At 73.4% G+C, this 115,343-nt stretch carries 89 protein-coding genes (2 of these 89 only partly in view); 46 read left to right on the forward strand and 43 right to left on the reverse strand.

Annotation, left to right across the window (positions count from 1 at the left end):
* Positions 1-110, reverse strand: the 5' portion of a protein-coding gene (locus tag G7072_RS07290) for a hypothetical protein (protein ID WP_166084960.1). Its footprint begins 544 nt before the window's first position; only the first 110 of its 654 coding nucleotides appear in the window; its start codon is at positions 108-110; the stop codon falls past the left edge of the window.
* 92 nt (positions 111-202) lie between these two features.
* Between G7072_RS07290 and G7072_RS07295 the strand changes: the two genes are divergently transcribed.
* Together G7072_RS07295 and G7072_RS07300 are read left to right on the forward strand one after the other, a co-directional pair.
* Positions 203-1,819, forward strand: coding sequence for a GMC family oxidoreductase N-terminal domain-containing protein (locus G7072_RS07295; RefSeq protein ID WP_166084962.1), 1,617 nt, complete (start codon positions 203-205; stop codon positions 1,817-1,819).
* Complete coding sequence (locus G7072_RS07300; RefSeq protein WP_166084964.1) at positions 1,816-3,405, forward strand: aldehyde dehydrogenase family protein; 1,590 nt, start codon at positions 1,816-1,818, stop codon at positions 3,403-3,405. The genes G7072_RS07295 and G7072_RS07300 overlap by 4 nt, the downstream gene beginning before the upstream one ends.
* 93 nt (positions 3,406-3,498) lie before the next feature.
* Here the strand turns inward: G7072_RS07300 and G7072_RS07305 are convergent, their stop codons facing one another.
* Positions 3,499-4,905, reverse strand: a complete 1,407-nt coding sequence (locus G7072_RS07305; RefSeq protein WP_166084965.1) for a lytic transglycosylase domain-containing protein — start codon at positions 4,903-4,905, stop codon at positions 3,499-3,501.
* Between the two features lie 163 nt (positions 4,906-5,068).
* Between G7072_RS07305 and G7072_RS07310 the strand changes: the two genes are divergently transcribed.
* The gene (locus G7072_RS07310; RefSeq protein ID WP_166084967.1) at positions 5,069-6,196 is read left to right on the forward strand and encodes a glutamate--cysteine ligase; all 1,128 of its coding nucleotides are present in this window, start codon (positions 5,069-5,071) and stop codon (positions 6,194-6,196) included.
* Positions 6,197-6,233: 37 nt separating this feature from the next.
* Here G7072_RS07310 and G7072_RS07315 read toward each other — a convergent pair whose 3' ends face one another.
* Positions 6,234-7,538 carry a nucleotide pyrophosphatase/phosphodiesterase family protein gene (locus G7072_RS07315; protein ID WP_166084968.1) on the reverse strand — a complete coding sequence of 435 codons (1,305 nt, stop codon included), beginning with the start codon at positions 7,536-7,538 and terminating at the stop codon, positions 6,234-6,236.
* Positions 7,538-9,220, reverse strand: a complete 1,683-nt coding sequence (locus G7072_RS07320; RefSeq protein ID WP_166084970.1) for an alkaline phosphatase D family protein — start codon at positions 9,218-9,220, stop codon at positions 7,538-7,540. The genes G7072_RS07315 and G7072_RS07320 overlap by 1 nt, the downstream gene beginning before the upstream one ends.
* A gap of 164 nt (positions 9,221-9,384) precedes the next feature.
* Here G7072_RS07320 and G7072_RS07325 point away from each other — a divergent pair, with 164 nt between their 5' ends.
* Positions 9,385-12,774, forward strand: coding sequence for a DEAD/DEAH box helicase (locus G7072_RS07325; RefSeq protein WP_166084972.1), 3,390 nt, complete (start codon positions 9,385-9,387; stop codon positions 12,772-12,774).
* A 91-nt stretch (positions 12,775-12,865) separates the two neighbouring features.
* A complete protein-coding gene (locus tag G7072_RS07330; RefSeq protein WP_166084974.1) occupies positions 12,866-13,237 on the forward strand; it encodes a PLDc N-terminal domain-containing protein in 372 nt (123 codons plus the stop codon).
* Positions 13,238-13,273: 36 nt separating this feature from the next.
* Here G7072_RS07330 and G7072_RS07335 read toward each other — a convergent pair whose 3' ends face one another.
* Positions 13,274-14,686 (reverse strand): wax ester/triacylglycerol synthase family O-acyltransferase, encoded by a 1,413-nt coding sequence (locus tag G7072_RS07335; protein ID WP_166084976.1) that lies wholly within the window; start codon positions 14,684-14,686, stop codon positions 13,274-13,276.
* Between the two features lie 166 nt (positions 14,687-14,852).
* Between G7072_RS07335 and G7072_RS07340 the strand changes: the two genes are divergently transcribed.
* Complete coding sequence (locus G7072_RS07340) at positions 14,853-15,989, forward strand: FUSC family protein (RefSeq protein ID WP_166084978.1); 1,137 nt, start codon at positions 14,853-14,855, stop codon at positions 15,987-15,989.
* A gap of 82 nt (positions 15,990-16,071) precedes the next feature.
* Positions 16,072-16,593: a hypothetical protein gene (locus G7072_RS07345; RefSeq protein WP_166084980.1), complete on the forward strand. Its 522-nt coding sequence runs from the start codon at positions 16,072-16,074 to the stop codon at positions 16,591-16,593.
* 46 nt (positions 16,594-16,639) lie between these two features.
* Here the strand turns inward: G7072_RS07345 and G7072_RS07350 are convergent, their stop codons facing one another.
* Positions 16,640-17,401 (reverse strand): SDR family NAD(P)-dependent oxidoreductase, encoded by a 762-nt coding sequence (locus G7072_RS07350; RefSeq protein WP_166084982.1) that lies wholly within the window; start codon positions 17,399-17,401, stop codon positions 16,640-16,642.
* Positions 17,402-17,512: 111 nt separating this feature from the next.
* On the opposite strand from G7072_RS07350, the gene G7072_RS07355 reads away from it, so the two are divergent.
* On the forward strand, positions 17,513-18,607 hold the full coding sequence (locus G7072_RS07355; protein WP_166084984.1) for a DNA polymerase IV: 1,095 nt from the start codon (positions 17,513-17,515) through the stop codon (positions 18,605-18,607).
* On the opposite strand, the gene G7072_RS07360 is transcribed toward G7072_RS07355, so the two are convergent.
* The 3 genes from G7072_RS07360 to G7072_RS07370 are packed head-to-tail and all read right to left on the reverse strand — an operon-like array spanning position 18,595 to position 22,526.
* Positions 18,595-20,088, reverse strand: coding sequence for a PD40 domain-containing protein (locus G7072_RS07360; protein WP_166084987.1), 1,494 nt, complete (start codon positions 20,086-20,088; stop codon positions 18,595-18,597). The two genes, G7072_RS07355 and G7072_RS07360, sit on opposite strands and share 13 nt — an antisense overlap.
* Positions 20,089-20,133: 45 nt before the next feature.
* Positions 20,134-20,976 (reverse strand): SDR family NAD(P)-dependent oxidoreductase, encoded by an 843-nt coding sequence (locus tag G7072_RS07365; protein WP_166084989.1) that lies wholly within the window; start codon positions 20,974-20,976, stop codon positions 20,134-20,136.
* A complete protein-coding gene (locus tag G7072_RS07370; RefSeq protein ID WP_166084990.1) occupies positions 20,973-22,526 on the reverse strand; it encodes an NAD(P)/FAD-dependent oxidoreductase in 1,554 nt (517 codons plus the stop codon). The genes G7072_RS07365 and G7072_RS07370 overlap by 4 nt, the downstream gene beginning before the upstream one ends.
* Positions 22,527-22,597: 71 nt before the next feature.
* On the opposite strand from G7072_RS07370, the gene G7072_RS07375 reads away from it, so the two are divergent.
* From G7072_RS07375 to hrpA, 3 genes are all read left to right on the forward strand, one after another.
* Positions 22,598-23,209 carry a TetR/AcrR family transcriptional regulator gene (locus tag G7072_RS07375; protein ID WP_166084992.1) on the forward strand — a complete coding sequence of 204 codons (612 nt, stop codon included), beginning with the start codon at positions 22,598-22,600 and terminating at the stop codon, positions 23,207-23,209.
* A gap of 9 nt (positions 23,210-23,218) precedes the next feature.
* The gene (locus G7072_RS07380; RefSeq protein ID WP_240917190.1) at positions 23,219-23,926 is read left to right on the forward strand and encodes an NUDIX domain-containing protein; all 708 of its coding nucleotides are present in this window, start codon (positions 23,219-23,221) and stop codon (positions 23,924-23,926) included.
* Between the two features lie 80 nt (positions 23,927-24,006).
* A complete protein-coding gene (gene hrpA / locus G7072_RS07385; RefSeq protein WP_166084994.1) occupies positions 24,007-28,017 on the forward strand; it encodes an ATP-dependent RNA helicase HrpA in 4,011 nt (1,336 codons plus the stop codon).
* Between the two features lie 19 nt (positions 28,018-28,036).
* Here hrpA and G7072_RS07390 read toward each other — a convergent pair whose 3' ends face one another.
* Positions 28,037-28,558 (reverse strand): type II toxin-antitoxin system PemK/MazF family toxin, encoded by a 522-nt coding sequence (locus G7072_RS07390; protein WP_240917191.1) that lies wholly within the window; start codon positions 28,556-28,558, stop codon positions 28,037-28,039.
* A gap of 89 nt (positions 28,559-28,647) precedes the next feature.
* Positions 28,648-29,922, reverse strand: a complete 1,275-nt coding sequence (locus tag G7072_RS07395; protein ID WP_166084998.1) for an MFS transporter — start codon at positions 29,920-29,922, stop codon at positions 28,648-28,650.
* A 92-nt stretch (positions 29,923-30,014) separates the two neighbouring features.
* Between G7072_RS07395 and G7072_RS07400 the strand changes: the two genes are divergently transcribed.
* Together G7072_RS07400 and G7072_RS07405 are read left to right on the forward strand one after the other, a co-directional pair.
* Positions 30,015-30,917 carry a LysR family transcriptional regulator gene (locus G7072_RS07400; protein ID WP_166085000.1) on the forward strand — a complete coding sequence of 301 codons (903 nt, stop codon included), beginning with the start codon at positions 30,015-30,017 and terminating at the stop codon, positions 30,915-30,917.
* Between the two features lie 9 nt (positions 30,918-30,926).
* Entirely contained in the window at positions 30,927-31,901 is a 975-nt protein-coding gene (locus G7072_RS07405; RefSeq protein WP_166085003.1) for an endonuclease/exonuclease/phosphatase family protein, read from the forward strand.
* Between the two features lie 288 nt (positions 31,902-32,189).
* Here the strand turns inward: G7072_RS07405 and G7072_RS07410 are convergent, their stop codons facing one another.
* The gene (locus G7072_RS07410; protein WP_166085005.1) at positions 32,190-32,822 is read right to left on the reverse strand and encodes a hypothetical protein; all 633 of its coding nucleotides are present in this window, start codon (positions 32,820-32,822) and stop codon (positions 32,190-32,192) included.
* Between the two features lie 80 nt (positions 32,823-32,902).
* Between G7072_RS07410 and G7072_RS07415 the strand changes: the two genes are divergently transcribed.
* Complete coding sequence (locus G7072_RS07415) at positions 32,903-34,336, forward strand: extracellular solute-binding protein (RefSeq protein ID WP_166085007.1); 1,434 nt, start codon at positions 32,903-32,905, stop codon at positions 34,334-34,336.
* Positions 34,337-34,411: 75 nt separating this feature from the next.
* On the opposite strand, the gene G7072_RS07420 is transcribed toward G7072_RS07415, so the two are convergent.
* The gene (locus tag G7072_RS07420) at positions 34,412-35,734 is read right to left on the reverse strand and encodes a ribonuclease D (protein ID WP_166085009.1); all 1,323 of its coding nucleotides are present in this window, start codon (positions 35,732-35,734) and stop codon (positions 34,412-34,414) included.
* A gap of 31 nt (positions 35,735-35,765) precedes the next feature.
* Positions 35,766-36,365 (reverse strand): DUF3000 domain-containing protein, encoded by a 600-nt coding sequence (locus G7072_RS07425; RefSeq protein ID WP_166085010.1) that lies wholly within the window; start codon positions 36,363-36,365, stop codon positions 35,766-35,768.
* A gap of 119 nt (positions 36,366-36,484) precedes the next feature.
* Between G7072_RS07425 and hemE the strand changes: the two genes are divergently transcribed.
* Positions 36,485-37,522 carry a uroporphyrinogen decarboxylase gene (gene hemE / locus G7072_RS07430; protein WP_206063316.1) on the forward strand — a complete coding sequence of 346 codons (1,038 nt, stop codon included), beginning with the start codon at positions 36,485-36,487 and terminating at the stop codon, positions 37,520-37,522.
* 30 nt (positions 37,523-37,552) lie between these two features.
* Here hemE and G7072_RS07435 read toward each other — a convergent pair whose 3' ends face one another.
* Positions 37,553-38,653 (reverse strand): DUF4349 domain-containing protein, encoded by a 1,101-nt coding sequence (locus tag G7072_RS07435; RefSeq protein ID WP_166085012.1) that lies wholly within the window; start codon positions 38,651-38,653, stop codon positions 37,553-37,555.
* A 173-nt stretch (positions 38,654-38,826) separates the two neighbouring features.
* Between G7072_RS07435 and hemG the strand changes: the two genes are divergently transcribed.
* Positions 38,827-40,320 (forward strand): protoporphyrinogen oxidase, encoded by a 1,494-nt coding sequence (gene hemG / locus G7072_RS07440; RefSeq protein ID WP_166085015.1) that lies wholly within the window; start codon positions 38,827-38,829, stop codon positions 40,318-40,320.
* A 46-nt stretch (positions 40,321-40,366) separates the two neighbouring features.
* Positions 40,367-41,074 (forward strand): hydrogen peroxide-dependent heme synthase, encoded by a 708-nt coding sequence (hemQ, locus tag G7072_RS07445; protein ID WP_166085017.1) that lies wholly within the window; start codon positions 40,367-40,369, stop codon positions 41,072-41,074.
* 294 nt (positions 41,075-41,368) lie between these two features.
* Here the strand turns inward: hemQ and msrB are convergent, their stop codons facing one another.
* On the reverse strand, positions 41,369-41,788 hold the full coding sequence (gene msrB, locus G7072_RS07450; RefSeq protein ID WP_166085019.1) for a peptide-methionine (R)-S-oxide reductase MsrB: 420 nt from the start codon (positions 41,786-41,788) through the stop codon (positions 41,369-41,371).
* A 108-nt stretch (positions 41,789-41,896) separates the two neighbouring features.
* Between msrB and G7072_RS07455 the strand changes: the two genes are divergently transcribed.
* From G7072_RS07455 to G7072_RS07470, 4 genes are all read left to right on the forward strand, one after another.
* The gene (locus G7072_RS07455; RefSeq protein ID WP_166085021.1) at positions 41,897-42,997 is read left to right on the forward strand and encodes a DNA primase small subunit domain-containing protein; all 1,101 of its coding nucleotides are present in this window, start codon (positions 41,897-41,899) and stop codon (positions 42,995-42,997) included.
* A 168-nt stretch (positions 42,998-43,165) separates the two neighbouring features.
* Positions 43,166-43,876 (forward strand): FkbM family methyltransferase, encoded by a 711-nt coding sequence (locus G7072_RS07460; RefSeq protein ID WP_166085023.1) that lies wholly within the window; start codon positions 43,166-43,168, stop codon positions 43,874-43,876.
* 102 nt (positions 43,877-43,978) lie between these two features.
* A complete protein-coding gene (locus G7072_RS07465; protein WP_166085025.1) occupies positions 43,979-47,698 on the forward strand; it encodes an AAA family ATPase in 3,720 nt (1,239 codons plus the stop codon).
* Between the two features lie 197 nt (positions 47,699-47,895).
* Positions 47,896-52,518, forward strand: a complete 4,623-nt coding sequence (locus tag G7072_RS07470) for a hypothetical protein (RefSeq protein WP_166085027.1) — start codon at positions 47,896-47,898, stop codon at positions 52,516-52,518.
* A 143-nt stretch (positions 52,519-52,661) separates the two neighbouring features.
* Here G7072_RS07470 and G7072_RS07475 read toward each other — a convergent pair whose 3' ends face one another.
* On the reverse strand, positions 52,662-53,207 hold the full coding sequence (locus tag G7072_RS07475; protein WP_166085029.1) for a hypothetical protein: 546 nt from the start codon (positions 53,205-53,207) through the stop codon (positions 52,662-52,664).
* 79 nt (positions 53,208-53,286) lie between these two features.
* On the opposite strand from G7072_RS07475, the gene G7072_RS07480 reads away from it, so the two are divergent.
* Complete coding sequence (locus G7072_RS07480) at positions 53,287-53,745, forward strand: diadenosine tetraphosphate hydrolase (RefSeq protein WP_166085031.1); 459 nt, start codon at positions 53,287-53,289, stop codon at positions 53,743-53,745.
* Between the two features lie 18 nt (positions 53,746-53,763).
* Here the strand turns inward: G7072_RS07480 and G7072_RS07485 are convergent, their stop codons facing one another.
* Positions 53,764-54,537: a MerR family transcriptional regulator gene (locus G7072_RS07485; protein ID WP_166085033.1), complete on the reverse strand. Its 774-nt coding sequence runs from the start codon at positions 54,535-54,537 to the stop codon at positions 53,764-53,766.
* Positions 54,538-55,049: 512 nt separating this feature from the next.
* Here G7072_RS07485 and G7072_RS07490 point away from each other — a divergent pair.
* Positions 55,050-55,742, forward strand: coding sequence for a DUF4241 domain-containing protein (locus G7072_RS07490; protein ID WP_166085035.1), 693 nt, complete (start codon positions 55,050-55,052; stop codon positions 55,740-55,742).
* Here the strand turns inward: G7072_RS07490 and G7072_RS07495 are convergent.
* Together G7072_RS07495 and kstR are read right to left on the reverse strand one after the other, a co-directional pair.
* Positions 55,732-56,835 (reverse strand): ATP-dependent DNA ligase, encoded by a 1,104-nt coding sequence (locus tag G7072_RS07495; protein ID WP_166085037.1) that lies wholly within the window; start codon positions 56,833-56,835, stop codon positions 55,732-55,734. The two genes, G7072_RS07490 and G7072_RS07495, sit on opposite strands and share 11 nt — an antisense overlap.
* Positions 56,836-56,962: 127 nt before the next feature.
* Positions 56,963-57,577: a cholesterol catabolism transcriptional regulator KstR gene (kstR, locus tag G7072_RS07500; RefSeq protein ID WP_166085039.1), complete on the reverse strand. Its 615-nt coding sequence runs from the start codon at positions 57,575-57,577 to the stop codon at positions 56,963-56,965.
* 186 nt (positions 57,578-57,763) lie between these two features.
* Between kstR and G7072_RS07505 the strand changes: the two genes are divergently transcribed.
* From G7072_RS07505 to G7072_RS07515, 3 genes are read left to right on the forward strand one after another with little or no spacing between them, the layout of a single operon-like run.
* Positions 57,764-59,020 carry a glycosyltransferase family 4 protein gene (locus G7072_RS07505; RefSeq protein WP_166085041.1) on the forward strand — a complete coding sequence of 419 codons (1,257 nt, stop codon included), beginning with the start codon at positions 57,764-57,766 and terminating at the stop codon, positions 59,018-59,020.
* 51 nt (positions 59,021-59,071) lie between these two features.
* Complete coding sequence (locus tag G7072_RS07510) at positions 59,072-59,791, forward strand: methyltransferase domain-containing protein (protein WP_166085043.1); 720 nt, start codon at positions 59,072-59,074, stop codon at positions 59,789-59,791.
* Positions 59,788-60,870, forward strand: a complete 1,083-nt coding sequence (locus G7072_RS07515) for a prenyltransferase (RefSeq protein ID WP_166085045.1) — start codon at positions 59,788-59,790, stop codon at positions 60,868-60,870. Before G7072_RS07510 ends, G7072_RS07515 begins: the two co-directional genes overlap by 4 nt.
* On the opposite strand, the gene G7072_RS07520 is transcribed toward G7072_RS07515, so the two are convergent.
* The gene (locus G7072_RS07520; protein ID WP_240917192.1) at positions 60,857-61,549 is read right to left on the reverse strand and encodes a class I SAM-dependent methyltransferase; all 693 of its coding nucleotides are present in this window, start codon (positions 61,547-61,549) and stop codon (positions 60,857-60,859) included. The two genes, G7072_RS07515 and G7072_RS07520, sit on opposite strands and share 14 nt — an antisense overlap.
* A 92-nt stretch (positions 61,550-61,641) precedes the next feature.
* Here G7072_RS07520 and G7072_RS07525 point away from each other — a divergent pair, with 92 nt between their 5' ends.
* The 6 genes from G7072_RS07525 (at position 61,642) to G7072_RS07550 (ending at position 71,433) form a co-directional block, all read left to right on the forward strand.
* The gene (locus tag G7072_RS07525) at positions 61,642-63,774 is read left to right on the forward strand and encodes an acyl-CoA dehydrogenase (protein ID WP_166085047.1); all 2,133 of its coding nucleotides are present in this window, start codon (positions 61,642-61,644) and stop codon (positions 63,772-63,774) included.
* 106 nt (positions 63,775-63,880) lie between these two features.
* Positions 63,881-65,404 carry an aldehyde dehydrogenase family protein gene (locus G7072_RS07530; protein ID WP_240917193.1) on the forward strand — a complete coding sequence of 508 codons (1,524 nt, stop codon included), beginning with the start codon at positions 63,881-63,883 and terminating at the stop codon, positions 65,402-65,404.
* A 4-nt stretch (positions 65,405-65,408) separates the two neighbouring features.
* Positions 65,409-67,100 (forward strand): choline dehydrogenase, encoded by a 1,692-nt coding sequence (gene betA / locus G7072_RS07535; RefSeq protein WP_166085050.1) that lies wholly within the window; start codon positions 65,409-65,411, stop codon positions 67,098-67,100.
* The gene (locus tag G7072_RS07540; RefSeq protein WP_240917194.1) at positions 67,097-68,260 is read left to right on the forward strand and encodes a glycine betaine/L-proline ABC transporter ATP-binding protein; all 1,164 of its coding nucleotides are present in this window, start codon (positions 67,097-67,099) and stop codon (positions 68,258-68,260) included. Before betA ends, G7072_RS07540 begins: the two co-directional genes overlap by 4 nt.
* Before the next feature lie 2 nt (positions 68,261-68,262).
* Positions 68,263-70,314: an ABC transporter permease subunit gene (locus G7072_RS07545; RefSeq protein WP_206063411.1), complete on the forward strand. Its 2,052-nt coding sequence runs from the start codon at positions 68,263-68,265 to the stop codon at positions 70,312-70,314.
* A gap of 174 nt (positions 70,315-70,488) precedes the next feature.
* A complete protein-coding gene (locus G7072_RS07550; RefSeq protein WP_240917195.1) occupies positions 70,489-71,433 on the forward strand; it encodes an ABC transporter substrate-binding protein in 945 nt (314 codons plus the stop codon).
* 71 nt (positions 71,434-71,504) lie between these two features.
* On the opposite strand, the gene G7072_RS07555 is transcribed toward G7072_RS07550, so the two are convergent.
* Together G7072_RS07555 and G7072_RS07560 are read right to left on the reverse strand one after the other, a co-directional pair.
* Entirely contained in the window at positions 71,505-71,681 is a 177-nt protein-coding gene (locus tag G7072_RS07555) for a hypothetical protein (protein WP_166085056.1), read from the reverse strand.
* Positions 71,682-71,777: 96 nt separating this feature from the next.
* On the reverse strand, positions 71,778-73,082 hold the full coding sequence (locus G7072_RS07560; RefSeq protein ID WP_166085058.1) for an alpha/beta hydrolase: 1,305 nt from the start codon (positions 73,080-73,082) through the stop codon (positions 71,778-71,780).
* An 86-nt stretch (positions 73,083-73,168) separates the two neighbouring features.
* Here G7072_RS07560 and G7072_RS07565 point away from each other — a divergent pair, with 86 nt between their 5' ends.
* From G7072_RS07565 to G7072_RS07580, 4 genes are read left to right on the forward strand one after another with little or no spacing between them, the layout of a single operon-like run.
* On the forward strand, positions 73,169-74,563 hold the full coding sequence (locus tag G7072_RS07565) for a wax ester/triacylglycerol synthase family O-acyltransferase (RefSeq protein WP_166085060.1): 1,395 nt from the start codon (positions 73,169-73,171) through the stop codon (positions 74,561-74,563).
* Positions 74,564-74,603: 40 nt separating this feature from the next.
* Positions 74,604-76,865: an acyl-CoA dehydrogenase gene (locus tag G7072_RS07570; protein ID WP_166085062.1), complete on the forward strand. Its 2,262-nt coding sequence runs from the start codon at positions 74,604-74,606 to the stop codon at positions 76,863-76,865.
* Positions 76,862-78,256 carry a MaoC family dehydratase N-terminal domain-containing protein gene (locus G7072_RS07575; protein ID WP_166085064.1) on the forward strand — a complete coding sequence of 465 codons (1,395 nt, stop codon included), beginning with the start codon at positions 76,862-76,864 and terminating at the stop codon, positions 78,254-78,256. The genes G7072_RS07570 and G7072_RS07575 overlap by 4 nt, the downstream gene beginning before the upstream one ends.
* Entirely contained in the window at positions 78,253-79,443 is a 1,191-nt protein-coding gene (locus G7072_RS07580) for a lipid-transfer protein (RefSeq protein WP_240917196.1), read from the forward strand. Before G7072_RS07575 ends, G7072_RS07580 begins: the two co-directional genes overlap by 4 nt.
* Before the next feature lie 250 nt (positions 79,444-79,693).
* On the opposite strand, the gene G7072_RS20000 is transcribed toward G7072_RS07580, so the two are convergent.
* The 6 genes from G7072_RS20000 to kstD form a co-directional block, all read right to left on the reverse strand.
* Positions 79,694-79,873 carry a hypothetical protein gene (locus G7072_RS20000; RefSeq protein ID WP_240917197.1) on the reverse strand — a complete coding sequence of 60 codons (180 nt, stop codon included), beginning with the start codon at positions 79,871-79,873 and terminating at the stop codon, positions 79,694-79,696.
* 502 nt (positions 79,874-80,375) lie between these two features.
* Positions 80,376-81,272: a hypothetical protein gene (locus G7072_RS07590; protein WP_166085066.1), complete on the reverse strand. Its 897-nt coding sequence runs from the start codon at positions 81,270-81,272 to the stop codon at positions 80,376-80,378.
* A 30-nt stretch (positions 81,273-81,302) separates the two neighbouring features.
* Positions 81,303-82,895 (reverse strand): PP2C family protein-serine/threonine phosphatase, encoded by a 1,593-nt coding sequence (locus G7072_RS07595; protein ID WP_166085068.1) that lies wholly within the window; start codon positions 82,893-82,895, stop codon positions 81,303-81,305.
* An 83-nt stretch (positions 82,896-82,978) separates the two neighbouring features.
* Positions 82,979-84,139: a ScyD/ScyE family protein gene (locus G7072_RS07600; protein WP_346766221.1), complete on the reverse strand. Its 1,161-nt coding sequence runs from the start codon at positions 84,137-84,139 to the stop codon at positions 82,979-82,981.
* A 47-nt stretch (positions 84,140-84,186) separates the two neighbouring features.
* Positions 84,187-85,089, reverse strand: a complete 903-nt coding sequence (locus tag G7072_RS07605; RefSeq protein WP_166085072.1) for a MaoC/PaaZ C-terminal domain-containing protein — start codon at positions 85,087-85,089, stop codon at positions 84,187-84,189.
* 1 nt (position 85,090) lies between these two features.
* On the reverse strand, positions 85,091-86,770 hold the full coding sequence (kstD, locus tag G7072_RS07610; RefSeq protein ID WP_166085074.1) for a 3-oxosteroid 1-dehydrogenase: 1,680 nt from the start codon (positions 86,768-86,770) through the stop codon (positions 85,091-85,093).
* Positions 86,771-86,886: 116 nt separating this feature from the next.
* On the opposite strand from kstD, the gene hsaA reads away from it, so the two are divergent.
* The 5 genes from hsaA (at position 86,887) to G7072_RS07635 (ending at position 91,005) form a co-directional block, all read left to right on the forward strand.
* A complete protein-coding gene (gene hsaA, locus G7072_RS07615) occupies positions 86,887-88,053 on the forward strand; it encodes a 3-hydroxy-9,10-secoandrosta-1,3,5(10)-triene-9,17-dione monooxygenase oxygenase subunit (protein ID WP_166085076.1) in 1,167 nt (388 codons plus the stop codon).
* 1 nt (position 88,054) lies between these two features.
* Positions 88,055-88,987 (forward strand): 4,5:9,10-diseco-3-hydroxy-5,9,17-trioxoandrosta-1(10),2-diene-4-oate hydrolase, encoded by a 933-nt coding sequence (gene hsaD, locus G7072_RS07620; RefSeq protein ID WP_206063317.1) that lies wholly within the window; start codon positions 88,055-88,057, stop codon positions 88,985-88,987.
* Positions 88,984-89,880, forward strand: a complete 897-nt coding sequence (gene hsaC, locus G7072_RS07625) for an iron-dependent extradiol dioxygenase HsaC (protein ID WP_277343407.1) — start codon at positions 88,984-88,986, stop codon at positions 89,878-89,880. Before hsaD ends, hsaC begins: the two co-directional genes overlap by 4 nt.
* Positions 89,880-90,515 carry a flavin reductase family protein gene (locus tag G7072_RS07630; protein ID WP_240917199.1) on the forward strand — a complete coding sequence of 212 codons (636 nt, stop codon included), beginning with the start codon at positions 89,880-89,882 and terminating at the stop codon, positions 90,513-90,515. Before hsaC ends, G7072_RS07630 begins: the two co-directional genes overlap by 1 nt.
* A 115-nt stretch (positions 90,516-90,630) precedes the next feature.
* Positions 90,631-91,005 carry a YciI family protein gene (locus G7072_RS07635; protein ID WP_166085078.1) on the forward strand — a complete coding sequence of 125 codons (375 nt, stop codon included), beginning with the start codon at positions 90,631-90,633 and terminating at the stop codon, positions 91,003-91,005.
* Between the two features lie 27 nt (positions 91,006-91,032).
* Here the strand turns inward: G7072_RS07635 and G7072_RS07640 are convergent, their stop codons facing one another.
* From G7072_RS07640 to G7072_RS07660, 5 genes are all read right to left on the reverse strand, one after another.
* The gene (locus G7072_RS07640) at positions 91,033-92,175 is read right to left on the reverse strand and encodes an alpha-hydroxy-acid oxidizing protein (protein WP_166085080.1); all 1,143 of its coding nucleotides are present in this window, start codon (positions 92,173-92,175) and stop codon (positions 91,033-91,035) included.
* Between the two features lie 13 nt (positions 92,176-92,188).
* Positions 92,189-93,310, reverse strand: coding sequence for an alpha-hydroxy-acid oxidizing protein (locus G7072_RS07645; RefSeq protein WP_206063318.1), 1,122 nt, complete (start codon positions 93,308-93,310; stop codon positions 92,189-92,191).
* 70 nt (positions 93,311-93,380) lie between these two features.
* Positions 93,381-93,893 carry a GNAT family N-acetyltransferase gene (locus tag G7072_RS07650; protein WP_166085085.1) on the reverse strand — a complete coding sequence of 171 codons (513 nt, stop codon included), beginning with the start codon at positions 93,891-93,893 and terminating at the stop codon, positions 93,381-93,383.
* A 99-nt stretch (positions 93,894-93,992) separates the two neighbouring features.
* Positions 93,993-94,457, reverse strand: coding sequence for an NUDIX domain-containing protein (locus G7072_RS07655; RefSeq protein WP_206063319.1), 465 nt, complete (start codon positions 94,455-94,457; stop codon positions 93,993-93,995).
* 593 nt (positions 94,458-95,050) lie between these two features.
* Positions 95,051-96,562, reverse strand: coding sequence for an HNH endonuclease signature motif containing protein (locus G7072_RS07660; RefSeq protein ID WP_166085088.1), 1,512 nt, complete (start codon positions 96,560-96,562; stop codon positions 95,051-95,053).
* 132 nt (positions 96,563-96,694) lie between these two features.
* On the opposite strand from G7072_RS07660, the gene G7072_RS07665 reads away from it, so the two are divergent.
* Entirely contained in the window at positions 96,695-97,282 is a 588-nt protein-coding gene (locus tag G7072_RS07665; RefSeq protein WP_166085090.1) for a dihydrofolate reductase family protein, read from the forward strand.
* 13 nt (positions 97,283-97,295) lie between these two features.
* Here the strand turns inward: G7072_RS07665 and G7072_RS07670 are convergent, their stop codons facing one another.
* The 4 genes from G7072_RS07670 to G7072_RS07685 all read right to left on the reverse strand — a co-directional run bounded on the left by G7072_RS07670 (position 97,296) and on the right by G7072_RS07685 (position 101,308).
* Positions 97,296-98,219: a CoA ester lyase gene (locus G7072_RS07670; protein WP_166085092.1), complete on the reverse strand. Its 924-nt coding sequence runs from the start codon at positions 98,217-98,219 to the stop codon at positions 97,296-97,298.
* On the reverse strand, positions 98,219-99,310 hold the full coding sequence (locus G7072_RS07675) for a CoA ester lyase (protein WP_166085094.1): 1,092 nt from the start codon (positions 99,308-99,310) through the stop codon (positions 98,219-98,221). Before G7072_RS07675 ends, G7072_RS07670 begins: the two co-directional genes overlap by 1 nt.
* Positions 99,311-99,395: 85 nt before the next feature.
* Entirely contained in the window at positions 99,396-100,661 is a 1,266-nt protein-coding gene (locus G7072_RS07680) for a serine hydrolase domain-containing protein (RefSeq protein ID WP_166085096.1), read from the reverse strand.
* A 17-nt stretch (positions 100,662-100,678) separates the two neighbouring features.
* Entirely contained in the window at positions 100,679-101,308 is a 630-nt protein-coding gene (locus G7072_RS07685) for a TetR/AcrR family transcriptional regulator (protein WP_166085098.1), read from the reverse strand.
* A gap of 97 nt (positions 101,309-101,405) precedes the next feature.
* On the opposite strand from G7072_RS07685, the gene G7072_RS07690 reads away from it, so the two are divergent.
* Positions 101,406-104,108, forward strand: a complete 2,703-nt coding sequence (locus tag G7072_RS07690) for an MMPL family transporter (protein WP_166085100.1) — start codon at positions 101,406-101,408, stop codon at positions 104,106-104,108.
* A complete protein-coding gene (locus G7072_RS07695) occupies positions 104,105-106,159 on the forward strand; it encodes a YhgE/Pip family protein (protein ID WP_166085102.1) in 2,055 nt (684 codons plus the stop codon). Before G7072_RS07690 ends, G7072_RS07695 begins: the two co-directional genes overlap by 4 nt.
* Before the next feature lie 15 nt (positions 106,160-106,174).
* On the opposite strand, the gene G7072_RS07700 is transcribed toward G7072_RS07695, so the two are convergent.
* On the reverse strand, positions 106,175-107,203 hold the full coding sequence (locus tag G7072_RS07700; protein WP_166085106.1) for a hypothetical protein: 1,029 nt from the start codon (positions 107,201-107,203) through the stop codon (positions 106,175-106,177).
* Between the two features lie 901 nt (positions 107,204-108,104).
* Between G7072_RS07700 and G7072_RS07710 the strand changes: the two genes are divergently transcribed.
* Complete coding sequence (locus tag G7072_RS07710; protein WP_166085111.1) at positions 108,105-109,316, forward strand: hypothetical protein; 1,212 nt, start codon at positions 108,105-108,107, stop codon at positions 109,314-109,316.
* Positions 109,317-109,391: 75 nt separating this feature from the next.
* On the opposite strand, the gene G7072_RS07715 is transcribed toward G7072_RS07710, so the two are convergent.
* From G7072_RS07715 to G7072_RS07730, 4 genes are read right to left on the reverse strand one after another with little or no spacing between them, the layout of a single operon-like run.
* Positions 109,392-110,588, reverse strand: coding sequence for an acyl-CoA dehydrogenase family protein (locus tag G7072_RS07715; RefSeq protein WP_166085113.1), 1,197 nt, complete (start codon positions 110,586-110,588; stop codon positions 109,392-109,394).
* On the reverse strand, positions 110,581-111,558 hold the full coding sequence (locus G7072_RS07720; RefSeq protein WP_166085116.1) for an acyl-CoA dehydrogenase family protein: 978 nt from the start codon (positions 111,556-111,558) through the stop codon (positions 110,581-110,583). The genes G7072_RS07715 and G7072_RS07720 overlap by 8 nt, the downstream gene beginning before the upstream one ends.
* Complete coding sequence (locus G7072_RS07725) at positions 111,555-112,739, reverse strand: acyl-CoA dehydrogenase family protein (protein WP_166085118.1); 1,185 nt, start codon at positions 112,737-112,739, stop codon at positions 111,555-111,557. Before G7072_RS07725 ends, G7072_RS07720 begins: the two co-directional genes overlap by 4 nt.
* Entirely contained in the window at positions 112,739-114,352 is a 1,614-nt protein-coding gene (locus G7072_RS07730; protein ID WP_166085120.1) for a FadD3 family acyl-CoA ligase, read from the reverse strand. Before G7072_RS07730 ends, G7072_RS07725 begins: the two co-directional genes overlap by 1 nt.
* A gap of 62 nt (positions 114,353-114,414) precedes the next feature.
* Here G7072_RS07730 and G7072_RS07735 point away from each other — a divergent pair, with 62 nt between their 5' ends.
* Positions 114,415-115,343 carry the 5' portion of an acyl-CoA dehydrogenase family protein gene (locus G7072_RS07735; RefSeq protein ID WP_166085122.1) on the forward strand. The gene runs 331 nt beyond the window's last position, so the window shows 929 of its 1,260 coding nt (coding positions 1-929); it begins with the start codon at positions 114,415-114,417; the stop codon falls past the right edge of the window.

Consider the following 115,343-nt stretch of genomic DNA (forward strand, 5'->3'; position numbering starts at 1 on the left):
TTCTCGCGGGCGGCCAGGGCGTAGGTCTCCCGGGTGACCTCCTGCCCGACGACCGCGGCGTTGAGCCAGCGACGAGGTCCTGCGGAGCTGGTGGGGAGGTCCGACGCCATGCCGAGGATTCTAGGCGCGGACCGGCCACCCCTGCGGGGGGCTTCGCGTCGTTCGTGTTGTCGGTCACACGCCCGCCGCGTAGGTTCGGGCCGTGGACCCACAGACGCACGACTACGTCATCGTCGGAGCCGGCAGCGCGGGGGCGGTGATCGCGGCGCGGCTGACCGAGGACCCGGGTGTCTCGGTGCTCCTGCTTGAGGCCGGGGGCGAGGCGGAGGCCGACGAGATCAGCATCCCCGCCGCCTTCCCCAACCTGTTCAAGACCAAGTGGGACTGGAACTACTCCACCTCGGAGCAGAAGCAGCTGCACGCGCGACGCGCCTACTGGCCGCGCATGAAGGCGCTCGGCGGCTGCTCGTCGATGAACGCCATGATCTACATCCGCGGCAACCGCGCCGACTTCGACGGCTGGCGCGACGCGCACGGCGCCACCGGCTGGGGGTACGACGACGTCCTGCCGTACTTCGTCCGGGCCGAGGGCAACACCCGGCTGGGGGAGCCGTTCCACGGCCAGGACGGACCCCTGCACGTCGAGGACCGCCGCTTCACCCACGAGCTGACGCAGTGGTGGGTGGACTCGGCGGTGGCCTCCGGCATCAAGCCGACCGACGACTTCAACGGTGCCGAGCAGGAGGGCGCCGGGCTCTACCAGGTCACCTGCAAGAAGGGCCGGCGCTGGTCGGTGGCCAAGGGCTACCTCGAGCCGGCCCTCGACCGGCCCAACCTGACGGTGCTCACGGGCGCCCACGTCACCCGCGTGGTGGTGGAGGGGAGCCGCGCCGTCGGGGTCGCCTACGAGCGTGAGGGCAGGGAGCACGTCGCCCGGGCCGGTGCCGAGGTGGTGCTGTCCGGCGGCGCGGTGAACTCCCCGCAGCTGCTCATGCTCTCGGGCATCGGTCCGGCCGACCACCTGCGCGAGCACGGCATCGACGTGGTGGCGCACCTCGAGGGCGTGGGCCAAAACCTCCACGACCACCCGGCGGTGCCGATGATCTGGCACACCAAGGACACCACCGACGTCGCGGAGTTCCTCAACCTCAAGAACCTCCTGCTCGCCAAGGCCGGTCGCGGTCCGCTGACCAGCAACGTGGGGGAGGGCGGCGCCTTCTGGCGCACCCGCGACGACCTCGAGGCCCCGGACATGCAGGTCCACGTCGCGCCCGCGGGCTTCTGGGACAACGGTCTCCACGAGCCCACCACGCGCAAGGTCACGACCGCCGCCACCCTGGTCAGCGTGGCCAGCCGGGGCCAGCTGCGGCTGCGTTCGGCCGACCCGCGCTGGCACCCCGACATCGACCCGGCCTACTACGACGACCAGGCCGACCTCGACGCCGTGGTGGCGGGGCTCGAGCGGATGCTCGACATCGCCTCGGCGGGCCCCTTCGCGCGCCACCTGGCCGCGCCGTTCCTGCCGTCGGTCGCGAAGCCCACGACCGAGGATCTCGTCGAGCTCGTCCGGTCCCATACCCAGACGCTCTACCACCCGGTGGGGACCTGCGCGATGGGCAGCGGCGAGCAGGCGGTCGTCGACCCCGAGCTGCGGGTGCGCGGCGTCGAGGGACTCCGCGTCGCGGACGCCTCGGTGATGCCGGTCGTCACCCGGGGCAACACCAACGCCCCCACCGTCATGATCGGCGAGAAGGCCGCCGACCTGCTGCGGGGCCGCACCGCCGGCTCGCCCACCTCCTCGACGAAGGACGCCCGATGACCGACTCCCTGACCCGCCCCGAGCGCACCCGCCCCGAGCTGAGCCGACCGGAGGCGCTGGACGCCCAGGGTGCCACCGGCGACGACGTGCTGGAGGTCCACAGCCCCGCCACCGGAGACCTCGTCGGCGCCTACGCCGTCGACGACGACGACTCCGTCCGGGCCGCGGTCGCCCGGGCCCGCGAGGACGCCGCCTGGTGGGGCGGGCTCGGCTTCGAGGGCCGCAAGGAGATCCTCGACCAGTGGCGCGGCGTCATCGCCCGCCGCGCGGGCCAGCTCGCCGACGTCGTGCACCGCGAGACCGGCAAGCCGCACTCCGACGCCATGCTCGAGGTGGCCCTCACCGTCGACCACCTCGCCTGGGCCGCGAAGCACGCCCCCAAGGTGCTGGGGTCGCGCAAGGTCTCCTCCGGCCCCCTCATGGCCAACCAGGCCGCCACGCTGGAGTACCTCCCGCTCGGGGTGATCGGGGTCATCGGTCCCTGGAACTACCCCGTCTTCACCCCGATGGGCTCCATCGGCTACGCCCTGGCCGCAGGCAACGCGGTCGTGTTCAAGCCCAGCGAGCTGACGCCCGGGGTCGGGGTCTGGCTGGCCGACGCGCTGCGCGAGGTCGTGCCCCAGCGCCACCTCCTCCAGGTCGTCGTCGGTCGCGGGGAGACCGGCGCCGCCCTGTGCGGGTCCGCCATCGACAAGCTGGCGTTCACCGGCTCGACCGCGACCGGGAAGAAGGTGATGGCCGCCTGCGCGCAGAACCTCACCCCCGTCCTCATCGAGGCCGGCGGGAAGGACCCGCTGCTCGTCGACGAGGACGCCGACGTGGCGGCCGCCGCCGACGCGACGGTGTGGGGCGCGTTCTCCAACGCCGGACAGACCTGCATCGGCGTCGAGCGCGTCTACGTCCACGAGAAGGTGTACGCCGACTTCGTGGGCGAGGTGACCCGGCTGGCCGGCGACGTGCGGGCCGGGTCCGGCGACGGGGTCAAGTACGGCCCCATGACGATGCCCAGCCAGGTCGACGTCATCAAGGGCCAGGTGGAGGACGCGGTCGCCAAGGGAGCGACGGTGACCTTCGGCGACGTCGCCGACCTCGGGCAGCACCGGACCGTGCAGCCGATCGTGCTGACCGACGTGCCGGCCGACTCCACCGCCATCACCGAGGAGACGTTCGGCCCGACCGTGGCCGTCACCCGGGTCCGGGACATGGACGAGGCCGTCGAGCTGGCCAACGCCACGGCGTACGGCCTGGGCTCCACGGTGTTCTCGAAGGCACGGGGCCCGGAGCTGGCGCGCCGGCTGCGCTCGGGCATGACCGCCGTCAACGGCGTCATCACGTTCGCCGCGATCCCGTCCCTGCCCTTCGGCGGGGTCGGCGACTCGGGCTTCGGGCGGATCCACGGCGAGGACGGCCTCAAGGAGTTCACCTACGCCAAGGCCGTGGCGCGTCAGCGCTTCAAGCCCCCGCTGGCGCTGACCACCTTCGCGCGCACCGCGAAGACCGACACCACGCTGGCCACGATCGTCAACGCGCTCCACGGCGGCGCCAGTCAGCTGCCGAAGCTGCCGAAGCGACCCAAGGGCGCCTGAGGGACACTGCTCGCGAGACGCGCGAAGGGGCTGACCGGATCTCCGGTCAGCCCCTTCGTCGTGCGTGCTGGGGTCAGGCGTCGACGCCGCGCGTCACTGCGAGGTGATCGAGTCGGGGTCGTAGGTCACGATGACGGGCAGGCCGATGTAGGGCTCGAGCTGCGCCGTGGTGAACCCGGTGATCTCGGTGCCGTTGACGTAGAAGAGGCCGTCGACCTGCTCGAGGACACCACTGATGGTGGCGGCCGGGGCGGGCGGGTCCGTCGGCTCCTCGGCCGGCGGGTCGGTCGGCTCCTCGGCCGGCGGGTCGGCCGGCGGGTCGGTCGGCTCCTCGGCCGGCGGGTCCGTCGGCTCGTCGGTGGGCACGTCCACGGGCGGGGCCGTCGGGGTCCCACCGTCGGTCGGGCCACCGTCGGTGGGATCGGTCGGCGCAGGCGTGCTGCCGTCGCCGCCGGGAACCGTGCCGGGGCCGTTCCCGTTGTCGTTGCCGTTGGACGAACCCGTGTCGCCCTTGTCCGTCGAGGCGTCAGCGTCCTTGACCGCGGCGGCCGTTCGGGCGGCGACCACGGCGCGGTCGGCGGTGAGCGTCGGCGCCATCGGAGCGATCAGCGAGATCGCCTGCAGGCTGGTGGCGCCGGGAGCGGCGCTGTACGGCGTGACGCCGTACGCCTCGAGGTACTCCGCCTCGAGGCGGGTGGCGAGGACGCTGTAGGCGGGCGAGGGGTTGAACCACTTCAGGGCCGTCTGCATGCCCTTGTCCGCGGCGGCGTCCTTCTCGGCCTTGTCGGCCTTCTTCCCCGTGTCGCCGGCCTTGTCGGCCGCCGCGCACAGGTACACGCCGACCGCCAGGGCGGCGTCGTCGAGGTCGTCGGGGGTGCGCTTGCCGTTGCCGTCACCGTCGACGCCCACGTAGGACCAGGTGGAGGGCAGCAGCTGCATCGGGCCGACGGCACGGTCCCAGCGACGGTCCTCGTCGAAGCGGCCCTCGTCGGTGTCCGCGACCTTGGGCAGCGCGCCGCGGCCGTTGAGCACGGCGCCGCGGATGGCCGGGTCGGCCTTGCCGCTGTTGCGCAGCTTCGCGCCGTCCTTGGTGCCGTGGCCGGACTCGATGCGGCCGATGGCGGCCAGCATCGACCAGGTCACCTGGCAGTCGGGGTCGGCCTTCTGCATGGCCTGCGCGGCGAAGACGTAGGAGCCCAGGGCCCGGTCGGAGATGGTGCCGGCCTCGAGGTCCTTCATGCGGGAGACGACGGTGCGGCTGGCGGCGGCGAGGTCGCGGCCGGCGACGGCCGGCACCTCGACGGAGACCCGCTCGCTGGGCTCGTAGTCGATCCCGCCGGTGGCGAAGCCGCTGTCAGCGCTGTCCTCGGTCGGCGGGACCACGGTGTCGACCGGCTCGGACGAGCTGACCAGCGACGCCGGTCCTCCCGGAGCGGTGACGGCGATGAGAGCGAAGGCGGTGGCAAGCCCGGCTGCTGCACGGGTGCGCTTGACGATCACGGAAAGGGTCCCCCCAGAAGAGAAAGAAGATGCCCGCCAAGCGTAGGGGATCAAACGTGATCCCGAACACCGGTCTGGGAGGAATGTCCGATCTTCGGGGTCTCCGTCACGACATGCAGGACGTTGGGCCCCAGGGCTCGGGACCGTGTGCTTCGCTGGTGCGGTGCGGATCGACTTCACGCCCTCCCCGGCGCCCACCCTCGGTGTCGAGTGGGAGCTGGCGCTCGTGGACCGCTCGACCCGCGACCTGTCCAACACCGCGGGCGACCTGCTGGCCTCCGCGCGCCCCCGGCTGCCCGACCCCGGTCGGCTGCACCAAGAGCTGCTGCGCAACACCGTCGAGGTGGTGACCGGCATCTGCCCCACGGTCCGCTCGGCCGCCGACGACCTGCGCAGCACCCTCGAGGTGGTGCTCGGCAGCACCGACGCGCTGGGAGTCGACCTCATGGGCGCCGGCACCCACCCGTTCGCCTCCTGGTCCGAGCAGCAGCTCACCGAGGGCCACCGCTACGAGGAGCTGATCAACCGCACCCAGTGGTGGGGGCGCCAGATGCTGATCTGGGGCGTGCACGTCCACGTCGGGATGCCCGACCGGGAGCGGGTGATGCCCGTGCTCTCCGCCGTGCTCAACCACTACCCCCACCTGCTGGCGCTGTCGGCCTCCAGCCCGCTGTGGGCCGGCACCGACACCGGCTACGCGTCGAACCGCGCCCTGATGTTCCAGCAGCTGCCCACCGCCGGGCTGCCCTTCCAGTTCACCCGGTGGGAGGAGTTCGAGAGGTTCGCCGAGGACCAGACCGTCACAGGGGTCATCGACACGCTGTCGGAGATCCGCTGGGACGTCCGCCCCGCCTGCCACCTCGGGACCCTGGAGAACCGGGTCTGCGACGGGGTCTCCGACCTGCGCGACCTGACTGCCCTCGTGGCGCTGGTGCAGTGCCTGGTGGTCGACCTCGACACGCGGCTGGCCGCGGGGGAGACCCTGCCGACCATGCCGCCGTGGCACGTGCAGGAGAACAAGTGGCGCGCCGCGCGCTACGGCCTCGACGCCATCGTGATCCTCGACGAGCACAGCACCGAGCGCCTCGTGACCGACGACCTGCACGACCTCCTCGAGCGCCTCGCGCCGGTGGCCGAGCGGCTGGACTGCACCACCGAGCTGGCCTCGGTCGCCGACCTCGTCGAGCGGGGCGCCTCCTACCAGCGGCAGCGCCGGGTCTCCGAGGCCACCGGGGGCGACCTCCGGGCGGTCGTCGACAGCGTCGTCAGAGAGCTGCCCGCGTCCCTGTGACGCGGGCCCGCCGTCCCGTCGGCCTCCAGGGCAGGCGTCAGGGCAGGCGCGACCGTCCGTCGTACCCGCCCCGGGGTGCTCCGAGGCCGAAGAAGCGGCCCACCGTGGGCGCCACGTCCATCGTGTGCGCCCGCGCGGTCGACGACCCCCGGCGTACGGCGTCCGCGCCGCCGGCGAGGAAGAACGGGATCGGCAGCGTCGCGGGGTGACCGTGGTTGCCGGGGATCGGGTTCGAGGTGTAGTCGGGGTCGGAGAAGCGCCACCCGGCGCGGCAGTAGACGACCAGGTCGCCGGCCTCGGGCCCGAGCCGCAGCTCGGCCGGACGGTGGACCGACAGCACGCCGGGCGTCGCCAGCGCGAGACGGCGCATCGTCCGCAGGGCGTCGTCACGGCGGGCCCGCGGTCCGGTCCACGACAGGAGGTCGGCGCCGCCGTTGTCGGCGATCGCGACGCGCCCGGCCAGCAAGGCGTTCGCCTCGAACACCGAGCTCAGGTTGATCACGGCGTCGGGGGTCGACCAGTCCATGGAGTGGTCGGCGAGGACCACCACCAGCGAGCGCTCCCAGCGGCCGCTGCTGCGCAGCAGGTCCACGAAGCGCTTCACCTGGAGGTCGGTGTCGGCCAGCGCGAGGCGACGCGCCAGCTGCAGCGTGGTCCCGGTCAGGTCGGAGTGCCCGAAGCGGTCGATGTCGCCGAGGTTGACGAAGACCAGGTTGGGGTCCACCTCCTCGACCATGTCGAGGGTGGCGTCCATGGTCGCCACGTCGGGGGCGTGCCCGCTGATCGGGATGATCGGCTGCGGCTCCCAGCGGTAGGTCGCCCGACCCCCGAAGATCCCGTAGAGGTACTCCTTGGACAGCACCGTGCCGGTCGTGAAGCCGGCCCGGTTCAGCCGGGAGATGACGGTCGGGAACCTCAGGTCCGAGGGACGGTCCAGCGTGCGCACCTCACCGAGCTCGCGGTCGTAGACCGTGTTGGCCGGGACGCCGGTGCGGTCCGGGCGCACGCCGGTCATCATCATCGTGTGGTTCGGGATGGTCTCCATGACCGGCAGCGACTGGGCGCGCGGGTAGTCGAACCCGCCGGCCCGCAGGCTCGCCAGGGTGGGGGTCAGCTCGGGCGTGATCTCGCCCGGCCGGCAGCCGTCCACGACGAGGACGTAGGCGCGCCGACGCCCGCGAGCGGCGTACGCCGGGGCGCCGACGGCCGCGCTGACGAGGGTCGCGGCGCCCGCGGCGCCGGCGACGCCGCCGACGCGCAGGAGGGTGCGGCGGTCCAGGTCCGCGCCGAAGCGACCGGAGTCAGGACCAGCACCGGACGAGGAGCTCGGCAGGTCGCACATCAGCCGTCGATCCCCTGCTCGACCCGGGTGACGCTCTGGGAGTTCACGGTGGTGGCCCAGCTCTGCTCGCGGCGGCTGCCGGCGTCGCGGTCGCGGCGGTCGCTGATCACGAAGTAGTCGACCTGCAGCCGGTCGCGGGTGACGTCGACGACCGAGTAGCCGTGGTCGTCGAAGTTGAGGTACTTGATGTGCCGGTTGGCGGTCTTGATCGCCTCCTCGACCGCGATGCTCGAGGTGCGCGGCGGCGAGCCGGTGATGTCGTCGAGGTTGTTGCTGGTCACGCTCGTGCAGACGAACTCGGTGGCCACGGAGTCCGTGACCGGGTAGGTGCTGGCGTCCAGCGGCACGTCGCACGCCCACGCGGAGTGGATGTCGCCGGTGAGGAAGACGGCGTTGAGCACGCCGTGGTCGCGCAGGTGGGCGAGCACCTCGCGCCGGTCGGCGGTGTAGCCGTCCCACTGGTCGACGTTGTAGGGCACCCCCTCCGGCGGCAGCAGCCCGGTGGTGTCCTGGATGCCCTGCAGGGCATCGGCGGGCAGGTTCGCCAGGCGCACCGGCGCGATCATGACGGGGTTGCCCACGACCTTCCACAGCGCGCGGTCCTCGGCGAGCGACTGCTTGAGCCACGCCATCTGCCGGTCGCCGGTGATGGTGCGCGCGGGGTCGTCGACCGCCGGCTCCACGGGAGCGGCGGCCTGCTTCGACCGGTAGGTGCGCAGGTCGAGCATGGACAGCTCGAGGAGCCGGCCGAAGCGCAGCCGGCGGTAGAGACGGGTGCCGTCCCCGACGGCGGCGGCGTCGCCCATGCGGGTCGGCATCCACTCGTCGTACGCGCGGTGGGCGCGGGCCCGGCGGGCGAGGTAGTCGCCCTCGGAGGAGTCGTGGTTCTCCGCGCCGCGGCGCCACTGGTCGTTGGTGACCTCGTGGTCGTCCCAGGTGGTGACGAAGGCGGCCTTGGCGTGCAGGCGCTGCAGGTCGGGGTCCTGCTTGTACTGCGCGTGCCGGCGCCGGTAGTCGCGCAGGCTGACGATCTCCTTCGGCGGGTCGTGGCGGCGGATGTCCTCCTCGCCCTGGCCGTAGCCGTACTCGCCGGGGCCGTACTCGTAGATGTAGTCGCCCATGTGCAGCACGGCGTCGAGGTCGTCGCGGTCGGCGAGGTGGCGGTAGGGCGAGAAGAAGCCGGCCTGCAGGTTGGAGCAGGAGACCAGGCCGAAGCGGAGGTGGCCGTTGTCGGCGCCCTCGGCCGGAGCGGTGCGGGTGCGCCCGGTCCGGCTGGTGCCGCCCCCGTAGGTGAAGCGGTAGAAGTAGTCGGTGGCCGGGCTGAGGCCACGGGCGTCGAGCTTGACGGTGTGGTCGCGCCCGGAGCCGGTGCGCACGCGACCCGACGCCACCACCCGGCGGAAGTCGGGGTCGGTGGCGACCTGCCACCCGACGGTGACGGTTGGGCCGGCGCCGCTGCCGGGCTGGGCGGCCTCGGTCGGGGTGACCCGGGTCCAGAGCAGGACGCTGCGTGGACGGGGGTCGCCGCTGGCGACGCCGTGGCGGAAGTGACGGCTGGCGGCGGACGCTGGGCCGCCCGTGGCGCCGGCCACGGTCAGCGCGGCGGCGGAGGCTCCGGCGGTGGCGATGAGGGTACGGCGGTCCAGGGCGAGCGGGCTGGACGGGGAGGTCGGGGGGGTCATACGTACACCAACCCACTTTCTGCGCGAAGGTGACGGCCTGCGCCGCCCTGTTCACCCAGACTTCACCGGTTCGGCGTCGTTGTCAGTCGTTTGCCGGGGTCGGCACGCACCTGTGACCGCACGCGTGGGGCGTCGTGGGGGTGGGGCCGCATAGGGTCGCCGTGATGTCGATCTGGAGCCACTTCGACGAGCCGGAGCTGATCCGCACCTTCGGCCGCGCGACCTACGAGCGGGGGCGCGAGTACGCCCTGTCCGGCTCCGTCCTGGGGCTCCAGGTCCAGGACTCCGGTGCTGCGGTCACCCTGCTGCAGGGCGACGTCACCGGCAGTCGCACGTTCGACTACGCCACGAGCGTGACGCTGGTGGACCAGCCCGGCTCGCCGTGGCTCGACTCCCGCTGCACGTGCCCGGTCAGCCGGCTGTGCAAGCACGCCGTCGCGGTCGTGGTGGCCGCCCGCGAGCAGGAGGAGAGTGGAGCGGGCCGCGGCCCGGACTGGGAGCGGGTCCTCGACGAGGTGCTCGACGAGCTGGCCGACGCCGCCGGGGAGCAGGCGACGCCCACCCGCGACCTCGGGCTCGAGATCGGCCTGTCGCAGGCCTCCGCGGGCGCCGGGCGGGGCGCGTGGGGCAGCGGGCGCAGCCGCGCCGCCGGGTCCGACGACGCACCGGCACCGGGCCGGCTCCGGGTGCGGCCGGTGCAGCGCAGCCTCAAGGGCACCTGGGCCCGCACCCACGTGTCGTGGACCGAGGTGCCGAACCTCGAGCACCGCGCCGACGTCGACGTCGCGCAGGCCCGCGCGCTGACCCAGCTGCTGGCCGCCCACCAGGTGACCAACCGCCAGACCTGGCCCGGCGCGGAGCCGCAGCTCGCGCTGGGCTCGTTCGGTCCGTCGCTGTGGTCCCTGCTGGACGCGGCGGTCGCGACCGGGGTGGCGCTGGTGCCCGGCAAGGACGTCCGGTCGTTGCGGCTGGCCGAGACGACGGCGCGGGTGGCCCTCGACGTGAGCGGGCAGGCGGGTGCGCCGTCGGACCTCGCGGCCGGGAACCCGGCCGACGGGCCGGTGGAGGACCTGGGCGTCCGGCTCGGGGTGCGGCTCGACGGCGACTGGCACCCGGGCGCCCGGGTCGAGGTGCTGGCGCCGGTGGCCGGGTCCGCCCGTGCCGCCGCGCCGACGGGGCACGGGGTGGCCCTGTGGGACGGCGAGGACGGGGTCTGGGACGTGCTGCTGGCTCCGGTCGACCGGCCCGTCGGGGCCCGGGTCGGGCGTGCGCTGCGGGCAGGCGACCGGTTCGTCGTACCAGCGGGGGAGCGGGAGCGGCTCACCGGCGACTACCTGCCCCGGCTGCAGCGCCACCTGCCGGTCGGCTCCTCCGACGCCAGCGTGGTGGTGGCCGAGGCCCCGCGCCCCCGCCTGGCGCTGGAGGTGACCTGGGCCGCGGTCGACGAGGTGGCGCTGTCGTGGTCCTGGCGCTACCGGGCCGGGGCCGACGACCGGGTCTACGCCCTCGGTGACACCCGGGGCCTGCGCGGGATCCGGGCGCCCGAGCAGGAGGCCTCGATCCTGGCCGCGCTGCGGCTCGACGAGGAGCAGACCTACCGGCTGTGCGGCGGGCGTCGCGAGCACGGGCTCATCGGTGAGCAGGTGATCACCGGGCCTGCGGTCATCGGGTTCGTCGACGACACCCTCGTGCCGCTGGAGGCGTCGGGACAGGTGGAGATCGAGGAGACCGGGCACCGTCCGGACTTCACCGAGCTCCACGAGCAGCCGGAGGTCAGCTTCACCTCGGCTCCCGAGCAGCCCGGGCCGGGCAGCCCGACCGACTGGCTGGACCTGCAGGTGGTGATCCGGATCGGCACCCGGCCGCTCGGGCTGGCACAGGTGCTGGAGGCGATGACGCTCGGGGCCGAGCGGATCATCCTGCGCGACGGCGCCCACGTGCGCATCGACCGGCCCGAGTTCGCCGAGCTGCGCGCGCTGGTGACCGCGGCGCGCGAGCTGGTCGAGCAGCCCACCGACGGGGTGCGGGTCTCCCGCTCCGACCTCGGGCTCTGGGCCGAGCTCGCCGACCTCGGCATCGTCGACGCCCAGGCGTCGGCCTGGACGCGGGCGGCGCTCGCGCTGCGCGACCTGGAGGGCCTGCCCGAGGTCGAGCCGGACGTCGACGCCGAGCTGCGTCCCTACCAGCTCGACGGGTTCCGCTGGCTGGCGTTCCTGTGGTCCCGCGGTCTGGGCGGGATCCTGGCCGACGACATGGGGCTGGGCAAGACGCTGCAGACCCTGGCCCTCGTCGCCCACGCCCGGCGGGAGGGGTCGGCGCCGTTCCTCGTCGTCGCGCCCACCTCCGTGGTGGCGACCTGGGCCCACGAGGCGGCCACGTTCGTGCCCGGTCTGACCACCCGCACCGTCACCGAGTCGCGCGCCCGCCGCGGGGTGGGGCTCGACCAGGTCGTCGACGGCGCCGACCTCGTGGTGACCTCCTACACGCTCTACCGGATGGAGGCCGCGGAGTACGCCGCGCGCTCCTGGGGCGGGCTGGTCCTCGACGAGGCCCAGACCGTGAAGAACCACGAGGGCAAGACCTACCAGGCCGTCCGGCGGCTCGACGTACCGTTCCGGCTGGCGCTCAGCGGGACCCCGATGGAGAACCGGCTGATGGAGCTGTGGTCGCTGCTGTCGATCGTCGCGCCCGGGCTCTACGCCTACCCCGACCGGTTCCGCGAGGCGGTGGCGAACCCCGTCGAGAAGGAGGGCGACCAGCAGGTCCTCGAGCGCTTCCGCCGCCGGATCCGGCCCTTCCTGCTGCGGCGCACCAAGGACCTGGTGGCGCGCGACCTGCCGCCCAAGCAGGAGCAGGTCCTCGAGGTCACGCTCACCCCGCGGCACCGGCGGATCTACCAGACCCACCTGCAGCGGGAGCGCCAGAACGTCCTCGGCCTGCTCGGCGACTTCGACAAGCAGCGGATGGCGATCTTCACCTCGCTCACCCGGCTGCGCCAGCTGAGCCTCGACGCCTCCCTGCTCTCCGAGGAGTACGCCGGCACCGGCTCGGCCAAGATCGACACCCTCGTCGACCACCTGCAGGAGGTCCTGGCCGAGGGCCACCGCGCGCTGGTGTTCAGCCAGTTCACGTCGTTCCTGCGGCGGGTGCGCGACCGGCTGGACGCCGAGGGCATCACCTCGACCTACCTCGACGGCGCCACCCGCCGCCGGGGCGAGGTGGTCAGCGAGTTCAAGGAGGGCGACGCGGGCGTCTTCCTCATCAGCCTGAAGGCGGGCGGCGTGGGGCTGACCCTCACCGAGGCCGACTACGTCTTCGTGATGGACCCGTGGTGGAACCCGGCCGTCGAGGCGCAGGCCGTCGACCGGGCGCACCGCATCGGGCAGACCCGGCCGGTGATCGTCTACCGGATGGTCTCGGTCGACACCGTCGAGGAGAAGGTCATGGAGCTCAAGGCCCGCAAGGCCGACCTCTTCGCGCGCGTGCTCGACGGCGGCGGGGGAGCGGGCACGCCGCTGACCGCCGACGACGTCCGCGCCCTCTTCGACGACTGACGCGCCGCGACTCGCGGACGCGCGGACCGTCCGAGCCCTACCATCGGCCCACGGAGGCCGACGCCGGGCCGTCCGCGGACGAGGGGGAGTCATGCTGCGACTGGTCGAATTCGCCGGGCCGGTGATCCTGGTGCTCTGGATCTACTGCGTGGTCAGCGTGATCCTCACCCCCGACGGTGCCACCCGGAACCTCCCCAAGCTCGCCTGGCTGTTCCTCGTGTTGCTGTTCCCGCTGGTCGGCAGCATCGCCTGGCTGGTGGCGGGACGCCCCGACACGGCCGGCTCGCGCCGCTCGTCCCACGAGCGGGAGGCCCCGGCGTTCCCCGAGTACGACCGACCGGGCCGCGCCGCCGGCGTCACCGCGGAGTCCGACGAGGAGTTCCTCCGCCGGGTCCGCGAGCGCGCGGAGCAGCAGCGCCGGACCGAGCAGGAACGACGGCGCCGGGAGGCCGGCGACGCCTGACGACGTCAGGCCGACCGCCTCGCGTCGTCGACGACGTCAGGCGGAGATGCCGCAGGCCTCCTCGAGGCCGGACAGCTCGTCGTCGAGGTGGGTCAGCAGACGTTGCAGCTTCGGAGCGGTCCGGCGACAGCCGGTGAGGCCGAAGTTCATCATACCGTTGTACGACGTGCAGGTGACGTTCATGGCCTGCCCGTGCACCGGGATCGACATCGGGTACATGCCCTGCAGCTCCGCTCCGCTCATGTAGAGCGTCGTCCGCGGACCCGGCACGTTCGAGATCACCAGGTTGAACGGCGGGCGCGTGATGCCCTGCATCCGCAGCATCGGCTGCAGCACGACCGGACTGACGCCGAGCCCGCTCATGGCGAGGATCTGCGTCGGCGTCATGCTCGCCAGCGCCTCCTTGCCGGCGTTGACCGAGCGGTGGATCGCCTCGAGGCGGGCACCGCTGTCGGGCTCGTCGGTGGCCAGCTTCACCATGATGGTGCCCACCGCGTTGCCGCCGGAGGCGTCCGCCGACTGGGCCGAGTCGAGCTTGAGGCTGACCGGCACCATCGCGATCAGCGACTGGCTCGGCAGCTCGTCCATCTCGAGCAGGTAGTGCCGCAGCGCGCCGCTGCACATGGCCAGCACCACGTCGTTGACGGTTGTGCCGGAGGCCTTGCCGATGGCCTTGATGCGGTCCAGCGACCACTGCTGCGCCGCGAAGCGCCGAGCGCCGGTGATCTTCTGGTTGAGGATCGTGCGGGGTGCGTAGAGCGAGATCGGTGCGGTCTCGTTGCGCAGGCCGCGGTTGAGGGTCTTGAGGAGCGCGAAGGGCAGTCCGGCCGCCTCCGAGCTGACCGCCAGCGCACTGCGGAACGCTCCCACCGGGAGGTCCATCAGGCGCTGGCTGGTCTCCTCCTGGTCCCGCTCGGCCTTCGCGGCCGCCTGCCGCGCCGCCCACGCCGGCGGGGTGTCGGTGACGGAGGGGTCGGTGTCCATGGTGGCCTGGAGCAGCCGCATCGCGGCCACGCCGTCGACGAGCGCGTGGTGCAGCTTGCTGTAGATCGCGATGCGCCCGTCCTGCAGGCCCTCGATGAAGTGCAGCTCCCACAGCGGCCGTTCGCGAGCGAGCCGGGTGCCGTGCAGCCGTCCGCACAGCTCGAGCAGCTCGCGCACCCGTCCAGGGGCGGGCAGCGCGCTGTGGCGCACGTGGTACTCCAGGTCGAACTCGTCGTCCTCGGTCCAGAACCAGGTGCCGGCGGTGGTCAGTGAGCGCTTGGGGCGCTTGAGGTAGAGCGGCGCGATGTCGGTGACCTGCAACGAGCGCTCGAACTGCTCGCGCCCCCACTCGGGGCCGGCGCCGTCGGGCGGGGTGAACAGCTGCAGCCCGCCGACGTGCATCGGGGTGTTGCGCGACTCCGCCAGCATGAAGCCCTGCGCGGTCGGGTCCATCGGCACGAACATGGGTGTCCTCTCGTCCGCCGACCCTCGCCGGGCCCTGGCCGGTCATCGGCCGTCCCGGCCATCCTGAGTCATCGTCGGCACTGCCACCATGCGCCGTGGACGCACGCCCAAACCGCGATGACGGTCCCGGTTCGCCAGGCGGGCCCGTGCGCGGGACGATGGGGCCATGACGGCGAGCAGACCCGCGGGCGCGGGCGCGACACCGGCGTGGGACCTCGCCGTACGCCGCGGCCGGTCCTCGGCGCGCGCGCGGGTGGCCCGGCTCCGGGCGAAGTCCTGGCACGTCGGGCAGGCCGCGCTGGCCGCCGGTGCGGCCTGGTTCGTCGCCTCCGACCTGCTCGGACACCCCAACCCGTTCTTCGCCCCGATCGCGGCGGTCGTGAGCCTCGGCACGTCGTACGGCCAACGGCTCCGACGGGTCGCGGAGGTGACCCTGGGCGTCGCCATCGGCGTGCTCATCGCCGACCTCGTCGTCATCTGCATCGGCAGCGGGTGGTGGCAGCTGACGGTGGTGGTGGCGCTCGCGATGTCCGCGGCGCTGCTGCTCGACGCCGGGGTCGTCTTCGTGACCCAGGCGGCCGTGCAGTCGATCGTGGTCGCCTCCCTCATCACCGACCCCAGCCAGGCGCTGCTGCGCTGGACCGACGCGCTGGTCGGGGGCGCGGTCGCGCTGGTCGCCGCGACGGTGGTGCCGCGCGCGCCGCTGCGGCAACCGGGGCTGCAGGCGGCGCGGGTGCTCGAGAAGATCGCGGGGCTGCTGCGCGGTGCCGGCCAGGGGCTCGGGGACGGCGACGTGGAGGAGCTGCTCGACCTGCTCTCCGACGCCCGCACCACGGACGTGCTCATCGGCGAGCTCACCCAGGCCGCCGGCGAGGGGCTCTCCGTCGTGGCCTCGTCGCCGTTCCGGCTGCGCCACCGCGGGGCCGTGCGCCAGATGTCGGAGCTCGTCGAGCCGCTCGACCTGGCGCTGCGCAACACCCGGGTGCTCGTGCGCCGGGCCGCGGTCGCGGCCTACCGCCGCGACCCCGTGCCGCCGGGGTACGCCGTGCTGTGCGCCGACCTGGCCGACCTGGTGGACCGGCTCGCCGAGGAGCTGCGCGGAGACCGGCACCCCGAGGAGCTGCAGGCCGAGCTGGTCGCCCTCGCCGAGGCGAGCTCGCGGGTGGAGCGCACCGACGAGCTGTCCGCCGAGGTGGTGCTGGCGCAGCTGCGCTCGATCATCGCCGACCTGCTCCGCATCACCGGGATGGGGAGCCTGGAGGCCACCGACGCGATCCCGCCGCTCGGTCGGGACCGGCCCTGACCCGCCCCCGACCGGACGCGGTCCGGGGTGCCCGACGCGCCGTTGTGCACCGGCGGAGGCGCTGATGCCTCACAATCGACCCGTGCCCGACCACGACGAGACCGCCGGAGCCCCCGCTCGCGACGCGTCCGCCCCCGACGCCGACGACGAGGCGACCGACGCGCCCGCCGACACGTCCGCCGACACGTCCGCCGACACGTCCGCCGACACGTCCGCCGAAGAGCCCACGACGCCGGCGGAGCTGCCCGACCAGCCGCCACGACGGGCCAAGGGGCTGGGGGTGGGCTACCGGGCCGACGAGGTGGACGCGTTCCTGGCCGAGCTCTGGAAGGCGCTCGACCGCCCGCAGCCGGCGATGGCGCCGTACGAGGTGGCCGACGCCCGCTTCAAGGCGACGCGGCTCCGGCGGCGCTACCAGATGCGGTCCGTCGACGACTACCTCGAGCGGATCCAGGCGGTGCTGCGCGAGCGGCACGGCGCGGACGCGGTGGCCGACATCGAGGGCCATCTCTCGACGCCGCGGCACGTGCGCACGGGCTGGATCTACGCCATCGCGCTGGTGCTGATCGTCGTCATGCTCGCGTTCGCCTTCACCCAGCTCTGACGCGCCCCGGCGCGCGCCGGCGCGCCCCGACCCGGGCCGTCGCGGCTCACCGAGCGGGGTGGCGCACCTCGCTGGCCCAGGACGCCACCGGCTGCCGGGCCGCGGCCAGCAGTGCCGAGGCGACGACGTCGGGGTGGAAGGTCGAGCCGGGGTCCTTCGGCGCCAGCACCCCGTCGACGGTGACCGAGACGGCGCGGACGCCGCTGTCGGCGAGGTGACGGTCGAGGCTCCGCACGAGGTTGCGCACCCCCGCCTTCTGGACCCCCAGCGACGCGGCCGACGGGTCCGGGGAGTCCGCGGCGGCGCTGCCCGTGACGGTGATGCGGGCGTCGGGGGACAGGAACGGGTGGGCGGCCTGGACGGCGGTGAGCAGGGCGCCGACGCCGAGCGCGACGTCCTCGGCCAGCTCAGCCGGCGTCAGCTCCAACGGGGAGCGGGCCCGGTAGGCGCTCGGGTTGAAGTGCAGCAGGTCCACCCGGCCCAGCTGCTCCGCGAGCCGCGTCAGCGTGGCGCCCGCCGCGGCGTGGTCCGTCACGTCGGCCACCGAGGTCAGGGGTCGCGGCGCGTCGGGAGCGAGCGCGGCCACCTGCTCGGCGAGGTCGCCGAGCACCTCCTCCTCACGGCCGACGAGCGCGAGCACGTAGCCCTCGCGGGCGAGCAGCCGGGCCAGCGACCCGCTGACCCCGGGACCGGCTCCCACGACCAGGGCCGTCCGTGGACCGGCTCCCGTGTCGGCTCCCCTCACGGCGGTCGCGTCGGCGGTGGTGTCGGACGGCGTCGCGTCGGGACCGGTGCTCGTGGCGCTCATGGGTCGGAGGCTACTCGCGGCCGCTCGGGCGGGACCGCTCCGGGAGGACCGCTCCGGGAGGACCCCTCCGGCAGGACCGCTCTGGCAGGACCTCTCTGGGAGAATCGCGGCGTGACCTCGCACGCCGCCCGGCCCTGGGTGCTGCACGTCGACCTCGACCAGTTCATCGCCGCGGTCGAGGTGCTGCGACGTCCGGAGCTGGCCGGTCGACCGGTGGTCGTCGGGGGCCGGGGCGACCCGACCGAGCGGGGCGTGGTCGCGACCGCGTCGTACGAGGCGCGTGAGCACGGGGTCGGCTCCGGTACGCCGCTGCGCGTCGCAGCCCGGCGGCTGCCGCCCGACGCGGTGTTCCTGCCGGTCGACAAGCCGGCCTACGACGCCGCGAGTGCCGAGGTGATGACGGTGCTGCGCTCCTTCGACCTGCCGGTCGAGGTGCTGGGGTGGGACGAGGCGTTCCTCGGCGCCGTCACCGACGACCCCGGGACCCTGGCCCGTGAGGTGCAGGCCCGGGTGCTGGAGCGCACTCGCCTGCACTGCTCGGTCGGTGTCGGCGACAACAAGCTCCAGGCGAAGATCGCGACGTCCTTCGGCAAGCCCCGCGGCGTCGGGTGGCTGACCAGCGACGCCTGGGAGGCGGTGATGGGGGAGCGGCCGACGACGGCGCTGTGGGGGATCGGGACCAAGACCGCCCGCCGGCTCGCCGACCTGGGCATCGACACGGTGGCCCAGCTGGGCGCCGCCGACACCCAGCGGCTCGCGGACGCGCTCGGCCCGACCACGGGGCCGTGGCTGCGCCGGACCGGTCGCGGGGTGGCCTCCTCGACGGTGGACCCGACCCCGTGGGTGCCGCGGGCCCACGGCCGGGAGACCACCTTCCAGGTCGACCTCACCGACTGGTCCGCGGTGTCACGTGAGGCGCGTGGCCTCGCGGCCACCGTGGCCGAGGACCTGCGCCGCGAGGGCCGCCCGGCCGTCCGGGTGGGCGTGAAGGTGCGCTACGTCCCCTTCGAGACCCGTCAGCGCAGCCTCACCCTGCCGACGCCGACCGCCGAGGCCGACGACATCGCCGCCGCGGCCGAGGTGCTGCTCGAGCGCTTCGACCACGCGCGTGCCGTGCGGCTGCTCGGCGTACGCGCGGAGATGGGGCCCCCGGACCCGGACCCGCCGACGGAGCCTTCCGAGGAGTCGCCGCGTCAGTCCCAGTAGTGCCGGGGCACGATGCGCTTGGCCAGCCGGACGACGTAGAAGCCGCTGTTGCCGTCGGAGTACCAGACCTGGCGCCGCTTCAGGTCGTAGGCCGGCGCCGACATCGCGTAGGCGCCCTCGCGGGCCGGGTCCGCGGCGTCGGGCACGGTCGGCTGGTTGTAGTAGCCGACCTCGACCGGGTTCCGCGGGTCGCGGACGTCGAAGATCCGCAGGCCGCTGGCGATCATGCTGCAGGCCACGATGCCGGGGTTGCGGTAGCGGGGGACCGAGCAGTAGTGGCCGGCGTACCCCTGGGCCGGGCTCCGGGCACCGGGGTCGTCCTGCTGCGGACCGTCGCGGTTCGCGAGCTGGTGGACGGCCAGGCGCAGGTTCGACACGACCCGGGGCCGGCGACGGTCGTGGACGTCGATCAGGCGTGACGCCCCGACCGGGGCGTCGGCCTGGTAGCCACCCTCGAGCACCAGGTCCGGCCCGAGGGTGAAGTTGGCGAACTCGTCGGCCTCGAGCAGGTAGCGCCGCCCGTCGATGACGATCGGGTCGGCGGCCTGAGGGATCGAGCGCTGCCGCCAGTCGAGGGTCGAGACCGGACGGAACGTCGGGGTGCCCTCACGGTCCTGGATGGAGCTGACGTCGAGCACGGCGAGGCCGCCCACGGAGGTGGGCCCGCCCGGGGTCGCGTTGCCGATCTCGGCGACGTACATCGTGCGGCCGTCGGGGCTGAGCCGGAGGCCGTGGTAGTTCACGCCGGTCTTCGTGGTGATCGGCTGCGGGGTCCGGGGCCGGGTCACGTCGAGGGCGGTGAGCGTCTGCCCGGAGGTGGAGGAGACGTAGAACGTCCGGCCGTCGGGGGCGAAGCCGCTCTCGTGGCCGAGGCCGGCGACCGGCACGGAGGAGAGCAGCACCGGCTGCCGGCAGTCGCCGGAGAGGTCGTAGAGGTCGACCTGGCCCGGCGCCGTGGCGAGGTTGCCGGCGACGGCGGCCAGCAGCCCGCGGCGCTGGTTGAGGTAGAGCGACTCGTGTGGGCTCTCCATCGCCGGGGTGAGCAGGTTCGCGGTCTGGCGGGGGTGCGCCGGGTCGCTCATGTCGAGCACGATCGTCCCGAGGCCCTCACGTCCCACGTTGTAGGGCAGGTCGGTGGGGAAGAGCAGCGTGGAGTCGTAGACCGCGCAGACGTGACCGGCGTGGTCGACGTACCGGAAGACCTTGAAGCCGCCCGAGCCGTTGGTGTGCGACACCGTGCGGGTGTTGCAGGTGTAGCCACGGGCCGCACGGCCCGACGCGTAGTCGCGCGACGGGACGCGCCCCTGGATCGAGGTCTCCGGCCGCGAGCCGTCGTCGCACCGCGCCTGCGGGGTCGGTCGCAGCGGCGGCTCGTCGACCGCCTGGGAGGACGAGCCCGGGACCAGCCAGAGGCCGGCGCCGCCGACGAGGGCGCTGGTCAGGACCAGCCGGACGAGGAGGGTACGACGAGGGGCGTTCACCCGACCCATCCTGCGCCCGGCGGGAGCGTCTGACAGTGGATCGGGTCAGACGATCCCGATGAGGCGCTTGTTGGCCCGCCCCACGACGCGGCTCACCACGCGCTGGTAGCCCGACCCGGTGAGCCGGACCAGCAGGTCCAGCGCCTTGGCGTCACGGCCGACGAGCACCCGGGCACGGTCCTTGCGGATGCCCTCGACGATGATCGCGGCGGCCTGCTCGGCGGTCGTCTTCGCGAGGTGCTTGTCGAAGAAGTCGGCACTGCGCTGCTGGTCGGTGGCGCCGGCGGAGGCCGCGTTGCGGGCGATCGCGGTCTTGACGCCCCCGGGGTGCACGCACGTGACGGACACGCCGTTGCGGGCGATGACCATCTCCTGGCGCAGCGCCTCGGTGAAGCCGCGCACGCCGAACTTCGCGGCGTTGTACGCCGACTGGCCCGGCACGGCCAGCAGCCCGAAGAGGCTGGAGATGTTCACGACGTGCCCGCCCGACGCGATGACGTGGGGCAGGAACGCGCGCGTGCCGTTCACGACGCCCCAGAAGTCGACGTCCATGACGAAGTCGAGCTGCTCGTCGGTCATGTCGACCACGTCGCCGTTGAGGGCGACCCCGGCGTTGTTGATCACGACGGAGACGCTGCCGAGGTCGGCGACGACAGTGTCGGCGTACTCCTTCCAGGCGGTGCGGTCGCGCACGTCGAGCTTGTCGACGCGAGCCTCCAGCCCGGTGGCCTCGCGGACCAGGTCGGCGGTCTCCTGCAGGCCGGCCGCGTCGACGTCGGAGATCGCCAGGCGCGCTCCGGCGCCGGCGAGCTCGAGGGCGAGCGCGCGGCCGATGCCGGACGCGGCGCCGGTCAGGACGACGACGGTGCTGCTGTCGATGCGGGTCATGCGGGGATCTCCTCGGCGGTCGGGGCGGGCTGGTCGTCGTGCTGGTCGCTGCGCACCTCGACGTACTTCTCGGGGTCGAAGCGCGCGGTGAGGCGACGGAAGGTGAAGGTCGCGCCGGGCCACAGCGTGACGTTGCGCCCGTGGGAGTCGAGGTACCAGCTGGCGCAGCCCCCGGCGCTCCACACGGTGCCCTCCATCTTGTCCTGGAGGCCGTCGACGTAGGCGCGCTGGGCCTCGGGCCGGGGCTCGAGGGCGGTCACGCCGCTGCGGCGCCGCTCCTCGAGGTGGGTGAGCGCGTCGAGGATGTAGGCGACCTGCGACTCGATCATGAAGACCATCGACGAGTGACCCAGGCCGGTGTTCGGGCCGACGACGAAGAACAGGTTCGGGAAGCCGTGGACCGTCGTGCCCTTGTAGGCCTGCATGCCGTGCTCGGCGAAGTGGCGGTCGAGCCGGGTGCCGTCACGACCGGTGATCTTCTCCGCGATCGGGAGGTCGGTGGTGTGGAAGCCGGTGGCCACGATGATGACGTCGACCTCGCGCTCCTGGCCGTCCTTCGTGACGATGCCCGTCGGGGTGACGCGGGCGATGCCGTCGGTGACGAGGTCGACGTTGTCGCGGTCGAGGGCCGGGTACCACGTGTTGGAGATCAGGATGCGCTTGCACCCGATCGTGTAGTCGGGGGTCACCTTCGCGCGCAGCTCGGGGTCGGCGATGCCCCGGCGGATGTTGAGCAGCGCGAGCTGCTGCGCCGGCCACGCCAGCCGGGGGTTCTTGGTGAAGGCCGGGACGTACATCTCCCGGCCCCAGTAGATGGCCGTGCGGTAGATCCGCTGCAGGCCGGGCAGCACCTTGAACCCGAGCTTCTCGACGCCGGTGTAGGGACGGTCGTTGCGGGGGATCACCCACGGCGCGGTGCGCTGGTAGACGTCGAGGTGGCCGACCTTCTCCGCGATCTCGGGGACGATCTGGATCGCGGAGGCGCCCGTGCCGATGACGGCCACGCGCTTGCCGGTGAGGTCCGCGTCGTGGTCCCAGCGCGCGGAGTGGAAGACCTGGCCGGTGAAGGAGTCGAAGCCCTCGATGTCGGGGTTCTTCGGGTCGGAGAGGGCGCCGGCGGCGGAGACCACGGCGTCGGCGGTGAGCTCGCCGGCGCTGGTGCGCACCGTCCAGTGACCGGCCGTCTCGTCCCAGGTGGCCGCCTCGAGGGCGGTGTCGAACGCGAAGCGGTCCAGCGTGCCCGAGCGCTCCGCGACCTTCTGGATGTAGGCCTGGATCTCCGGCTGGGGGGAGAACGAGCTCGACCAGTCGGGGTTGAGGGCGAAGGAGTAGGAGTACAGCTGCGACGGGACGTCGCACGCGGCGCCCGGGTAGGTGTTGTCGCGCCAGGTGCCGCCGACGTCGTTGCCGCGCTCGACGACGAGGAAGTCCTCGCGGCCGGCCTCGTGCAGCTTGATGGCCGTCGCGAGGCCACCGAAGCCGGCGCCGACGACGAGCACGCCGACGTGCGGGGGGAGGGGGACGGTGCGGTTCGCCGAATTCTGAGCCATGACCCTAGGCTACGAGGTCTATTGAACGAGCGTCAATAGAACTCGGACGTGACGGTCGCTACCCTCGGGGCATGGCCGTCACCCGCACCAGGCTCGCTCCCGCGGCCCGGCGCGAGCAGCTGCTGGACCTGGGGCGCCGGATGGTCTCGGCCGGGCAGCTCGACGACGTCTCGATCGACGCCATCGCCGAGCAGGCCGGCATCTCGCGGGGCCTGCTCTACCACTACTTCCCGAACAAGCGGGAGTTCCGCCTCGCGGTGCTCCAGCGCATGGCCGAGGAGATCGTCGAGGTCACCGCGCCCCGCGCCGACGACCCGCCGGAGGAGCAGCTGGCCCTCGGCCTCGCGGCGTACGTCGACTTCGTCACCGAGCACCACGAGGCCTACCGCTCGTTCGTGCGGGGGGCCGCCGGCGGCGACGAGGACTTCCGCCACATCCACGAGCAGGCCCGGCACGCCCTGACCGACCGCATCTTCACGACCACCGAGCCGGAGGTCCTGGCCCAGATGGGTCTCGTCGACACCCCGCTGCTGCGGCTGCTGGTGCGCGGGTGGAGCTCGCTGGTCGAGGAGATGCTGCTGACCTGGCTCGAGCGCCCGCAGGGGGTCAGCCGGGAGACGTTGCTCGAGGTGATGGCAGGCGCTCTGCCGGGTCTCGGTGCGGTTGTCAGTCCGACAAGATAGCGTCCTCCTGTGGTCTACACCTCCGAGTTCCCGTTCGTCTACCTGTGCGCGGACGTCGCCGCCTTCAGCATGCGCGAGGACACCGGTCTCTCCGTCCTGCTGATCAAGCGCGGGCAGGCTCCCTTCAAGGGCCGCTGGGCCCTGCCGGGTGGCTTCGTCGACGAGAACGAGGACGCCGCCAAGGCCGCCCGACGCGAGCTGAAGGAGGAGACCGGGCTGGTCGTCGGGCGTCGCCCCTTCGAGCAGATCGGCGCCTACACCGCCCCCCGGCGCGACCCCCGCCACCGCGTGGTGTCGATGTCCTACTGGACGCTGGCGGCACCCGACGCCGAGGCGCTCGCCTCCGACGACGCCGCGGACGTGCAGTGGTGGTCCCTCGACGAGGCCCTCTCGGCCTCGCGCCGGCTCGCCTTCGACCACGCCACGATCCTGGCCGACGCCGTCGCGTCGCTGGGACGGCGGATGGAGACCACGACCGTCGCCACCGCGCTGCTCGGCGACGAGTTCACGATCGCCGACATCCGCGGCGTCTACGAGGCCGTGTGGGGCCGGCCCCTCGACCCGGGCAACTTCCAGCGCAAGGTGCTCGGCACCCCGGGCTTCGTCACCGACAGCGGCTGGCGCACCGCCGGGGGCCGTGGACGACCCGCCACGCTCTACCACGCCGGCGAGGGCGGGGAGATCTGGCCGCCGCTCTCGCGCCAGCGCGACCGCTGACGCGCGGCTGGTCCGAGTCGTCCGCACGCGTGCCGGCACCGGACGCCGACGCGCAGCACGCCCCGTAGGCTGTCCCGGCCATGTCTGAGACCCCGCCCGCCGGCGCGAAGAAGCGTCGCCCTCGCGGGGGTCGCCGTCGTGGCGGCCAGGAGCGCGGCCAGGATCGCGGCCAGAAGGTCGGCCGGGGGAGCGGGCAGGAGGGCGGTCGGTCGTCCCGCCGGCTCACCCCGCCGCCGTACAGCGACGCCGAGGTGGTGACGCGCGCCGCGGCTGTGCCGGTGGTGACCTACCCCGACGAGCTGCCGGTCAGTGCGCGGCGCGACGACATCGCCGCGGCCATCCGCGACCACCAGGTCGTGATCGTGGCCGGTGAGACCGGGTCGGGGAAGACCACGCAGATCCCCAAGATCTGCCTCGAGCTGGGCCGGGGCGTCCGGGGCCAGATCGGCCACACCCAGCCGCGACGGATCGCCGCCCGCACGGTGGCCGAGCGCATCAGCGAGGAGCTCGGGGTCGAGCTCGGCGCCGCGGTGGGCTACCAGGTCCGGTTCACCGACCGGGCCGACCGGAGCACGTTGGTGAAGCTGATGACCGACGGCATCCTGCTCGCCGAGCTGCACCGTGACCGCGAGCTCAGCGGCTACGACACGCTCATCATCGACGAGGCGCACGAGCGCAGCCTCAACATCGACTTCATCCTCGGCTACCTCAAGCAGCTGCTGCCGCGTCGTCCCGACCTCAAGGTCGTCATCACCTCGGCGACGATCGATCCGCAGCGCTTCGCCGCCCACTTCGCCGACGCGCAGGGCCGTCCTGCCCCGATCGTCGAGGTGTCCGGGCGGACCTACCCCGTCGAGGTCCGCTACCGGCCGCTGGTCGAGGAGCGCTACGACGACGAGGACGGCGAGCCCGTCGTGCGCGACCAGACGGAGGCGGTGGTGGCCGCCTGCCAGGAGCTCGCCGCCGAGGGCCCCGGCGACGTGCTCGTGTTCCTGCCGGGGGAGCGGGAGATCCGCGACACCGCGGACGCGCTGGCCGGCGCCACCTGGCGCGGCGTCGACCCCGAGGTCGTGCCGCTCTTCGCCCGGCTCTCCAGCGCGGAGCAGCACCGCGTCTTCGCCGCCCACACCGGGCGTCGCATCGTGCTGGCCACCAACGTCGCCGAGACCTCGCTGACGGTGCCCGGCATCCGCTACGTCGTCGACACCGGGGTGGCGCGGATCTCGCGCTACTCCGCGCGCAGCAAGATCCAGCGGCTGCCGATCGAGCCGGTCAGCCAGGCCTCCGCCCGTCAGCGCTCCGGCCGGTGCGGTCGCACCTCGCCGGGCATCGCGATCCGGCTGTACTCCGAGGAAGACCACGACGCGCGCCCGGAGTTCACCGACCCCGAGATCCTGCGGACCAACCTCGCCTCGGTGCTGCTGCAGATGGCGGCGCTCGGGCTGGGCGACCTGGCGCGCTTCCCCTTCGTCGAGCCACCGGACCACCGTCAGGTGGCGGCCGGCCGCCAGCTGCTCGAGGAGCTGGGAGCCCTCGAGGGCGGCCAGCGCCTGACGAGGATCGGGCGGCGGCTGTCCACGCTGCCGGTCGACCCGCGCATGGGGCGCATGATCCTCGAGGCCGATCGCCGCGGCGTGCTGCGCGAGGTGCTGGTGATCACCGCCGCGCTGTCCCTTCCCGACCCGCGCGAGCGGCCGCTGGAGCTGCAGGCGCAGGCCGACCAGCTCCACGCGCGCTTCCGCCACGAGCACTCCGACTTCCTCTCGCTGCTGAACCTGTGGGAGCACGTCCGCACCCAGCAGCGCGAGCTCAGCTCGAGCGCGTTCCGCCGGCTGTGCCGCGCCGAGCTGCTCAACTACCTGCGCATCCGGGAGTGGCAGGAGCTGGAGTCGCAGCTGCGCCGGGCCGCGAAGCAGGTCGGGCTCGGCACGGCGTCGGGGCCACGCGACCGCCCGGACGGCGGGGAGCGCGACGAGGACGGCATCCACCGGGCCCTGCTGGCCGGGCTGCTGTCCCACGTCGGCGTCAAGGACCGCGAGGCCGAGGAGCAGGCCGCGCGTCCCCGCGGTGACGCCGCGGCGCGGGGGCAGCGAGGGCGCCGCACGTCGACGTACCTCGGGGCCCGCAACACCCGCTTCACGCTGTTCCCGGGCTCCACGCTGGCCAAGCGCCAGCCGGAGGTCGTGATGTCCGCCGAGCTGGTGGAGACCTCGCGCCTCTTCGCGCGCACCAACGCCGCCATCGAGGCCTCGTGGGCCGAGGAGGTCGGCGCCCACCTCGTCAAGCGCACCTACTCCGAGCCGCACTGGTCGCGCCGGCGCGCCGCGGTCATGGCCCGCGAGCGCGTCACCCTGTACGGCGTCCCGCTGGTCGCGGACCGGCTCGTGAACTACGGCTCGGTCGACCAGGCGCTCGCCCGGGAGCTGTTCATCCGCCACGCCCTGGTCTACGGCGAGTGGCAGACGCGGCACCGGTTCTTCTCCCACAACCGGCGGCTGCTCGAGGAGGCCGAGGAGCTGGAGAACCGGGCCCGGCGGCGCGACCTCGTGGTCGACGAGCACAGCCTCTTCGACTTCTACGACGCCCGGGTCGGGGCCGAGGTCGTCTCCGGCGTCCACTTCGACACCTGGTGGAAGGCGACACGGCAGGAGCAGCCCGACCTGCTGACCTTCGACCCGGCGATGCTGCTGCACGAGGGTGCCGCCGACGTCTCGGTCGAGGACTTCCCCGACGCCTGGCACGAGGGCCCCGTCCCGCTGCCGCTGAGCTACGCCTTCGACCCGGGTGGCGCGCGCGACGGCGTCACCGTCGACATCCCCCTCACCGCCCTCAACCAGGTCAGCGACGCCTCGCTCACCTGGCACGTGCCGGGCCTGCGCCAGGAGCTGGTGGTGGCGCTGCTGCGCTCGCTGCCCAAGCAGCTGCGCGTCAGCTTCGTGCCGGCGCCGGACCACGCCCGCGACTTCCTCGCCAGCGTGGCGCCGGGCCGCGAGCCGCTGCTCGACGCGCTGGAGCGGCACCTGCGGGCCCGCACGGGCGTGCACGTGCCGGCCGACGCGTGGGACTGGGACAAGGTGCCGGCGCACCTGCAGCCGACCTACCGCATCGTCGACGACAGCGGCACGGAGGTCAGCCGCGGCAAGGACCTCGCCGCCCTGAAGCAGCCGCTCGGCGCCCGCTTCGCCGACGCGCTCCAGTCGGCGGCGGCCGAGCGCACCGCCTCCGGCGCCCGCGACTGGGACGTCGGCACGATCGAGCCGTCGTTCGAGGAGACCCGCGCCGGGCAGCCCGTGCGCGGCTACCCCGCGCTGGTCGACGAGGGCGACGGGACCGTCGGGCTGCGGGTCTTCGGCGACGAGGCCACCCAGACGGCCGCGCACCGGCTCGGCGTACGGCGGCTGCTGGCGCTGACCGTGCCCTCCCCGGCCAACCGGCTGACGCGGGACTGGGACAACGCCCGGAAGCTGACGCTCGCCGGCTCGCCGTACCCGTCGGTGGGGGCGTTGCTGGAGGACTGCGTGCTCGCCACCGTCGAGCAGCTCATGGACCGGCACGGGGGCGCGCTGGTCCGCGACGAGCCGTCCTTCCGCGCGCTGCAGGCGGCGGTGCGCGCCGACCTCGCCGAGGCCTCCGCCGTCGTGCTCGAGGACGTCGTCCGGGTGCTGGCGGCGTGGCGGCAGGCCGACCGGGCGCTGAGCGGCCGGGTGGACCTGCGGCTGCTGCCGGCGATGACGGACCTGCAGGCCCAGGTCGGGCGGCTGGTCGGGCCCGGTTTCGTGGCCGAGGTGGGGGCGGCGCGGCTGCGTGACCTGCCCCGCTACCTGCGGGCCGTCGAGGTCCGCGTCGAGAAGCTCAACGCGGGCGGGGCGGCGCCGGACCGCGACCGCGCGCTGATGGACCGGGTCGCGGCGCTCCAGGACGCCTACCTGCACCGGGTGGCGGCACTGACCGACCCCGCGGTCGTGCCGGCCGGCCTGGTCGAGGTGCGGTGGATGCTGGAGGAGCTGCGGGTCAGCCTCTGGGCCCAGCAGCTCGGGACCGGGCGTCCGGTCTCGGAGCAGCGTGTCGCGAAGGCTCTCGCGCGGATCTGACCCGGTGGGGCGAGGTGCCTCAGCCCGACAGCTCGGGGTGGTGGCGCGACGCCTCGGTCACCACGGCGTCGAACACCGACCGTTCCAGGGCGGCGCCCTCGCGGCGCACCTCGGCCTCGGGCAGCACGAGCAGCCGGTCGAGGCGGACCTCGCTGGGGCGCCGCTCCGGGTCCCAGTCGCCGGAGCCGACGTCCATCCAGTAGCGACCCCAGCGCGCCTCGTCCTCGGCGTCGCGGTCGTGGTCCTGGCTGGTGAGCTGCAGGCACAGCAGCTGGCCCGGGGGGTGGGGTGCCGCGGCGCGGGCGAGCACGACGACGGGGCGGTCCTTGCCCTGCGAGGCGTCCTCCTCGTAGGGCACCCAGGTCCACACCACCTCGCCGGGGTCGGGCAGTCCGTCGGCCTCGGGGGAGTACGTCGTCATGGAGCCGTTCCTCTCGCTGCTGTCGCTCTCGCTGCTGTCGCCGCCGTCGGTCAGCAGGACGCCACCGATCGTCGCGACGACGACCGCCGCGAGCAGGACCCACCTCGGCAGTCGTCGCACCGGGGTCATGATGCCCGACCCAGCGCGACTCAGCGCGACCCAGCGTGACCCAGCGCGACCCGGCCCGACCCAGCCCGCCCCGGCGCGACTCAGCCGACGAGCAGGGTCGGGGTGCTGCGCAGCCTCAGCGCGAGCACGGTCGCCACCAGCAGCAGACCGCCGGACAGGGCGACGACGGCGGGCCAGCCGCCCGCGGACCAGGCGTGGCCGGCCAGGGTGCCGAAGACCGAGGAGCCGACGTAGTAGGCGAAGACGTAGAGCGAGGACGCCTGACCGGTGGCCACCCCTCCGGCGTGGGCGCGGGCGGTGACCCAGCCCGACGCGGTGCCGTGGACGACGAAGAAGCCGGCCGTCATCAGCATGAGGCCGCCGACGAGGGTGGGCAGCGTGGCCGGCAGCGTGAGCAGCAGCCCGCCGATGGCGAGGGCGCAGCCGGCGGGGACGACGGCGCGTCGGCCGAGCACCTCGGCGAGCCGCCCGGCCACGACCGAGCCCACCGAACCGATCGGGTAGACGAGGAAGACGAGGCTGGCCGCGCCGACGCCCAACGAGAACGGCGCCCCGGACAACCGGAAGCCGGTGGCGTTGAGGACGGCCACGAAGGCGCCGATACCGGTGGCGCCGATGCCGTAGAGCGCCAGCAGGGCCGGGTCGGCCAGTGCCCCGCGCAGGCGGCGTGCGGCGGCTCGGGCCCCGGAGGCGGCGGGCACGAAGCCGTGCGAGGCCGGCAGCAGCACGCGGACGACGACCGCCCCCAGGACGCCGAGGCCCGCGGCGGCGGCCAGGCCCCAGCGCCAGCCGGCGACGTCGGCCACCGGACCGGTCACGAGCCGCCCGGCCATGCCACCGATCGCCGTACCCCCGATGTAGAGGCCGGCGGCGCGGGCGTGGCTGGAGGGGTGCAGCTCCTCGCGCAGGTACGCCGTCGCGACGGCGGGCAGCCCGGCCAGCGCCACACCCTGCGCCAACCGGAGCCCGAGCAGCGCGTGCCACGTGGGCGCGAGCGCACAGGCGACCGCGACCAGCGACGCGAAGCCGAGGGAGAGGTGGATCAGGGGAGTGCGCCCGACGCGGTCCGAGAGTGGGCCGAGCAGCAGGATCGTCACGGCCAGCCCAGCGGTGGTCAGCGACAGCGACAGGGTGCTCTGGGCCGGTGTGACACCGAAGTCGGCGGCCAGCTCGGTGAAGAGCGCCTGGGTGCTGTAGAGCAGCACGAAGGTGGCCAGCCCGGCGACGAACAGCGCGCCGACGACTCGACGGTACGCCGACGTTCCCGGGACGTACCCGCGGCCGGCGTCGTCGGCGACCGGGCCGCCCGAGCCGCTGGCCGGCCCCGACGCCGGGGAGGTCGGTGCAGAAGTCACCCGACGACTCTGCGCGTTCGGTCCTCATACGTCCAATGTCCCGTGTCTCTTGCCTTGATGCGTGAGGCGCATGACGACGCTAGGCTGGGCCCATGCAGCTGCGCGACCTCGCCTGGTTGGTGGCGCTGGCCGACCACCGCCACGTGACCGACACCGCGGCCGGCCTCGGCGTCAGCCAGCCGACCCTGTCGCGGGCGCTGGCCCGCATCGAGGCCGAGCTCGGTGCCCGGCTGTTCGAGCGGGTGCCGACGGGCGTGCTCCCGAACCCCGACGGCGACCTCGTGCTCGCCGCGGCCCGTGACCTCACCGCCCGCTACGACCAGCTGCTGGCCGACCTCGGGGCGCGGAGGGACCCGGAGTCCGGGGTCGTGCGGCTCGCCTTCCTCGACTCGATGGCCACCTCCCTCGTCCCTCAGCTGCTGCGCGACTTCCACGGCGAGGCGCCCCGGGTCCGGGTGCTGCTCACCCAGGAGCCCGGCCACGAGATCCTCGCCGACCTGGCGTCAGGCGCCTCGGAGCTGGCCGTCACCACCACCGGCCCGCAGCCCGGGCACGGCTGGCTGCCGCTCCAGGAGGAGCGGCTGGTCCTGGTCGTGCCGCCGTCGCACCGCCTGCGGGACCGGCGCCGCGTCGACCTCGCCGAGCTGGCGAGCGAGGAGCTGGTGACCACACCGGTCGGCTTCGGCTTCCGCCACCAGGTCGACCGACTGCTCGCCGACGCCGGCGTGGCCCCTCGGGTCTCCTTCGAGAGCGCCGACCTCGCCACCATCGAGGGTCTCGTCGCGGCCGGGCTGGGGGTCGCCCTGGTGCCCGAGCACCTGGCCGGGGTCTCCGGCACGGTCGGGGTCGCGCTGACGACGCCCGCGGCGCGACGTACGGTCGGGCTGACGTGGCGCAGCGACCGCGAGCTCGCGCCCGCCGCGGACCGCTTCCTCGCCTTCGTGCGCCGCACCCGCGCGTCGCCGCCGGACCCGGCCGGGGGCGGCCTACCGTGAGCCATGGGCGTGCGTGACCGTCGGGCGGCGGCTGGTGGTCCGGGCGCGCCGGACCGCGTCCGGGTGGCCACCTGGAACCTCTACCTGGGCGCGGACCTGTCGACCCTGTTCGGCCCCGGCCGCTCGGGCGACTTCGACGCCGACCTCGCCGAGGTGGTCCGCCAGCTGACCACGACCGGCTTCGAGCACCGGGCGCCGCTGGTCGCCCGGACGCTGGTGGAGCACGGGGCCGACCTCGTCGGGCTGCAGGAGGTCTGCACCTGGACCCACGAGGGCGCCGTGACGACCGACTTCGAGGCGCTCCTGCTGGCCGAGCTCGCCGCGCTCGGCGAGGAGTACGACGTCGTCACCCGGCAGGCGAGCTTCACCGGCGCGGCCGACCTGCCCGACGCCCTGGGAGGCGGACGCGTCACCCTGACCGGGCACGACGTCCTGCTGGTCCGGCGGGACAGCCCGGTGCGCGTCGAGTCGAGCCACCTGGGCACCTTCGGCCGCGCTCTCCACCTCGAGGTGATGGGAGGGCACCGCCAGACCGTCAGCCGCGGGTGGTGCGCGGCCCACTGCCGCGTGGGGGACGACGGGCCCCCGTTCGTCGTCGTCACCACGCACACCGAGGCTCACGAGGACGCAGCGCGGGACCGGCAGCGCGACGAGCTGCTCGCCGCCGTGGGCACGCTCGCGCCGGCCGGTCGCCCGGTGGTGCTGGTGGGCGACCTCAACGCGACGCCCGACCAGGTGGGGATGCCCGCGGCCTGGCGCGACGCCTGGGTCGACACGGGTCACGCCACGGACGCGCCCGCCGGGTGGACCTCGGGACAGTCGCCGGACCTGGCCAACGCGGAGAGCCGGCTGCACCAGCGCATCGACTACGTCTTCACGCGCGGCGCCCGCGCCGAGACCTGCACGCGTGTCGGCGCCGAGCCGGTGGGCGGACGGTGGCCCTCGGACCACGCCGGGCTGGTCGCCGACGTCCGGCTGGGCTGACCGGCTGGGCTGACCGGCTGGGCTGACCGGCTGGGCTGACCGGCTGGGCTGACCGGCTGGGCTGACCGGCTGGGCTGACCGGCGTGCTGCCCGGTGCGTCCGGGAGGAGTAGTGCGTCGGGCCGGGAGCGCCTCACGGCGCGTGGCCGCTCGTAGCGGCTAATTGTGGGACCCGGGGCTGCCGCGGCCCGACGCGTGTCCGAGTGTACGACAGGGGTGGAGCACCCGGTGGGGGACCGCACGAGACGCCGGCCCGGACCTGGCAGGACCCAGGTGAGCCCAGCTGAGCTCAGCCGAGCCGGCCGTCCAGCTCCAGGCGGGCGGCGTGCTCGAGCTGGGAGGCCAGCGTCATGAGCCGCGCGGCCGACACGTCGGAGGCATGGTCGGTGGCGTGGTCGGGCGAGCTCCCGGGGTGGTCGAGGTGCGCCCGGCCGGCGGCCGCGACCCGGGCGAAGGCGGCCGCGCGGAACAGGGTGTCGGCGAAGTCGCCGACCCGGACGCCGCGCAGCACCGTGTCGACCAGCGCGCGCACGTCGTCGGGCCCCGGAGGGTCGGTGACCCCGGCCACGACCTCGTGGACCGGGGTGTGGTGACGCCCGGCGTCGAACTCACGGGCGGCACCGGCCGGGTCGGCGTACACCCACGCGCGGAGCAGGTAGAGCCGCCACAGGCAGCCCGCCAGCGAGTCCGCGGGCGAGCCGGACCACAGCTCCGCGATGCCCTCGAGCCCCTCGAGCTCGGCGAGCCGGACCACGCGCTCGACGACCGCGTCGTCCTGCGGGTCACGGGGCCCGCGCACCAGCAGCGTCGCCGCCCGGTCGGCCGCCTCGGTGCGCTCGGCCGGGTCGACGTCACCCACGAGGTCCTCGAAGGGCGCGGCGCCGAGCAGGGCGGGGCGGTGATGGCGGGGCGTGTCGGCCATCGCACCAGCGTAGGTGGTGACCCGCTACGGTGGGCCCACCGACGCGGTCGCGGCGATCGGGCTCGACTGGAGGAGGCGGGGTGCCCGCGGTGCGGACGGCGCTGATGTGCAGGACGGGGACGCGTCTGGTGGTCGCGGCGTTGGCCGGCAGCCTGCTGCTGTCCGCCTGCACCGGAGGCGAGGACCCGCCCGAGCCAGGACCGTCCCCCGAGGCGTCCTCCGCCGGGCCCGAGCGCACCGAGCTCCGGCTCACCGTCTTCGGCACCCGGGCGCAGCAGCAGTCCTACGCCGACGTCGCTCGTGCCTACGAACAGGTCGACCCCGACGTGGACGTGGTGACCACCGGCTACCGCACGGCGCCCGCCGCGCTGCGGGCCGTGGAGTCCGGCGAGGAGCCCGCCGACGTCTTCCTCATGGACGGCAGCGCGCTGGCCGAGCTCACGACCCGCTCCCCGGACTTCCTGCAGCCCCTCGACGAGCTCCTCGAGGAGCGCGACGTGCAGTTCGGTGACGACCACCAACGGGTCGCGCTGTCCGCGCTGAGCGCGGAGGCGGCCCTGCAGTGCATGCCGGCCGAGATGTCGCCCACGGTGCTCTACGCCGACGACGCGCTGCTGCCGAGCAACCGTCGGCTGCGCTCGCTCGGCGTCGAGCTGCCGCGCGCCATCGAGACCTGGGGCTGGAACGAGTTTGCCGCCACCGCGCGTGCGGTCGCCGTGGCGGACGGACCGGCGGGCATGCGGGGCGTCTACGTGCCGCCGACGCTGCAGCTGATGACCGCCTTCGTGCGCGCCGCCGGCGGTGACGTGGTCGACGACGTCGCGGAGCCCCGCGAGCTCGACCTCACCTCCGACGAGGCCCTGCAGGTGCTGCGGCTGGTGGCGGTCCTCGCCGCGGACCGCAGCGTGTCGCTGACCCCGCAGCAGGTGGCCGAGAAGTCCGCTCTCCAGCGTTTCGTCGACGGCGAGCTCGGGCTGATGTTCGGCACGCGTGCCGACGTGCCGGTGCTGCGCGAGTCGGGCCGGGAGTTCCAGGTGCTGCCGCTGCCGGGCTTCGGCCGGTCCCGCTCGGTCTCCACCGTCAGCGGCTACTGCGTCCCGGCGTCGTCGGACGAGGTCGAGCTGGCCGCCGACTTCATCGCCTGGGCCGTCGGTCAGGAGGGCGCCACCACGGCTGCCCGGCGGGGCGCGCTCGTCCCGGCGCGGCTCGACGTGCTGTCCTCGGAGGCCTTCACCCAGCCGCGCCGGCTGCCGGCCAACTACCGCGTGTACGTCGACGGCGTCCGCCGCTCGGAGCCGCTGCCCGACACCCCGAAGTGGACGGCGCTGAACCGGCGCGCCGACCGGGTGCTGGAGCAGGTGCTCACCGACCCCACGGTCGACCTCGGGGTCGCCCTGCCGCTGCGCATGGAGGCGCTGGCGCGGCAGACCGAGCGGCTGCTCGCGCCGGAGGAGACCGAGGAGCCGGAGGAGTCCGGGTCGCCGGAGCCGTCCGAGACCCCGTCGGAGGGCTGAGCCGGTCAGGGCCGGTCAGGGCCGGTCAGGGCCGGTCAGGGCCGGTCAGGGCCGGTCAGGGCCGGTCAGGGCCGGTCAGGCGTCGGGGTGCGCGGCGATGGCCTCGAGCAGCAGCGGTCCGGTGACGTCGACCTGCCACGGGCGGGCGCCGAGGGCCCTCAGCGCGGCGGCGAGGGCGTCCGGCTCGGGCGCCGGCGGGGTCCACAGCACGCGCCGTGCGCTGTCGGGGGTGAGCAGGTTCTCGACCGGGACCGAGAGCTGCTCGGCCAGCTCGGCCAGCGCGGCCCGGGCCTGCGTGAGCCGGGCGGCGGCAGCCGGGTTCTTCTCGCCCCAGGCGCGGGGCGGGGGCGGGCCGTCGAAGCGCGCGCTCGTGGTCGGCAGGTCGGTGTCGGGCAGCTCGCGGGCGTCGCGCAGGGCCTGCAGCCACACCTTCGCGTAGCGGCCCGCCCCCCGGCCGTGGAAGCCGCGCAGCCCCAGCAGGCTCTCGCGGTCCCGCGGCCCGGCCGCGGCGGCCTCGACGATCGCGGAGTCGGGGATGATCCGGCCCGGGGTCACGTCGCGCTCGGAGGCGATGTCGTCGCGGGCGTGCCACAGGGCGCGCACCGCGGCGAGCGAGCGCCGACCCCGCGCCTTGTGCATCCCGGAGGTACGTCGCCACGGCTCGGCCCGCGGTGCGGGTGGCGGCATCGCCATGACGTGGGCGAACTCCTGCTGCGCCCACTCCCACTTGCCGGCCGCGACGAGCTCGGCGTGCAACGCCTCGCGGAGCTCGACGAGCGGCTCCACGTCGAGGGCGGCGTACTCCAGCCAGGGCGTCGGGAGCGGACGCGTCGACCAGTCGACGGCCGAGTGCTCCTTGCGCAGCCGACGGCCGAGGACCTCCTCGACGATCGTGGCGAGCCCCACGCGGGGGTAGCCCAGCAACCGGCCCGCGAGCTCGGTGTCGAACAGCGCGGTCGGGCGGAGACCGAGCTCGCCCAGGCACGGCAGGTCCTGGGAGGCGGCGTGCAGGATCCACTCGTCGGCCGCCAGCGCCTCGGCGAGGGGGGAGAGGTCGGCGATGCCGATCGGGTCGACGAGCGCGGTGCCCGAGCCCTCGCGACGGATCTGGATGAGGTAGGCGCGCTGGGAGTAGCGGTAGCCGGAGGCGCGCTCGGCGTCGACCGCGATCGGACCGGTGCCGGCGGCCAGGCGTGCGGCGACCTCCGCGACGCCCGCCTCGGAGTCGACCACGGCGGGCAGCGGCTCGCGCAGCTCCAGCAGGGGAGCTGGTTCGGGCTCGGGAACTGCCTCGGGAGCGGGCTCGGGCGAGGTGCCGGGGGCGGGCTCGGGCGCGCCTGCTGCACCGTCGGCGCTCGGGGCGTCGGCGGGGTCGGAATTGTCGGAAGCGGAGGTCATGTCCTGGCCATGATGCCGGAAGCCCGCGTCCTCATCGTTCGGAACGCTGGCCCCGACGGTTGGGGAGCGGGGTGACCCCGACCGGGACCGGCTCCAGGCCGACGGCGGTGCACATGAGCTCGCCCCAGGCCTCGACGTGCGGTCCGACGTCACCCTCGGGGGTCCAGGAGGCGCGGATCTCGAGCTGGGCGCTGCCGCCCTCCTCGGCCATCCCGCCGAAGCTGTCGGAGGTCACCTTGGTGACCGTGCCCGAGGGCAGGGAGTACTCGGCGCCGTGCGAGGCCAGGGCCTCGACCAGCCAGGTCCAGGCGACCTCGGCCAGGAACGGGTCGGCGGCGAGGTCGGAGGGGATCTCGGCGCGGGCGTAGGCCACGCAGCGGAAGGTGCCGCCCCAGGTGTCGTTGCCGGCGGGGTCGTGCAGCAGCACGAGGCGCCCGGTGCCGGTGTCGTCGCCGTCCACGGTGACGTCGGCCGAGAGGGCGGAGGCGAAGGGTGCGATGCGTTGGGGCGCGGGCATCTCCTCGCAGAGCACCTCGGGCCGCAGACGGGCAGCACGCATCTGGGCGACGGCGTCCGCGAACTCGGGGGGAGTCGGGGACGCGTCCACACGGGAAGGGTGACGCGTGGCCATGGCGACACACTAGGCCGACACGCCGGGGCGCGACCCCCGACACGCGGCAGCGCGAATGCCGGGAAACCGGCCCCCTCGCCGGTTCGGCCCTGTGTTCGACTCTCTGCGAGGATGGGCCGGTGCCCGCTGCTGACCTCGCCTCTTCCCCGTTCCTGCTCGCCGCGCGTGGCGAGCCCGTGCCGCACACGCCGGTCTGGTTCATGCGGCAGGCGGGACGCTCCCTGCCGGAGTACCGCAAGCTGCGCGAGGGCGTCGCGATGCTCGACTCCTGCATGCAGCCCGACCTCATCACCGAGATCACGCTGCAGCCGGTCCGCCGCTACGACGTCGACGCCGCCATCTTCTTCTCCGACATCGTGCTGCCCCTCAAGGCGGTCGGGGTCGACCTCGACATCAAGCCCGGGGTCGGTCCGGTGGTGGCACAGCCGGTGCGCACCCTGGCCGACGTCGCGGCCATCCCCGACCTGACCCCCGAGCACGTCCCCTACATCACCGAGGCGGTGCGGACGCTGGTGGGCGAGCTCGGCAGCACCCCGCTCATCGGGTTCGCGGGCGCACCGTTCACCGTCGCGTCGTACCTCGTGGAGGGCGGGCCGTCGAAGGAGCACGCGCTCACCAAGGCCATGATGTACGGCGCCCCCGACGTGTGGGCCGCCCTCATGGCCAAGATCGCCGGCATCTCGGCGGCGTACCTGCGGGTGCAGGTGGAGGCCGGCGCGTCGGCCGTCCAGCTCTTCGACTCCTGGGCCGGCGCGATGGCCCCGCAGGACTACGTCGCCCACGTCATGCCGTGGTCGTCGCAGGTGCTGGCCGCGGCCGGCGAGCTCGGGGTGCCGCGCATCCACTTCGGCGTCGGCACCGGCGAGCTGCTCGACCTCATGGGGCAGGCCGGCGCCGACGTGGTCGGCGTGGACTGGCGCGTGCCGCTCGCCGACGGCATCCGGCGCGTCGGCGGTCGCCCGGTCCAGGGCAACCTCGACCCGTCCCTGGTCTTCGCCCCGACCGAGGTGATGCTCGCCCGGGCGGCCGAGGTGCTCGACGCCGGCCGGGCCGCGCCGGGCCACATCTTCAACCTCGGCCACGGGGTCATGCCCTCGACCGACCCCGACCAGCTCGCCCGGCTCACCGACTTCGTCCACGAGCAGTCGCGCCGCTGACCGGCACCCACGTCCGGCGGCCCGCCGGTCTCAGGTGGCCGGTGTGGCCTCGCCCGGCGTACGACGGTGGCGGCGGGTGGTGCGCAGCCAGACCGCCAGCGGGAGCCCGACCAGCGCGACGACGAGGGCGAAGGGCAGCAGCGCCCCGAGCACCGTGGCGGCGACGACCAGCACGTCGACGAGGGCGTTCCAGCCTCCGCTGAGACCGGCGAGGAACCCGGTGTCCTCCTTCTCCTTCGTCGGTGCGGGCTCCGGGTCCTTCTCCTCGGCCCGGAGCGTGAGCTCGATGGTGGAGTACGACGTCTGGTCGGCCAGGTAGTCCTGCTGGGCTCGCAGCGAGGCCAGGTCGGCCTCCCGGCGCGCGATCTCGGACTCGAGGCGGATGACGGACGCCACCGAGGTGGCCCGGTCCAGGAAGCCGCGGAGCCGACCGAGGCTGACCTCCTGCGTGCGGATGCGCGAGGCCACGTCGATGACCTCGGTGGTCACCTCCTCCTGCTCGGTGCGGCTGTCCTGCACGGCACCGAGCTCGGCGAACGACGCCATCACGGTCGAGAACCGGGCCGAGGGCACGCGGAGGGTGAGACGGGAGGACCGCAGCTCGCCCTCGTCGGTGCTGTCGGTCTGCTCGGAGGCGACCTGACCGCCGTAGCGGCGCACGGTGCGCTCCAGCGACGCCCGCGCGGACTCGAGGTCGTCGCTGACTAGGGTGACCCGGCCGGTGCGGATGTAGAGGCCGGCCTCGACCGGGACGCGGGCCGCCGGACCCGTGACGCTGGTGCTGTCGCTCGTTCCACCCGTGTCGCCGCGCGCCATGGTTGCGCGCGCGCCCGAGCCGGTGGCGTCGAACGACCGGGCCTCGTCGGCGAGGGAGTCCGGGGCGTCGGCGTCGCCGGCCTGGGCGGGGGAGTCGAGGGCCACGCTGCCGTCCGGTGAGCCGAGGTCGCCGGCACCGCTGTCGCTGCCGGACGCCGCCTCGCCGGCGGCGCCCTGGTCGCTCCCGGAGCAGCCGGTCAGCACCGTCAGCGTGGTCAGCCCGGCCGCGAGCAGCAGCGCCGGTCGGCCGGCGCCGCGACGGCGAGCCGTCCGTCGGTCGGTCCCTCGCGCTCCCGGAGAAGTCGTCGTGTCCATGGTCTCCACCCCTTGCTGGTCGTGCTGCTGGTCGTGCCGCTGGTCCGTCTCGGGTCTGCCGTCGGTCCCGGCCGCGCCGGTGGGCCGCTCCCGCCGACCTCGGTGGGACGCAGCGGCACCGTGCGGGGTTCCCCCGTCACCGCCGGTGCTGCGGCGTTTGCGAGGGTGGAGCCATGGCAACCGACGCGCCGACGCGCTCCCGCCGGGTCGTGGTGGTCGGGGGCGGGGTCACCGGACTGGCCGCGGCCCACGCCCTGGTGACCGGCGACCCCGACGTCGAGGTGCTGCTGCTCGAGTCCTCGCCCGTCGTCGGCGGCAAGCTCCGCCTCGGCGAGGTCGCCGGGGTCACGGTGGACCTGGGCGCGGAGTCGATCCTCAACCGACGTCCGGAGGGGGTGGCCCTGGCGCGGGCCGCGGGTCTGGGCACCGACGTCGTGCACCCGGAGACGGCGGCGGCGCGCGTCTGGTCGCGAGGTGCGCTGCGCCCGCTGCCGCGCTCGGTCATGGGGATCCCGGCCGACCTGGACGGGCTGGCCGAGTCGGAGGTGCTGAGCGCCGAGGGACTGGCCCGGGCCGCCGAGGACCGTGACCTGCCCGCGACCACGCTGCCCGACGAGGACGTGAGCGTGGGCTGGCTGATCGAGCAGCGGCTGGGTCGTGAGGTGCTCGACCGGCTCGTGGAGCCGCTGCTGGGCGGCGTGTACGCCGGTCTGGCCCGCGAGCTGTCGCTGCGGGCCACGCTGCCCCAGGCGCTCGACCTCCTGCGCCGTGACCCGTCGCTGACCCGGGCGGCCGCGGCGTCCCTGGCGGTCGCGCCCGCGACGCGCGCCGAGGAGCCGGCCGACAGCACCTCGGCCGCCTCGCCCGTGGCGGTGCCGGTGTTCGCCGGGCTGGCCGGAGGCGTGGGCCGGTTGCCGCAGGCGGTGGCGGACTCCGCGGCGGCCGCCGGGGGTCATCGCCTCGAGGTCCGCACCGGAGCCACGGTGCGGTCGCTGCGCCGGACCTCCCACGGCTGGCGGCTCGTGGTGGGACCGACCACGGCTGCCGAGGAGATCGAGGCCGACGCGGTGGTGCTCGCGCTGCCGGCGGCCCCCGCGGCGCGGCTGCTGGCCGACGACGTCCCGGCTGCTGCTCCCGAGCTCGCGGGCGTGGACTACGCCTCGGTCGCCCTGGTCACCCTCGCGTTCCGGGCCGGCGACCTGCCGGCGCCGGTGGGGTCGGGCTTCCTGGTGCCGGCGGTCGAGGGGCTGAGCATCAAGGCGGCGACCTACTCGTCGGCGAAGTGGGGCTGGCTCGAGCGTGCGGCCGACGGGCTGGTGCTGATGCGCACCTCGCTCGGACGGCACCGCGAGGAGCGCGACCTGCAGCGCGACGACCCCGAGCTCGTCGACCTGGCGCTCGCCGACCTGGGGTCCGTGAGCGGTCTTTCGGCACGCCCGGTCGACGCCGCGGTCACCCGGTGGGGCGGCGGGCTGCCTCAGTACGCCGTCGGGCACCTCGACCGGGTGCGGCGGGTCCGGGAGGCGGTGGCGCGTCAGCCGGGCCTGACCGTCGCGGGAGCGGCGTACGACGGGGTGGGGATCCCGGCCTGCGTCGCCTCGGGGGAGCGGGCCGCGCGCGAGGTGCTGGCCTTTCTCGCCGCGCGCCCCGAGCCGTCGGGCGGGTGAGGGAGGTCGCCTTGGGAATCCCCGGCGCCCCTGTGAGACTGGCCCCATGAGCGAGCACACCCCCAACCGCGGCAAGCGGGCCAAGGACCTCAACGACTCCATCCGCTACACGATGTGGTCGGTCTTCAAGCTGCGCGACGTGATCGGGGACGCCGACCGCGAGGCCGAGGCCCGCGAGGTCGAGAAGCTGCTCGAGGAGATGGGCGACACCGTGGTGGTGCGCGGCCTCTACGACGTGGCCGGTCTGCGCGCCGACGCCGACCTGCTGGTGTGGACCCACGCCGAGTCCTCCGACGACCTGCAGCAGCACTACCACCGCTTCCGCCGTACGGCGTTCGGGTCGCGCTTCGAGCCGGTGTGGTCGCAGATGGCCCTGCACCGGCCGGCGGAGTTCAACCGCAGCCACATCCCGGCGTTCCTGGCCGACGAGGAGGCGCGGCAGTACGTCTGCGTCTACCCGTTCGTGCGCTCCTACGAGTGGTACCTGCTGCCCGACGAGGAGCGGCGCGCCCTGCTGTCCGAGCACGGCCAGATGGCGCGTGACTACAAGGACGTGCGCGCCAACACCGTGGCGTCGTTCGCGCTCGGCGACTACGAGTGGCTGCTGGCCTTCGAGGCCGACGAGCTGCACCGCATCGTCGACCTCATGCGCCACCTGCGCGCCTCCGGCGCCCGCCGCCACGTCCGCGAGGAGATCCCCTTCTACACCGGCCGTCGTCGCGAGGTCGCCGAGCTCCTCGCCGACCTCCCCTGAGGGGCGGGCCCCTGTCGGTTTCACTAGGTACCTAGTGAAACCGGCGCTTCCCGAGCGAAACATCGCTCGGGAAGCGCCGGTTTCGTTCGGGGAGCCGCCCCATTTTCCCGCTCGTACGACGCCGCGCGCTCGGCCTGGGCGGGTGACAGCGAGCTGCCCGGTCCGTCCGGCCGCACCGAAGACGTGTGCCGAGAGGCACCCTGCTTCCCGAGCGAAACCGGCGCTTCCCTGACGAAGCATCGTTCGGGAAGCGCCAGTTTCACTAGGTACCTGGTGAAACCGGCAGCAGACCCCTCAGCTGTCGGCGGGCTCGTTCGCCGGCTCCAAGGTGAGGCTGATCGAGTTGATGCAGTAGCGCTGGTCGGTCGGGGTGCCGTAGCCCTCACCCTCGAAGACGTGACCGAGGTGGGAGCCGCAGGTGCCGCAGCGGACCTCGACGCGCTTCATGCCCATCGAGCGGTCCTCGATGTACTCCACCCGGTCCTCGGCCAGCGGCGCGAAGAACGACGGCCACCCGCAGTGCGAGTCGAACTTGGTGTCGGAGCGGAACAGCTCGGCCTGGCAGGCCCGGCAGCGGTAGACGCCCTCGGTCTTGGTGTCGGTGTACTCGCCCACGAAGGGCCGCTCGGTGCCGGCCTTGCGGAGCACCTGGAACTCCTCGGCGGACAGCTGCTCGCGCCACTCCTGGTCAGACTTCTCAACGGCGTATCCCATGCCCTCCACGGTACTGACGCGGTCCAGCGCGCGATCGTGTGCGCCCGAGGTCACCGGGTGGCACCGGATGCACACGATCCTGTCGCCGGGCCGTGCCAGAGTGAGCCCATGGCGTCGAAGGCAGCGCAGGTGCAGGCGGGCGGGCGTGAGGTGCGGGTCAGCAGCCCCGACCGGGTGGTGTTCGAGGAGACGCCCTGGGCCCCGGCGGCCACCAAGCTCCAGGTCGCGGAGTACTACGTGGCCGTCGAGGACGGCATCATGCGGGCGCTGCGCGACCGGCCGACGGCGCTCGAGCGCTGGCCCAGCGGCGTACGCGAGGGCATGGAGCTGTCCACCGGGCGCGCCGGCTCGGGCTCCTACGACAAGGCCGAGGCGTTCTACTCCAAGCGCACGCCGAAGGGCGCGCCGGACTACCTCGAGGAGGTCGAGGTCACCTTCCCCTCGGGGCGTACGGCGAAGGAGATCTGCCCGACCGAGATCGCCACCGTGGCGTGGGCCGCCCACATGGGGACCATCACCTTCCACCCGTGGCCGGTGCGTCGCGCGGACGTCGACCACCCCGACGAGCTCCGCATCGACCTCGACCCGCAGCCCGGCACCGACTTCGCCGACGCGGCGCGGGTCGCCCTCGCCGCGCGGGACCTGCTGACCGAGATCGGTCTCGTCGGGTTCCCCAAGACCAGCGGCAACCGCGGTGTGCACGTCTACGTGCGCCTCGTCCCGGAGTGGGACTTCGTCGACCTGAGGCACGCCGCGATCGCGTTCGGTCGCGAGCTGGAGCGGCGTACGCCGGGGGTGACGACGGCGTGGTGGAAGGAGGAGCGCGGCACGAACATCTTCGTCGACTACAACCAGAACTCCCGCGACCGGACGATCGCCAGCGCCTACTCGCTGCGCCCGAAGCCCGGCGGGCCGGTCTCCACCCCGGTCGAGTGGGAGGAGCTGGAGGGCCTGGACCCCCGCACCCTCAACCTGCACACCGTGCCCGACCGGCTCGCCGAGCGCGGCGACGCCATGGCCGCGATCGACGAGCACCCCGGTCGCCTCGACACCCTGCTGCAGATGTACGCCGACGACATCGCCGGCGGCCTGACCGACATGCCCTACCCGCCGGACTACCCGAAGATGCCGGGGGAGCCGCCGCGGGTCCAGCCCAGCAAGAAGGTCGCCGAGCACTGGGACGAGCACGGCAACCGCGTCGACGGCTGACCGCTCCGGGCCGGACGCCCGTGCCGTAGGATCCCGCGCACGTCACACCCGTGACCGCCTGAGATGGGGAGCTCGATGAGGAAAGCCACGCGGCAGGCAGGCGATGTCGCTGTCCGGATGGTCGGCGGCGCGGGGTACCACGTCGGCTCCCGGGCCAGCACCGCGGACGTGCGTGACCTGATCGACCGCCTCCACCCCGTGCACGGCGGGTCGGACCTGGTCCGGCTGGGCCCGGACGCCGATGGCGGGTACCTCGTGCCGGACGACCTCGAGGGGATCACCAGCGCCTTCTCCCCAGGGGTGTCGACGGAGTCCGGCTTCGAGGTGGACCTAGCCGCGCGCGGCATGCAGGTCTTCCTCGCCGACCACTCGGTCGAGGGGCCCGCGCAGCCGCACCCGCAGTTCGTCTTCGACAAGAGGTACGTCGGCTCCCTGACCGATGACACGTTCTTCACGCTCAGCGACTGGAAGAACGCCAGGCTTCCGGGCGACGCCGGGGACCTCCTGCTGCAGATGGACGTCGAGGGCGCCGAGTACGAGACGCTGCTCGCGACCCCGACCGAGCTGTTGGCGCAGTTCCGGATCATGGTCATCGAGTTCCACTACCTGCACGAGCTGTTCAGCCGCTCGTTCTTCGGTATCGCTTCGCGTGTGTTCGACAAGCTGCTGCAGACGCACGCTGTCGTCCACATCCATCCGAACAACTGCTGCGGATCGGTCAGGAGCGGTGGTCTGGAGATCCCGCGCATCGCCGAGCTCACCCTGCACCGTCGCGACCGCATGAGTCAGGCGGAGCCGTGCCGGACCTTCCCGCACCCCCTGGACCGCGACAACACCGCCAAGCCGACGCTCCCGCTCCCGGCCTGCTGGCACGCGTAGCCCTCGCAGGTCCACCGTCCGCGGAGCATAGGCACCGTCGCCGCGCTGCCTTAGGCTCCAGACGTCGTCACGCGACGAGGGGCACGGGTGGAGGAGCGCGAGGTGGACCGCAGTTCGTCCGGTGTGGAGGAGCACTCCGTCAACCGGCTGCTGCCCGGGGACAACCCCCAGGCCTACCTGCCGGGTGACCGGCGGACGGCGCTCGCCCGCGGCGAGGACCTGCCCCGACGGACCACCGGCTCGGCGGTGTTCGTCGACATCTCGGGGTTCACCCCGCTGACCGAGGCCCTGGCCACCGAGCTGGGAGCGCGTCGGGGCGCCGAGGAGCTGACGGCCACGCTCGACCGGGTGTTCTCCGCGCTGCTCGAGCGGCTGCACGTGTGGCGCGGCAGCGTCATCTACTTCAGCGGCGACGCGGTGACGGCCTGGCTGGACGGCGACGACGGTCTTGGCGCGGTGGCGTGCGCGCTGGAGATGCAACGGGTCATGGACGGCGTGGGACTGGTGCGCACCCCGCAGGGGCGTGAGGTCCGGCTGGGCGTCAAGGTGGCCGTCGCCACCGGACCGGTCCACCGCTTCGTGGTGGGCGACCCCGACGTGCAGCTCGTCGACGTCCTGGCCGGGTCGCTGACCGAGTCGCTCGCGTCGGCCGAGCAGGTCTCGGAGTCCGGCGACGTCGTCGTCGACGCCGGGGCGATGGCGTCCCTGGGGGATCGGGTCGCGATCGCTGAGCTGCGCGCCGGCGAGCACGGCCCGGTCGGGGTGGTCGCGGGCCTGACGGTGGCGGCCTCCGACCCGGGTCCGGCCTCCGCCCCGCCGGTGCTGTCCGAGGACCTCGTCCGGCCGTGGGTGCTGCCCCCGGTGTGGGAGCGGATGGCTGCCGGACGCGGGGAGTTCCTCGCCGAGCTCCGACCGGCCGTGCCCGTGTTCCTGCGCTTCGGCGGCCTGGACTTCGAGGCCGACGACTCCGCTCCCGAGCGGCTCGACCGCTTCGTGCGACGGACGCAGCGGATCCTCGCCACCCACGGCGGCTACGTCCTGCAGCTCACGATCGGCGACAAGGGCGCCTACCTGTACGCCGTGTTCGGCGCCCCGGTGGCCCACGAGGACGACGCGGCGAGGGCCTGCGCCGCCGCGCTCGAGCTGCTGGCCGACGAGGAGCCGCTGACCGTCACCGACCTGCAGGTCGGGATCGCGAGCGGTCGCCTGCGCAGCGGCACCTACGGCCACCGGCAGCGGCGTACCTTCTGCTGCCTCGGCGACGCGGTGAACCTGGCGGCGCGGCTGATGAGCAAGGCACCGACCGGGTCGGTCTGGGTGCACGAGGACGTCGCGCGCGCGACCGGCACGCGGTTCGCCTGGCGGGCGCTGCAGCCGTTGACGCTCAAGGGCAAGACCCGGCCGGCCGCCGCACGGGAGCTGCTGGGACGGGCCCAGCGGGTGCCGGCTGCGCGGCGCTCGTCGGAGGACGGCCCGGCCGCGGTCCCGCTGGTGGGCCGCGCGGAGGAGACCGCCCTGCTGCACGCCCGGTGGCAGGAGGCCCAGGAGGGGCGGGGTCACACGGTCGTCGTGCAGGGAGAGGCGGGCACGGGCAAGTCGCGTCTGGTCGCCGAGGCGGTCCGGGCGTGGGAGCGGGCCGGGGTGACGGTGGCCTCGGGCGAGGCTTCGGCCGTCGCGGGTGCGGCCTACCTCGGCTGGCGCGACGTGTGGGCCGAGCTGCTGGGGGTGGACCCGTCGGACGCGACCCCGGCGTCCGTCACCGCGGCCGTCGCCGCCCTCGACGCCGGGCTCACGGCCCGCACGCCGTTGCTCCAGGCGGTCCTCGGGGTCCCGCTGCCCGACTCCGACCTCACCGGCTCCTTCGACGCCGAGCTGCGCAAGACCTCGCTCGAGGACCTGCTGTCGCGCCTGCTCCGCGCCCGGGCCGCGACCTCGCCGCTGGTCGTCCACCTCGAGGACGCGCAGTTGCTCGACCCGCTCTCGCGCGACCTGCTCGCCGTGCTGGCCCGAGTGGCCGCCGGGCTCCCCGTGCTTCTGCTCGTCACCGCACGTCCCGACGGCACGGCGTACGCCGGGATGCCGGTGACAGCCACACGCGCGACGGACCTGGTGCTCGAGGGGCTGCCGGAGGACGCGGCGCGCGAGCTCGTGACCGCCCGGCACCGGACCGTGTCCGGACGGAACCCCGGCGCCGAGGTCGTCGACCTGGTCGTCACGCGCGCCGAGGGCAACGCCTTCTACCTCGAGCAGCTCGTCGACTACCTCGCCGCGCGGGCCACGGAGGGCGCCGACGAGGACCCCGAGGCCGACGACCTGCCCGCGAGTCTGCACAGCCTGGTGCTGAGCCGTATCGACACCCAGCCGGAGGGACCGCGCCAGTCGCTGAAGGTGGCGAGCGTGCTGGGTCGCTCCTTCGCGTCGCGCCTCGTGGCCGGCACCTACCCCGACCTGGGCGACGACGACGAGGTCGACGGCCACCTCCTCGCGGTGTCGTCGACGCGGCTGGTGGCCCCCGAGGACCGGGCGGCGCGCACCTTCGCCTTCGGCCACTCGGTCACCCGCGACGTGGCCTACGAGTCGATCCCCTACGCGGTCCGCACGGTCCTCCACGGTCGCGCCGGAGACGCGCTGGAGGCCGAGCCGGACGGTCCGGTGCGCTCCCTCGACCTGCTGGTGCACCACTACGGCCACAGCGACGACCTGGCCCAGCAGCGCCGCTACTTCGTGCTCGGCGCGGAGAACGCGCGCAGCACCTACGACATCGACCGGGCCGTCGACCTGCTGGAGCGTGCGCTGCCGCTGGTCGAGCCCGTGGACCGCGCGCCCGTGCTGCTGTCGCTGGCCGAGGCCCTGGAGTCTCGCGGCGACTGGGCGGGCGCGGAGGACGCCGTCTCCCGCGCCCTCGACGCGGCCGAGGACGTCGGCGACGACCGGTCCGCGGCCCGGGCGAGGGTCGCGCGCGCCGAGCTCGACCGCAAGCAGGGCCGGTACGCCGACGCGGCCGCCGGGCTGGACAAGGCGGAGCGAGGCTTCGCCGACCTCGACGACCGGGCGGGCCGCGCCCGGGTGCTGCACCTGCGCGGGACGCTGGCCTCGCAGCAGGGCGACCCGGCAGCGGCGCGGGCGGCGTACCAGGAGAGCCTGCAGCTGCGGCAGACCGAGGGCGACGCCGAGGGCGTCGCGGCCATGCTGACCAACCTGGCGCTCTGCGCCGAGGACGAGGGCGACCTCGACGGAGCGGAGCGGATCGGCCGCGACGCGCTCGAGCGGCTGCGCACCCTGCGGGACCGCAAGACGGAGTCGGTGGCGCTGATCAACATGGGGATGCTGGCGCTCGCACGTGACGACCTGTCGCTGGCACGGGAGCGCTTCGGCGAGGCACGGGAGCTCGCCGAGCTGATCGGCGACCCGTGGATGGTCGCGATCGTCGGGCACAACCAGGGCAACGTCGACCGCCAGGTCGGTGAGCTCGGCACGGCCGCCGGGCACCTCCGCGCCTCGCTGGAGGCCTACGCCGAGCGCGACGACCGGTGGTACCTCGCCCAGGTGCTCGAGGACATCGCCCTGTGGCTGCTGACCGACGGCGGCACCGGCACGGAGGCCCACGACCACGGGGCCGTCGCGCTGGTGGCAGCGGCCGGGGCCGTGCGAGCCGAGATCGGGGCCCCGCGGTTCGCCTCGGCGGAGAACGAGCTGGAGGACGCGCTCGCGCCCGTCCGTCGTCGTCGCAGCGTGACGGCGCAGGCCGACGCGCTCGAGGCCGGGGAGAGCTGGACACTCACCGAGGCCCTGGACGCGGCACGACGGCTGCTGACGGTCTGAAGGGGCCCCGCACGTCCGCGTAGCCGGCGGTGTCCCTTTGCGTCCGGTTGGTGCCGATGGGCGAGTAATTCGGGACGGAGGTCACTCCGACAAGCGGGACACACCGGGTTAGGTTGACCGCGCCGAACCGGGTCGGCGCCCCTCGCGGGCGCCCCAGGGCTGAGGGGGGCTCGGAGGCGACCCGGAGGAAGTGCCTCATGGCGCGTGCAGCGAGTCCCGTCCCTGCGACCTCCCGCGAGCGGTGGGCGCGGAGGACGACGGTGCCGGCGGCGCTGGCCTCGCTGCTGCTGGGCCTGCTGACCGTGGTCGCCCTCCCCGCCCCTCCGGCGACGGCCGCGACCAGCGTGTGGAGCGCTGCCGTGGTCAACACGGCACCCACCACCATCTCGAACGTCCAGGACGGCAGCGAGTCGGCGGCGCAGTTCACCTACCGCTCGGTCGACGGGGGCTTCGGCGAGCAGACGTGGGACTTCAGCAGCGTGTACGACCCCGGCGCCGAGATCCCCGAGGAGGCCAGGGTCCAGGTCCCCTGGAGCTGGCAAGGCTTCCATGCGTACTTCAACGTCACCGCCACCCTGAGGGCCTACACGGTCATCGGCGGCGTGAAGGTCTACCAGGACCAGCCCCTGGTCAGCGCGGGCCCGAGGAGCTGCTGCGAGACACCGTCCGCCGGGTTCAGCTACGGCGGCGTGGCGACGTTCTCGCTGCTCGCCGGCCAGGAGTACGGCTTCGAGGTGTCCGGCTCCAACGGCGACTCGAACAACACGCTGAGCGGCACGTTCACCCTCAGCACCCGCCCGTACCTCGAGAGCCTGGGCGGCGACAACCGGCAGTGGACCAAGGCGACGGACCTCATCGCCGCGCGGCCGGCGGGGGACCAGAGCGGATCGGCGCAGGACAAGCTCACCGAGTCGGGCGAGTCGCGCTGGTTCCGCGTGCCCGTCATCCCGGGCCAGACCGTGAGCGCGACCCTGACGGGCCTGCCGAAGGACTACGACCTCGCGCTGTACGGCGACATCGGCAAGGCCCTCACGAACCTCACCGAGAGCCCCGACCTCACCGCACTCGCCGCCAGCGCCACCGCGGGCACGGCGGGCAACGGCTCGCAGGTGCCGGAGTTCCCCGAGGGGATCGTCGAGGGCACGATGGGACCGGCCCTGAAGCCGGGGCCGAGCTTCGCCCCGCGTGCCTACGCGCCTCGTGCGTACGCGCCTCGTGCCTACGCGCCTCGTGCGTACGCCCCGCGCGCCTATGCGCCTCGTGCGTACGCCCCGCGCGCCTACGCGCCCGCGACGTTCGACCCGGGCATCACCTCCAACGCTGACTTCCAGCAGGCGTTCAGCACCGCACAGGACCAGAGCCTGATCGCCGTGTCGGCCCGGTCGGGCCGCGGTGGGGAGTCGGTCTCCGCACGGTCGGGCAACACGACCGGCTTCTACTACCTCCGGGTGCAGGGCCACGGGGCCGACGACTTCTCCGGCACCGACGCGTTCACCGTGTCCGCCACGCGTTCGGGCGGCGCGCAGTGCGCCGGCGTGAGTGACTCGGCGGCGAGCGGCTGGGAGGGGCAGGCACCGACGAGCCACGGCTCGCAGACGATCGTGCTCACCGACTCCACCGACTTCCAGGGCACCGACCCGACGACGAGGCAGGCGCTGCTCGACGCGCTCGACGACCTCGCCAGGTCGACCTCGGTCAAGGGCACGGTGCTCGACCTCGCGCAGTCGCCGCGGGTGCAGGCCCTCAAGGCCCAGGTCGACGGCAAGCTCGGATGCCCCTACGCCGTGAACCTCGTCGCCGACGCGGTCGACGACCTCGTCGACGAGCGACGGACCCCCGACACGCGGTACGTCGTGGTGGCCGGCGGCGACGACATCGTGCCGTTCTTCCGCTACCCCGACCTCTCGGGCCTCGGCCAGGAGAGCCAGTTCAAGGACACGATGAAGTCGGGCACGCAGGCCGGGGAGAGCCTGGCGCAGGACCAGCTGCTCAGCCAGGACGCCTACGGATCGCAGACGCAGGTGACGATCGCCGGGGCCACCCTGCCCGTGCCGGACCTGGCGGTCGGCCGCCTGGTCAAGTCCCCAGAGGACATCATCGCCACGGTCGAGCACTACCTCGAACCGGACACGCGGCCGATCCGCCCGACCGGCTCGCTGGTCACCGGCTACGACTTCCTCGCCGACGCGGCCCACGCCGTCAGCAACGAGTTCGGCCGTGCCATGGACGACGGCGACGCTGCCACCACCGAGCGCAAGGACGAGCTGATCACCGAGCCGGGGGTGCCGTACCCCCAGTCGTGGGACGACGACGAGCTGCGCACGGCGCTCCTGGGCTCGCGCCACGACCTCGTCTACCTCGCCGGCCACTTCAACGCCAACGAGACGCTGACGGCGAACTTCACCGACACGTTCTCGGCGCGCGAGCTCGAGCCCGCCCCCGACAAGCCGCTCTACCTCGAGGACACGCTGGTGCTCAGCGCCGGCTGCCACTCCGGCTACACCGTGGTGCCCGGGGAGCAGAACGAAGCCAACGCCGACACCTACGACTGGGCGCAGGCCATGGCGCAGCAGCGGGCGCTCCTCATCGGCGGCACCGGCTACCAGTACGGCGACACCGAGTTCCTCGAGTACAGCGAGCGCATCTACCTCAACATCGCCCGCGAGCTGCGACGCGGCACCGGCCCGGTCGCCGTCGGCGAGGCGTTGATGGCGGCCAAGCGGGACTACCTCGCGTCACTCTCCAGCGTCACCGGCATCGACCAGAAGGCCGTCATGCAGGCCACGATGTACGGCCTGCCGATGGCTGCGGTCGACGCCCCCCGGCGCACCGGGGACGACCCGTCCTCGGTCCGGCCGACCTTGCAGCGCGCACCCGCCGGCACACCCGGGGCAGGGCTCGGTCTCGACACCGCCGACGTCGACTACGCCACGCCCACCGACGAGGGATCGCGGAGGACCGACCTGAGCGCCTACGGCGCCGGGCTGCCCGGCGAGCTGACCTGGCTCAACGGTCGCGACGGGGTCTCGGTCTTCCCCGGCGAGCCCGTGCTGCCGAAGCAGGTGGAGGACGTGACGGCGCCGAACACCGTCCTGCGCGGCGTCGGCTTCGTGTCGGGCACCTACCGCGACGACACGCGCAAGGTGCCGCTGACCGGTGCCCCGGCCGTGGAGTCCAGCACCCCGCACACCGGCTTCGAGTCGCTCGTCTCCTTCCCCCAGCGGCTGGCCACGCCCAACTACTTCGACACGCTCGTGCGTTCCTCGGGAGCCGGGCGGACGTCGCTCGTGCTGACGCCGGCGCAGTACCGCACCGAGGCGGCGAGCGCCGACGACACGGTCCCCACGAACTCCCGCCGCGCCTACTCCCGCATGGGCTTTCGGCTCTTCTACGCCAACGGTGCGGAGACCTTCGCCGGGAACGCCCCCTTCCAGGCCGCCGCTCCCTCGATCTCGGACGTCTCCGGGACGACCGTCGGGCGCTCGGTCACCGTGTCGGCCAGGGTCACCGGCGACCCGTCCGCCGGGGTCCAGGAGGCCTGGCTGACCTGGACGGGAGAGAACCCCGGCGACACCGGGCACGGACGTTGGCAGTCACGGCCGCTGGAGCAGGACGACCTCGACTCCACCCTGTGGAGCGCCACCTTCCCGCTCCCCGCAGGTCAGAGCGCGGCAGGCTTCCGCTTCCTGGTCCAGGCCGCGAACGGGGTCGGCGCCGTGTCGCTGGACGCCGCGGAGGGCAACGGGCACGGGCTGACCGAGGCGGGGGTCGACGGAGCCACGGTCGACCTGAGCGGCATCTCGGACGTGTCCGAGTTCGACGACATCGCGGCACGCGTGACCGGCTCCTCGGGCACTGTCCTCGGTGGTCGCGGGGTGTCCTTCACCCTCACGCGCGGCCCTCTCACGCTGACGTCGGTGGGCACCACCGACGACGACGGCGTCGCCCGGATGCCGACGCCGCTGGTGGACGGGACCACGGACGTCCTCGAAGGGCTGCCCTCGGGCGCGGTCCACCTGAAGGTCGCGGTGCTGCCGCCGACCGGCAGCACGTTGCTGCCCGCGGCGCCCGTCGAGACCGACCTGGTCATCGGGGGAGCGACCGTGACGCTGACCCCGACCGCAACGGGCTCGGCGATGACCCGGGCGGGCTCGTCGTACTCCGGCGGGACGACGGCGACGGTGACCGACGCGCGGGGCCCGGTGCCCGGCGCCGTCGTCACCTTCGGGTTCCCGGAGTCGGGGCCCCGAGCCGGGTTCCCGGTGCCGGGCTCGCCCGCGTCGGTGAGGTCCACGTGGACGGGGACGACCTCCTCGTACGGCGCGGTGACGGCTCCCGCACCACGCGCGGGCACCCTGGTCGGCGGGTTCGACCTCACGGTGGGCACGCCCGGGGCGACGGCGGCCACCCGCCGCCACACCGCGCAGTACGCCTTCACGGCGTTCGGGTCGCCCGTCAGCCGGGACAAGGTCTCCACGAACGCGTCCGGCACGGTGCCCCTGAAGGTGTCGGCCCTGGACGCCGCCGGACGGAAGGTCCCCGACGCCGAGGCGGCGGCGCTGGTGTCGGCCAGGAGGGTGCGGCTCAGCTGGACCCGGACCACCGGCAGGGTCGGCGCGGCGTCAGGGTCGACGGACACCCTGGCGCGCTACCTGGCGGACAAGGACTTCTTCCAGGCCGACCTGAAGCCGTCGAGCCTCGGCTGGGGGAAGGGCACCTACCAGGTGCGGGTGGTCGTGCTCGACCGCGTTCCCGCCGCGAGCGGCATGCCCACGCTGCACCTGGGGGCGAGCGGCACCGTGACGATCGCCGTGTCGTGACGGTCGGTGCCGGTCGGGGGATGGCTCAGTCGCGCCGGAAGCGCTGGGTGAGCCACTCACCGAAGCGGAACGCCGCGATGGGCACGATCATGAGCACGACGAGCATGACCACGAGCAGTCCGAGCAGCAGGATGCCTTCCACGTCAGACCCCGCTGATGCCCTCGGGGCCGCCGGCCTGCTCGTCGAACGTCTCGTGCTCGATGAGGTGCAGGACGGGGACGCCGAGCTTGCGGCGGGCTCGTGAGGTCCAGTCGAGGTGGAAGAACTCGGCCACCACGTGCGAACGGGTCAGCACGATGACCTCGGCGGCGTCGACCGCCGTGGCCTTGGCGACCAGGGCGTCGATCGGATCGGCGGTCACGATGTCGCCGGTGATCTCGGCGTCGAGGGCCGAGAAGGCGGCGACGGACGCCCGCACCTCGGCGCGGGCGTGGTCGAGGAGGTCGTCCTGGATGCCGGCGAGGTCCTGGCTGTCGAAGGCGACCGGCGTGGCCATCATCGTCTCGCCGGTCGACAGCGAGCCCATCGCGGACTCGACGCGGGCGGCGGCGTCCTCGACGGGCAGCAGCAGGTGGTAGCGCAGCGGCGCGGGGGCGTCGTCGTGCAGGCCGCGCACCTGGCGGGCGTCCTGCTCGGAGAGACCCTGCTCGGCCAGCAGCACCACGTCGTACGTCGTCGACTCGGTCATGGGTCCAGGGTAGTGGGCCCTCACGCCGGTCGGCGCGCCCCGTCGACGCAGACCCCGGCCGACTGCGAGGGTCGGCTGCGTGGACTGGAGAGCGGACCGGATCGGATCGGCCCTGAGGGGTGAGAACCCCACCGTGCTGGCGCGGCTGCCCGGTGCCTTCGCCGTGATCGGCGACGTGCAGTTCCTGCCCGGCTACTGCGTGCTGCTGGCCGACGACCCGGCCGCCACCCGACTCTCCGACCTGGCGCCCGCCACCTGCGCGGCGTACCTGACCTCGATGGCACGCCTCGGTGCCGCCGTCGAGAGGGCCTGTGCCGAGCTGGATCCCGCCTTCTCACGGGTCAACCTCGAGATCCTCGGCAACACTGATCCGTTCCTGCACTGCCACGTCTGGCCCCGCTACACCTGGGAGCCCGACGACATCCGGCCCGGGCCCGTCTGGCACCACCCGCGGGAGAGGTGGTCCGACCCGACCACGGCGCTGGGGGAGCGGCACGACGAGCTGCGCCGCCGCATCACGGCCCACCTAGGCATCTGACCGGGCATCTGACCGGGGTCAGGTGCCCTCGGCGAGCGGGGTCTGGAACGACCAGAGGTGTCCCTCGAGGTCGCGTGCGGAGTACTCCCGGTAGCCGTAGGGCTGGTCGACCGGCGGGTAGGCGATGCTCGCCCCGGCCGTCGACGCGCGCTCGTGGTGGGCGTCGACGTCGGGCACCGCGACCGCCAGCGAGGCCGTGACGGCGCCCTCGGTCGAGAGCGGGGAGAACATCCGGTGCTCGGGCGCCTCCCGGTGCAGCCACACGACACCGTCGCCCACGTGGATCTCGCCGTGGACCACCCTGTCCCCGTCGGAGGAGAGCGTGCCGGGCGCCAGCCCGAACGCGTGGACCAACCAGTCGTGGGCAGCGGCGATGTCACGGTAGACGAGCAGCGTGATGCGGCGCGTGGGGACGGTCTCGTCGTCCGGCATGCCCCTCAGCAGGTCCAGCAGCGCGGGTGCCGCCGGCTGGTCGCCGCCGAGCAGACGGTCCTCGACCGAGCGGACGCGCTCGCGCTGCCGCGCCAGGCCGGCGAGGCGATCGTCGAGGTCCGCGAGGTGACGGCGCGTCAGGCTGGCCAGGTCGGCGGCGTCCGGGTCCACCTCGGCCACGGGCGTCCCGAGCTCGCGCAGCAGCCGGATGCGGTAGAGCCTCTCGAGCGCCGCGTCGTCGTAGCGTCGGCGCCCGCCGGTGTCGCGCGCCGGGCTGAGCAGCCCGAGCTCCTCGTAGTAGCGCAGCGTGCGCTCGGTGAGCCCGGTGCGCCTCACCATGTCCCCGATCGTCATGTCCATGGACGTGACGCTAGGACCTCACGTGACGTGAGGAGCAAGGCCTCGGACGCGACGGAGCTCTGCGCCGTGCGTCGCAGCGGGACGTTCCTCCGGCGGCGGGTGTTGCGCGAGCGGATGCACACGCTCATCCTCGACGTGTGAGGTGGACCCGCGGCGCCGTCGTCCTCGGCATCCTCCTGCTCCTGGGCGGCTTCGCCGTCGGTGTCGCACCCCGGACGGTCGAGCACGGAGGTCAGGAGGTCCGGTGCGGGACAGTGCTGCTCGCAGCCGGGGCCGGGGACCCCAGCGTCGCCGACGGAGGATCGGCGGGTGCCGATCCCGACAGCCTCTGCACTGAGGAGACCGCCGGCGCGCGGAGGATCACCTGGGGACTGCTCGCAGCAGGCGGCTTGATCGCGCTGTCCGGCTGGACGGCCGTGCGTGAGGGCGCAGGAGCGCGGGACCGGGGCCGTGCCCTCGACGCAGGACGAAGACGCTGAGGCCTCGGTGCGGTCTCGGCCATGATGGGCGGCATGGCGGACGACGACTTCCACGCGCTGACGGTGGGGTCCCTGACCCAACCTGACGGAACGACCGTGACCCTCGAGGTCCGCGACCTCGGCCGGCTCGCGGTGCCCTCCGGGCGCCTCGCGGCCTGTGACCCCTTCGTGCAGCTCGAGAGACCGTTCGTCACGCCGGTCCGTCCAGGCAGCTACCCGGTGCGCGTGACGCTGGCCGACGTGTCGGAGCAGCAGGACGGAAGTCACGTCAGGGAGGCCTTCCTGAGCGTGGTCACGGGCGAGGGGACGGTCGCAGTGGTGGAGCCCGCCGGCTCGGAGTCCGAGGGCGCACCGCCGGACGGCGAGTGGTTCGTCGTCGGCGTCGACGCGGGGACGGTGGCGGTCGTCGACGCGTCAGCGATCGGTCCGGGCATGCCCGAGGACCCCGGCAGCTGGTACGACGAGGTGTTCGACTCCGGCCGCGCGGACTCCTGGTTCGCGTCGATGGACGCCGAGGACGACTGCCCGGCCGGCACGGCCAACGTCCGGCTCCCGCGGGCCGCGGACGGCGGGAACCTGGTCCTGAGCCACTCCGGCTGGGGCGACGGCTCCTACCCGGTGGTCGTCACGCGCGACGCCGACGGCGGGATGCTGGGGGTGCACCTCGACCTGCTGGTCGTCAGCCCTGGTGCGACCAGCACCCCGCCGGACGGCGTCAGCCGCTGAGGACCTCGTCGAGGTCGTAGGACACCGGCTCCTCGAGCTGCTCGTAGGTGCAGGACGAGGGCTCCCGGTCGGGCCGCCAGCGCTTGAACTGCGCGGTGTGGCGGAACCGCTCGCCCTCCATGTGGTCGTAGCCGACCTCGACGACGCGCTCGGGCCGCAGCAGCTGGAAGGACAGGTCCTTGCCGGCGTTCCAGCGGCTCACGTTGGCCTGGGCCGCCTTGCCGCCCGAGGCGGTCACCTCCGACCACGCCCCCCACGGGTGGTCCTCGGGCCCGCACACCAGCGGCTGGAGCTCGTCGTACAGCTCGCCGCGGCGCTTCTCGGTGAACGACGCCGACACTCCGATGTGGCGCAGCGAGCCCGCGTCGTCGTACAGCGCGAGGAGCAGCGAGCCGAGCAGGGGCCGCTCCTCGGTGGAGTTCTTGTGCAACCGGTAGCCGGCGACGACCACGTCGGCGGTGCGGTCGTGCTTGATCTTCAGCATCGCCCGCTTGTTGGGCTCGTAGGCGCCGCGCAGCGGCTTGGCCACCACCCCGTCCAGCCCCGCGCCCTCGAACTGCTCGAACCACTGCTCGGCCACCGCGCGGTCGGTGGTGGTGCGCGTCAGGTGCACGCCGTCGGGCGGCGACGACAGCGCGGCCTCCAGCCGCTCCCGGCGTACGGCGAGGGGGTGCGTGCTCAGGTCCTCGTCGCCGAGCGCGAGCACGTCGAAGGCGACGTAGCGCGCCGGTGTCGTCTCGGCCAGCATGCTCACCCGCGACTCGGCCGGGTGGATGCGCTCCTGCAAGGTGTCGAACTCCAGCCGACCGTCGTGGGCGACCACGATCTCGCCGTCGAGCACGCACCGCTCCGGCACGCCGGGGGAGCGGAGCGCGGCGACCACCTCGGGGAAGTAGCGCGTCAGCGGCTTGGTGTTGCGACTGGCCAGCTCGACCTCGTCGCCGTCCTTGAAGACCAGGCAGCGGAAGCCGTCCCACTTCGGCTCGAACAGCAGGCCGGGGTGCTCGTCGTCGGTGAACGTCGCCGGGTCCGGCACGCCCTTGACGGACTTGGCGAGCATCGGCTGCACGGGCGGCATGACGGGCAGGTCCATGGCGAGAGCGTACGACGGCGCGCGGGTCGCCTGGGTCTCGACAACGGTCGCTGCGCGACCTGCTCGACCTCCTACGGAGTCTCGACAACGGTCGCTGCGCGACCTGCTCGACCAGCGCGACCAGCGGTCAGCGCAGCAGCAGGTGGATCGCGGTGTCCATGTGCTTGGCGACGTCCTGGGCGCTGGCGCGACCGGTCACCCACTGCACCAGGGCCGCGAGCCAGACGTCGCCGATCACCTTGGTGATCGCGATCTCCTCCTCGGTCGGCTCGTGGCGCTCGAACGTCTCGTCCGGGTCCGCCATCGCGCGCATCAGCAGCCGGGTGACCTGCATGCCGACGGCGTGGATCTCGGTGGCGACCGAGGCGTCGGCGAACATGAAGGCGCGGGTGAGGGCCTCGGTCAGGTGCGGGTCCTGCTGCAGGGTGCGCGTGGTGCGGCGCAGCACGTGCGTGACGCGCTCGGCGGGGGTGTCGCCGGGCACGACGCGCTTGTCGATGCCGGTGTTGGCGCGCTCGAACTCGCGGCCCAGCGCGGAGACCAGCAGGTGGATCTTGGAGGGGAAGTAGCGGTAGAGCGTGCCGAGGGCGACGTCCGCCTGCTCGGCGACCGCGCGCATCTGCACCGCGTCGAAGCCGCCCTTGGTGGCCAGCGCGATGGTGGCGTCGAGGATCCGGGTGCGTCGCTCCCGTTGGGCGCTCGAGCCCAGGTCGTCGTGGGTCAGTGAGTTGGTGCTGCTCATCGGAGCGACCCTTCCACACGGTGCGGGGGACAGATCGAGGGCTGGAGCCGGTGCGGACCCGTCCGGGCCCCGTCGTAGGCTAGCACCGGCTGAGCGTAGAATCGGAACACGTTCCAGTTTTGTCACGGTCGGGCTGCACCCCGACGGGCGCACCACACCCGAGAGGCCGCACCCCCCTTGAAGCCGTTGAGAATCGCGCTCCTGTCCTACCGCAGCAAGACCCACGTCGGGGGTCAGGGCGTCTACCTCCGCCACCTCTCGCGCGAGCTCGTCGCGCTCGGCCACGAGGTCGAGGTCTTCTCCGGCCAGCCCTACCCCGAGCTCGATCCCGGCGTCGGCCTGACGAAGGTGCCGAGCCTCGACCTCTACCGCGAGCCGGACCCCTTCCGGGTGCCGAGGCTGCGCGAGTTCCGCGACCTGGTGGACGTCTACGAGTTCCTCGCGATGTGCACCGCCGCCTTCCCCGAGCCGCGGACCTTCGCGATCCGGGTCGCGAAGGTGCTGCGCGGTCGGCGCGACGACTTCGACGTCGTGCACGACAACCAGACGCTGGGCTTCGGGATGCTGCGCATCGCCGAGGACCTGCCGCTGGTCACGACGATCCACCACCCGATCACCTTCGACCGTCGCGTCGACCTGGCCCACGCCTCGGGTCGCAAGAAGGCCAGCCTGCGCCGCTGGTACTCCTTCCTGCGCATGCAGGGCAAGGTCGCCCGCCGTCTGCCGCAGATCCTCACCGTCTCGGAGAGCAGCAAGCGCGACATCGCCCGCGACTTCGGCGTGGACCCCGAGCGGCTCCAGGTCATCACCCTCGGCGTCGACGAGGGCTTCCGCCCGCCGACGGGCCCGCGCGTGCCGGGCCGGCTGCTCGCGATGGCCTCGGCGGACACCCCGATGAAGGGTGTCGCCACCCTGCTCGAGGCGCTGGCCAAGCTGCGCACCGAGCGTGACGTGTCCCTGGTCCTCGTGACCCGCCCGTCGCCGGGCGGGCGCACCGAGCAGCTCATCGAGCGTCTCGGCCTCGAGGACTGCGTCAGCTTCGTCTCCGGCGTCTCCGACGCCGAGCTGGTCGAGCTCATGGGCTCGGCCGAGGTGGCCTGCGTGCCGTCGCTCTACGAGGGCTTCTCGCTGCCCACCGCCGAGCTGATGGCCTGCGCCACCCCGCTGGTCGTGAGCCGCGCCGGGGCGATCCCCGAGGTCGTCGGCCCCGACGGCGAGTGCGCCGACCTCGTCACCCCCGGCGACGTCGGCGAGCTGTACGACGCCCTCGGCGCGCTCCTCGACGACCCCGAGCGCCGGGCGCGCATGGGCGCCGCGGGACGCCGCCGCGTCGAGGAGCTGTTCAGCTGGCGGGCGGTCGCCGAGGCGACCGCCGCGGCGTACCAGCAGGCCGTGGACCGGCACGCCGGGACCACCCCGACCACCGGCGCCGACGCGCGCTGACCCCGCACCACCACCGAACCGAACGACGACCACCCACGTGAGGAAGTGCCGATGCTGACCGTCGACTTCGACCGACTCGGGCTCCGCGCCGGAGAGCGGGTCCTGGACATGGGCTGCGGCGCCGGCCGCCACGCCTTCGAGATGTACAAGCGCGGCGCCGACGTCATCGCGCTCGACCAGGACGCCGACGAGCTCGCCACGGTGAGCGAGTGGTTCGCCGCGATGCGCGAGGAGGGCGACCTGCCGCTCGGCGCCGAGGCCGACGTCAAGCAGGGCGACGCGCTCAACCTGCCCTTCCCCGACGGCGACTTCGACCGGGTCGTCGCCTCCGAGGTGCTCGAGCACATCCCCGACGACGACGGCGCGATCGCCGAGCTCGTCCGCGTGCTGCGCCCCGGCGGCACCATCGCCGTCACCGTGCCGCGCTGGCTGCCCGAGAAGGTCTGCTGGGCGCTCAGCGACGCCTACCACGAGGTCGAGGGCGGCCACGTCCGCATCTACCGCGGCAGCGAGCTCGTGACCAAGCTGGAGGCGGCCGGGCTGCGCTTCACCGGTCGCAACCACGTCCACGGCCTGCACTCGCCCTACTGGTGGCTCAAGTGCGCCGTCGGCGTCACCAACGACGACCACCCCGCGGTGAAGGCCTTCCACAAGGTCCTCGTGTGGGACATCGTCAAGCGTCCCCTGCCGACCCGCCTGGCCGAGAAGGTCCTGGACCCGCTGCTGGGCAAGAGCATGGTGCTCTACCTGGAGAAGCCCGAGAAGGCGTGAGCTCCGCCGTCCCGCACGTCCCCGGGGTCCTCGACGCCGCTGCGGTCGAGGCCACGGCCGCCGCCGTCGCGCGCGTGCAGCAGCCCGACGGCGGCGTCCCGTGGGCCGTCGGCCAGCACATCGACGTCTGGAACCACGTCGAGAGCGCCATGGGGCTGCTCGTGGGCGGACAGCGCGAGGCGGCCGAGGCGGCGTACGACTGGTGCCTGCGCACGCAGCGCGCCGACGGCTCCTGGCCGATGAAGACGGTGGGCGACACCGTCGAGGACGCCAGCGGCGAGACCAACATGTGCTCCTACCTCGCAGTCGGCGTGTGGCACCACTGGCTGCTGCTGAAGGACCTGGCCTTCGTCCGTCGCACCTGGCCCGCCGTGCGCGCCGGGCTCGACTACACGACGGCCCTGCAGCTGCCGTTCGGCGGCATCGCGTGGTCGCAGCAGGACGACGGCGTCGTCAACCGCGAGGCCCTCGTCGCCGGCAGCTCGAGCATCTACCAGGCGCTGCGCGCCGGCCTCGCGCTCGCCGACCTGGTGGGGGAGCCGCGTCCCGCGTGGGAGCTCGCCGCCGGGCGACTGCGGCACGCCCTCGAGAGCCACCTCGAGCAGTTCCTCGACAAGTCCACCTTCTCGATGGACTGGTACTACCCGGTGCTCGGCGGACCGCTGCGCGGCGAGGCGGCGCGCCGGCGCCTCGACGCCCGGTGGGACGACTTCGTCGTGCCGGGCCTGGGCGCCCGCTGCGTCGACACCAACCCCTGGGTGACGGGCGCCGAGACGTGCGAGCTCGTGCTCGCGCTCGACGTCGCCGACGACACCCGTGCGCTGCAGGTCTTCGCCGACATGCAGCACCTGCGGCACCCCGACGGCCTCTACTGGACCGGCTGGGTCTTCGGTGACGACGTCAACTGGCCCAACGAGCAGACGACGTACACCTCTGCCGCCGTGATCCTGGCCGCGGACGCCCTCTCGCGCACCACCGCGGCCTCGGGGATCTTCCGCGGCGACGGCCTCGGACCGCACCCGGCCCCGCTGGCGCTGCACTGCGCGTGCAGCCCCGACCAGGTCCTCACCTCGGGCTGAGACGGTCCCCGGCCTGGCCGCGGGTGCGGCGCAGTGCCCGCATCGAGCCCTGCACGCCGACCTCGTCGAAGCCGTTCTCCAGGGCCCGCAGGTAGATCTCGTACGGCGGGCGCCCGCCGTCGGCCGGGTCCGGGAACACGTCGTGGATCAGCAGCAGCCCGTCGGGGCGCACCCACGGCGCCCACGACTCCAGGTCGGTGTGCGCAGGCTCCTCGCCGTGGCCGCCGTCGATGAAGAGCAGGTCAAGCGGGGTGCGCCAGTGGCGGGCCACGGTGGCGGACCTGCCGACCACGGCGACGACCTCGTCCTCCAGCCCCGCGGCGGCGATGGTGCGCCGGAAGACCGGCAGGGTGTCCATCAACCCGGTGGCGGGGTCGACCAGCGTGGGGTCGTGGTGCTCCCAGCCGGCCTGGTTCTCCTCCGAGCCCCGGTGGTGGTCGACGGTGACCGCCGTCGCGCCGGTGGCCCGGGCCGCGGCCCCGAGCAGGATCGCCGACTTGCCGCAGTAGGTGCCGACCTCGAGCAGGGTCGCGGCGGCCCCGTCGGAGCCGCCCTCACCGGCCTGCACGGCGTGCGCGTGGAGGAAGCGGCCCTCGTCCTCGGGCATGAACCCGGTCGCGGCGCGGAAGGCCGCCAGCAGCTGCTCGTCCAGGGGCTGGGTCACGGAGGTCTCGGGCACCGCGCCAGCGTAGGGGGCGCGGGCCCTCGCTCCACGACGGCCCGACCGTGCGAGAATCTGGAACACGTTCTACTTCGAACCCGGGAGTGACCATGGCGATCGCGTTGACCGACGACCAGCGGGCCCTGGCGGACGCCGTGCGCGAGTGGTCCGCCTCGCTGGAGCCGTGTGCGCTGGTCAAGCGCTCCGAGACCGAGGGCCCCGACGCGTTCGCGCCGGCCGCCAAGGGCGTGGCCGAGCTCGGTCTCGCCGGCATCGCCCTGCCCGAGGACCTCGGCGGCGGGGGAGGGACGGTCCTCGACCTCGCGGTGGCGGTCGAGGCCGCCGCCGAGGCCCTGGTGCCCGGCGCGCTCGTGACGACCGCTGCCGCCGCCCTCGTCGTCGGTGGTGACCTCGCCCGCGACGTCGCCGCCGGCACGGCCACGGTCGCGGTCGGGCTCGGCCCCAGCACGCTGACGGACGCGGGCCGCGACGGTGCCGACCTGACCGGCGAGGCCACCCGCGTCTGGGGTGCCGGGGTCGCCACCCACGCGCTGCTGCCGACCGCCGACGGCAGCTGGGTCCTCGTCGACGCGGCGTCGGCCGAGGTCGAGGCCGGGGACCCCCTCGACCTCGCCGGCCGGACCGGGACGCTGCGCCTGCACGGCGCCCCGGCGACCCCGGTGCAGGTCGACGCCGCCCGGCTGGACCGGCTGCTCGTCACCCTCGCCGCGGCCGAGGCGTCCGGCATCGCGCACTGGTGCGTGCGGACCGCGACGGCGTACGCCCGGACCCGTGAGCAGTTCGGTCGCCCCATCGGCTCGTTCCAGGCCGTCAAGCACCTGTGCGCGCGGATGCTCGAGGCCGCGGAGTCCGCCACCGCCGCCGCCTGGGACGCCGCCGGCTGCGCCGACGACGCCGGGCAGGAGGACGCCGAGCAGCACGCGCTCGCCGCCGCTGTCGCCGGGGCGAGCGCGCTCGACCTCGCCGTCGACACCGCGCACGACGCCATCCAGGTGCTCGGCGGCATCGGCTACACCTGGGAGCACGACGCCCACCTCTATCTGCGCCGTGCCCTGACCACCCGGCTCGTCCTCGGGGGCTCCGACCGGTTCCGCCTCGCGCTGGCCGACCTCGCCCGCGCCGGCGTACGGCGTCGGGTCCACCTGCCGCTCGGCCCCCGCGCTGAGGAGGTACGTCGTGAACTCGCGCAGACGATCGCCGAGGTGACCGCAGCGCCCGTCACCGACCGGCAGGCCGCCCTGGTCCGCACGGGTCTGCTCATGCCGCACTGGCCGGCCCCCTACGGTCGCGACGCCGACGCCGTGGAGCAGCTCGTCATCGACGAGGAGCTGGCCCGCGCCGGTGTGGAGCGACCGAGCCTCTTCATCGGGGCCTGGGCCGGGCCCACGATCGTGGCGCACGGCACCCAGCAGCAGAAGGACCGCTTCCTGCCGCCGACGCTGAGCGGGGAGATCACCTGGTGCCAGCTGTTCAGCGAGCCGGGGGCCGGCAGCGACCTCGCCGCGCTGCGCACCCGCGCCGACCGGGTCGAGGGCGGCTGGGTCCTCAACGGCCAGAAGGTCTGGACCTCCGTGGCCGCCGAGGCCGACTGGGCCATCTGCCTGGTCCGCACCGATCCGGAGGCCGCCAAGCACCGCGGCATCAGCTATGTCCTGCTCGACATGACCACCCCGGGCATCACGATCCGGCCGTTGCGCGAGCTGACCGGCGAGGCGCTGTTCAACGAGGTGTTCCTCGACGACGTGCACGTGCCCGACGACTGCGTGGTCGGCGAGGTGGACGGCGGGTGGCCGCTCGCGCGGACCACGCTGGCCAACGAGCGCGTCGCGATCAGCGACAGCTCCTTCGGCGTGAGCGTCGAGCGGGCGCTGGCGGCGGCGGGCGACGACCCGTCCGCCCTGGTCCGTGAGCGCCTCGGCGGCGCCGTGGCCGAGGCCGGGCTCAGCAAGGCGCTGGGGCTGCGCGCCACCCTGCGCACCCTGGCCGGGGCCGGTCCGGGGCCGGAGTCCAGCGTGCAGAAGCTCGTCGGCGTCCGGCAGCGGCAGGACTCCGCCCAGCTGGCGCTGGACCTGCTGGCCGGCGACGTGCTGAGCGGCACCGAGCAGGGCCGGGCGGCGGTGCACGAGGCACTGGTGACCCGCTGCCTGAGCATCGCGGGCGGCACCACGCAGGTCCTGCTGAACATCGTGGGGGAGCGGATCCTGGGTCTCCCGCGGGACTGAGCGAGGCAGGCGTCGGCGTGCCGCCGACGACACGCCGGTAACGAGTTGGCCACGTGGCACCCCCTGAAGGGGGTTGCAGCGGGCTCGACCGCAGTAGGGTGCCCGCATGGTGGAAGGGATCTACGTCCAGGGGGAATGGGTCCGGTCCGCGACCGACGGCACGAGGGAGATCCGGTGCCCGGCCGACTCCTCGCACGTCCGTGACGTCGTCGAGGGCACGTCCGAGCACGTCGACGCCGCGGTCGCCGCCGCCCGCGCCGCCTTCGACGACGGTGCCTGGAGCACGTCCTCGCCGCTGGAGCGCGGCCGCATCCTGCACCGCGTGGCCGACCTGCTCGAGCGGGACAAGGCCGCGGTCGCCCGCGCCGAGACCCTCGACACCGGCAAGCGCCTCGTCGAGAGCGAGTACGACGTCGACGACGTGGTCGGTGTGTTCCGCCACTACGGCAACCTCGCCGGCGAGAATGCGGGCCGGGTGGTCGAGACCGGTCGCTCCGACGTCGTGAGCCGCGTGGTCACCGAGCCGGTCGGCGTCTGTGCGCTCATCACGCCGTGGAACTACCCCCTGCTGCAGACCTCGTGGAAGGTCGCGCCGGCGATCGCCGCGGGATGCACCTTCGTGCTCAAGCCGAGCGAGCTCTCCCCGAGCACCGCCATCCTGCTCATGGACCTGCTGACCGAGGCCGGCGTCCCGGCCGGTGTGGCCAACCTCGTCACCGGCACCGGGCAGGACGTCGGCGTGCCGATGGTGGCGGACCCGCGAGTCGACCTGGTGTCGTTCACGGGCAGTCTCGCCGCCGGTCGCAGCATCATGGCGTCGGCCAGCGACACGGTGAAGAAGGTCGCCCTCGAGCTGGGCGGCAAGAACCCCAACGTCGTCTTCGCCGACGCCGACCTCGAGTCGGCCCTCGACATGGCCACCACCGCGGTGTTCCTGCACAGCGGCCAGGTCTGCTCGGCCGGCGCCCGGCTGATCGTGGAGGAGTCCATCCACGACTTCTTCGTCGACGAGGTCGTCCGCCGGGCCGGTCTCATCGTCGTCGGCGGGCCCTTCGACGACGCCGCCGAGACCGGTGCGCTGATCTCCGCCACCCACCTGGCCAAGGTCGAGGACTACGTCGCGGCCGGCCTCGCGGAGGGCGCCGTGCTGCGCTGCGGCGGCGCCCGTCCCGACGACGCGGCACTGGCTGACGGGTTCTTCTACCTCCCGACGGTCCTCGACGGCTGCCGCACCGACATGTCGGTCGTGCAGGAGGAGTCCTTCGGGCCGGTGCTGACCGTCGAGACGTTCCGCGACGAGGACGAGGCGGTGCGGCTCGCCAACGACAGCATCTACGGCCTCGCCGGTGCGGTCTGGACCCAGGACGCCGGCAAGGGACAGCGCGTCGCCGGTCGGCTGCGCATGGGCACGGTCTGGATCAACGACTTCCACCCCTACGTGCCGCAGGCCGAGTGGGGCGGCTACAAGCAGTCGGGCAACGGCCGCGAGCTCGGCCACCACGGTCTGGCCGAGTACACCGAGACCAAGCACGTCTGGCACAACATCGCCCCGGCCCCGCAGCGATGGTTCCCCAGCAGCGAGCGCCCGGACCCCCGGGCCGGCGCCGCGACCACCCCCCAGGAGGCATGATCCCGTGAGCGCCAAGCGGTCGACCTACGACCACGTCATCGTCGGCGGGGGATCGGCCGGGTGCGCACTGGGCAACCGCCTCAGTGCCGACGGCGCGAGCGTGCTCGTGCTGGAGGCGGGCCGCTCGGACATCAAGCTGGACCCCTTCATCCACATGCCGGCGGCCCTGCCCTACCCGATCGGCAACCGGCTCTACGACTGGAAGTACGAGTCCGAGCCGGAGCCGCACATGGGCGGGCGGACGGTCTACCACGCCCGCGGCAAGGTGCTCGGCGGGTCCTCGAGCATCAACGGCATGATCTTCCAGCGCGGCAACCCGCTCGACTACGAGCGCTGGGCGGCCGACCCGGGCATGGAGAGCTGGGACTACGCCCACTGCCTGCCCTACTTCAAGCGCATGGAGACCACGCTGGCCGGCGCGAACGAGTGGCGCGGCGGCAGCGGCCCGCTCGTGCTCGAGCGCGGCCCCGCCACCAGCCCGCTCTTCGGGGCCTTCTTCGAGGCCGTCCAGCAGGCCGGCCACCCGCTGACCGACGACGTCAACGGCTACCGGCAGGAGGGGTTCGCGAAGTTCGACCGCAACGTGCACAACGGCCGCCGCCTGAGCGCGGCGCGGGCCTACCTCCACCCGGTCCGCAAGCGGCCCAACCTGCGCGTCGAGACCCTCGCGATGGTCACCGGCCTCGAGATGGACGGCAACCGCGTCACCGGCGTGCGCTACCACCGGGCCGGTCGCGGCGACCACGTCGTGCAGGCCGGCGAGGTCATCCTCTGCGGCGGCGCCATCAACACCCCGCAGCTGTTGCTGCTGTCCGGCATCGGCCCCAAGGCCGACCTCGAGGCGCTCGGCATCGACGTCGTGGCCGACCTGCCGGGCGTCGGCGCGAACCTCCAGGACCACCTCGAGGTCTACATCCAGTACGCCTCCAAGCAGCCGGTCTCCATCGGACCGTGGCTCAAGCACCGGCACAAGCCGCGCATCGGTGCCGAGTGGCTGTTCCTGCACAAGGGCGTCGGCGCCAGCAACCACTTCGAGGCCGGCGGCTTCATCCGCAGCAACGACGAGGTCGCCTACCCGAACCTGATGTTCCACTTCCTGCCCATCGCGATCCGGTACGACGGGTCCCAGCCGGCCTCGGAGCACGGCTACCAGGTGCACATCGGCCCGATGTACTCCGACGTGCGGGGGAGCGTGACCCTGAAGTCGCGCGACCCCTTCGAGCACCCGGCGCTGCAGTTCAACTACCTCTCGACCGAGAACGACCGGCGGGAGTGGATCGAGATGGTGCGCGCGGCCCGCGACATCCTCAACCAGCCCGCGTTCGACGCGTTCAACGCCGGCGAGATCTCGCCGGGGCCGTCGGTGGAGACCGACCAGGAGATCCTCGACTGGGTCGCCAAGGACGCCGAGACCGCGCTGCACCCCTCCTGCACCGCCAAGATGGGCACCGGCGACGACGCCGTGCTCGACCCGACGAGCATGAAGGTGCACGGCGTCGAGGGCCTGCGGGCGGTCGACGCCTCCGCGATGCCCTACGTGACCAACGGCAACATCTACGCCCCGGTGATGATGCTGGCCGAGAAGGCCGCCGACCTGATCCTCGGCAACACCCCGCTGCCCCCGCTCGACGTCCCCTTCTACCGCCACGGAGCCGGCATGCCGCTCCAGCCGCCGACCCCGGGAGGTACCTCGTGACCGACACCCACGCCAGCCCCGCCGCACGCACCGACCCCGACAGGAGGCCGCAGGCGGACGTCTCCGGTCCCACCCGGGGCGGCAGCGCGCTGTCGGTGCAGAACCTCTGGAAGATCTTCGGGCCCACGGCCGACAAGATCATCGGCACCCCCGACGCCGACCTCTCGCGCGCCGAGCTCAAGGAGAAGACCGGCTGCGTGGTGGGGGTCAAGGACGTCTCGTTCGAGGTCGCGCCCGGCGAGGTCTTCGTGGTCATGGGGCTGTCGGGGTCGGGCAAGTCGACGCTGGTGCGCTGCCTGACGCGGCTCATCGAGCCGACGGCCGGCCAGGTCCGCCTCGCCGACCACGACGTCACGGCCGCCTCCGCCTCCGAGCTGCGCGAGCTGCGGCGTACGGACGTGTCGATGGTGTTCCAGCACTTCGGCCTGCTCCCGCACCGCCAGGTCATCGACAACGTCGCCTACGGCCTCGAGATCCGCGGCATCGCCAAGAAGGAGCGCCGCGCGAAGGCCGCCGAGGTCGTCGAGCTGGTGGGCCTGAGCGGCTACGAGACCTCCTACCCCGACCAGCTCTCGGGCGGCATGCAGCAGCGGGTCGGGCTGGCCCGCGCGCTCGCCGGCGACCCCGGGATGCTGCTCTTCGACGAGCCGTTCTCCGCCCTCGACCCGCTCATCCGGCGCGACATGCAGAACGAGGTCATCCGGCTCCAGGACGAGCTGCAGAAGACCTGCGTCTTCATCACCCACGACCTGTCCGAGGCGCTCAAGCTCGGCGACCGGATCCTCATCATGCGCGACGGTGAGATCGTCCAGATCGGCACGCCGGACGAGGTGGTGGGTGCCCCCGCCGACGACTACGTCCGCGAGTTCACCAGCGACGTGCCCAAGGCCCACGTCCTGACGCTCACGTGGGTCATGCGCGACCCCACCCCCGAGGACTCCCTCGAGGGGCCGGTGATGCCTCAGACCACGATCGTGCAGGAGGCGGCCCAGGCGGCGCTCTCCTCCGACCACCCCCTGCGCGTGGTCGACGACCGGGACAACCTCATCGGCATCGTCGACGACGCCGCTATCCTGCGCGTGGTCGTCGCCGAGGACTCCGGCTACACCGCGCGGCGCACCGCGGCGGTGGACGCCGGCACCCCCGGGGCGCCGTCGTGACGATGCTCCAGGACCGGCCCACCAGCGACAGCAGGCCGCCCGCCCCCCAGCGGCGACCGGACCTGCGGGAGCGGTGGCGGCTGATGCCGACGGCTCTCAAGGCCGGCGTCGTGCTGGTGCTCTGGTTCGTGGTGTGGCTGGTGCTGCGTGGCCAGGACACCCTCGTGCTCCCGGGACGCGACAGCACCGCGGTGCACGACTGGCTCACCGGCTTCCGCGACGACCTGCTCGCGAGCCGCGACACCAACGTCTTCATGCAGTTCACCGGGGTGGTCTCGGACGCGTTCTCCGCGCTCATCGAGTACCTCCAGGGTCTCGTCGCGGCGCCCGCCTTCCCCCGCCCGGTGCCGGAGATCGGCTGGCTGGGCGTGGTCGCGCTCGCCACCTGGGTCGGCTACGCCATCGCCTCCTGGCGGATCGCCGTCCTCGTCGCGGCCTCGTTCGTCTCCTTCGGCCTGCTGGGCTACTGGGAGGAGTCGATGGACACCCTGCTGGTGACCCTGTCCTCGGTGGGGGTCGCGGTGCTGGTCGGCATCCCGCTGGGCATCCTCATCGGGCGTCGCAAGTGGGCCGAGAACCTCGTGACGCCGGTGCTGGACGTCATGCAGACGATGCCGACCTTCGTCTACCTGATCCCGGTCGTGCTCTTCTTCGGCATCGGGACCTCCGGTGCCGTGGCGGCGACCATCATCTACGCGCTGCCGCCGGTCATCCGCATCACCGGCCACGGCATCCGGACCGTGTCGACGACCACCATCGAGGCCAGCGACTCCCTCGGACAGACCGACTGGCAGCGGCTGCGCCACGTGCAGCTGCCGATGGCCCGCAAGACCATCATCGTCGGCATCAACCAGACCACGATGGCCGCGCTGTCGATGGTGGTGCTGGCCGCCTTCGTCAACGGGCCCGGGCTCGGCGAGCCGGTGCTGGAGTCGCTGCGCATCCTCGACATCGGGCGCGGCTTCGTGCCGTCGCTGGCGATCGTGGTCATGGCGATCATGCTCGACCGCAGCACGACCGCGGCCAGCGAGCGCAGCGAGCGGGTCGCCCGCTCCGGCGGCGAGGACGTACGACGTCGCCGGATCACGCTCGCGGTCACCGGCGCGGCGGCGATCGGGGCGGTGCTCTACTCGCGCTACAGCCTCTGGGCCGCGGAGTTCCCCGAGACCTCGGTCGGCTCGACGCTCGCGGACTGGACCAACACCGTGGTGCGCGGCTTCACCGACAACTACTCGTCGGTGACCTCCTCGATCAAGGACGGCATCACGGCCGTCACCATCAACCCCCTCGAGGCGCTGATCGCCGACTCGCCGTGGTACCTCATGGCCGCGGTGATCCTGGCGCTCGGCTTCATCCTCGGCGGCTGGCGCGTGCTCCCGGTCGTCACCGCCTGCCTGGCGGGGCTGTACTTCCTCGACCTGTGGCACGACGCGATGGTCACGCTGACCATGGTCCTGGTCGCCACCGCGATCGTGATGGTGCTGGCGCTGGTCATCGGCGTCTGGATGGCCCGCTCGGCCCGCGCGGACCTCGTCATCCGCCCGGTCCTCGACGCCGCCCAGACGATCCCGCCGTTCGTCTACCTGCTGCCGTCGCTGGCGCTCTTCGGCCCGGGGCGCTTCGCCGCCATCGTGGCCGCGGTCGTCTACTCGGCCCCGGTCGCCATCAAGCTGGTCACCGACGGCATCCGGGGGGTGCCGGAGACCACCCTCGAGGCCTCCCGCTCCACCGGCACCTCGCGCTGGCAGGAGATCCGCAAGGTGCAGATCCCGATGGCGCGCGGCTCGCTGGTGCTGGCGGCCAACCAGGGCCTGCTCTACGTGCTGTCGATGGTCGCCATCGGCGGTCTCGTCGGTGCCGGCGCCCTCGGGTACGCCGTCGCGCTGGGCGTCTCGCGCAGCGAGGAGTGGGGCAAGGGCATGGCCGCGGGCATCTCGATCGTGCTGCTCGGGATCCTGCTCGACCGCATCATGCGCGGAGCGGCGCGGGTCAAGGCCGACCCGCTGGCCGGGGCCGGAGGATCCTCCGGGCCGCCCGTTTCGCCCGTTGCATGACCACTTCGGACCCAAACGTGACGGACTTGTGACCGTGCCGCGATCAGCGATCGGGCGTGGTCGGTACAGAGTGGCAGCAGAGACCGGACGCGAGACCGGGTCCGGTCGACGACGAAGGGGTACGACATGCGGAGAAGCAGGACCCGATCCTGGGGTGCCGTCTCCCTCGCCGCGGTGACAGCACTGGGGCTGTCCTCGTGCGGCGGGGGTTCCATCGACGAGGCCACCGAGGCCAACGAGGAGCAGGCTGCGCAGAGCGGCGGCGAGTGCGGCGACCTCAACATGGCCATCAACCCGTGGGTGGGTTTCGAGGCCAGCGCCTACGTCGTGGGCGAGCTCGCCAAGAGCGAGCTCGGCTGCAACGTCGAGTACAAGAACCTGAAGGAGGACGTCGCCTGGCAGGGCTTCGGCACCGGCGACGTCGACGTCGTCATCGAGGACTGGGGCCACCCCGACCTCGAGAAGAAGTTCTTCGAGGGCGAGGGCGACGGCTCCGCCATGGACATGGGGCCCAACGGCAACGTCGGCATCATCGGCTGGTACGTCCCGCCGTGGCTGGCCGAGGAGAACCCCGACATCCTGGACTGGGAGAACCTCAACGACTACGCCTCCGAGTTCGCCACCTCCGAGTCGGGCGGCAAGGGCCAGTTCCTCGGCGCCGACCCGTCGTACGTCCAGTTCGACGAGGCGATCGTGAGCAACCTCGACCTCGACTTCGAGGTCGTGTTCTCCGGCAGCGAGGCCGCCAGCATCGAGGCGTTCCGCAAGGCCGAGCAGAACAAGGAGTTCCTCATCGGCTACTTCTACGAGCCGCAGTGGTTCCTCTCCGAGGTGCCGCTGGAGAAGGTCGCGCTCCCGGAGTACACCGAGGGCTGCCAGGACGACCCGGCCGAGGTCGACTGCGACTACCCCGAGACCGAGCTGAAGAAGATCGTCGGCACGGACTGGGCCGAGTCGGGCGACACCTCGGTGGGCCTGGTCGAGAACTTCGAGTGGACCAACGACGACCAGAACACGGTCGCGAAGTACATCGCCGAGGACGGCATGTCCCAGGAGGACGCCGCGGCGAAGTGGATCGAGGAGAACCCCGACGTCTGGGAGCCCTGGCTCCAGTCGTGAGCCTGCGCGCAGGCTGAGCACACGCCGACGGGCCCCGGAGCTGCTGCTCCGGGGCCCGTTCGCGTGTGCGGCTAGTCGCGGACGACGCTCATCTCGAGCGTCGCGGTGTGGATGTCGAGCTGGCGCAGCAGGCCCGCGTAGACGTCGGTGTCGATCTGCCTCGGCAGCGAGCACGCGGCGCGCAGCGCCTGGTCGTGCTCGCCACGCTCGCGCAGCAGGTCGACGAGATCTTGTCGGTCAGCGTTCATCGGTGATGTGTCCTCCCTCACGTCCAGACCTACCCGGCCCCGGAGTTGGTCAATCGACCAGGAGGTGTTGTCAGTCGCTGGTGGTCCGGACCGGGCTCAGCGACCGGAGCCCTCGCGCGCGGTGTCGTCGATCGGGTCGGAGCGCTCCCAGTCCGCGGCCGCGTGGGTCTGCTCGCCCGTCCGGCTGGCCCAGGCCCAGCGCAGGAACCGCTCGGCGCTGCGCACGGAGTGCTGGCTGCGGACCGAGGGGAAGACGTCGAAGGCGTGCTGGGTGCCGGCGAGCTCGGTGTAGGCGACCGGCTGGTCGGTCGCCTCGCGCAGCGCGGCCACGAACGCCCGGGCCTGGGCGACCTCGACGAGGGTGTCGTTGGCGCCGTGGATGACGTAGAACGGCGGCGCGTGCGGCCCCACCCGCAGCAGCGGCGACCCCTTCTCGAACGGCTCGAGGTCCTCCTCGGGGTCGCTGAAGAGGACCCGGCGGGCCAGGAACCGGTCGCGCATCCGCAGCGCCGCCTTGCTGCCGGTGACGCCGGCGAAGTCGTAGACGCCGTAGAACGGCACCGCCGCCTGCAGCGTGGTGTCGACGTCCTCGAAGCCGGGCTGGTACTCCGGGTCGTTGGGCGTCAGCGCGGCCAGGGCAGCCAGGTGCCCCCCGGCGGACCCGCCCGTGATGGCGACGAACGACGGGTCGCCGCCGTGCTCGGCGATGTTCTCGCGGATCCAGGCGATCGCGCGCTTCACGTCCACGAGGTGCTCGGGGAACGCCACCCGCGGGCTGAGCCGGTAGTTCGGTGCGACGCAGACCCAGCCCCGCGAGGCCATGTGCTTCATCAGCGGGAGTCCCTGGTGGTCCTTCTCGCCGATGGTCCAGGCGCCTCCGTGCACCTGCAGCAGCACCGGGCGTCCCTGTGCGCCGCCCTCCGTGCCGCCTTCCGGCCGGTAGACGTCGAGGCGTCCGCGCCGGCCGTGGCCGGGGGCGTAGGTCAGGTCCTTGACCACCTCGACGCCGGGGACGGGCAGGCGGAAGGGCCACACCAGCTGGCGCAGCGGCGTGCGCCAGTCGAGGTCGTCGTACTCCTGGCGGAGGCGGTCGAGGTGGTCGCCGCCGAGGCCCTCGTCCAGGCCCCGCTCGAAGGCGGCCTGGGAGCGTCGGCCCTGCTGGGTGACGTGGGCGAGCGCGAGGGAGTTCAGCAGCCCGAGGAGCGGCGCAGCGCTGCGGCCGCGGGTGCGCCGGACCTCGAGGACGGTGTCGACCAGCGTGCCGGCGATCACGTGGGGGGCGAGCTCGGAGACCAGCCAGCCGGCGAACATCGCCGGCACGCTCGCGGCCGCGCCGGGCACCGGCTTGATCGCGTTGGCGGCCAGGGCCGAGGTCACCAGCTGGCGGCTCAGGTAGGACATGGCAGGACCCTAGTCAGTGGGGCGGAGCCCGTGAGGCTCGTCTCAGAAGTAGAACGTGTTCCAGTCCGGGCCTCTATAGTTCTCCCATGAAACGCCTGAGCGGCCTCGACGCGTCCTTCCTCTACCTCGAGACCTCCACCCAGCTCCTGCACGTCTGCGGCGTCTTCGTGCTCCAGCCGGACTCGATCCCCGGCGGCTACTCCTTCGCCACCATGCGCGCCGAGCTGGGCCGGCGGGTCGCCGCAGTGCCGGAGTTCCGGCAGAAGCTGCGCCGCGTGCCGCTCGACCTCGACCACCCGGTGTGGGTCGACGACACCGACTTCGACATCGACCGCCACGTCCACCGCCTCGCCCTGCCCGCCCCGGGCGGCGACGCCGAGCTCGCCGAGGTGGCCGGCCACCTCGCCGGCATCCCGCTGGACCGCTCGCGCCCGCTGTGGGAGATGTGGCTGATCGAGGGCCTCGCCGACGGTCGCATCGCGGTCTTCTCCAAGATGCACCACGCCACCGTCGACGGCATGTCGGGGATGAACCTGCTGGCCCACCTGTGCAGCCTCGAGCCGGAGGCGCCGGCGCCCCCGGAGCTGGCGCTCGACCGCCACGCGCCGGGCGAGCTCAACCTCCTCGGTCGGGCCGTCGTCCGGACTGCGACCCGCCCGCTGCAGCTCGCCAAGCTGGTGGCGCCGACGGTCGGGGCGCTCAGTGGCTCGCTCGGCCGGGCGCGCCGGGGGGCGGCCATGGCGGCGCCGTTCACCGCCCCGCGCACGCCCTTCAACGGCACCATCAGCGGCCACCGCACGATCGCCTTCGTCTCGCTCGACCTGGCCAAGGTCAAGGCCGTCAAGAACGCCACCGGCAGCACGGTCAACGACGTCGTGCTGACCATGTGCGGCGGAGCGTTGCGCCGCTACCTGGCCGGGCGGGACGCCCTGCCGGAGACGTCGCTGCTGGCGACCGTGCCCGTCTCGGTGCGCGACAGCGACAAGGTGTCGGGCGCCAACCAGGTGTCGGCGCTGTTCTCGCGCCTCGGCACCGACGTGGAGGACCCGCTCGAGCGCCTCGGCCAGCTCTCGGAGAGCAACCGCACGGCGAAGGACCACCAGCAGGCCATCCCGGCCGAGGCGCTCCAGGAGTGGGCGGAGCTGGCGGCGCCCAAGACCTTCGGCCTGGCGGTCCGCGTCTACTCCGGCCTGCGGCTGGCCGAGAAGCACAAGGTGGTCCACAACCTGGTGATCTCGAACGTCCCCGGGCCGCCGGTGCCGGTCTACTTCATGGGGGCGCTCATCGAGGCGATGTACCCGCTCGGCCCGATCTTCCACGGCGCCGGCCTGAACATCACCGTGATCTCCAGCAACGGCCGCATCCACGTCGGGATCATCGGCTGTGCCGAGGCGGCACCGGACCTGTGGGACCTCGCCAAGCACGTGCCGGACGAGCTCGAGGCGCTGGTGGCGGCTTGCGGCACCGGTGACGAGGACTAGACTAGAACACGTTCCAGTTTCGAGCGCGTGAGGAGCGTCCGTGCAGCAGGCGCCGTCGGAGACCCAGCAGGCCGTGCGCGACGTCGCCCGGACCGTCTTCGACCGGGCGACGGACGTCAGCGAGGTCACCTGGCGGACCTTCGCCGACGCGGGCCTGCTGGCGCTCGCCGTCCCCGAGGCGTACGGCGGCGAGGGGCTCGGCCTGACCGAGGTCGGCGAGCTGCTCGGCGAGACCGGCCGGCGCCGGGCCGTCCTGCCGGTGTGGGAGACGCTCACCGCCACGCTCACCGTCGCCCGCTGCGGCACCGAGGCCCAGCAGGACCGGGTGCTCACCGGCCTCGCCACGGGCGACCGGCGGGCCACCGCGGCCCTGGCCGAGCCGGGCTCGGCGTTCCCGCGGCGCCCCTCGACGCGCCTCAGCCGTGACGGGGCCGGGTGGCGCCTGTCCGGTCGCGCCACCGGCGTCTGCGGGCTCGACGGGTCCACCACCGTCCTCGTCCCGGCCTCGCTCGCCGACGACGGCGACCACGTGGTGGTGGTTCTGGTCGACCCCGGTGCTCCCGGCGTCGACGCCCTGCCGACCCACAGCTCCCGCGGGGCGACCGAGCACACGCTCGTGCTGACCGACGTGGCCGTGGCGGTCGAGGACGTCCTCGGCGGCGCGCCGGGCACCGCGGGGGCTGCGGACGCGGCAGCGGTGCTGCGTCGGCACGCGGTGGCCGGGCTGTGCCTGCTGGGCCACGGGCTCCTGGTCGGTGCCTGCGAGCTGACCGCGGCCTACGTGGCCGAGCGTCGGCAGTTCGGCCGGGCGCTCGCCGAGTTCCAGGCCGTCGCCATGCAGATGGCCGACGTCTACGTCGCGACGCGCACCACCGGCCTGACCGCCCAGGCAGCGGCGTGGCGCGTCGCCGAGGGGCTGCCGGCCGAGGACGACCTGGCCGTCGCGGCGCACTGGTTCGCCGTCGAGGGCCCCGCCGCCCTGCACACCTGCCACCACCTGCACGGCGGCACCGGCGTCGACATCACCTACCCGCTCCACGTCGCCTCGTCGTGGGTCAAGGACGTCGCCCGGCTGCTCGGGGGCGAGCGCGCGACCCTGGACGCCGTACCGGTGGCGGAGACCGCGGGCAAGAACCTCGAGCTGACCGCCGAGCAGCGCGCGTTCAAGAGCGAGGCGCGCGCCTACTTCGCCGGTCTCGTCGGGCCCGAGGACCGGCGCACGCTGCTCACCGAGCGGCACGGCGACACCTACGAGCGCATCGTCAAGCAGATGGGTGCCGACGGCTGGATGGGCGTCGGCTGGCCGGTGGAGTACGGCGGTCGCGGGCTCGGCGAGGTCGAGCAGCAGGTCTTCGCCAACGAGGCCGCTCGCGCCGACGTCCACCTGCCCGCGGTGACGCTGCAGACCGTCGGACCGACCCTGATGGCGCACGGCACCGAGCGGCAGAAGGAGCTGTTCCTGGCCGACATCCTGACCGGCGACGTGCACTTCGCCATCGGCTACAGCGAGCCGGACGCCGGCACCGACCTGGCCTCGCTGCGCTGTCAGGCCCGGCGCGAGGGCGACCACTACGTCGTCAACGGCCAGAAGATGTGGACCACCGGTGGTCACGCCGCCGACTACGTCTGGCTCGCGGTGCGCACCGACCCCGACGCGCCCAAGCACCGGGGGATCTCGGTGCTCATCGTCGACACCCGTGACGAGGGCTACTCCTGGACCCCGATCATCACCGCCGACGGGTCCCACCACGTCAACGCCACCTCCTTCCACGACGTCCGCGTCCCGGTGGACATGCTGGTGGGGGAGGAGAACCAGGGGTGGCGGCTGATCACCAGCCAGCTCAACCACGAGCGCGTGATGCTCGCACCGGCCGGACGGTTCGAGGGCCTGCGCGACCTGGTGTGTGACTGGGCCGCCACGCAGGTGGCGCCCGACGGGCGCACGGTGCTGGAGCAGCCCGACGTGCGCGACCTGCTCGCGGAGGTGACCGCCGTCTTCCGGGTCAACGAGCTGCTGAACTGGCAGGTCTGCGCCGCCTCCGCCACGGGTGAGCCCGCGGTCGCCGACGCGAGCGCCAGCAAGGTGTTCGCCTCCGAGCGGCTGCAGACCGTCGGGCGCCGGCTCGAGGAGGTCGTACGCCGCCACGGCGACCCGTCGGACCCCGCCACCGACGAGCTGCTGCGCTACCTGGACAGCCAGGCCAAGCGCTACCTCGTGCTGACCTTCGGCGGCGGCGTCAACGAGGTCCAGCGCGAGCTGGTCTGCCTCTTCGGCCTCGGGCTGCCCAAGGTGCCGAGGTGAGCGACGACGTGGTCCTCGCCCGCGCCGCGGAGCTCAGGGCGCGGGGCGCGAAGGCCCCGCGACTGGCCCGTGACCCGGTCAACCAGCCACAGGTGCACGCCTGGCTGGACGCGATCGGCGAGGAGAACCCGACCTTCCGCGACACCGACGAGGCCCGCGCGCTCCGCGGCGGACCGGTGGCGCCGCCGGCGATGGCGCAGGTCTGGACGATGTACGGGCTGACCGCGGAGCGACCGGCCGACGACCCGCTGCACACGATGATGGGGGTGCTCGACGAGGCCGGGTTCACCTCGGTGCTGGGGACGAACTGCGACCAGACCTACGACCGGCCGCTGCGCCCGGGCGAGCGCGTCTCGGTGACCACCGCGCTGGAGTCGGTGGTCGGCCCCAAGCGGACCGGCGTCGGGGAGGGGTGGTTCGTCACCACCCGGTCGGTGTGGCGGGTCGGGGAGGAGCAGGTCGCCACCATGATCTTCCGGGTGCTGAAGTTCCGGCCCCGGGCCGCCGGTGGCGAGCAGGACGTGAGCGACCCGTCGCGCACGGTGCGGCCGATGGTCAACCGCGACACCGCGTTCTTCTGGGAGGGCACCCGCCGCGGAGAGCTCAGGATCCAACGGTGCAACGCGTGCGGGGAGCTGCGCCACCCGCCCGGACCGATGTGCCCGAGCTGCGGTGCCGCGGATCGCGGCCACGTCGTCGCCTCCGGCCGGGGGCGGGTCCACTCGTTCGTGGTGCACCACGCCCCGGCCGTGCCCGGCAAGAGGCTGCCGCTGGTCGTCGGCGTGGTGGAGACCGAGGAGGGTGTGCGCATGGTCGGCGAGCTGCGCGGGGTGGCATCGCAGGGCCCCGACGGACCGGCGATCGACCAGGCCGTGGTCGTCGACCTCGAGCGGATCGACGACGAGCTGACGCTCCCGGTGTGGCGGGTCGGACCTCCTCCCCCCGAGACACCGGTGGTGACGCGCGAGCTCCCGGGCGAGGACGACGGTACCGTCCGCCTACCACCGTGGGAGCTGCCGGTGACGACGCGGCTGGTCGTCGCGAGCGCCCTCGCCACCCGCGACTACCAGGACGTCCACCACGACCCGGAGCTGGCACGCCGGCGTGGGTCGAAGGACATCTTCCTCAACATCCTCACCACCACCGGGCTGGTGCAGCGCTACGTCGGCTCGTGGGCCGGCTGGGACGCCGAGGTGCGGGCGTGCGAGCTGCGGCTCGGGGCGCCCGCCCACCCCGGCGACACCGTCGCCTTCAGCGGTCGGGTCGTCGAGGTGCGCGACGGCGGGGAGCAGCAGCACGTGGTCGAGGTGGTCGGCACCGTCGGCACGGGCACCCACGTGACGGCGCGGGTCACGGTCGTGCTCGGCACCGGGCGGGGGGCGCGGTCGTGAGCGGGTCGACGTACCCGACGCGCGGGCTGCGCGGGGTCGCCTCGATCGCCGGGATCGGCGCCACGGACTTCTCCAAGGACTCGGGGCGCTCGGAGCTGCAGCTCTCGTGCGAGGCGACGCTGGCCGCCCTGGCGGACGCCGGGCTGGCGCCGTCGGACGTCGACGGCCTGGTCACCTTCACCATGGACAGCAGCAGCGAGATCGCGCTGGCCCGGGAGCTGGGGATCGGCGAGCTGCGCTTCTTCAGCCGCATCTCGTACGGCGGCGGTGCGGCCTGCGCGACCGTCCAGCAGGCCGCCATGGCGGTCGCGACCGGGGTGGCGGACGTCGTGGTCTGCTACCGCGGCTTCAACGAGCGGTCGGGGCAGCGCTTCGGCCAGGTGCAGAGCTGGGCCGCGACCCAGGTCAACACCAACGGCCTGGACAACGCCTTCTCCTACCCGATGGGGCTGAGCACGCCGGCGGCGACGGTCGCGATGCAGGCGCGGCGCTACCTGCACGAGCACGGAGCCACCAGCGAGGATTTCGGTCGGGTCGCGGTCGCGGGTAGGCGTCACGCCGCGGTGAACCCGCACGCCTGGTTCCACGGCCGGCCGATCACGCTCGAGGACCACCAGGCCTCACGGATGATCGCCGACCCGCTGCGGCTGCTGGACTGCTGCCAGGAGAGCGACGGCGCGGTGGCGGTCGTCGTGACCTCCACCGAGCGGGCCCGCGACCTGCGGCACGGCGCGGTGCCGGTGCTGGCGGCGGCCCAGGGCAGCGCGGCGGACCAGTTCGTCATGACGTCCTACTACCGCCACGACCTCGGCATCCCGGAGATGGGGGTGGTGGGACGCGAGCTCTGGCGGCAGTCCGGGCTGCGGCCCGACGACATGGACGCGGCCGTCCTCTACGACCACTTCACGCCGTACGTGCTCATGCAGCTCGAGGAGCTGGGGTTCTGCGGCCGCGGCGAGGCGCCGGGGTTCGTGGCCGACGGGGGGATCGAGATCGGGGGCCGGCTGCCGGTGAACACCCACGGCGGCCAGCTCGGCGAGGCCTACGTCCACGGCATGAACGGCATCGCCGAGGGCGTGCGGCAGCTGCGCGGCGCCAGCGTCAACCAGGTCGACGGCGCCGCCCACGTCCTGGTCACGGCGGGCACGGGCGTGCCGACCTCGGGCCTCGTGCTGGGCCGGGACTGACCCGGTCCTGACGGCCGGTTGCCCTCCGGGCGGCGTCGGCGCGACAGTGGAGGATGGCTGTCGACCCCGCCGCCCTGCTCGTCGCCGCGCTCCCGGAGCTGCGGGCCCACCCCACCGTGGCGCGCGTGCGTGCGTACGCCGCCGGGCGGGCCGTCGTGGACAGCGAGCGGGCGCAGGTGGTCTGGGAGCCTCGGCGGGTGGTGCCGTGCTTCGCCGTGCCGCGCGACGACGTCGACGCCGAGCTGGTGCCCTACGACGGGCCGGTCGCCTCCGAGCAGGCCGTGCCGCTCGCGGTGCCGGCCCACGGCTCGGACGGGACCGGCACGGCTGCCGTGCTGGACCCGCGGACGCCGTTCACCGCCCACAGCTGCCCGGGGCGCTCCTGGACGCTGCGGGTCGGCGACGTCGAGCTGGCCGGTGCCGGCTTCACGCCGGACGACCCCGACCTCGCCGACCACGTGCTGCTCGACTGGGAGGCCTTCGAGCAGTGGCGCGAGGAGGAGGACGTCGTCGTCGGGCACCCGCACGACCCCTTCGACCGCATCGACTGCCGGCAGAGCTCGCGCCACGTCGTGGTCTCCGCCGACGGCACCGTCCTGGCCGACACCCGCCGTGCCGTGCTGCTGATGGAGACACCGCTGCCGCTGCGCTACTACGTCCCCCTCGAGGACGTCGCCCAGGAGCTCCTCGTGCCCTCGCCGACCCGCACGGTGTGCGCCTACAAGGGCACGGCGGCCTACTGGTCGGTCCGCGTCGACGGACGTGAGCTGACCGACCTGGCGTGGACCTACCGCGACCCGCTCCACGACGCCCTGCCGGTGCGCGACCTCGTCGGCTTCTTCACCGAGCGGGTGGACCTCACCCTCGACGGCCGGCGCCTGCCCCGCCCGGTGACGCCTGGTCGTGAGCCCGGGAGACCCCGGCCGAGGGCCTCAGAATCCGCCGAAGTCGCCCCCGAAGTCGAAGCCGCCGGAGTCGCCGCCCCAGCCTCCGCTGTCGCCGCCACCGCCCCAGTCCCCGCCACTGTCACCGCCACTGTCACCGCCCGCGTCACCTCCGGCGTCCCCACCGTCACCACCGGCGTCGCCGCCCCCGCCGGCGTCGCCGGTGTCGAAGCCGTCGGCGGGGGTGCCGTCCCAGCTGCTGGCGAGCAGGGTGCCCACCAGGAAGGCCGGCAGCAGGCCGCCGGCGGCGTAGGCGCCGAAGTAGCCGGAGGCCCACGGCGAGTACGCCGGACCGGCCTGCCAGTAGGGCACCCGGCCGGCGCCCTGGGGGACCGTGCGGACGTCGGGCTCGGCCCCCTGGGCGAGCCGGTCGGCGTCGGCGGGGCAGACGGGGATCTGACGTTGCTGGCCGCCCGGGGGCGCCCACGCGACGTCGACGCTGGAGGGTCCGTGGGCGGGGTTGAAGAAGCACGGCGGGCGGCGGGTGGGCAGCGGCCGGCCCTCGCGTCGCGCCCGCACGCAGGCCACGGCGTAGCGACCGTCCTCGAGGGCCGCGGTGACGTGGCGGACCTCGTCGGGGTCCTGGAGCAGCTCGAGGGAGCGGGAGGCCGACTCGTAGGAGTCGAGGGCGCGCTGCCAGTCCTGGAGCATCGCCTCGTCGGTGCTGCTCATGGCCACGTCGCCGTCGAGACGCTGCAGCTCCTCACCGAAGCGGGTCACGTCCTCCTGCGCCGTACGTCGTGCCGCGTCCAGGTCGGCGGCGCGGACCGCCTTCGGCGACCGTCCTGCCCCACCGGGACCGAGCGAGCCGCGGGAGGCGGCCGAGCGCGAGCGGACGACGTACCAGACCGCGGCGAGGACGAGGACCAGCAGCAGGATCTCCATGGATCCACGCTACCCGCGGCCGTGGAGCGCTCAGGCGCGAAGGACGACGAGCACGGCGTCGTCGGCGCCCTGCCCCGACTTGCCGAGCACGAAGTCGGCGATGTCCTCGGCGTCCTGGTCGGCCAGTCCGTGCAGCGTGCCGACGAGCCACTGGGTCCCGGTGGTCAGCGAGGAGTGGCGCCGCAGCAGCAGGCCGTCGCTGCACAGCACCAGGGTCCCCCCGGGCGGGACGGTGACGACGTGCTCGGTGCGGGCGGTGGCGGGATCCACGCCGAGGAGCAGGTCGGGGCCGAGCGTGAGGGCGGACGCCTCGCCGGCGGGGGGCAGCAGCACCGGGGGAGGGTGGCCCGCGTTGCTCCACCTCACCTCCAGCCCGTCCGGCACGGTGCGCACGTGCGCCAGCAGGGCCGTGGCCACGGTGCCGGGGCTGGTGCCGGCGAGCGCCCGGTCCAGTCCCGCGAGCAGGTCGCGGGGTCCGGCGGGAGCCAGGGCGAAGGCGGCACCGTGGAGGAGCGACCGCACCCGTGCGACGGCGCTCGGGCCCTGGTCGTCCGGGTCCTCGCGGTCGTCGAGGTCGCCGACGACGACGGCGAGGTCCCCGCCGGGCAGGTCGAACACGTCGTACCAGTCGCCGCCACGCTGGGCCGCGCGACGTGAGGGCCGGTGCCGCACGGCGATCTGCGGCCGGGGTGTCCCCGGGGGGCGTGCGGCGGTGCCGGTCGGTGTCGCCCGGGCCGGGACGGGGAGAGGAGAGACGTCGCGGGCCCGCACCCGGTCGAGGGTCTGGCGCAGCAGCGCGGCCACCAGGCGGACGAAGTCGTGGTACTCGCGGTCGAAGAGCAGCATCGGGCTCGGCGTGACGACCAGGTGGCCGGGCTCGGACCCCGGCGGGGTCAGCGGCAGCCACACCGTGCGCCCGCCGTCACCGTTGAGGATGAACTCGCGGGAGGTGGACGCCTGCGGGGGAAGAGGCCCGGGGGGCTCGGGGACGTCGTCGGTGGCGCCGGACCAGGCGGCGGGCAGGTGGAAGGCCACGTCGGGCAGGTCACGCTCGGCCGAGCGCAGCACCGTCAGGGCGACCGCGGCCACCTGGTCGGCGCGGGACACGGTCGCGAGCTGCTCGGCGAGCACGCCCAGCAGCTCGACGCGGCGACGGGCCAGCACCTCCACGGTCGTCTCCGTGGCGATGTTGATGACGCCGCCGATGACGCCGCCCGGACCGCGGACGGGGGAGTAGGACCAGGTGAACCAGCACTCCTCGAGGAAGCCGTGGCGCTGCAGCGGCACGAGGGCGTTGTGGACCATCACCGCCGGCTCCCCGGCCAGCACGCTGCGCATCATCGGTCCGACCACGTCCCACGACTCCGGCGCCACGTCCTGGACCGGTCGTCCCAGCGCCGTCGGGTGCTTGTCGCCGATGAGCGCGACGAAGGCCTCGTTGTAGACCAGCCGCAGCTCGGGTCCCCAGAGCAGGGAGACCGGGAACGGCGTGTGCGTCATCAGGTCGACCGTCCCGAGGAGCGTCGCGCTCCACGAGTCGACCGGTCCCAGGGGAGTCGCGGCCCAGTCCACGGCGTCGTACGCCGCGGCGAGGGGGCCGAACTCCCGGGAGAAGATGTGCACGACGCGATCTAACCACCGACGGGGCGCGTGGGGCAGCCGTGACACCGGCTGCCCCACGCCCCTGCGTGGGCGTCAGTCGACCGTCAGTTGACGAGGTCCCCGCCGAGGCGGACGATCCGGCCGGGTCCGAAGATCCCCTCGGTGAGGAAGACCTGCCCGTCGTGCACGTCGACCGCGGCCGGCAGCTCGCGCTGGGCGTACGGCGTGGTGGCGCCGGTGGTCAGGTTGACCGCGGTCACCGCGCCGCCGAACAGCTCGGTCACGTAGGCCTTGTTCGGGCCCGCGAGCGCCAGGTTGGTCGCGGCCGCGAAGCCGGAGGCCACCTCGTCGACGTCACCGCTCGCGAGGTCGATCTCCACGAGGGCTCCCCGGGCGCCGAGCGACGGGTCCTCGGGACCGCCGGGCAGCAGCGTGGCGAACAGCGACCCACCCCTGACCTGGACGTCGGTGGGCACCGGCTCGAAGTCGTAGGTCTCACCCACCACGCAGTCGGGCAGGTCGCCCTCGGACTCGTCGACCGCCTCCTGGGTGATCACCGCGGACTGCGGCGGCAGCACCGCGACGGTCTGGACGGCACCGCTGCGCGTGACCTTGAGGATGGCGTTGGCGGCGGCGTCGGCGACGTACCAGCTGCCGTTGGCCCCGTTGGCGACCGCGTAGGGGTGCGACTCGACGATGCCGGTGTACTGGTCCAGCTGCGGTGCCTCGCAGCCGTCGGGCTTGTCCTGCAGGCCGTAGGTCTGGTTCCGGTCCGGGTTGCGGCGCTCCTCGTGGGCCTGGAGGTCGGCCAGGGTCCGCACGACACCGTTGGCCTGCAGGAGCCGCAGCTTGGCCACGGGGTTGTCCTCGCTGAAGCGCGACAGGGTGAACGCCACGGCGTCACCACGCGTGTCCACGCCGGCGATCTCGACCTTGCCTCCCTTGAGTGAGACCAGGTCCACCACGCTGCCGTTGTTGCGCAGCCGGGACAGCTTCGTCTGCTTCTGTCCCGACAGGTTGCTCTGCGAGAAGAACACCCCACGGTCCGTGGCGTCCAGCTGCAGCGGGCCGTCGAGCCCGTCGGCGAGGACCTCCGCCGATGGTTCGCTCGGTATCCCTGCTCCGGCTGGTCCGGCCGCGACCAAGGCGGCGGCTGAGATGGTCGTTGCGACAAGAAGTCCTGCTCGGCGCATGGGTTTCCCTCCCCGTGTTGATGACAGTCCCCCGAGACAAGCAGCCCCCACGGGGGACGGACCAGGGACCATCAGCCGTATCGGTCGGGACCCTGTGTGTGACCTCCAGGGGCCGGACGTCAGTCGGTGAGGTCGAGGACGCTGTCGGCGAGGACCGGTGCTCCGTCGCGCTCTGCGTCGTCGGAGGCGACGACGGCCCGCACCAGCAGGCGGTCGCGGTCGGGGTCGCGCCACGCCAGCGTGCGGATCGACTCGCCCGGGAGGACGACGCCGGCGAATCGGGCCGAGAAGGCGCCCACGCGCGTGACGTCGGAGTCGAGGAGCGAGGTCACCAGCGTGCCCAGCACGATGCCGTAGGAGCAGAGGCCGTGCAGGATCGGGGCGGGGAAGCCGGCGTCGGCGGCGAATCCCGGGTCGGCGTGGAGCGGGTTGCGGTCGCCGCAGAGCCGGTAGAGCAGGGCCTGGTGCGGCGTGACGGCGTACGACGTGTCCAGGTCGGGCTCGCGGTCGGGGACCGGCACCGAGGTCGAGGGACCGCGCTCGCCGCCGAAGCCGCCCTCGCCGCGCACGAAGATGCTGCTCGTCGTGGTGAACAGCGGGTCGCCGGAGTCGTCGACGGCGACGCCCTCCTGGACGATGACGGCCGCCTTGCCTTTGTCCCACACGTCGCTGATGCGGGTGGTCAGGGTGGCGGAGCCGGCGGACGGCAGCGGCCGGTGCAGGCGGACGGACTGGCTGCCGTGCACGACCTGCGACAGGGAGATGTCGACGCCGGGCATGTCCAACGACGGCGCGGCGGTCTCGTGGAAGGAGGGGGCCACGATCCCGAAGGACGGCAGCACCTGGAGCGGGCCCGCGAGCCCGTCCTCGGTGGTGAACGTCAGCGCCGCGGGGTCGAGGTGGTCGCCCTCGCGGGAGCCGAGGCCGACGGCGAGGTGGTAGAGCAGCACGTCGGACGACGTCCACGAGAACGACCGGGTGGGCAGCTCGGCGCCGACGGCCAGTGTCGGGTCGATGGGCACGTCAGGCCCCTGGGTGCGTGCGGTCGGCGGCGAGGTCGAGGGCGGCGAGGCGGCCGAAGGTCAGGGCCGGGCCGATGGTGCCGCCGGGGCCGGGGTAGGTCCGCCCCATCACGGCCGCGGAGCAGTTGCCGGCGGCGTAGAGGCCGGCGATCACCGAGCCGTCGGGGCGCAGCACGCGGGCCCGCTCGTCGGTGACCAGCCCGCCCTTGGTCCCGAGGTCGCCGGGCACCATCTTCACGGCGTAGAAGGGCGCCTGGTCGATGGCGTGCAGCGACGGGTTCGGCGTGACGGTCGGGTCGGAGTAGTACTGGTCGTAGACGCTCTCGCCGCGGCCGAAGTCCTCGTCGACCCCGTTGCGGGCGAAGCCGTTGAAGCGCTCGAGCGTGGCGGTCAGGTTGGCTGCCGGCACGCCGATCTGCTCGGCGAGTCCCTCGACGGTGTCGCTGCGCACAATCGTGCCGTGCTTGAGCCACCGTCCCGGGAAGGGCTGGCGCGGGCCGAGGCCGGCGAAGAGGTAGCGGTTGCGGTAGCGCTGGTCGAGCACCATCCAGCACGGCACGTGGGAGACGCCGGTCGCCTCGCCGTCGTACATCGCGTGCACGGCGTCGACGTACGGCGCGGCCTCGTTGACGAAGCGCCGGCCGTCGGCGTTGACCATGATCGAGCCGGGCAGGTTGCGCTCGGCCAGGCAGAACCACGGGCCGCGGGGCAGCACGAACGTCGGTCCCCACCAGGCGTCGTCCATGAGGTCGGTCTCGGCGCCCGCGGCGATGCCGGCAAGGATGCCGCCGCCGGTGTTCGACGGGGCGCCGGTGGTCCACTCGGTGGTGATGGGGGAGGGCTGGAACTTCTGTCGCATCTCCAGGTTGTGCTCGAAGCCGCCGCTGCCGAGCACGACCCCGCGGCGCACCCGCACCACGTGCTCGACGCCGTCGCGCAGCAGCCGGGCGCCCACGACCCGGTCGTCGGCGAGCACCAGCTCGCTGAGCTCGGTGTCGTACCAGAGCGGCACGTCGAGGTCGAGGAGGCCCTTGCGCAGGCCGATGGCCAGGGCGTTGCCCATGCCGTGCATGCGGCGCCCGAGCGCGACGGCCAGGAGCCGGCGCAGGAAGACCTTCAGCGCGGTGAGCGGGCCGCGCGCGGTGCGCAGCCCGAGCGAGAGCCAGCGGTAGTTGGCCTGGGTGACGACGAGGTTGGCCGGCGCCTGCGTGTACGGCGGGTGGAGCCGCTCGAGCTCGTCGCCGAGGACCCGGCCGTCGAGCGGCACCGGCTCGACGCTGCGCCCGCCCGGACGCCCGCCGGGGGCCTCCGGGTAGTAGTCGGCGTAGTCGGTCACCCAGCGGAACCGCACCGGGGTGCGGGCGCGGATGAAGTCCATGACCTCGGGTCCGCGCTCGAGGTAGGTGTCGCGCCTGGTCTTGGGAACGTCGTCGCCCACGATGCTGTCGAGGTAGGTCTTGGCCGCCTCGAGGGTGTCGTCGCCGAAGGCCGCGTCGAGCGCGTAGTTGCGCGGGATCCAGACCCCGCCGCCGGACCGGGCCGTGGACCCGCCGAACCACGGGCTCTTCTCGACCAGCAGGGTCTCGAGGCCCTCGTCGGCCGCTGTCAGGGCGGCGGCCATGCCGGCCCCGCCGGCCCCCACGACCAGCACGTCGACGACGGTCTCCTCGGGCTCACCCATGCCCAAAACTGTAACAGGTTCCACTTTTCGTCCTGCCGTCCTGGAACCGAACAAGAACGTGTTCTAGTATCGGGAGTCAGAGCCGTCCCTGGCTCGCCCGAGCCCGAGGAGTCGCCATGACCGCCCAGGTCCTCGACGGAGTCCGCGACCTGCTGCCCACCTTCCGCTCCCGCGCGGAGGAGACCGAGCGGCTGCGCGTGATCCCCGACGCCAACGTCAAGGAGCTCGCCGAGACCGGCTTCTTCAAGCTGCTCCAGCCGCGGCGCTACGACGGCTTCGAGTCCGACCCGGTGGACTTCTACACCGCCGTCAAGGAGATCGCCGGTGCCTGCGGCTCGACCGGCTGGGTCTCGGCCGTCGTCGGCGTCCACCCCTGGCAGGTCGCGCTGTTCTCCGACGAGGCGCAGCAGGCGGTGTGGGGCGAGGACACCGACACCCGGCTGTCGTCGTCGTACGCGCCGACCGGCAAGGCCGTGATCACCGACGGCGGCTTCACCCTGAGCGGGCGCTGGAGCTTCTCCTCCGGCTCCGACCACTGCCAGTGGGTGCTGCTCGGTGGGTTGGTGCTCAACCCCGAGGGTCAGGTCGTCGACTTCCGGACCTTCATGGTGCCGCGGCGCGACTACACGATCGAGGACGTCTGGAACACCGTCGGCCTGCGGGGCACCGGCTCCAACGACGTCGTGGTCGAGGACGTCTTCGTGCCGGAGGCGTTCACGCTGTCGATGTCGGACACCGGGCGCTGCTTCGGCCCGGGCCAGGAGGTCAACCCCTCCGACCTCTACAAGCTGCCGTTCCACTCGGTCTTCACGATGACGATCTCGACGCCGCTGGTGGGCATGGCCTACGGCGCCTACGAGGAGCACGTCGAGATGCAGCGCAAGCGTGTGCGGGCGGCGTACCTCGCGGAGAAGACCGCCAACGACCCCTACGCCACCGTGCGCATCGCGCGGGCCTCCAACGAGATCGACGCGGCCTGGGTGCTGCAGGTGCACAACCTGCGTCAGCTCCAGGCGTGCGTGGACCGCGGCGAGCGGATCCCGCTCGAGCTGCGCCTGCGCGTACGACGCGACCAGGTGATCGCCAGCGAGCGGGCCATCCGTGCCATCGACACGATGTTCGAGTCCTCCGGCGGCCGCGCGCTGGCCGAGGGCACCTACCTGCAGCGGGCGTGGCGCGACGCGCACGCCGGCCGGGTGCACGCCGCCAACGACCCCGAGCGGGCGCTGTCGATGTACGGCTCGCTGGCCTTCGGCCACAAGATCGACCCCGGGATGTACTGACGTGGGCGAGCCGCAGGCTGTCCTCACCCGCGAGTCCACGCGCCACAAGGCGGAGGTCCGCGGGATCACGCTGAGCTACCACGAGGCCTCCCCGACGGTCGAGCCGGTCGAACCCGTCGAGACCCCGCCCCTCGTCATGCTGCACGGCGGCGGGCCGGGCGCGTCGGCGTGGAGCAACTTCGGCGCCGCGCTGCCGGGCTTCGCCGAGGACTTCCGCACGATCCTGGTCGACCAGCCCGGGTTCGGGTGGTCCGACAAGCCCGACGTGGTCGGCAACTACTACCGCTTCGCCGCCGAGCACGTGCTGGCGCTGCTCGACGAGCTCGGGATCGAGCGCTGCCACCTGCTGGGCAACAGCCTCGGCGGCGGGACGGCGATGCGGCTCGCGCTGATGGCGCCGGACCGGGTCGCGCGACTGGTCCTCATGGGACCGGGCGGGCTGTCGCTGAACCTCTTCCACGCCGACCCGACCGAGGGTGTCCAGCGGCTGATGGACTTCTCCGCGAATCCCTCGCGCGAGGCGCTGCGGGCGTTCGTCTCGACGATGGTGGTCGACCAGCGTCTGGTGACCGACGAGCTGATCGAGGAGCGGTACGCCGACGCGACGGCGCCCGGCGCCCGCGAGGCCATGACCAGCATGGGGATGAGCTTCTTCGACCCCGCGACGGCCGAGGACGGCATGCTGTGGCGCGAGGCGCACCGGCTGCGCCACCACACGCTGCTGACGTGGGGCCGGGAGGACCGGGTCAACCCGCTCGACGGGGCGTTGGCGGCGCTGAAGCTGATCCCGCGGGCGCGGCTGCACGTCTTCCCCCGCTGCGGGCACTGGGCGCAGATCGAGGCGGCCGAGGAGTTCCGCGAGGTGGCGACCGGCTTCCTCGCCGCGCACCGCGAGCGGGTCTCGACGAGCTCGACCACCGGAGGGCATTCGTGAGCATCGACATCCGCTCCCTGGGCTACGTCCGGGTCGACAGCACCGACCTCGACCAGTGGCGGCACTTCGGCGGCAAGGTCCTCGGCCTTGCCGAGGGGCGCGGGCCGGACCCGGAGAACCTCTACTTCCGCATGGACGAGCTCTCCGCCCGCATCGTCGTCGCGCCGGGCGCGCAGGACCGCCTCGCCGCCATGGGCTGGGAGGTCGCCGACCACCACGCGCTGTCGGCGGCGGTGGACCACCTCAAGCACCACGGGGTGGAGGTGGAGTCGGCCACCCCCGAGGAGCTGGCGGAGCGCCGCGTCGAGGGCATGGTCCGCTTCGCCGACCCCTTCGAGAACGTCTTCGAGCTCTACCACGGGGCGACGTACGAGATGCGGCCGGTGGTGACGCCGTACGCCCAGACCTTCGTGACCGGTGAGCAGGGGATGGGGCACATCGTCGTACCGGTGGGCGACGACGTGGAGGCGCTGCGCTTCTACACCGACGTGCTCGGCTTCCGGCTGCGCGACTCGATGCGGATGCCGGGGGAGTTCGTCGGCAAGGAGCCGGGCTCGACGGTGTGGCTGCGCTTCCTGGGCTGCAACCCGCGCCACCACAGCCTGGCCTTCCTGCCGATGCCCAACCCGAGCAAGTGCGTGCACATCATGGTGGAGGTCGAGCGGCTCGACGACGTCGGTCGCGCGCTGGAGCGGGTGCGGAAGCACCAGGCACCCCTCAGTGCGACACTGGGACGACACATGAACGACCAGATGGTGTCGTTCTACGTGAAGTCGCCAGGAGGGTTCGACGTGGAGTACGGCTGCGAGGGGCTGCAGGTCGACGACGACCGCTGGGTCGCGCGCGAGTCCACGGCGGTCAGCTACTGGGGTCACCACTTCGGCGGCAGCTGATGGCCGAGGACCTCGAGCCGCCGGAGGGCATGAACCCGCTGGCCCGCCAGACGTGGCCCTCGCCCGAGCTGATCGACCAGTTCATCCCGGCCTTCGACTTCCACTTCCGGCTCGGCGAGGACACGCCGCTGCCGGACGACCCGGAGGCGCTGGCCCAGGCCCGCCACTTCCGTGACGTGCTCGGCCTCTTCGCGACCGGGGTGACCGTGGTGACGTCGATGAGCGACGGCGAGCCGGTCGGCATGACGTGCCAGTCGTTCACCTCGGTGTCGCTGTCCCCGCCGCTGGTGCTGTTCTGCCCCTCGCGCACGTCGCGGGCGTGGCCGCTGATGCACCGGGCCGGGCACTTCTGCGTCAACATCCTCAGCGACGGCCAGCACGAGCTGTCGAACGCGATGGCCACCAAGGGCAGCGAGAAGTTCGACGGTGTCGGCTGGAGCCTGTCGAAGACGGGTGCGCCGCTGCTGGACGGCGTCGCCGGCTACGTCGACTGCACGGTCCAGGCGGTGCACGAGGCCGGCGACCACTACGTCGTCATCGGACGCGTCCAGGACCTCGGCCACGGCGAAGCCCCTCTCGAGCCCCAGCCCCTGCTGTTCCACCGCGGCCGCTACACCGCTCCGCGCGACGCCTGAGCGAGCGTCGACCCGCGGCCCGACGTCGTACACCGGTGGCTGTCGCAGCGACCCGACGCCGTTCGTAGGGTGAGTAGCGGCGGGCACCGGGCCTGCCCGACGAAGGGGAGCAGGCATGCCTCACTACCTCATCCATTTCAACCAGCAGTGGGTCGGCGACCACGACGAGGCGTGGTTCCAGACCCGGGTCGAGCCGTCCACGGCGGTCGTCCGGGAGATGCAGGAGCGGGGCGTCCTGGTCTACGCCGGCGGGCTGGTCGAGGAGCTCGAGGAGGCGGCCAGCGCGGACGCGACGAGCGGCGAGCTGGTCGTGACCGACGGGCCCTTCACCGAGACCAAGGAGTGGCTCGGAGGGCTGACGATCGTGGACGTGCCCGATGACGCGTCGGCTCGCGCGTGGGCGGGACGGGTCGCGGAGGGGTGCGGCTGGCCCCAGGAGGTACGCCGCTTCAAGGACGGCTCGTTGCAGGCGGTCACCCGCGAGGGGTGAGACCTGGCCCCGCGTCGCTTGCGGTGCTCACGCCCGGACGAGCGCGCTCTCGTCGAGGTCGCGGTGGTGCCCGACGCCGGCGATGGTGAGGGTGATCTCGGTCTCGGCGAGGAGCGTGCGGAGCATGTGCGTGACGCCGTCCTCGCCGGCGAGCGCGAGGCCGTGCACGTAGGGGCGGCCGACGAGCACGGCGTCGGCCCCCAGCGCCAGGGCCCGGAAGACGTCGGTCCCGGTGCGGGCACCGGAGCCGAACAGCACGGCGAGCTTGCCGGCGACGGCGTCCGCGATCTGGGGCAGGACGCTGACGGTGCCGGCGACGCCGGGTCCGCGGCGGCCGCGCTCGTTGGAGACGACGATGCCGTCGAAGCCGCGTCGAGCCGCGATCCGTGCGTCCTGCACGTTCTGGATGCCGCTGAGGACGATCGGCCCGTCCCACGCCTCGCGGATCGCCTTCAGCGGCGCCCAGCCCTGGCCGGGCTGCGGGGGAGAGAGCACGAGGTGGGTGCACCCGGTGGCCTGGGCGCGGGTGAGCAGCACGGGGTCGACGTCGCCACCGTCCGGCCAGTCCAGGCCGAACCAGCGAGGGCCGTCGGGTGCGGCCGCGGCGACCTCCTCGAGCGACTTGCTCGCGCGCGACGAGTGGACGTAGGTGAGGTCCAGGTCGTCCGCGGCTCGCGCGGTGGCGACCTCGCCGTCGGGGTGGGCCAGGGCCTGGCGCCCGACGGGGCCGAGGATGACGGGTGCGGGCATGTCCACGCCGAGCACCGTCGTGGTGAGGTCGCGCTCGGAGCGGTCGATGAACATCCGCGGCACGATGCGCCAGGTGTCCAGCGCTCGCGCGTTCGCTCGTACGGCGTTCGCGCCGCCCGCCCACGCCAGCAGGTGCCGGCGCGCGCGCTCGGACAGCACCTTGTTGGCGGCGGCTTCGAGGTCGGAGAGGTTCGTGGTGAAGATCGGGTCGACGTCCGCGCTCATGCCGGCGATGTAGATCTCGGACTGGTAGGTGCCGTAGGGGGCGCCCGGTCCGACGGGGAGCGGTGAGTCAGCCATCGGCAGGAGAGGGGCGCCGGAGGCCACCCGCGGCGCGGCGAGTGCCGGAGCGGGGAGGACGGTCGCGGCGGCGGTGGCGGCGGCGATCTCGAGGAAGTGGCGGCGGGTCTGCGCGGTCATGTCGGGCTCCGTTTCAGCGCGCGCGGGTCAGGGAGGAGCGGGAGAGCGTGCGGTGGGTGCGGTGACGCGCCCTCCGGACCTCCTCCTCGAGCTCGTCGACGAGGCTCCGCATCACCCTCCGGGTGCCTCGCTGTCCGTCCAGCGCGAGGCCGTAGAGGTAGGGCCGGCCGACGAGCACCGCGTCGGCGCCGAGCGCGATCGCCTTGAGGGCGTCACGACCCGTGCGGATCCCGGAGTCGAAGAGCACGGGCATCCGGCCGTCGATCGCGTCCACGATCGCCGGCAGTGCGTCGAGCGACGCGATCGCCCCGTCGACCTGGCGCCCGCCGTGGTTCGACACGACGATGCCGTCGATCCCGTTCCTGACGGCCATCCGGGCGTCGCGGGGGCTCTGGATCCCCTTGAGCAGGATCGGGCCGTCCCAGTTGTCGCGGATCAGCGGCAGCTGGCTCCAGCTCAGGCCGGGGTTCTGGAAGACGCGGGCGAACTGGATGCCTGTCGCCAACGGCGAGGCCTCGGCCGGTGCGGGCATGTACTTGCGGCGGAAGACCGGGTCGCTGGTGTAGTTCGCGATGCCCTTGTTCTCGAGGAAGGGCGAGTACCCGATGTCGAGGTCGAGGGGGCGCCAGCCCAGCAGCGTCGTGTCCAGCGTGATGACCAGGTGGGTGTAGCCGGCCGCGGCGGCGCGACGCAGGAAGGACACCGCGAGCTCGTCGTCGGTGGGCCAGTAGAGCTGGTACCAGCGGGAGCCGTCGCCGTTGGCCGCGGCGACGTCCTCCATCTTGTAGGCGCCCTGCGTCGAGTGGATGTAGGTGAGCCCCAGCTCGTCCGCCGCGCGGGCGCTGGCGAGGTCGCCGTCCGGGTGCGCGAGGGTCTGCACCCCGACCGGTGCGAAGAGCACCGGCGCGGGCATGCGCGTTCCCAGGATGGTGGTGGAGAGGTCGACGTCCGCCGGGATGGTGCCCGTGCGACGCCTGACCCCCCAGCGTCGGAACGCCGCCGCGTTGGCGCGCGTGGTGTCCCGGTCGCCGGCTCCGGCGCGGATGTAGCCGAGAGCCTCTGGTGGCAGGCTCTCGGCCGATCGGGCCTCCAGCTGCGAGAGGTCGCCGGAGATGGCCAGCTCGTTCGTCGTCACACAGGACAAACGAGCCGTCCCGCCATCTGGCTACGGTTTCAGTCAGAACGTTTGTCCGGTTCGTGGGTCGTCAGCTGCGTTTGATCATCGCGCAGCGCAACGAGGCATCGATGCCGGGCAGCGAGGCCTCGTGCGCCATCGTTCTCGCCAGCTCAGGACCGATGTCCTCGTCCCGCATGGCGCGATATCCCAGACGCAGGTAGTACGGGCCGTTCCACGGCACGTCACGGAAGGTTGTGAGGGTGGTGGCAGGGCGGCCAGCCGTCTTGCCCCAATCCTCCAGGAATTTGATCATCGCCCGTCCGAGGGCTCGACCCGCAAATGCCGGCGCCACCGAGACTTGAGCGACGTGCGCGTTCCCGTCCAGCACCTCAGCGCTGATGTACCCCGCGACCTCTGACCCGACCTGCGTCACCCACAGCCGCTGCGACTCTGCCGCCTCACGGAGGTCAGAGACCTGGGGCACATCGTCGGCGACCTGTGTCATGCCGACTGTGCGGAACACCTGCCCGGCCTCGACCTCCACGTCGACGAGTCGGTGGAGGTCCGCTTCCGTGCCGGGGCGGATCAGGGGAGCAGACACCTAGGCATGCTGTCACGCCGTGAGGTCACCTCGAACGCGGGCGAAGTGACCGCTCGTCGGCACGACCGAGCTGCTCGACCAGCGGCAGGAGCGGACGGATCAGGCGCGCTGATTCTCGGCTCGGACCCAGTCGAACCAGGCGTCAATGACACCTTGGGTCTCGGCCGTAGCGCTGCTGGTGTCGATGTCGGAGCGGTCCACCCATCGGTAGGCGGAGTGCTCGTCGGAGAGCACGACAGCTCGGTCGTCCCAGGGCACGGACACGGTGAACTGGCGGGTCGGCCGCCCGGAGCCGGACAGGTAGTCGAAGGTCGCCAGGAATCCGGGGTCGACGGTTCCAGCCGGGAAGCCGACCTCTTCGAGCAGCTCACGATCAAGTGCTTGGGCGAGGGTTTCACCGTCCTCCACGCCACCGGAGGGCAGTTCCTCGATTCCTGGCAGGAACGCGTCGCTCACGCTGCGGGTGAGAAGCAGGACAGCGCCGGCGTGGTGGACGACGGCGCCGACCACGTGCTTCGCGATGCCTTCACTCCGGGCTGTCACCGTCGATGATTCATCCAGCACCCAGGCATCGTACGAGCTGGTCGGGCGAGACATCCTGCCCTCAGCTCGGCATGACCGAACTGCACGACCAGCAGCATGAATGCCATGGCAGCGAAGACGAGGCTTCAGACCCCGAGCGCATCGCGAATGAGACTCCCGGGGCGACAGAAGCGCCTAGTGTGCAGGCATGTCTCGGTCGCGCGCCGTGTACGCCGCTCTAGGTCTCGTAGCGGTGGTGGTCGCCTTGGCCGGAGTCTGGCTGCTGCTCCACAACCCCACGGTCACGAGCGCGAGCCTGGGCCACTACACCTGCTCGGCGCCCTACGACACAGTTCTGCTCGACGCTGACAATGTGCCAGGTGGTGAGCCGCCCCCCGACGCTGACGAGGTCGAGGCTCGTTGCATCGATGCGGGACGGGCCCGGTTCGTGCAGGGCTTGGTGGTCGTTGCGGCAGCTGGCGGCCTCGCGGTTGGGGCCATGGCGGCTCGGAGACGGACGACAGCACACGACGACACGGCGCATGCGATGAGCTGATCCCGGTTCGATCGCACGATGAGCGACTTGTCTCCGCCCGAGCGCAGCCATCACGTCGTGAGCACACCCAACCGATGCGTCAGGAGCGTGGCGGCTCGACCGGGTCGAGACGCGTGGTGCCGTCCGAGGTGACGAGGTAGCGGCGGCCGTGCGGGGAGGTCCACACGACCCCGGGATCTGCACCGCCGGGTGGTCGATCGACGCGCCAGCGACCATGGGTCTTGAGTCGGTGGTGGAAGCGGCAGAGCCGGTGGAGGTTCGACGTCGACGTCTGGCCCGGTGGCCCGCCCTCGTCCATGGGCACGTAGGCCAGGAGGTGGTCGAGGTCGTGGCGGCCGGCGTTGCCGCACCACGGGAACATGCAGGTGGGGTCGCGCTCGACGACCTGGCGCCGCAGCCGGGAGGGGATCTCGTACTGGTCGACCGCGATCTCCTCGGTCAGGTCGACCACCGGGGTGACGTGCAGGCCAGCCCCAGGAGTGAGGCCGGCGACCCAGCGCTCGAGGGTCTCGCGCGTCCGAGCACCGAGCCGGCGCCCGGCACGGTCGACACGGACCAGGTCGACCTCCGCCTGGTCGGCGCCGGGCTCGGTGTTGCCCGCACGAGAGCCATCGAGGCCGAAGGCGCTGACGGCGTCGAGGTGCAGGTGGAGGTGCAACGTCGGGACCGCCCGCACCGGCGTCACCCGGCGCGCTGCGGTAGCAGGGTCGTCGGACTGCCCGGTGCCGTCGGCGGTGGCATCCAGGTCGAGCGCGTACTGCGGGTCGGCCAGCACACCCAGCGCTCGCGCACGCCGTACAGCGCGGGAGTCGGTGTCACCGAGCCGGCCCAGCGTGGTCGCGACCGAGTCGAGCGCGTGGTCCAGCGCCGCGGCGTCGGGGGTGTCGAGGTGGGCGCTGAGGTCCGTGGTGCCGTCGAGCTGGTCGTCGAACCACACCCCACGGTGCTCCGCGGCCTCGGCGGCCCGCTCGGCCGCCAGGTCGGGCTGGTGGCGCAGCACCGCGGCCTCCACGAGCCGCGCGATCCGGCCCACCGTCATCCGGTGGGCGAAGGGCGCCACCGCCGCGTCCACCGCGGCGGCGGTCTCGTCGGACAGCGGGATCGTCCGCTCCGCGACCTGACGGGCCTCCCAGACGGGGAGGCGCCCCGCCATCACCTGCGCCCAGCAGCGAGGCAGCCGGTCGCGCAGCTCCACGGCCTGCCCGACGTAGGCCCTCCCGCTGTGCTCCGTCAGCCCGAGGGCCGTTGCGAGCTCGGCGACGGCGTACTCCTCGATCATGAAGGCGCCCTGACCGGCGAGCCGGAGCTCACGCTCGCGACCGAGAGCGGTTTCGTCGTCGCGCAGCGGGCGACAGGGGAGCGCGTCCCGGATCTCGCGGTCCACCGCACCGACCGCACCGCGCAGCAGGTCGGCCCGACCCACCCGGTGCAGGTCCGCCCAGTGCGCCACGCCCTCGAGCTCCTGCGCGGCAGCGAGGTCGGTCGCGCGCCGCCGGTCGGTGACGAAGGAGAGGGCTTCAGCAGCGTTCAGGTCCAGCACCTCGACGCGCGCGTCGGTGCCCGACGCGGAGATGAGGGGTGCTGCTGACATGCCTCCAACCTAGAGCTGCCCTCCGACACAATGACCGTCGAGAAAGGCGTCATCCCCAACCCTGCTTGACGATCCGCAGAGCCCAGCCCGGTGGGTCTGTCGCAATCCTCACCGCGGCGCTAGCGTCGCAGGATGCGGCCCCTGCGCTACTCCATCAACGTCACTCTCGACGGGTGCGTCCACCACCTCGCCGGCACGGCCAGCGAGGGCATCCACCGCAACGCGGCCGCCAACATCGCCCGCGCGGACGCCCTGGTCCTGGGGCGCGTGACCTACCAGATGATGGAGTCGGCCTGGCGGCAACGGCCGGACGCGGACCCCACGGACCCGAGCGACCCGAGCACCGAGCGCCCGGACTGGATGAGCCCGTTCGCGCAAGCCATCGACGCCGCCCCGAAGTACGTCGCCTCGCGCACCTTGGCGCAGGTCGACTGGAACGCCGAGCTCATCGTGGGCGACGTCGGTGAGGCCGTACGCCGTCTCAAGGATGAGCTGGGCGAGGGTCTCTTCCTGGGCGGGGTCCAGCTGCCGCTGGTGCTCGCCGAGCTCGGCCTGATCGACGAGTACGAGCTGGTCGTCCACCCACGCATCGCCGGTCACGGGCCGCGCCTGCTCGACGGCCTGTCGTCGTACGTCGACCTCGAGCTGGTCGACCGCGAGGACCTCGGCGACGGGGTCGTCGCGAATCGCTACCGCCCGACCGGCGCCGCACCCACGTGAGACTCGGCCGCCGTCAGGCCTGGTCGGCCTCGAGAGCCGTGATCGCCTCGTGCATCGACAGCACCCGCTGGGCGGACTCGACGTGGAGGTTCTCCACCATCCGGCCGTTGTAGGTCACGACCCCGGACCCGCGACCGTCCTCCCACGCCTGGAGGATGCCGCGGGCGTCCTCGACGGCCTTCTCCGAGGGTGCGAACGCCTCGTTGGCGCCGGCGACCTGACCGGGGTGGATGAGCGTCTTGCCGTCGAAGCCCATCTCGCGGCCCTGACGGCACTCGTCGAGGAAGCCCTCGGTGTTCTTCACGTCGTTGTAGACGCCGTCGACGATCGCCTTGCCGGCCGCACGCGCGGCGAGAAGCGCCAGGCCGAGCCCGGTCAGGAGCGGCTGGCGCCCGGGCACGTGCTCGGCGTACAGCTCCTTGGCGAGGTCGTTGGTGCCCATCACCAGCACGGTGAGGCGGTCGGAGGCCGAGGCGATCTCGTGCGCGTGCAGCATCGCGTACGGCGTCTCGACCATCGCCCACAGCGTCGTGCGGTCCGGAGCGCCGTGGCGCTCCATCGACGCGACGAGCGAGCGCACGGCGTCGGCGCTGTCGACCTTCGGCACCACGATCGCGTCGGGGCCGGCGGCGCACGCAGCGGCGAGGTCGTCCTCGTGCCACTCGGTGCCGGCGGCGTTGATGCGGATCGTCAGCTCGCGACGGCCGTACTCACCCGACTGCGCGGCGGCGCAGGCGTTGTCACGCGCGGCGGGCTTGGCGTCCGGCGCCACGGCGTCCTCGAGGTCGAGGATCAACCCGTCGACGGCCAGGGTCTTGGCCTTCTCCAGCGCGCGCTCGTTGGACGACGGCATGTAGAGCACCGAGCGTCGGGGACGGAAGATGTCCTTGTCTCCGGTGGTCGAGCTGTCCCCGGTGGTCGAGCTCGTCGAGACCATCAGGCCACCTCGATCGCGTCGTACGCCGCACGGAGGTCCTCGTCGATCTTCGCCAGCTCCTCGGCCAGCTCGACCATCACCAGGCACTGCTTGAGGGAGGCGTCGTCCTCCATCTTGCCGTCGAGCATCACCGCGCCGGTGCCGTCGCCCATCGCGGCGACCACGCGACGGGCGTGGGTGACGTCCTCGACGCTCGGGGAGAAGACCCGCTTGGCGATCTGGATCTGCTTGGGGTGCAGCGACCACGTGCCGACGCAGCCGAGCAGGAAGGCGTTGCGGAACTGGTCCTCGCAGGCGACCACGTCGGCGATGTCGCCGAAGGGGCCGTAGTAGGGGAAGATCCCGTGCATCGCGCAGGCGTCGACCATGCGGGCGATCGTGTAGTGCCACAGGTCCTGCTGGTACGACGAGCGGTCGGCATCGACCTGCGCGACCCCGAGGTCGTTGACCGGCGGGTCCTGGCGGACGAGGTAGCCGGGGTGGCCGCCCCCGACCCGGGTGGTCTTCATGCGCCGGTCCGCGGCGAGGTCGGCCGGTCCGAGGGACAGCCCCTGCATGCGCGGGCTGGCGCCGCAGATCTCCTCGACGTTGACCACGCCGCGAGCGGTCTCGAGGATCGCGTGGATGAGGATCGGCCGCGTCAGGCCGGCCTTGGCCTCGAGCTGGGCCAGCAGGCGGTCGACGTACTGGATGTCCTCGGCGCCCTGCACCTTCGGCACCATGACCACGTCGAGCTTGTCGCCGATGGCCGGGATGAGCGTGGTCAAGTCGTCGAGGAACCAGGGGGAGTCGAGCGCGTTGACGCGCGTCCACAGCTGCGTGGAGGCGCCCTCGCCGCCGAGGCCCTCGGTGCTCTGCCCGATCTTCACCAGGCCCTCGCGGGCGGCGACCTTGTTGTCGGCCTTGACCGCGTCCTCGAGGTTGCCGAGCAGCACGTCGACGGTGCCGACCATGCCGGGCACCTTGCCGGCCATCTTCTCGTTCGACGGGTCGAAGAAGTGGATGGCCCGGCTGGGGCGGGCGGGGATCTCGCGCAGGGGCTCGGGGGCCCCGACGGCGAGCGGGCGGAAGAAGTCCTTGGCGCTGCGCATGGCCGGACGCTAGCAGCGCCCACGCGGCGTGGGCCGGGCCTGTGAGGTTTCTGACGCGGCCCTGTCCGGGCGCCGCCCGGCCCTGTCAGAGCCGGGGCAGGGCGAACGGACCGAGGTAGGCGAGCTCGTCGTCGAAGGACAGCGGCGTGCTCCCCGGCGGCGCGCCGTCGACGTCGAAGAGGTCGCCGCCGTGGCGGCGGTAGGTCACCGGCACGGGCTGACCGACGAACCGGGCGTCGACCTCGAGCAGGTCCTCGTCGCCCGCCACGGCCGCGACCGCCATCGGCCCGTACTGCCCGGCGAGCGCCGCGGCCGGCCGGGACGTGGTCCCGTCGGCCGGGCCGGGGAGCGGGGGCACGCCCAGGGTGTCGAGCAGCTCGGGCAGCAGGTCGTCGAAGAGGGCGGAGCCGCCGGGCGGTCCGAACAGCGGGCCGGCCGCGTTCGCGAGCACCACCACGGCCACGTCCTGCTCGGGGAAGCACCGCAGGTAGGCGCGGTGGCCGCCGGTGAACCCGGCCCAGCCGAACGCCTGGTGGGCGCCGCGGTCCCACACGGCCCAGCCGGACGCCCAGGCGTCGAAGACGGTGCTGCCCGGGAGCGGCGCCGCCGGACGGCGCAGCTCCTCGACCAGGGGCTGCCAGCCCGCAGGCGGTGCCAGCTGGAACGCGGCCCAGTCGAGCAGCTGGTCGGCCGTGGCCCACCACCGGGAGCCGGCGGCGGACGCGGCGGGCGCCAGGTCGGACGGGACCTGCGTGACCTCCCCGTCGGAGGACACGGCGTGGGGCAGCGACGCGCCCGTCGGTGGGCCGAAGTCCGGCCGCCACCCCAGGACCTCGTCGAGCAGGGTCGTCGCCCGGTCCTCGAACCCGGACCCCGTGCGGCGGCGCAGCAGCAGGTCGAGCACCGACCAGCCGGCGTTGCCGTAGGAGAAGCGTCCGGGTGCGTGGACGCGGGGCAGGGCCTCGACCCGGGCCACGAAGTCCGCGAGGCCCTCGTCGATGTCCGGCAGCAGGTTGGCCCGGCCGGTCGTCTGGGTCAGCAGCGCCCGGGGGGTGTCGTCCCAGAGTCCTGCGGCGGGGTCGGCCTGGTCGCGGCACGGCACGTCGAGGTCCAGCTCGCCGCGCCGGGCGGCGTCGAGGACCACCAAGCCGGCCAGGGACTTGGCGAGCGAGCCGGCGTGGAAGGCGGTGCCGGCCTCGACCGGGTGCCGTCCCTCGAGGTCCGAGGAGCCGCGGCACACGACGGTGCGCTCGCCGCGTCGCAGGAGCCCCACCTGCGCACCGGGCACGGCGTACGTCGTGAGGAGGTGCGTGAGGCGGTCGCCGAGCCCGTCCAGGTCGTCACGGTCCATGCTCGGACCGTAGGGCGTCAGTCGGCGGGCGTCGAAAGGCCCAGGATCAGGTGGGGGAGGACCGCGGTCACGAGCCGGTCGGGCGGCAGGCCGCCGCTGCCCAGCAGCTCGGCGCCGAGGCTGTGGAGGTAGAGCGCGAGCAGGACGTCGCTGACGTGCTCGTCGCTGACCACGGGCCGGCGACCCAGCAGGTGCAGCACCCGCGTCACCAGCTCCTCGATGCGGTGCTGGAACCGCTCGACGTGGGCACCGAACCGTGCCCGGGCGTCGGCGTCGCGGACGGCGAGCAGCGTGAACTCGTTGTGCAGCGGGAACCAGCGACGGCCGAACGGCGTGAGAGCGGCGAAGACCACGCCGATCGAGTCGAGGTCGAACGAGTCAGGCGGCACCTGGTCCACCGCGGAGCTGACGGCGGCCAGCATGAGGTCGGCCTGGTCGGCGTACACGTCGAAGAAGAGGTCCTCGATCGTGGAGTAGTTGGAGTAGAACGCCCCGCGCGAGAAGCCGGCGGCGCCCACGAGGTCGTCGACGGTGACCCGGCCGAGCGGCTTGGTGGCGAAGACGTCGGCGGCGGCCTCGACCAGCCGGGCGCGGGTGTTGCGACGGCTGCGCCGTGCGGCCCGCGGGTCGTCCCCGGTCTCGCTCATCGCCACCTCCTTCCCGGTCCGGACCCCACCATGCCGTGACGAAGGCGACAGCGCAGTTTGGATACACCAGTGTATCGAACGTCGTAGGCTTTTCGTCATGTCCTCGTTCCTCTTCCGGCTCGGCCGCCTCACGGCCCGACGCGCCCGGTCCGTGGCGCTGGCCTGGGTGGTGCTGCTCGTCGCGCTCGGCGCTCTCGCAGCCGTCGCGGGCGGCCAGCTCGAGGACGACCTGACCATCCCGGGCACCGAGGCCCAGGAGGGCCTCGACGTCCTCGACACGCGTTTCCCCGAGCTGGTCGGCGCCACCGGGCAGATCGTGTTCCGTGCCCCGGACGGCGAGCGGGTGACGGCCTACCGCGGCGAGATCGAGGACCGGATCGCCGCGGTGAAGGAGGTCGAGGACGTCCGCTTCGTCTCCGACCCGTTCGAGCGCGAGAACCGGGCGCTGTCGATCTCCGAGGACGGCCGTCACGCCCTCGTGCAGGTCCAGCTCGGCATCGAGCTGGAGCAGGTCGACGAGGACCTGACGAGCGCCATCGACGACGCCGCCACCGGGCAGGCCCAGGACGAGCGGGTGTCGCGCGACCTCGACGTGCTGCTCGGCGGCCAGATGTTCACCACCACCTCGACGCCGGTCTCGCCCACCGAGGCGGTCGGCGTGCTCGTCGCGCTGCTGGTGCTCGTGGTCACCCTCGGCTCGTTCGTCGCCGCGGGCATCCCGCTGCTCACCGCGATCCTGGGCGTCGGCGTCACGATGGCCGGGCTCGTGGTGCTGGCGTCGTTCACCGCCATCAACTCCTCGACGCCGTCGCTGGCGATCATGATCGGCCTCGCCGTCGGCATCGACTACGCGCTCTTCATCGCCTCGCGCCACCGCGCGCAGCTCGCCGAGGGCATGGCGGTCGAGGAGTCGATCGCCCGGTCGGTCGCCACGGCCGGCAGCGCGGTCATCTTCGCCGGCGCGACCGTGATCATCGCGCTGTCGGGCCTGGTGGTGGCCCGCATCCCGTTCCTGGCCGTCATGGGCTTCGCGGGGGCGGCCGCGGTCGCCGTCGCGGTCGCGATCGCCCTCACGCTGGTCCCGGCCGCCCTCGCCCTGGTCGGCGAGCGGCTGCGACCCCGCGCCCCACGACGCCGGCGCCGCACGCGCGATCGGGACCGGCCACGACGTACGACGGGGGAGCGGTGGGTCGCGCTGGTGACCCGACGCCCGGCCCTGACCACGGTCGTCGTCCTGGCCGGCCTGCTGCTCATGGCCTTCCCGGCCAAGGACCTCGCCCTCGGGCTGCCCGACACCGGGTCGGCGGAGCGGGGCTCGAGCGAGCGCCGCACCTACGACCTCGTCAGCGAGGAGTACGGCGCCGGCTTCAACGGCCCGCTCCTCGTCGTGGTCGACATCATCCGCACCCGCGAGCCGGTCCAGGTGATGGAGCGCATCGGCGACGACCTGGCCACCACCCCCGGCGTCGAGGCCATCGCCCTCACCACGCCGAACCGCTCGGCCGACCTCGGCATCGTCCAGGTGATCCCGGAGAAGGGCCAGACCGACCCCGACACCGCCCAGCTGGTGCGCGACCTGCGCGACCGGGCGGGCGAGATCGAGCAGCGCTACGACGTCACCGACGTCAAGGTCACCGGCCAGACGGCCGTCACCATCGACGTCTCCGACCGGCTGGCCGGGGCGCTGCTGCCCTTCGGCCTCGTCGTGGTCGGGCTGTCGCTGCTGCTGCTCACGATCGTCTTCCGCTCGGTCGCCGTACCGGTGAAGGCCACGCTGGGCTACCTGTTCTCCGTCGCGGCCAGCTTCGGGGTCGTGGTGATGGTCTTCCAGTACGGCTGGCTCGCCGACCTCGTCAACGTCGAGCGGACCGGCCCGGTGCTGTCCTTCCTGCCGATCATCCTGATGGGCGTGCTGTTCGGCCTCGCCATGGACTACGAGGTGTTCCTCGTCGCCCGCATGCGCGAGGACTGGGTGCACCACGGCGAGGCGCTCGCCGCCGTCCGCCGCGGCTTCGTCAGCAGCGCGCGGGTGGTGGTCGCGGCCGCCGTGATCATGGTGGCCGTCTTCGCCTCCTTCGTGCCGCACGGCGACTCCTCGGTCAAGCCGATCGCTTTCGGCCTGGCCGTCGGCGTGCTGGTCGACGCCTTCCTCGTGCGCATGACGCTGGTGCCGGCCGTGCTGGCGCTGCTCGGCGAGCGGGCCTGGGCGCTGCCCGGGTGGCTCGACCGGCGCCTGCCCGCCCTCGACGTCGAGGGCGAGGGCCTCGTCGCCCACCTCGAGCACGAGGACTGGGTGGCCGAGCACGGACCCGCCGTCGTGCGGCTCGAGGGCTTCGGCCTCGACGACCCCGGTCGGGACCGGCCGCTGGTGGACGGCCTCGACCTGGTGGTCCGCCCCGGTGAGGTCGCGGTGCTCACGGGCGAGGCCACCGCTCGCCGGGCCGTCCTCGCCGTCGCCGCCGGCCGGCTCGCCCCGCGCCGCGGCACCGTCGTGGTCCTCGACCGCGTCCTGCCGGCGGAGAGTGCCGCCGTGCGGGCCCGGGTCGGGGTCGACGTACGCCCTGGCGACGTGCGCCAGGCGCGCGACCTCGTGCTGCTGGACCTCGACCACCTCACCGAGGACGACGCGCACCACCTGGCCGGGCTGGCGCACGCCGGCGCGGCGGTGCTGGTCGCGCTCACCCCGGAGGCCGCCGACAGCGCCCCGCTCGCCGCGCTCGGCGACGACGTACGGCGTGTCGACCTGCCGACCGACCCCCAGACGGACCGGACCGCCGACCGAGAGGACGTGCTCCAGTGACCACCCCCGCCCCTGACCCCGCCGCCACCGGCGACCGCGTCGGGTTCGGTCAGCGGCTGCGCGCCCACCGCCTCGTCGTCGGCGTCCTCCTGCTGCCCGTGCTCATCGGCTCCCTCGTCGTGTGGTCGCTGGCCGACCGCGCCGAGCAGACCACCCAGGTGCCGGCCGCCGTGGTGAACCTGGACAAGCCGGTGCTGGAGAAGGGCAAGCCACCGGTGGCGGCCGGACGGCTGCTGGCCGCCGGGCTGACCTCGCCCCGCGACGAGACCGCGCCCACCTTCGGCTGGACGCTCACCGACGCCGACGACGCCCGGAGCGGCCTGGCCGACGGCTCCTACTACGCGGTGATCACGATCCCGCCCGGCTTCTCGCGCACGCTGTCGGACACGCTCACCGGCAAGGAGCCCCGCCGCGCCACCATCGGCGTCACCAGCACCGACGAGACGTCGGCCCTGGTCGGCGAGGTCAGCGACCAGGTGGCCCGGGTGTCGGCCGACCGGCTCGGCGAGCGGGTCACCACGACGTACCTCGACCAGGTCTTCTCCCGCACCGGCGACCTCGCCGACCGGCTCGGGGAGGCCGCCGACGGCGCCGAGCGGATCGCCTCGGGCACCGAGCGGCTCGGGTCCGGTGCCGGGGAGCTCGCCGACGGCGTGGACCGCCTCGCCACGGGCTCCGACCGGCTGGCGGACGGCGCGGACCGGCTCGCCGACGGCGGCACCCGGCTGAGCCAGGGCACCCGACGGCTCACGGACGGCACGCAGCGTCTGGCCGGCGGAGCCGACCGCCTCGCCGACGGCCTCGGGACGCTCGAGCGCCGCACCGACCCGCTGCCGGAGCAGACCGATCGGCTGGCCGACGGCGCCCGCGACCTGTCCCGGGGCGTCGTGCCCTACACGAAGCTGCTGCGCGGCTGGTCCGACGCCTGCGCCGACCCGCTCATCGTGGCTCGCGCAGCCCGACTCTGCCTCCTCACCGAGCGGGCGGTGGGTGTGCAGGACCGCAACGCCAAGAAGCTGGCCGAGGGCTCGCGTCGGCTCGCCGCCGGCACTCGGCAGCTGGCCGACGGCGTCCCCGAGCTGACGCAGGCGCTCGACCGCGCCGCCGGGGGAGCCCGCAGCCTCGCGGGCGGCGCCGACCGGCTCGCCGACGGCACCGGCCGCCTCGCCGACGGCGCCGCACGGCTGTCGTCGGGCTCGCAGCGTCTGGGCGACGGTGCCCGCCGTCTGTCCGACGGAGCGCAGCAGGCCGCGAGCGGCGCCGACCAGCTGGCGGAGGGCACCGGCCGCCTCGGCGACGGCTCGACCCGCCTGGCCGACGGCCTCGACCGCGGTGCCGAGGCGATCCCCGCCTACGACGCCGAGGAGAGCAAGGACCTCGCGGACGTCATCGCGGCCCCGGTGGCCGCCCGCGTCGACGACGGCCAGACCCCCGACGGCGCGACCCAGCTCGCCCCGGCCGCGATCGCGTTCGCCCTGTGGCTGGGCGCCTTCGCGACCTACCTCGTGCGGTCTGCGCTGCCCGACCGGCTGCTGGGCCGGGCCTCGTCGGCCACACGGCTGGCCGGGGCCGGCCTGAGGCCGGGGCTGCTGATCGGCGGGGTCCAAGCCGTCCTGCTGTACGTCGCCCTGCTCGCGCTGGGCGCCGACCTGGGCTCACCGCCGGCCGTGCTCGCCGTGATGGTGGTGGCCGCGCTGTCCTTCGCCGCCGTCCACCAGGCGTTCGTGGCGCTGCTGGGCCGCCGCCGGGGCTGGATCGCCGGGATCGGCTTCGCCACCGTGCAGGCGGTGTCGCTGGGCGGGGTCATCCCGCTCGACACGGCACCCCAGCCGCTGCAGGCGCTCAACGGGCTGTTGCCCATGACGCGGGCCGCGGACGGCCTCGCCGCCACCGCGCTCGACGGGCCCGGCTCGGCCGTGCTGGCCGTCGTCGTGCTGCTGCTGTGGGCCGGTGCGGCCTTCCTGCTCACGACCCGGGCCGCCGCAAGGGCCCAGCAGGTCGACGTCGCCGACCTGACCGAACCCGACCGTCGGGTGCCGATGTCGTCGTAAGGCACAGGCCCGCGCTCAACCGACGTCCACCAAAGGAATCCCGACCGACACCTCGAGGCCGGTTGCGGCTCGTCCGTCGGGGAGCAGCCCACCTGGCACCGATCGGATCTCGACGGGTGTGCCGGCGACCACGCCTCGCCAGCTCTTCCTCTCGACACGACACTCCTCGATGCGCAGACCGATGGCGGTCCGGACGTCGCACTCGAGGAAGGGGATTCCGTCGCGGATCCACTGACCGGAGAGGTCGGTGGTTCTGTTCCCGGTGGCACTGCTGAGCAGGGTGATGTGGGCGGCGACGATCTGGTCGCGATGTTCGGTGAAGCGGACCTGCAGGCCATCCCTCGCTCGGTAGCAGGCGCTCGCACAGGTGAAGCCCGTGGCGCGAAGCGCGGCGACGGCGGTGCTGGTAGCGGTCGCGTAGTGGTCGCCGCCACGTGGCCAGCTGCGGTCGCGCAGGTCGGGCGTCCTGATCTGCAGGGCGAGCGGTTGGCCGGTGTAGAACGTGGACAACGACCAGCTGGCGTTGGCCGTGCGCTCGTCGTGCGTCGAGAACTGGTCGTCGGCGTCAGGCGCCGCCTCGCCGCCGAGCGGGAAGAAGCCTGGGGTTGGCTGCGCGTCCCGGATGAGCTGGTCGACAGCGGCGCGGTCCTGGGGCCACAGGCGAAGGAACGAGTGGTCGAGGACCCGGTCCAGTCGGCTCCTGGCGGTGTCGATCGATCTCGCCGGCCCCAGACCGATGTCGGCGTAGAGCACGTGGCCGCTGGTGTCGGCGATCATGTCGACATCGGCACCGATGCCCGGCGTCTGGCAGGCGATCTGCACGGCGCGGTCGTTGCTCCGGGCCTGGACGCACCAGAACCCACTGCTCCGGAGTCCCGCAACGACGTGGCTGGCGTGGCCGTCGACGATGTCGTCGGTGGCCACCGAGACCTCGGCGAACCCGGAGTGGTCGTAGGGAGCAGAGGGGCCGCGGAGCTGGCCGTGGCGGGTCGCACCCACGGTGATCGCACCAGCGAGCGAGATCGAGAGGACGGCGGCGGTCACCAGTCGGCGCCTGTGCAGCGCCGGCAAGGTCACCGCGGGACTTCCGTCACAGGGGCCGGGTCCGGGGCGACGGGACGTCGGACGCAGCAGTGGTGGTCAACATCGAGACGCCCCACTGAAGGCGTCCCAGTGCCACGACTCAGCGGAGTACTGCTGCAGGCCCACAGCGGAGGCCTCCCGCTCGAGGAATCTCCACACCCTGCTGCCGGGGTCGGTCGCGCGGCGTCGGCCACAGGTCGTTCCGCCGGTGGCGTAGGTGCCGGCGAAGTCGACGGCGACTCCGAGCTGATGGTTGGAGTATCCGGGTGGCGCGATGTAGGTGTGGTCACCCTGTCGGCAGTCGGCGTCGGCTCGGCAGAGGTCTCGTTGACGCTCTCGGCTTCGGAAGGCGCTGTTGGCGAACAGGGGCACCCCGCGCTCTGCGGCGCGTCGGTGGAGCAGCTCCACAGCGGCAGAGACCCGGGCGTTGACCACGGCCCGTCGGCGTGCGCCGGGTATGTAGTAGGGGCTGCCTGGCGTGCTCTCAAGGCTGTCACTGCGCAGCTCGTCGACGGCACAGAGCCTGATGCTGACGCGGCGTCCTGAGACGAATCCCGGGTGGATCCCTACCGACTGGGTTCCCGGGGCACATGCGACGGCCCGTGAGCTTCGCGGGAGAGGACCGCGAACGAGACAATCCGTCCGCGGTCGTCGGGTTCCGGGCTCCGCCGGCCCCGACGCGGCGTTCGGAGCGGGAACCAGACAGGTCTCCGCCGGCCTGTCGGTCACGGAGGGGGTCGCCGAGGGGGGCTGCTGGGGGCTGGCGGGTGTGGTCGCGGGTGAACATCCGGTCAGGACGGCGAGGAGCGCAATCGCCGCCGGCAGCACCGGCGAACGCTCGGCTCGACATCGCATGCGGCCGATGCTGGAGGGACGAGGGCACGGAAGTCAAAGACGCTGGGAGCAACCTTTCGCAGGAAACACGCGTCTGGACCCAGAAGGCACGATCTGCCTTCGTCCGTGTGTTGCCACCCGAGGAGCCTCGATGTTCATGTCCCGCCCGTTCGCCCGGACCAGCACTCTTGCGGCCACCGCCGTCGTGCTCACCACCCTGAGCGGTCCCTCCGTCGCCGACACGACCAGTCGACCCGAGGCGGAGTCGGCCGCGCGGTCCGGCGACGCGTCGCGCACCGTGGCCGTGCGGCAGGTGGACAGGAAGCCGCTCGGTGCTGCGCCCTCGGTCGCCGTCGTCGACCCGACCCGCGGAACCATCGGCTCCGGAGCGCGCCAGGCCACCTACGACGCGGAGATGTTCGTCAACAGCGCGCGGGCCGCCGGAGCCGCGCGCTACGTCGTCCACAGCGGCAACGAGCTCTACGTCGCCGAGCACGGGGCGCCGGCCAGGTTCCTCGCTGACCGAGCATCGCGCGGCTATCAGGTGAGCGGATCACGACACGACCGTGTCGCCTACTACGAGAACGCGCCGACCGGGCCCCGACTGACGGTGCGGCGAGTGCGCGACGGTGAGGTGGTCGGCCGGCTGGGGGTTGCCCGCGGGGTCACGCCCCTGGCCTACCGGGACGGTCGTGTGTGGTTCACGCGCGGAGACAGCCTGGTGACCTGGTCGCCCGGTACCGGCCTGGTGCAGCCGGCTGGCACGTCAGCTCCCGAGGCCATCGACCTCACCGCCGGTGCCGGTGTCCGGCACGCCAGTGACGGCCGCAACGTCTTCTTCCCGCTGCGAGCGGGGGCCGGGTGGAAGCCGTGGCGCACGAGCGGCGCGGGTTCCGCGCTGGCCTGGTCTCCCGACGGACGTCGGGTAGCCCTCGGCGTCACCGGCAACCGCGACGGCAGCCTGCGCAGGATCGAGATCCGCGAGGCGCGCACCGGGAGCCTTGTCCGGGCGTTCGTGACGGACGCGGAGTTCCAGTTCAGCCTGCCTGCCCTCCGGTGGGAGACGGACAGCGCTCTGCTCGTGCCGTTCCAGAACGGTCCGCGCGGCACGCACGTGGTGCTGCGGCTGCGTGCGAACGGAGCCGTGGAGCGCGCCAGCTCGTTCGGGCCGTCGAGCTTCGAGCCCGGACCGTTCCCGGTCTGGACGCCGAGCGGACCGTCGAGCGACGTCTTCCACTGAGGTCCACGGGCACACGGGAGCGCTCGGGTGCTGCGTGCGGGTGCCACTGTGCCGACATGCGCGCGATGGTGATCGTCAACGACCGGCATGCTCCGACGTCGGATCCGCTTCGGGTGGATCGAGGACGACGGCGCGGTGGTGGTGGGCGGCGCCGAACAGCTGACCGAGCGCGTGCGCTCGCTTGAGGAGCAGGTGGGCGTCGTGCTCCCAGGTGATGGCGATGCCACCGTGCAGCTGCACGGTCTCCGCCGCCACGTCCATCAGCGCCTCGGTGCACCAGGCCTTCGCGACGGACGTCCGGCGCACCAGGTCGTCGACATCGCTCCCGTCGGGTGCTCCGAGGGCGGCGGCCACGGCCAGAGTCGCGTCGAGGGCAGCGGACCGCGAGGTCTCCACGGCGACCAGCATCTCGGCCATCCGCTGCTTGAGGGCCTGGAACGACCCGATGGGCCGGCCGAACTGCACCCGCTCCTTGCTGTAGGCGACGGTCGTGTCCAGCCCGCGCTGGGCCGCGCCGACGGCCAGGCAGGAGACGACCGCGGACCCGACGGCCTGCAGCACTGGGGCGCCGTCGGTGAGGTCGCCACCGATCCGCGTGGCCGGGACGGTGTCGAGGTCCACCCGTGAAAGCCGCAGCGTCTGGTCCATCGAGTCCACGTGGACGCGCGTGAGGCCGGGGGCGTCGGGGGCGACCTCGAAGAGCCCGAGGCCGTCGTCGGTGGTCGCCAGCACCAGCAGGACCTCGGCGGTGTCGCCGTCGAGGATGATGTCGAGTACGCCCGACAGCGTCCCGTCGGCGAACGCCCGAACGGGCTCAGGCTGCGCCGCGCGGTCGACGCACGGCGAGGAGGTCGGGCCGGACCAGCCGAGGGTTGCCACCGCTCCCTCGGCGACGCGGGGGAGCAGGCGGGCCGACGCGTCTGCGTCGTCCGCGAGCAGCAGCGCGGCGACGACGAGGACGCCCGCGGGCAGGGGGGTCGGGGCGAAGGCGTAGCCGAGCCGCTCCAGGGCGACCGCGGTCTCGGCGAAGGTGAAGCCGGCTCCGCCGTGCTCCTCGGGCACCATCAGCGCCGGCACCCCGACCTGCTCGACGAGCAGCCGCCACAGCGCGGGGTCGAACCCGCCGGGCTGGCCGATCGCCGCCCGCACCGCCGCGGAGTCGCCGTGCCGGGCCAGCAGGCCGCCCAGCAGCTCGTCGAGCTCGCGCTGCTCGACACTCTGCACCAGGTCGGTGGCGTCGGCGGCGTCGGCGGTGTGTGCGGGCTCAGGCATCCGCGGCCACCGTCAGCGCCTCGAGCACCCGGGCCCGGTGGAAGGCGGCGCCGCCCCACGTCCCGACGAGGGCGCGCACCTTGAGGATCGCCAGCGACAGGTCGTGCTCCTCGGTGTAGCCGATCGCGCCGTGCAGTTGCAGCGCCGTGCGCGCTGCGAGGTACGCCGCGTCGCCGACCCGCACCCGCGCCGCCGACACGTCGCGGGACCGCACCGACACCGACCCGTCGAAGGTGACGGCCGCGCCGAGCACCAGCGGGCGGGCGAAGTCGAGGGCGATCCGCACGTCGGCCAGCTGGTGCTTGAGCGCCTGGTAGGAGCCGATCTCCCGGCCGAACTGCCGCCGCTGCTTCACGTAGGTCACGGTCGTGGCCAGCAGGTGCTCGCCCAGCCCGAGCAGCTGCGCCGAGACCGCGAGCACGGCCTGGTCGAAGGCCCGCTCGAGCGCGGATGCGTCGACCTCGGCCACGGGGTCGGCCGCGTCGACCTCGACGAGCCGTCGTGCCGGGTCGACGGAGTCGTGGGTGGCCCCGAGCCGTGCGGTGGACACGGTGGTGCCCTGCACGACGTACACCTGGGAGGCGACGGCGGCGTCCAGCGCCCGGGGCACCAGCGGCGGCACGGCGACCGTGCCGACCTCGCCGTCCGCGAGGCGTCCGAGCGCGTCCGGGTCGCTGAGCAGGGCCGGCAGGTAGGCGGCGGACTCGACCCACGGCCCGGGCACGCCGGAGCGGCCGAGGGCCTCGAAGGCGACGCACAGGTCGACGGGCGAGGCGCCGAGGCCACCGGCCTCCTCCGGCACCGCGAGGCCGCACACACCCTGCTCGGCCAGTCGTCGCCACAGCGCGAGACCGGCGTCGGGCTCGTCGCGGGCCCACGCCCGCGTCGCCGCCGGCACGTCGGCGCCACTCAGTAGGTCAGTCAGCGCGGCGGCGAACCCGCGCTGCTCGTCGGTCAGCGTGAACCTCATCGACCCGCCCCCTTCGCTCCGGCCTGGCGGCCGTCGCCTCTGGGCTCGCGCGGCAGCCCGAGGAGGCGCTCGGCCACGATGTTGCGCTGGATCTCGTTGGTCCCGGCGTAGATCGGGCCGGACAGGGAGAACAGGTAGCCGTCGGCCCACGCCGACCCGGCCAGCTCGGCGTCGGGCCCGAGCAGGTCGAGGGCGGCCTCGTGCAGCGCGATGTCGAGCTCGGACCAGAACACCTTGTTGACCGACCCGGCGGCACCCAGGTCGCCACCGCCGGCGAGGCGCGTGACCGTGCCCCAGGTGTAGAGCCGGTAGGCCTGCGCGTCGATCCAGGCATCGGCCACGGCGTCGCCCAGGTCGGGCCGCGACGAGCCGTGCTCGGCCCAGAGCATGACCAGCCGGTCCGCCGCGGCGCAGAACCGGCCGGGGGAGCGCAGCGACAGTCCGCGCTCGTTGCCGGCCGTGCTCATCGCCACCCGCCAGCCGTCGCCCGGAGCGCCGAGGACGTCGGCGTCGGGCACGAAGACGTCGTCGAAGAACACCTCGGCGAAGCCGGGCTCGCCGTCGAGCTGCGCGATCGGGCGGACCGTGACCCCATCGGCGTCGAGCGGGAAGAGGAAGTAGGTCAGCCCGGCGTGGCGGGACGCGTCCGGGTCGGAGCGGAACAGCCCGAAGCCCCAGTCGGCGTACGTCGCCCGCGAGCACCAGACCTTCTGCCCGTCCAGGCGCCACCCACCCCGTTCGTCGTCGCGTCGGGCGGTCGAGCGCAGCGAGGCGAGGTCGCTGCCGGCCTCCGGCTCGGACCAGCACTGCGCCCAGATCCGCTCCCCGGTCGCCATCGACGGCAGGAACCGGTCCTGCTGCTCGGGGGTGCCGTGCTCGAACAGGATCGGCGCGAGCAGGAAGATGCCGTTCTGGCTGACGCGGCCCGGGGCACCGGCGCGGTAGTACTCCTCCTCGAACACCACCCACTCCACCAGGGAGGCGTCGCGACCGTGGTGCCGCTCGGGCCACGAGACCACCGACCAGCCGGCCTCGGCCAGGCGGGACTCCCAGGCCTGGTGGGCCTTCCAGCCCGCCTCGGTGTCCATCGACGGCAGCGGCTCGGCCGGCACGTTGTCCGCCAGCCAGGCGCGCGCCTCCGCCTGGAAGGCCTGCTCGGTGTCGGTCAGGTCGAGGTCCATCAGCTCTCCTCCTCGTGCGGTCGTCCCTCGCGCAGCACGCGCTTGAGGATCTTGCCGGAGGGGTTGCGCGGGAGGGCGTCGACGAAGACGACCTCCCGGGGCACCTTGAAGTTCGCCAGCCGTTCCCGGGCGTACGCCGTCACGTCGGCCTCGCTCAGCGCCGACCCCTCACGCCGTACGACGTAGGCGCGGCCGACCTCGCCGAGGCGGGCGTCGGGGACACCGACCACCGCGGACTCGACCACGCCGTCGAGCCGGGCCAGGGCCTGCTCGACCTCCGCGGGGTAGACGTTGAAGCCGCCGGTGATGACGACGTCCTTGAGGCGGTCGGTGATGCGCAGGTAGCCGGCGTCGTCGACGCGACCGACGTCGCCGGTGTGCAGCCAGCCGTCGGGGTCGATCGCCTCAGCCGTCGCGTCCGGGTCGTCGAGGTAGCCGAGCATGACGTGGTCGCCGCGCAGCAGCAGCTCGCCCTCCTCGCCGACCGGCAGCTCGTCGCTGGTGCCGGGCGCGGCGATCCGCACCTCGAGGGCCGGGACGGCGCGTCCGCAGGTGCCGGCGACCAGCGCGGCGGGATCCCCGCGCCGGCACATCGTCGCGACCACGCACTCGGTCATCCCGAACGCGGTCAGCACGAGGTCGAAGCCCAGCTCGCGCTGCATGCGCTCGACGAGCGCGACCGGCACGACAGCGGCTCCGGTGACCGCGAAGCGCAAGGAGGACAGGTCGTGACCGGCGCGATCGGGCGCCTCGAGCAGCATCGTGTAGATGGTCGGGGCGCCCGGCAGCACGGTGATGCGCTCGGTCTCGACCAGCCGCATCATCGCCGTCGGCTCCACGACGGCCATCGGCACCATGGTGGCGCCGGTCAGCAGGCACACGACCATCCCGGCCTTGTAGCCGAAGGAGTGGAAGAACGGGTTGACCAGCAGGTAGCGGTCGTCGGCGGTGACCTCGCCCAGCTCGCCCCAGATGCGGGCCACGCCCACGGTCTGGCGGTGGCTCGACAGTGCGCCCTTGCTGCGACCGGTCGTGCCGGAGGTGAAGAGGATGTCGGCGACGTCGTCAGGGGAGACGCGGTCGGCGAGCCCCTCCACGTCGACGTGCACCAGCCACTCAAGACCGGGCCACTCCCTCACCAGCCCCGCGTCGTCGGGTCCTCCGAGCTCGACCACCGGCGGCAGGGTGACACCGGCCTCGGCGGCGGCGGCATCGACCTCGGCGCGCTGGGAACGCCCGAGGAACCCGGAGTCGAGCACGAGCAGACGGGCGTCGGTGCGCGCCAGGACGTCGGCGACCTCGTGACCGGTGAAGCGGGTGTTGAGCGGGACGAGGACCCCGCCGACGTACGACACGGCGAGCGCTGCGACGGGCCAGCGCCAGGTGTTGGGGGCCCACACGGCGACGCGGGCGCCGGGGCCGACGCCGCAGCGGACGGCGTAGTGCTCGGCGGTGTCGCGGACGAGGTCGAGGAGCTCCGCGAAGGTCAGGGTGACGTCGCCGTCGACGATCGCCGGCCGGTCGCCGTACCGTGAGGCAGCGGCGCGCAGCACCTCGGGCAGGGTCTCCGCGTGGCCCGAGGACGCCTCGGGGGCAGCGGGGGACAGGCTCATCACGCTCTCCGCGGTCGGGACGACGGTGGGCAACCAAACAAGTGCTTGGTAGGCTACCAAACATGTCCGAGCCCGCCCAGGTCGCCGCGTTCCGCGCCGAGGTGCGCGCCTGGCTCGCCGAGCACCTCACCGGTGACTTCGCCGCGCTGCGGGGACGGGGCGGCCCGGGACGCGAGCACGAGGCCTTCGAGGAGCGCCGGGCGTGGGACCGGCACCTGGCCGCGCACGGCTGGACCTGCCTCGGCTGGCCCGAGGCGTACGGCGGGCGCGGGCTGACCCTTCGTGAGCAGGTCGTCTTCCACGAGGAGTACGCCCGGGCCGACGCACCTGCCCGGGTCAACCACCTCGGCGAGGAGCTGCTCGGTCCGACCCTGCTGGCCTTCGGCACCGAGGCGCAGAAGCAGCGCTTCCTCGAGCCGATCCGGACCGTGAGCGAGCTGTGGTGCCAGGGCTACTCCGAGCCGGGGGCCGGCTCCGACCTGGCCGCCGTGCGGACGAAGGCGGTCTTGGTCTCGACAGGCTCGACCGGCGGGGGCTCGACCGGCGGGGGCTCGACCGGCGGGGTCTCGACAGGCTCGACCACCGAGGAGTGGGTGGTCGAGGGGCAGAAGGTCTGGACCTCGCTGGCCCACCAGTCCGACTGGTGCTTCGTGCTGGCGCGCACTGAGCCGGGCTCGGAGCGCCACCACGGCCTGTCCTTCCTGCTGGTCCCGCTGGACCAGGAGGGCGTCGAGATCCGACCCATCCGGCAGCTGACGGGCACCTCGGAGTTCAACGAGGTCTTCTTCTCCGGTGCCCGCACCGACGCCGACCTGGTCGTCGGCGAGCCCGGCAAGGGCTGGGCGGTGGCGATGGCGCTGCTCGGCTTCGAGCGCGGCGTCTCCACGGTGGGCCAGCAGGTCGGGTTCGCCCGCGAGCTGGACGCCGTCATCGCCTCGGCCCGCGCGAACGGCGCCTACGACGACCCCGTCCTGCGCGACCGGCTGGCCCG

Source organism: Nocardioides sp. HDW12B (assembly GCF_011299595.1).
In the GTDB taxonomy this organism is placed as follows: Bacteria; Actinomycetota; Actinomycetes; order Propionibacteriales; family Nocardioidaceae; genus Marmoricola_A.

What these genes read in the sequence shown, in the direction of transcription:
- G7072_RS07600 (WP_346766221.1), bottom strand. Translation starts at nt 84,139, where the DNA reads ATGGTCCCTGGTCCGTCCCCCGTGGGGGCTGCTTGTCTCGGGGGACTG.
- G7072_RS07370 (WP_166084990.1), bottom strand. Translation starts at nt 22,526, where the DNA reads ATGGCTCAGAATTCGGCGAACCGCACCGTCCCCCTCCCCCCGCACGTC.
- G7072_RS07495 (WP_166085037.1), bottom strand. Translation starts at nt 56,835, where the DNA reads ATGGACCTGCCCGTCATGCCGCCCGTGCAGCCGATGCTCGCCAAGTCC.
- G7072_RS07490 (WP_166085035.1), top strand. Translation starts at nt 55,050, where the DNA reads ATGGCGGACGACGACTTCCACGCGCTGACGGTGGGGTCCCTGACCCAA.
- G7072_RS07675 (WP_166085094.1), bottom strand. Translation starts at nt 99,310, where the DNA reads ATGCGCAGCGCCAAGGACTTCTTCCGCCCGCTCGCCGTCGGGGCCCCC.
- G7072_RS07425 (WP_166085010.1), bottom strand. Translation starts at nt 36,365, where the DNA reads ATGGCCACGCGTCACCCTTCCCGTGTGGACGCGTCCCCGACTCCCCCC.
- G7072_RS07715 (WP_166085113.1), bottom strand. Translation starts at nt 110,588, where the DNA reads ATGCCTGAGCCCGCACACACCGCCGACGCCGCCGACGCCACCGACCTG.
- G7072_RS07510 (WP_166085043.1), top strand. Translation starts at nt 59,072, where the DNA reads ATGCTGACCGTCGACTTCGACCGACTCGGGCTCCGCGCCGGAGAGCGG.
- G7072_RS07665 (WP_166085090.1), top strand. Translation starts at nt 96,695, where the DNA reads ATGCGGCCCCTGCGCTACTCCATCAACGTCACTCTCGACGGGTGCGTC.
- G7072_RS07720 (WP_166085116.1), bottom strand. Translation starts at nt 111,558, where the DNA reads ATGAGGTTCACGCTGACCGACGAGCAGCGCGGGTTCGCCGCCGCGCTG.
- G7072_RS07375 (WP_166084992.1), top strand. Translation starts at nt 22,598, where the DNA reads ATGGCCGTCACCCGCACCAGGCTCGCTCCCGCGGCCCGGCGCGAGCAG.
- G7072_RS07730 (WP_166085120.1), bottom strand. Translation starts at nt 114,352, where the DNA reads ATGAGCCTGTCCCCCGCTGCCCCCGAGGCGTCCTCGGGCCACGCGGAG.
- G7072_RS07455 (WP_166085021.1), top strand. Translation starts at nt 41,897, where the DNA reads ATGGCGTCGAAGGCAGCGCAGGTGCAGGCGGGCGGGCGTGAGGTGCGG.
- hemQ (WP_166085017.1), top strand. Translation starts at nt 40,367, where the DNA reads ATGAGCGAGCACACCCCCAACCGCGGCAAGCGGGCCAAGGACCTCAAC.
- G7072_RS07470 (WP_166085027.1), top strand. Translation starts at nt 47,896, where the DNA reads ATGGCGCGTGCAGCGAGTCCCGTCCCTGCGACCTCCCGCGAGCGGTGG.
- G7072_RS07565 (WP_166085060.1), top strand. Translation starts at nt 73,169, where the DNA reads ATGAAACGCCTGAGCGGCCTCGACGCGTCCTTCCTCTACCTCGAGACC.
- G7072_RS07545 (WP_206063411.1), top strand. Translation starts at nt 68,263, where the DNA reads ATGCTCCAGGACCGGCCCACCAGCGACAGCAGGCCGCCCGCCCCCCAG.
- G7072_RS07670 (WP_166085092.1), bottom strand. Translation starts at nt 98,219, where the DNA reads ATGGTCTCGACGAGCTCGACCACCGGGGACAGCTCGACCACCGGAGAC.
- G7072_RS07410 (WP_166085005.1), bottom strand. Translation starts at nt 32,822, where the DNA reads ATGGCCGACACGCCCCGCCATCACCGCCCCGCCCTGCTCGGCGCCGCG.
- G7072_RS07365 (WP_166084989.1), bottom strand. Translation starts at nt 20,976, where the DNA reads ATGACCCGCATCGACAGCAGCACCGTCGTCGTCCTGACCGGCGCCGCG.
- G7072_RS07690 (WP_166085100.1), top strand. Translation starts at nt 101,406, where the DNA reads ATGTCCTCGTTCCTCTTCCGGCTCGGCCGCCTCACGGCCCGACGCGCC.
- G7072_RS07560 (WP_166085058.1), bottom strand. Translation starts at nt 73,082, where the DNA reads ATGTCCTACCTGAGCCGCCAGCTGGTGACCTCGGCCCTGGCCGCCAAC.
- G7072_RS07660 (WP_166085088.1), bottom strand. Translation starts at nt 96,562, where the DNA reads ATGTCAGCAGCACCCCTCATCTCCGCGTCGGGCACCGACGCGCGCGTC.
- G7072_RS07555 (WP_166085056.1), bottom strand. Translation starts at nt 71,681, where the DNA reads ATGAACGCTGACCGACAAGATCTCGTCGACCTGCTGCGCGAGCGTGGC.
- G7072_RS07725 (WP_166085118.1), bottom strand. Translation starts at nt 112,739, where the DNA reads ATGGACCTCGACCTGACCGACACCGAGCAGGCCTTCCAGGCGGAGGCG.
- G7072_RS07325 (WP_166084972.1), top strand. Translation starts at nt 9,385, where the DNA reads ATGTCGATCTGGAGCCACTTCGACGAGCCGGAGCTGATCCGCACCTTC.
- G7072_RS07680 (WP_166085096.1), bottom strand. Translation starts at nt 100,661, where the DNA reads ATGGACCGTGACGACCTGGACGGGCTCGGCGACCGCCTCACGCACCTC.
- hsaA (WP_166085076.1), top strand. Translation starts at nt 86,887, where the DNA reads ATGACCGCCCAGGTCCTCGACGGAGTCCGCGACCTGCTGCCCACCTTC.
- G7072_RS07315 (WP_166084968.1), bottom strand. Translation starts at nt 7,538, where the DNA reads ATGTGCGACCTGCCGAGCTCCTCGTCCGGTGCTGGTCCTGACTCCGGT.
- G7072_RS07475 (WP_166085029.1), bottom strand. Translation starts at nt 53,207, where the DNA reads ATGACCGAGTCGACGACGTACGACGTGGTGCTGCTGGCCGAGCAGGGT.
- kstD (WP_166085074.1), bottom strand. Translation starts at nt 86,770, where the DNA reads ATGGGTGAGCCCGAGGAGACCGTCGTCGACGTGCTGGTCGTGGGGGCC.
- G7072_RS07530 (WP_240917193.1), top strand. Translation starts at nt 63,881, where the DNA reads ATGGTGGAAGGGATCTACGTCCAGGGGGAATGGGTCCGGTCCGCGACC.
- hrpA (WP_166084994.1), top strand. Translation starts at nt 24,007, where the DNA reads ATGTCTGAGACCCCGCCCGCCGGCGCGAAGAAGCGTCGCCCTCGCGGG.
- hemG (WP_166085015.1), top strand. Translation starts at nt 38,827, where the DNA reads ATGGCAACCGACGCGCCGACGCGCTCCCGCCGGGTCGTGGTGGTCGGG.
- G7072_RS07300 (WP_166084964.1), top strand. Translation starts at nt 1,816, where the DNA reads ATGACCGACTCCCTGACCCGCCCCGAGCGCACCCGCCCCGAGCTGAGC.
- G7072_RS07525 (WP_166085047.1), top strand. Translation starts at nt 61,642, where the DNA reads ATGGCGATCGCGTTGACCGACGACCAGCGGGCCCTGGCGGACGCCGTG.
- G7072_RS07340 (WP_166084978.1), top strand. Translation starts at nt 14,853, where the DNA reads ATGACGGCGAGCAGACCCGCGGGCGCGGGCGCGACACCGGCGTGGGAC.
- G7072_RS07485 (WP_166085033.1), bottom strand. Translation starts at nt 54,537, where the DNA reads ATGGACATGACGATCGGGGACATGGTGAGGCGCACCGGGCTCACCGAG.
- G7072_RS07635 (WP_166085078.1), top strand. Translation starts at nt 90,631, where the DNA reads ATGCCTCACTACCTCATCCATTTCAACCAGCAGTGGGTCGGCGACCAC.
- G7072_RS07400 (WP_166085000.1), top strand. Translation starts at nt 30,015, where the DNA reads ATGCAGCTGCGCGACCTCGCCTGGTTGGTGGCGCTGGCCGACCACCGC.
- G7072_RS07710 (WP_166085111.1), top strand. Translation starts at nt 108,105, where the DNA reads ATGCTGGAGGGACGAGGGCACGGAAGTCAAAGACGCTGGGAGCAACCT.
- G7072_RS07590 (WP_166085066.1), bottom strand. Translation starts at nt 81,272, where the DNA reads ATGGAGATCCTGCTGCTGGTCCTCGTCCTCGCCGCGGTCTGGTACGTC.
- G7072_RS07420 (WP_166085009.1), bottom strand. Translation starts at nt 35,734, where the DNA reads ATGACCTCCGCTTCCGACAATTCCGACCCCGCCGACGCCCCGAGCGCC.
- G7072_RS07435 (WP_166085012.1), bottom strand. Translation starts at nt 38,653, where the DNA reads ATGGACACGACGACTTCTCCGGGAGCGCGAGGGACCGACCGACGGACG.
- G7072_RS07320 (WP_166084970.1), bottom strand. Translation starts at nt 9,220, where the DNA reads ATGACCCCCCCGACCTCCCCGTCCAGCCCGCTCGCCCTGGACCGCCGT.
- G7072_RS07330 (WP_166084974.1), top strand. Translation starts at nt 12,866, where the DNA reads ATGCTGCGACTGGTCGAATTCGCCGGGCCGGTGATCCTGGTGCTCTGG.
- G7072_RS07335 (WP_166084976.1), bottom strand. Translation starts at nt 14,686, where the DNA reads ATGTTCGTGCCGATGGACCCGACCGCGCAGGGCTTCATGCTGGCGGAG.
- G7072_RS07630 (WP_240917199.1), top strand. Translation starts at nt 89,880, where the DNA reads ATGGCCGAGGACCTCGAGCCGCCGGAGGGCATGAACCCGCTGGCCCGC.
- G7072_RS07640 (WP_166085080.1), bottom strand. Translation starts at nt 92,175, where the DNA reads ATGACCGCGCAGACCCGCCGCCACTTCCTCGAGATCGCCGCCGCCACC.
- msrB (WP_166085019.1), bottom strand. Translation starts at nt 41,788, where the DNA reads ATGGGATACGCCGTTGAGAAGTCTGACCAGGAGTGGCGCGAGCAGCTG.
- G7072_RS07685 (WP_166085098.1), bottom strand. Translation starts at nt 101,308, where the DNA reads ATGAGCGAGACCGGGGACGACCCGCGGGCCGCACGGCGCAGCCGTCGC.
- G7072_RS07350 (WP_166084982.1), bottom strand. Translation starts at nt 17,401, where the DNA reads ATGAGCGCCACGAGCACCGGTCCCGACGCGACGCCGTCCGACACCACC.
- kstR (WP_166085039.1), bottom strand. Translation starts at nt 57,577, where the DNA reads ATGAGCAGCACCAACTCACTGACCCACGACGACCTGGGCTCGAGCGCC.